Annotated in this window: 111 protein-coding genes (1 of these 111 running past the window's edge); 58 read left to right on the top strand and 53 right to left on the bottom strand. The window is 68.3% G+C overall.

Annotated elements, in window-relative coordinates; translation table 11 throughout:
- The 4 genes from KB201_RS10020 to glp all read right to left on the bottom strand — a co-directional run.
- Positions 1-1395: the 5' portion of an AAA family ATPase gene (locus tag KB201_RS10020; protein ID WP_211539126.1), read on the bottom strand. 900 nt of this gene lie to the left of the window's left edge; 1395 of the gene's 2295 nt are visible here — the first part of the coding sequence; its start codon is at positions 1393-1395; the stop codon falls past the left edge of the window.
- Complete coding sequence (locus KB201_RS10015; protein WP_223258885.1) at positions 1392-2438, bottom strand: phosphatidylcholine/phosphatidylserine synthase; 1047 nt, start codon at positions 2436-2438, stop codon at positions 1392-1394. The genes KB201_RS10020 and KB201_RS10015 overlap by 4 nt, the downstream gene beginning before the upstream one ends.
- A 26-nt stretch (positions 2439-2464) precedes the next feature.
- Entirely contained in the window at positions 2465-3196 is a 732-nt protein-coding gene (locus tag KB201_RS10010) for a phosphatidylserine decarboxylase (protein ID WP_058251340.1), read from the bottom strand.
- A gap of 104 nt (positions 3197-3300) precedes the next feature.
- Complete coding sequence (gene glp, locus KB201_RS10005) at positions 3301-4542, bottom strand: gephyrin-like molybdotransferase Glp (RefSeq protein WP_058251429.1); 1242 nt, start codon at positions 4540-4542, stop codon at positions 3301-3303.
- A 99-nt stretch (positions 4543-4641) separates the two neighbouring features.
- Here glp and KB201_RS10000 point away from each other — a divergent pair, with 99 nt between their 5' ends.
- Entirely contained in the window at positions 4642-5442 is an 801-nt protein-coding gene (locus tag KB201_RS10000; protein ID WP_058251339.1) for an HAD-IIA family hydrolase, read from the top strand.
- Between the two features lie 236 nt (positions 5443-5678).
- On the opposite strand, the gene KB201_RS09995 is transcribed toward KB201_RS10000, so the two are convergent.
- The 4 genes from KB201_RS09995 to KB201_RS09980 form a co-directional block, all read right to left on the bottom strand.
- The gene (locus tag KB201_RS09995; RefSeq protein ID WP_058251338.1) at positions 5679-6137 is read right to left on the bottom strand and encodes an SRPBCC family protein; all 459 of its coding nucleotides are present in this window, start codon (positions 6135-6137) and stop codon (positions 5679-5681) included.
- A 101-nt stretch (positions 6138-6238) separates the two neighbouring features.
- Entirely contained in the window at positions 6239-6724 is a 486-nt protein-coding gene (locus KB201_RS09990) for a DUF350 domain-containing protein (protein WP_058251337.1), read from the bottom strand.
- A gap of 142 nt (positions 6725-6866) precedes the next feature.
- Positions 6867-7979 carry an acyl-CoA dehydrogenase family protein gene (locus tag KB201_RS09985; RefSeq protein WP_058251336.1) on the bottom strand — a complete coding sequence of 371 codons (1113 nt, stop codon included), beginning with the start codon at positions 7977-7979 and terminating at the stop codon, positions 6867-6869.
- Between the two features lie 41 nt (positions 7980-8020).
- Positions 8021-9214, bottom strand: coding sequence for an acyl-CoA dehydrogenase family protein (locus KB201_RS09980; RefSeq protein ID WP_058251335.1), 1194 nt, complete (start codon positions 9212-9214; stop codon positions 8021-8023).
- 209 nt (positions 9215-9423) lie between these two features.
- Between KB201_RS09980 and KB201_RS09975 the strand changes: the two genes are divergently transcribed.
- Complete coding sequence (locus KB201_RS09975) at positions 9424-10050, top strand: TetR/AcrR family transcriptional regulator (RefSeq protein WP_058251334.1); 627 nt, start codon at positions 9424-9426, stop codon at positions 10048-10050.
- A gap of 1 nt (position 10051) precedes the next feature.
- Here KB201_RS09975 and KB201_RS09970 read toward each other — a convergent pair whose 3' ends face one another.
- The gene (locus KB201_RS09970) at positions 10052-11305 is read right to left on the bottom strand and encodes an MFS transporter (protein ID WP_211539119.1); all 1254 of its coding nucleotides are present in this window, start codon (positions 11303-11305) and stop codon (positions 10052-10054) included.
- 87 nt (positions 11306-11392) lie between these two features.
- On the opposite strand from KB201_RS09970, the gene KB201_RS09965 reads away from it, so the two are divergent.
- The 3 genes from KB201_RS09965 (at position 11393) to KB201_RS09955 (ending at position 15414) form a co-directional block, all read left to right on the top strand.
- Positions 11393-12007, top strand: a complete 615-nt coding sequence (locus tag KB201_RS09965; RefSeq protein ID WP_211539117.1) for a TetR/AcrR family transcriptional regulator — start codon at positions 11393-11395, stop codon at positions 12005-12007.
- Positions 12008-12030: 23 nt separating this feature from the next.
- Complete coding sequence (locus KB201_RS09960; RefSeq protein WP_058251331.1) at positions 12031-13443, top strand: amidase; 1413 nt, start codon at positions 12031-12033, stop codon at positions 13441-13443.
- Between the two features lie 588 nt (positions 13444-14031).
- Positions 14032-15414, top strand: coding sequence for a PQQ-binding-like beta-propeller repeat protein (locus tag KB201_RS09955; RefSeq protein ID WP_165630640.1), 1383 nt, complete (start codon positions 14032-14034; stop codon positions 15412-15414).
- A gap of 89 nt (positions 15415-15503) precedes the next feature.
- Here the strand turns inward: KB201_RS09955 and KB201_RS09950 are convergent, their stop codons facing one another.
- The 7 genes from KB201_RS09950 to KB201_RS09920 all read right to left on the bottom strand — a co-directional run bounded on the left by KB201_RS09950 (position 15504) and on the right by KB201_RS09920 (position 22508).
- Positions 15504-17129 carry a cation acetate symporter gene (locus tag KB201_RS09950; RefSeq protein WP_058251428.1) on the bottom strand — a complete coding sequence of 542 codons (1626 nt, stop codon included), beginning with the start codon at positions 17127-17129 and terminating at the stop codon, positions 15504-15506.
- Between the two features lie 26 nt (positions 17130-17155).
- Positions 17156-17512 carry a DUF485 domain-containing protein gene (locus tag KB201_RS09945; protein ID WP_068970521.1) on the bottom strand — a complete coding sequence of 119 codons (357 nt, stop codon included), beginning with the start codon at positions 17510-17512 and terminating at the stop codon, positions 17156-17158.
- A 173-nt stretch (positions 17513-17685) separates the two neighbouring features.
- Positions 17686-19449 carry a cation acetate symporter gene (locus tag KB201_RS09940; RefSeq protein ID WP_058251328.1) on the bottom strand — a complete coding sequence of 588 codons (1764 nt, stop codon included), beginning with the start codon at positions 19447-19449 and terminating at the stop codon, positions 17686-17688.
- Positions 19446-19844 carry a hypothetical protein gene (locus KB201_RS09935; protein WP_058251327.1) on the bottom strand — a complete coding sequence of 133 codons (399 nt, stop codon included), beginning with the start codon at positions 19842-19844 and terminating at the stop codon, positions 19446-19448. The genes KB201_RS09940 and KB201_RS09935 overlap by 4 nt, the downstream gene beginning before the upstream one ends.
- Positions 19837-20652, bottom strand: coding sequence for a LytTR family DNA-binding domain-containing protein (locus KB201_RS09930; protein WP_065630124.1), 816 nt, complete (start codon positions 20650-20652; stop codon positions 19837-19839). Before KB201_RS09930 ends, KB201_RS09935 begins: the two co-directional genes overlap by 8 nt.
- A 79-nt stretch (positions 20653-20731) precedes the next feature.
- The gene (locus KB201_RS09925; protein ID WP_078111723.1) at positions 20732-21922 is read right to left on the bottom strand and encodes a sensor histidine kinase; all 1191 of its coding nucleotides are present in this window, start codon (positions 21920-21922) and stop codon (positions 20732-20734) included.
- On the bottom strand, positions 21915-22508 hold the full coding sequence (locus KB201_RS09920; protein WP_058251324.1) for a TetR/AcrR family transcriptional regulator: 594 nt from the start codon (positions 22506-22508) through the stop codon (positions 21915-21917). The genes KB201_RS09925 and KB201_RS09920 overlap by 8 nt, the downstream gene beginning before the upstream one ends.
- Positions 22509-22589: 81 nt before the next feature.
- Here KB201_RS09920 and KB201_RS09915 point away from each other — a divergent pair, with 81 nt between their 5' ends.
- The gene (locus tag KB201_RS09915) at positions 22590-23330 is read left to right on the top strand and encodes an SDR family NAD(P)-dependent oxidoreductase (RefSeq protein WP_247451216.1); all 741 of its coding nucleotides are present in this window, start codon (positions 22590-22592) and stop codon (positions 23328-23330) included.
- Between the two features lie 199 nt (positions 23331-23529).
- On the opposite strand, the gene KB201_RS09910 is transcribed toward KB201_RS09915, so the two are convergent.
- The 6 genes from KB201_RS09910 to KB201_RS09885 all read right to left on the bottom strand — a co-directional run bounded on the left by KB201_RS09910 (position 23530) and on the right by KB201_RS09885 (position 28393).
- Positions 23530-25059: a polyamine aminopropyltransferase gene (locus tag KB201_RS09910; RefSeq protein ID WP_058251427.1), complete on the bottom strand. Its 1530-nt coding sequence runs from the start codon at positions 25057-25059 to the stop codon at positions 23530-23532.
- A gap of 100 nt (positions 25060-25159) precedes the next feature.
- Positions 25160-25585 carry a DUF350 domain-containing protein gene (locus tag KB201_RS09905; protein WP_058251322.1) on the bottom strand — a complete coding sequence of 142 codons (426 nt, stop codon included), beginning with the start codon at positions 25583-25585 and terminating at the stop codon, positions 25160-25162.
- A gap of 57 nt (positions 25586-25642) precedes the next feature.
- Entirely contained in the window at positions 25643-26176 is a 534-nt protein-coding gene (locus tag KB201_RS09900; RefSeq protein ID WP_058251321.1) for a DUF4247 domain-containing protein, read from the bottom strand.
- Positions 26173-26721, bottom strand: a complete 549-nt coding sequence (locus tag KB201_RS09895) for a DUF2617 family protein (protein ID WP_058251320.1) — start codon at positions 26719-26721, stop codon at positions 26173-26175. The genes KB201_RS09900 and KB201_RS09895 overlap by 4 nt, the downstream gene beginning before the upstream one ends.
- 59 nt (positions 26722-26780) lie before the next feature.
- A complete protein-coding gene (locus KB201_RS09890; protein ID WP_058251319.1) occupies positions 26781-27416 on the bottom strand; it encodes a DUF4178 domain-containing protein in 636 nt (211 codons plus the stop codon).
- 71 nt (positions 27417-27487) lie between these two features.
- Positions 27488-28393, bottom strand: coding sequence for a TIGR03621 family F420-dependent LLM class oxidoreductase (locus tag KB201_RS09885; RefSeq protein ID WP_165630637.1), 906 nt, complete (start codon positions 28391-28393; stop codon positions 27488-27490).
- A 232-nt stretch (positions 28394-28625) separates the two neighbouring features.
- On the opposite strand from KB201_RS09885, the gene groL reads away from it, so the two are divergent.
- The gene (groL, locus tag KB201_RS09880; protein WP_058251318.1) at positions 28626-30251 is read left to right on the top strand and encodes a chaperonin GroEL; all 1626 of its coding nucleotides are present in this window, start codon (positions 28626-28628) and stop codon (positions 30249-30251) included.
- 51 nt (positions 30252-30302) lie between these two features.
- Here groL and KB201_RS09875 read toward each other — a convergent pair whose 3' ends face one another.
- Positions 30303-30704: a VOC family protein gene (locus tag KB201_RS09875; RefSeq protein ID WP_078111722.1), complete on the bottom strand. Its 402-nt coding sequence runs from the start codon at positions 30702-30704 to the stop codon at positions 30303-30305.
- Positions 30705-30730: 26 nt separating this feature from the next.
- Between KB201_RS09875 and KB201_RS09870 the strand changes: the two genes are divergently transcribed.
- The 7 genes from KB201_RS09870 (at position 30731) to KB201_RS09840 (ending at position 38214) form a co-directional block, all read left to right on the top strand.
- A complete protein-coding gene (locus KB201_RS09870; RefSeq protein WP_078111721.1) occupies positions 30731-31129 on the top strand; it encodes a helix-turn-helix domain-containing protein in 399 nt (132 codons plus the stop codon).
- Between the two features lie 45 nt (positions 31130-31174).
- Entirely contained in the window at positions 31175-31834 is a 660-nt protein-coding gene (locus KB201_RS09865; RefSeq protein WP_058251316.1) for a DsbA family protein, read from the top strand.
- Positions 31835-32163: 329 nt separating this feature from the next.
- On the top strand, positions 32164-33090 hold the full coding sequence (locus tag KB201_RS09860) for an MSMEG_6728 family protein (protein ID WP_211539110.1): 927 nt from the start codon (positions 32164-32166) through the stop codon (positions 33088-33090).
- Between the two features lie 361 nt (positions 33091-33451).
- Positions 33452-34477, top strand: coding sequence for an alpha/beta hydrolase family protein (locus KB201_RS09855; protein WP_211539108.1), 1026 nt, complete (start codon positions 33452-33454; stop codon positions 34475-34477).
- A 28-nt stretch (positions 34478-34505) separates the two neighbouring features.
- Complete coding sequence (locus tag KB201_RS09850) at positions 34506-35309, top strand: tyrosine-protein phosphatase (protein WP_176455862.1); 804 nt, start codon at positions 34506-34508, stop codon at positions 35307-35309.
- A gap of 154 nt (positions 35310-35463) precedes the next feature.
- A complete protein-coding gene (locus KB201_RS09845) occupies positions 35464-35985 on the top strand; it encodes a hypothetical protein (RefSeq protein WP_078111717.1) in 522 nt (173 codons plus the stop codon).
- A 30-nt stretch (positions 35986-36015) separates the two neighbouring features.
- Positions 36016-38214 carry a glycoside hydrolase family 3 C-terminal domain-containing protein gene (locus tag KB201_RS09840; protein WP_307848059.1) on the top strand — a complete coding sequence of 733 codons (2199 nt, stop codon included), beginning with the start codon at positions 36016-36018 and terminating at the stop codon, positions 38212-38214.
- A gap of 33 nt (positions 38215-38247) precedes the next feature.
- Here the strand turns inward: KB201_RS09840 and KB201_RS09835 are convergent, their stop codons facing one another.
- A complete protein-coding gene (locus KB201_RS09835; RefSeq protein WP_058251311.1) occupies positions 38248-39225 on the bottom strand; it encodes a LuxR C-terminal-related transcriptional regulator in 978 nt (325 codons plus the stop codon).
- A gap of 284 nt (positions 39226-39509) precedes the next feature.
- On the opposite strand from KB201_RS09835, the gene urtA reads away from it, so the two are divergent.
- The 7 genes from urtA (at position 39510) to KB201_RS09800 (ending at position 46059) form a co-directional block, all read left to right on the top strand.
- Complete coding sequence (urtA, locus tag KB201_RS09830; RefSeq protein WP_374193908.1) at positions 39510-40781, top strand: urea ABC transporter substrate-binding protein; 1272 nt, start codon at positions 39510-39512, stop codon at positions 40779-40781.
- 43 nt (positions 40782-40824) lie between these two features.
- Positions 40825-41595 carry an urease subunit beta gene (gene ureB, locus KB201_RS09825; protein ID WP_211539106.1) on the top strand — a complete coding sequence of 257 codons (771 nt, stop codon included), beginning with the start codon at positions 40825-40827 and terminating at the stop codon, positions 41593-41595.
- Positions 41573-43288, top strand: a complete 1716-nt coding sequence (gene ureC / locus KB201_RS09820) for an urease subunit alpha (RefSeq protein ID WP_211539104.1) — start codon at positions 41573-41575, stop codon at positions 43286-43288. The genes ureB and ureC overlap by 23 nt, the downstream gene beginning before the upstream one ends.
- Before the next feature lie 9 nt (positions 43289-43297).
- Positions 43298-43924: an urease accessory protein UreG gene (ureG, locus tag KB201_RS09815; protein WP_211539102.1), complete on the top strand. Its 627-nt coding sequence runs from the start codon at positions 43298-43300 to the stop codon at positions 43922-43924.
- Positions 43921-44763 (top strand): urease accessory protein UreD, encoded by an 843-nt coding sequence (locus KB201_RS09810; protein WP_078111713.1) that lies wholly within the window; start codon positions 43921-43923, stop codon positions 44761-44763. Before ureG ends, KB201_RS09810 begins: the two co-directional genes overlap by 4 nt.
- Before the next feature lie 11 nt (positions 44764-44774).
- Positions 44775-45296, top strand: a complete 522-nt coding sequence (locus tag KB201_RS09805; protein ID WP_078111712.1) for a hypothetical protein — start codon at positions 44775-44777, stop codon at positions 45294-45296.
- A 61-nt stretch (positions 45297-45357) separates the two neighbouring features.
- Positions 45358-46059 (top strand): urease accessory protein UreF, encoded by a 702-nt coding sequence (locus KB201_RS09800; protein ID WP_265968908.1) that lies wholly within the window; start codon positions 45358-45360, stop codon positions 46057-46059.
- Between the two features lie 21 nt (positions 46060-46080).
- On the opposite strand, the gene KB201_RS09795 is transcribed toward KB201_RS09800, so the two are convergent.
- On the bottom strand, positions 46081-46563 hold the full coding sequence (locus KB201_RS09795; protein ID WP_211539098.1) for a PaaI family thioesterase: 483 nt from the start codon (positions 46561-46563) through the stop codon (positions 46081-46083).
- A gap of 128 nt (positions 46564-46691) precedes the next feature.
- Here KB201_RS09795 and KB201_RS09790 point away from each other — a divergent pair, with 128 nt between their 5' ends.
- From KB201_RS09790 to KB201_RS09760, 7 genes are all read left to right on the top strand, one after another.
- A complete protein-coding gene (locus KB201_RS09790; protein WP_058251303.1) occupies positions 46692-47300 on the top strand; it encodes a TetR/AcrR family transcriptional regulator in 609 nt (202 codons plus the stop codon).
- Positions 47301-47438: 138 nt separating this feature from the next.
- The gene (locus tag KB201_RS09785; RefSeq protein WP_058251302.1) at positions 47439-48116 is read left to right on the top strand and encodes a DUF4166 domain-containing protein; all 678 of its coding nucleotides are present in this window, start codon (positions 47439-47441) and stop codon (positions 48114-48116) included.
- A 114-nt stretch (positions 48117-48230) separates the two neighbouring features.
- The gene (locus tag KB201_RS09780; RefSeq protein ID WP_211539096.1) at positions 48231-48671 is read left to right on the top strand and encodes an SRPBCC family protein; all 441 of its coding nucleotides are present in this window, start codon (positions 48231-48233) and stop codon (positions 48669-48671) included.
- 109 nt (positions 48672-48780) lie between these two features.
- On the top strand, positions 48781-49302 hold the full coding sequence (locus tag KB201_RS09775) for a DUF6764 family protein (RefSeq protein ID WP_058251300.1): 522 nt from the start codon (positions 48781-48783) through the stop codon (positions 49300-49302).
- Between the two features lie 102 nt (positions 49303-49404).
- A complete protein-coding gene (gene ppk2 / locus KB201_RS09770) occupies positions 49405-50355 on the top strand; it encodes a polyphosphate kinase 2 (RefSeq protein WP_058251299.1) in 951 nt (316 codons plus the stop codon).
- Between the two features lie 26 nt (positions 50356-50381).
- The gene (locus tag KB201_RS09765; protein ID WP_211539095.1) at positions 50382-51194 is read left to right on the top strand and encodes a hypothetical protein; all 813 of its coding nucleotides are present in this window, start codon (positions 50382-50384) and stop codon (positions 51192-51194) included.
- Positions 51195-51882: 688 nt separating this feature from the next.
- Positions 51883-53127, top strand: coding sequence for an HNH endonuclease signature motif containing protein (locus KB201_RS09760; protein WP_058251297.1), 1245 nt, complete (start codon positions 51883-51885; stop codon positions 53125-53127).
- Between the two features lie 90 nt (positions 53128-53217).
- Here the strand turns inward: KB201_RS09760 and KB201_RS09755 are convergent, their stop codons facing one another.
- From KB201_RS09755 to KB201_RS09735, 5 genes are all read right to left on the bottom strand, one after another.
- Entirely contained in the window at positions 53218-54888 is a 1671-nt protein-coding gene (locus KB201_RS09755) for a thiamine pyrophosphate-binding protein (protein ID WP_211539093.1), read from the bottom strand.
- Positions 54888-55667, bottom strand: coding sequence for a cyclase family protein (locus KB201_RS09750; protein WP_211539148.1), 780 nt, complete (start codon positions 55665-55667; stop codon positions 54888-54890). Before KB201_RS09750 ends, KB201_RS09755 begins: the two co-directional genes overlap by 1 nt.
- A 14-nt stretch (positions 55668-55681) precedes the next feature.
- Positions 55682-56416 carry a tellurium resistance protein gene (locus tag KB201_RS09745; protein ID WP_211539091.1) on the bottom strand — a complete coding sequence of 245 codons (735 nt, stop codon included), beginning with the start codon at positions 56414-56416 and terminating at the stop codon, positions 55682-55684.
- A 104-nt stretch (positions 56417-56520) separates the two neighbouring features.
- Positions 56521-58662 carry an Ig-like domain repeat protein gene (locus KB201_RS09740; RefSeq protein ID WP_211539089.1) on the bottom strand — a complete coding sequence of 714 codons (2142 nt, stop codon included), beginning with the start codon at positions 58660-58662 and terminating at the stop codon, positions 56521-56523.
- 27 nt (positions 58663-58689) lie between these two features.
- Positions 58690-60366: an Hsp70 family protein gene (locus KB201_RS09735; protein WP_211539087.1), complete on the bottom strand. Its 1677-nt coding sequence runs from the start codon at positions 60364-60366 to the stop codon at positions 58690-58692.
- A 76-nt stretch (positions 60367-60442) separates the two neighbouring features.
- Between KB201_RS09735 and grpE the strand changes: the two genes are divergently transcribed.
- The gene (grpE, locus tag KB201_RS09730) at positions 60443-60952 is read left to right on the top strand and encodes a nucleotide exchange factor GrpE (protein ID WP_211539085.1); all 510 of its coding nucleotides are present in this window, start codon (positions 60443-60445) and stop codon (positions 60950-60952) included.
- Here grpE and KB201_RS09725 read toward each other — a convergent pair.
- Positions 60913-62967, bottom strand: coding sequence for a prolyl oligopeptidase family protein (locus KB201_RS09725; protein WP_211539076.1), 2055 nt, complete (start codon positions 62965-62967; stop codon positions 60913-60915). The two genes, grpE and KB201_RS09725, sit on opposite strands and share 40 nt — an antisense overlap.
- A gap of 212 nt (positions 62968-63179) precedes the next feature.
- On the opposite strand from KB201_RS09725, the gene KB201_RS09720 reads away from it, so the two are divergent.
- Positions 63180-64757 carry a serine hydrolase gene (locus tag KB201_RS09720; protein ID WP_211539145.1) on the top strand — a complete coding sequence of 526 codons (1578 nt, stop codon included), beginning with the start codon at positions 63180-63182 and terminating at the stop codon, positions 64755-64757.
- A gap of 3 nt (positions 64758-64760) precedes the next feature.
- On the opposite strand, the gene KB201_RS09715 is transcribed toward KB201_RS09720, so the two are convergent.
- From KB201_RS09715 to KB201_RS09705, 3 genes are read right to left on the bottom strand one after another with little or no spacing between them, the layout of a single operon-like run.
- Entirely contained in the window at positions 64761-65249 is a 489-nt protein-coding gene (locus KB201_RS09715) for a DinB family protein (protein ID WP_058251289.1), read from the bottom strand.
- A 10-nt stretch (positions 65250-65259) separates the two neighbouring features.
- The gene (locus tag KB201_RS09710; protein WP_211539075.1) at positions 65260-66519 is read right to left on the bottom strand and encodes an NADH:flavin oxidoreductase; all 1260 of its coding nucleotides are present in this window, start codon (positions 66517-66519) and stop codon (positions 65260-65262) included.
- Positions 66520-66541: 22 nt separating this feature from the next.
- Entirely contained in the window at positions 66542-67144 is a 603-nt protein-coding gene (locus tag KB201_RS09705; RefSeq protein ID WP_211539074.1) for a TetR/AcrR family transcriptional regulator, read from the bottom strand.
- A gap of 118 nt (positions 67145-67262) precedes the next feature.
- Between KB201_RS09705 and lpdA the strand changes: the two genes are divergently transcribed.
- On the top strand, positions 67263-68648 hold the full coding sequence (gene lpdA, locus KB201_RS09700; RefSeq protein ID WP_065630145.1) for a dihydrolipoyl dehydrogenase: 1386 nt from the start codon (positions 67263-67265) through the stop codon (positions 68646-68648).
- Positions 68649-68652: 4 nt separating this feature from the next.
- Positions 68653-69537: a DNA-3-methyladenine glycosylase gene (locus tag KB201_RS09695; protein ID WP_058251285.1), complete on the top strand. Its 885-nt coding sequence runs from the start codon at positions 68653-68655 to the stop codon at positions 69535-69537.
- A 15-nt stretch (positions 69538-69552) separates the two neighbouring features.
- Here KB201_RS09695 and KB201_RS09690 read toward each other — a convergent pair whose 3' ends face one another.
- Both KB201_RS09690 and KB201_RS09685 read right to left on the bottom strand, forming a co-directional pair.
- Positions 69553-70197 (bottom strand): class I SAM-dependent methyltransferase, encoded by a 645-nt coding sequence (locus KB201_RS09690; protein ID WP_211539073.1) that lies wholly within the window; start codon positions 70195-70197, stop codon positions 69553-69555.
- A 16-nt stretch (positions 70198-70213) separates the two neighbouring features.
- Positions 70214-70750 (bottom strand): carboxymuconolactone decarboxylase family protein, encoded by a 537-nt coding sequence (locus tag KB201_RS09685; RefSeq protein ID WP_211539072.1) that lies wholly within the window; start codon positions 70748-70750, stop codon positions 70214-70216.
- Between the two features lie 25 nt (positions 70751-70775).
- Between KB201_RS09685 and KB201_RS09680 the strand changes: the two genes are divergently transcribed.
- Positions 70776-71240, top strand: coding sequence for a MaoC family dehydratase (locus tag KB201_RS09680; protein WP_065630148.1), 465 nt, complete (start codon positions 70776-70778; stop codon positions 71238-71240).
- 20 nt (positions 71241-71260) lie between these two features.
- Here the strand turns inward: KB201_RS09680 and KB201_RS09675 are convergent, their stop codons facing one another.
- The gene (locus KB201_RS09675; protein WP_211539071.1) at positions 71261-72667 is read right to left on the bottom strand and encodes a lipase family protein; all 1407 of its coding nucleotides are present in this window, start codon (positions 72665-72667) and stop codon (positions 71261-71263) included.
- 297 nt (positions 72668-72964) lie between these two features.
- Between KB201_RS09675 and KB201_RS09670 the strand changes: the two genes are divergently transcribed.
- Positions 72965-74380: a lipase family protein gene (locus tag KB201_RS09670; RefSeq protein WP_211539069.1), complete on the top strand. Its 1416-nt coding sequence runs from the start codon at positions 72965-72967 to the stop codon at positions 74378-74380.
- Here the strand turns inward: KB201_RS09670 and ramB are convergent.
- Positions 74377-75807, bottom strand: a complete 1431-nt coding sequence (ramB, locus tag KB201_RS09665) for an acetate metabolism transcriptional regulator RamB (protein WP_065630150.1) — start codon at positions 75805-75807, stop codon at positions 74377-74379. The genes KB201_RS09670 and ramB overlap by 4 nt on opposite strands.
- Before the next feature lie 60 nt (positions 75808-75867).
- On the opposite strand from ramB, the gene KB201_RS09660 reads away from it, so the two are divergent.
- The 4 genes from KB201_RS09660 (at position 75868) to KB201_RS09645 (ending at position 80503) form a co-directional block, all read left to right on the top strand.
- On the top strand, positions 75868-76638 hold the full coding sequence (locus tag KB201_RS09660; RefSeq protein WP_211539067.1) for a hypothetical protein: 771 nt from the start codon (positions 75868-75870) through the stop codon (positions 76636-76638).
- Between the two features lie 467 nt (positions 76639-77105).
- The gene (gene aceA / locus KB201_RS09655; RefSeq protein WP_068971642.1) at positions 77106-78401 is read left to right on the top strand and encodes an isocitrate lyase; all 1296 of its coding nucleotides are present in this window, start codon (positions 77106-77108) and stop codon (positions 78399-78401) included.
- Positions 78402-78563: 162 nt separating this feature from the next.
- The gene (locus KB201_RS09650; protein WP_068971643.1) at positions 78564-79430 is read left to right on the top strand and encodes a 3-hydroxybutyryl-CoA dehydrogenase; all 867 of its coding nucleotides are present in this window, start codon (positions 78564-78566) and stop codon (positions 79428-79430) included.
- A 287-nt stretch (positions 79431-79717) separates the two neighbouring features.
- The gene (locus KB201_RS09645) at positions 79718-80503 is read left to right on the top strand and encodes a hypothetical protein (protein WP_058251419.1); all 786 of its coding nucleotides are present in this window, start codon (positions 79718-79720) and stop codon (positions 80501-80503) included.
- A gap of 157 nt (positions 80504-80660) precedes the next feature.
- Here the strand turns inward: KB201_RS09645 and KB201_RS09640 are convergent, their stop codons facing one another.
- Together KB201_RS09640 and KB201_RS09635 are read right to left on the bottom strand one after the other, a co-directional pair.
- Positions 80661-81599, bottom strand: coding sequence for a hypothetical protein (locus tag KB201_RS09640; protein ID WP_211539065.1), 939 nt, complete (start codon positions 81597-81599; stop codon positions 80661-80663).
- A gap of 139 nt (positions 81600-81738) precedes the next feature.
- Complete coding sequence (locus tag KB201_RS09635) at positions 81739-82263, bottom strand: helix-turn-helix domain-containing protein (RefSeq protein ID WP_211539063.1); 525 nt, start codon at positions 82261-82263, stop codon at positions 81739-81741.
- A gap of 86 nt (positions 82264-82349) precedes the next feature.
- Between KB201_RS09635 and KB201_RS09630 the strand changes: the two genes are divergently transcribed.
- Positions 82350-83543: a benzoate/H(+) symporter BenE family transporter gene (locus tag KB201_RS09630; protein ID WP_211539061.1), complete on the top strand. Its 1194-nt coding sequence runs from the start codon at positions 82350-82352 to the stop codon at positions 83541-83543.
- Positions 83544-83738: 195 nt separating this feature from the next.
- Here KB201_RS09630 and KB201_RS09625 read toward each other — a convergent pair whose 3' ends face one another.
- The 3 genes from KB201_RS09625 to KB201_RS09615 are packed head-to-tail and all read right to left on the bottom strand — an operon-like array spanning position 83739 to position 86238.
- Positions 83739-84590 (bottom strand): PPK2 family polyphosphate kinase, encoded by an 852-nt coding sequence (locus KB201_RS09625; RefSeq protein ID WP_065630154.1) that lies wholly within the window; start codon positions 84588-84590, stop codon positions 83739-83741.
- Positions 84587-85411 (bottom strand): SDR family NAD(P)-dependent oxidoreductase, encoded by an 825-nt coding sequence (locus KB201_RS09620; RefSeq protein WP_211539054.1) that lies wholly within the window; start codon positions 85409-85411, stop codon positions 84587-84589. The genes KB201_RS09625 and KB201_RS09620 overlap by 4 nt, the downstream gene beginning before the upstream one ends.
- The gene (locus KB201_RS09615) at positions 85411-86238 is read right to left on the bottom strand and encodes a TetR/AcrR family transcriptional regulator (protein WP_211539143.1); all 828 of its coding nucleotides are present in this window, start codon (positions 86236-86238) and stop codon (positions 85411-85413) included. The genes KB201_RS09620 and KB201_RS09615 overlap by 1 nt, the downstream gene beginning before the upstream one ends.
- Before the next feature lie 41 nt (positions 86239-86279).
- On the opposite strand from KB201_RS09615, the gene KB201_RS09610 reads away from it, so the two are divergent.
- The 6 genes from KB201_RS09610 (at position 86280) to KB201_RS09585 (ending at position 91885) form a co-directional block, all read left to right on the top strand.
- The gene (locus tag KB201_RS09610; protein WP_211539052.1) at positions 86280-87620 is read left to right on the top strand and encodes a DUF445 domain-containing protein; all 1341 of its coding nucleotides are present in this window, start codon (positions 86280-86282) and stop codon (positions 87618-87620) included.
- Positions 87621-87766: 146 nt separating this feature from the next.
- Positions 87767-88288 carry a helix-turn-helix domain-containing protein gene (locus KB201_RS09605; protein WP_249145277.1) on the top strand — a complete coding sequence of 174 codons (522 nt, stop codon included), beginning with the start codon at positions 87767-87769 and terminating at the stop codon, positions 88286-88288.
- A gap of 3 nt (positions 88289-88291) precedes the next feature.
- Positions 88292-89494, top strand: coding sequence for a heparin-binding hemagglutinin (locus tag KB201_RS09600; protein ID WP_211539050.1), 1203 nt, complete (start codon positions 88292-88294; stop codon positions 89492-89494).
- A gap of 68 nt (positions 89495-89562) precedes the next feature.
- A complete protein-coding gene (locus tag KB201_RS09595; RefSeq protein WP_058251270.1) occupies positions 89563-89886 on the top strand; it encodes a DUF2516 family protein in 324 nt (107 codons plus the stop codon).
- 6 nt (positions 89887-89892) lie between these two features.
- Complete coding sequence (locus tag KB201_RS09590; RefSeq protein ID WP_058251269.1) at positions 89893-90711, top strand: MerR family transcriptional regulator; 819 nt, start codon at positions 89893-89895, stop codon at positions 90709-90711.
- Positions 90712-90769: 58 nt separating this feature from the next.
- Positions 90770-91885: an alpha/beta fold hydrolase gene (locus tag KB201_RS09585; RefSeq protein WP_078111696.1), complete on the top strand. Its 1116-nt coding sequence runs from the start codon at positions 90770-90772 to the stop codon at positions 91883-91885.
- Between the two features lie 13 nt (positions 91886-91898).
- On the opposite strand, the gene KB201_RS09580 is transcribed toward KB201_RS09585, so the two are convergent.
- Entirely contained in the window at positions 91899-92993 is a 1095-nt protein-coding gene (locus KB201_RS09580) for a UDP-N-acetylmuramate dehydrogenase (RefSeq protein WP_078111695.1), read from the bottom strand.
- 38 nt (positions 92994-93031) lie between these two features.
- Between KB201_RS09580 and KB201_RS09575 the strand changes: the two genes are divergently transcribed.
- The 5 genes from KB201_RS09575 to KB201_RS09555 all read left to right on the top strand — a co-directional run bounded on the left by KB201_RS09575 (position 93032) and on the right by KB201_RS09555 (position 96934).
- Positions 93032-93538, top strand: coding sequence for a DUF2505 domain-containing protein (locus tag KB201_RS09575; RefSeq protein ID WP_078111694.1), 507 nt, complete (start codon positions 93032-93034; stop codon positions 93536-93538).
- Between the two features lie 10 nt (positions 93539-93548).
- Complete coding sequence (locus tag KB201_RS09570; protein ID WP_058251265.1) at positions 93549-94061, top strand: DUF2505 domain-containing protein; 513 nt, start codon at positions 93549-93551, stop codon at positions 94059-94061.
- A gap of 110 nt (positions 94062-94171) precedes the next feature.
- Positions 94172-94870: a class I SAM-dependent methyltransferase gene (locus KB201_RS09565; RefSeq protein ID WP_249145276.1), complete on the top strand. Its 699-nt coding sequence runs from the start codon at positions 94172-94174 to the stop codon at positions 94868-94870.
- A gap of 10 nt (positions 94871-94880) precedes the next feature.
- Complete coding sequence (locus KB201_RS09560) at positions 94881-95756, top strand: carbon-nitrogen hydrolase family protein (protein WP_078111963.1); 876 nt, start codon at positions 94881-94883, stop codon at positions 95754-95756.
- Positions 95753-96934: a DUF2993 domain-containing protein gene (locus KB201_RS09555; protein ID WP_078111693.1), complete on the top strand. Its 1182-nt coding sequence runs from the start codon at positions 95753-95755 to the stop codon at positions 96932-96934. The genes KB201_RS09560 and KB201_RS09555 overlap by 4 nt, the downstream gene beginning before the upstream one ends.
- Positions 96935-96941: 7 nt before the next feature.
- Here KB201_RS09555 and KB201_RS09550 read toward each other — a convergent pair whose 3' ends face one another.
- Positions 96942-97565: a hypothetical protein gene (locus tag KB201_RS09550; protein ID WP_078111692.1), complete on the bottom strand. Its 624-nt coding sequence runs from the start codon at positions 97563-97565 to the stop codon at positions 96942-96944.
- Between the two features lie 221 nt (positions 97566-97786).
- Between KB201_RS09550 and KB201_RS25055 the strand changes: the two genes are divergently transcribed.
- The gene (locus tag KB201_RS25055) at positions 97787-97915 is read left to right on the top strand and encodes a hypothetical protein (RefSeq protein WP_264186680.1); all 129 of its coding nucleotides are present in this window, start codon (positions 97787-97789) and stop codon (positions 97913-97915) included.
- Positions 97916-98431: 516 nt separating this feature from the next.
- Here KB201_RS25055 and purU read toward each other — a convergent pair.
- Positions 98432-99328 (bottom strand): formyltetrahydrofolate deformylase, encoded by an 897-nt coding sequence (purU, locus tag KB201_RS09545; RefSeq protein WP_078111691.1) that lies wholly within the window; start codon positions 99326-99328, stop codon positions 98432-98434.
- A 27-nt stretch (positions 99329-99355) separates the two neighbouring features.
- On the opposite strand from purU, the gene deoC reads away from it, so the two are divergent.
- The gene (gene deoC, locus KB201_RS09540) at positions 99356-100033 is read left to right on the top strand and encodes a deoxyribose-phosphate aldolase (RefSeq protein WP_211539042.1); all 678 of its coding nucleotides are present in this window, start codon (positions 99356-99358) and stop codon (positions 100031-100033) included.
- A 32-nt stretch (positions 100034-100065) separates the two neighbouring features.
- Here deoC and KB201_RS09535 read toward each other — a convergent pair whose 3' ends face one another.
- Both KB201_RS09535 and KB201_RS09530 read right to left on the bottom strand, forming a co-directional pair.
- Positions 100066-101043 carry an NAD(P)/FAD-dependent oxidoreductase gene (locus KB201_RS09535; protein WP_065631523.1) on the bottom strand — a complete coding sequence of 326 codons (978 nt, stop codon included), beginning with the start codon at positions 101041-101043 and terminating at the stop codon, positions 100066-100068.
- Entirely contained in the window at positions 101040-101933 is an 894-nt protein-coding gene (locus KB201_RS09530; protein ID WP_078111690.1) for a trans-aconitate 2-methyltransferase, read from the bottom strand. The genes KB201_RS09535 and KB201_RS09530 overlap by 4 nt, the downstream gene beginning before the upstream one ends.
- Before the next feature lie 47 nt (positions 101934-101980).
- Here KB201_RS09530 and KB201_RS09525 point away from each other — a divergent pair, with 47 nt between their 5' ends.
- Together KB201_RS09525 and KB201_RS09520 are read left to right on the top strand one after the other, a co-directional pair.
- Positions 101981-102583: a helix-turn-helix domain-containing protein gene (locus tag KB201_RS09525; protein WP_211539034.1), complete on the top strand. Its 603-nt coding sequence runs from the start codon at positions 101981-101983 to the stop codon at positions 102581-102583.
- Positions 102584-102646: 63 nt separating this feature from the next.
- Positions 102647-103903 carry an Ig-like domain-containing protein gene (locus KB201_RS09520; protein ID WP_068972262.1) on the top strand — a complete coding sequence of 419 codons (1257 nt, stop codon included), beginning with the start codon at positions 102647-102649 and terminating at the stop codon, positions 103901-103903.
- Between the two features lie 3 nt (positions 103904-103906).
- On the opposite strand, the gene KB201_RS09515 is transcribed toward KB201_RS09520, so the two are convergent.
- Positions 103907-104671 carry an SDR family NAD(P)-dependent oxidoreductase gene (locus tag KB201_RS09515; RefSeq protein WP_078111688.1) on the bottom strand — a complete coding sequence of 255 codons (765 nt, stop codon included), beginning with the start codon at positions 104669-104671 and terminating at the stop codon, positions 103907-103909.
- A gap of 38 nt (positions 104672-104709) precedes the next feature.
- On the opposite strand from KB201_RS09515, the gene KB201_RS09510 reads away from it, so the two are divergent.
- The 3 genes from KB201_RS09510 to KB201_RS09500 are packed head-to-tail and all read left to right on the top strand — an operon-like array spanning position 104710 to position 107825.
- Positions 104710-105837 (top strand): ROK family transcriptional regulator, encoded by a 1128-nt coding sequence (locus KB201_RS09510; RefSeq protein WP_078111687.1) that lies wholly within the window; start codon positions 104710-104712, stop codon positions 105835-105837.
- A gap of 58 nt (positions 105838-105895) precedes the next feature.
- Complete coding sequence (locus tag KB201_RS09505; protein WP_078111686.1) at positions 105896-106705, top strand: transglutaminase family protein; 810 nt, start codon at positions 105896-105898, stop codon at positions 106703-106705.
- 4 nt (positions 106706-106709) lie between these two features.
- Entirely contained in the window at positions 106710-107825 is a 1116-nt protein-coding gene (locus KB201_RS09500) for a putative zinc-binding metallopeptidase (RefSeq protein ID WP_211539032.1), read from the top strand.
- Here KB201_RS09500 and otsB read toward each other — a convergent pair.
- From otsB to KB201_RS09480, 4 genes are all read right to left on the bottom strand, one after another.
- On the bottom strand, positions 107822-108610 hold the full coding sequence (gene otsB, locus KB201_RS09495; RefSeq protein ID WP_058251253.1) for a trehalose-phosphatase: 789 nt from the start codon (positions 108608-108610) through the stop codon (positions 107822-107824). The two genes, KB201_RS09500 and otsB, sit on opposite strands and share 4 nt — an antisense overlap.
- The gene (locus KB201_RS09490) at positions 108607-110094 is read right to left on the bottom strand and encodes a trehalose-6-phosphate synthase (RefSeq protein ID WP_058251252.1); all 1488 of its coding nucleotides are present in this window, start codon (positions 110092-110094) and stop codon (positions 108607-108609) included. Before KB201_RS09490 ends, otsB begins: the two co-directional genes overlap by 4 nt.
- 46 nt (positions 110095-110140) lie before the next feature.
- Complete coding sequence (locus KB201_RS09485; RefSeq protein WP_165630609.1) at positions 110141-110311, bottom strand: hypothetical protein; 171 nt, start codon at positions 110309-110311, stop codon at positions 110141-110143.
- A 164-nt stretch (positions 110312-110475) separates the two neighbouring features.
- On the bottom strand, positions 110476-111972 hold the full coding sequence (locus tag KB201_RS09480) for a threonine/serine exporter ThrE family protein (protein ID WP_078111683.1): 1497 nt from the start codon (positions 111970-111972) through the stop codon (positions 110476-110478).
- 190 nt (positions 111973-112162) lie between these two features.
- Here KB201_RS09480 and KB201_RS09475 point away from each other — a divergent pair, with 190 nt between their 5' ends.
- The gene (locus KB201_RS09475) at positions 112163-112549 is read left to right on the top strand and encodes a RidA family protein (RefSeq protein WP_078111682.1); all 387 of its coding nucleotides are present in this window, start codon (positions 112163-112165) and stop codon (positions 112547-112549) included.
- The last annotated feature ends 25 nt before the right edge of the window (positions 112550-112574 follow it).

Raw genomic sequence — 112574 nt, 5'->3', positions numbered from 1 at the left:
GGCACTCGCACGCGTCGCGGCGCGCAGTGCGGCCTCGCGGGCCAGCGCGGCGAGATCCCCGGCGACGAAACCGGGGGTGCGCGAGGCGACCGACGTGAGGTCGAGGTCGCCGTCGGTCGGGACGTTCGACAGGATCGCCGAGAGCAACCGCGCCCGGGTCGCGGCGTCGGGGAGGCCGATGACCAGTTCCCGGTCGCAGAGCGACGGGTCGCGCAACCGGGCGTCGAGGCGTACCGGTTCGGCGGTGGTCGCGATGAGTGCGATGCGGCCGTCGACGATGCCGGAACGCAGTTCGTCGAGGATCAGTGCGGCGACGGGTTCGGGTTCGGCGGGTAACAGCGCGTCGACGTCGGTGATCAGCAGGACCCCGGCGGCCGCCCGGGTGCGGGCCACCGCGTCGGCGACCGTCCGCAGGCGGGTGTTGGCCTCCGTCGCGCCGACCGTCGGGCCGTCGATGGTCACCAGCGTGCGCGACGCGCACACCGAACGGACGAAGGTCGCCTTGCCGCCGCCGGCCGGGCCGGTGACCAGGACGCCGAGACGCGGTGTCGCACCGAGGGTGCGCAGCACCTCCGGCTCGTCGAGGGTGATGGTGAGCCACTCGGTGAGCTTGGTGATCTGGGAGTCGACGCCGACCAGCTCCGACACCGGCCGGACCGGGATCTCGGGCTCCCGGGCGGGCTCGCGGACCGGGCTGGGCGCGGCGGCCGGCCGCGGGCGGGAGTCGGACTCCGACACCATGCCGAGGGCGCCGGGGATCCGGGGTGAACCGGGACCGGTCCGATCGCCCAGCGGTGCCACCTCGCCCGCGGTGGTCGACCACAGCACGGCGGTGTTGGTCTGCACGCTGACCGGCGCCGACACCCGGCCACCCGCCGGCGGGCCGGGCTCGGTTGCCGTGACGGTGAGCAACTCGGTGGTCCAGGTGATCCCGACCGACCTGGCCAGCGCACGCGTGGCCTCGGTGGCGGCGAGCTCGGGACCGAGGTCGCGGGGGAGGAGCGACACGGCGTCACCGACGGACAGGACCTTGCCTAGCAGTGCGCGCCGCAGCGTCGATTCGGTGATCGACTGGGTGGCCAGCGCCGAACCGCTCACCACCACCCGGCTCGCGCCCTGCACCTCGACCGGCGCGAGGACGACCGCCGAGTTCTCCCGGACACCGGCGTTGGAGAACGCGATCTCGTCGAGGAGAGCGACACCCGTAGGCGCTGAGGCTTCGGTCGCGGCCACCACGGCCGCCGTGACCCGTGCGCCGGTGATGGACACCGCGTCCCATTCACGCAGCGACAATGCGGTCAGCACCTCGGGATGCACCCGAATGATGCCGCGTCGCGCCTCGGCCGCTGATGGGTTGTGACGCGCGGTCAGCGTGAGGGAGGCGGGCGTGGTCATTCGGGCTCGCTTTCGGTCGTCTCGCCGGTCGTGCGTGCCGCGGGGACGCCTTGGCCGGTGGGGCGGTTCAGGCCCAGGCGTCCCAGCGAGTTGATGACAGGCCTGCGACGACGGCCACCAGGTGACGTGGCCCGCAGCGCCCGGCGCTGTGCACGACGCTCGGCCGGTTTGTCGTCCCAGTGCTCGGGCCGGGAGGCGACCCAGCGGCGCGCGCGCCACGCGTACGGGATGTGCAGGACGTATCCGGCGATGGCGATCATCATCAGCACGTACGGGAAGGTCACCAACAGTGCCGCGGCCGCGGCGACCAGCACCAGCAGGCCGGTCACCGCGCGAGCCGGGATCGATGCGGTCTTCAGCGAGGACGTCGGGACGCGACTTACGGCCAGGAAGGCGACGAAGATCAGCCACCCGCCGACGGCCGGCAGCGACGTCCACCACCCGTCGCCGAACTGTTGTTCCAGCCCGATGGGCAGGAGCGCGCAGATCGCCGCGGCGGGCGCGGGGACACCGACGAAGAAATCCTTGGTGTACGCGGGTGCCTCGTCGTCGTCGAGCAGGGTGTTGAACCTCGCGAGGCGCAGGACGATGGCGCAGCAGTAGATCAGCGCGAGCACCCAGCCGAGGTCATGCCCGTCGATGAAATAGAAGTAGATGATCATCGCCGGGACCACACCGAAGTTGATCGCGTCGGCCAGCGAGTCGATCTCGGCGCCGATCCGGCTCGTGGCTCCCATCAGGCGTGCGACCCGACCGTCGATGCCGTCGAGGAACGCGGCCGCGACCAGGAGAGCCATCGCGGTGTCGACGTCGCCGTTGATCGCTGACCGCATGGCCGTCAGGCCCGCGCAGATCGCGAGGATCGTCAGCGACGACGGGATGACGATGCGGCTGGCCTGTGCCTGGCGCCGCAGACGCCGGCGCTCCGGCTCCCGCGGAACCGGATGTGTCTGTGCGTGCCGGCTGGCCGAGCGCGCGGTCGGGTTGCGCGCGGTGCGCGAGCCGGGGCGTCGCCGGCCGGGGTTCGTGCCGGGTGAGGTCATGTCGGTCGGGTTCACCGGGCCGGAGTTCACTGATCCAGGTACGCGAACGGGGTCTCGCCGCCGACCGCGCGCTGGCCGACCGAGACGCGGGGCCGGGTGCCGGCCGGGAAGTAGACGTCGACGCGCGATCCGAATCGGATGAGCCCGTAGGTCTCGCCGATCGTCAGCGAGTCCCCGACCGACGGCTCGCACACGATCCGACGGGCGACGAGACCGGCGATCTGCACGACCGCCAGCTCAGGGCCGGGCGTGCCGCCTGCGGCGGTGGTGCGGATGGTCATCGTGGTGCGCTCGTTGTCGCGGCTGGCCTCGGGGAGGTCGGCGGAGACGAACGCGCCGGGCGTGTGGGTCACAGTGGTCACCGTGCCCGCGATCGGCACGCGCTGCACGTGGACGTCGAAGATCGACAGGAAGGTCGAGACCCGGGGCAGCGGCTGTGTGCCCAGGCCGGACTCGGCGGGCGGGACAGCCTCGTCGACCAGGGCGATGGTCCCGTCCGCGGGGGCGACCACCACGCCGGGTTCGGTCGGGGTGACCCGCTTCGGATGCCGGAAGAAGGCTGCGCACGCGGCGGCGGTCAGCGTGGCCGGTCGGGCGATCCAGCGGTGTCGACGCCCGAGGAGCGCGACGGCTGCAGGCGCGGCGACGAACGGCACACCCGCCGGATGGATCGGAGGGATGGTCTCTCGGGCCAGATCGAGAAAATGGGCGACACGGCCGGTGTCACCGGAGCCGTCCGGACGCGGACGTCGGGCCACGATCAACCTCCTCTGGCCTGTGTCCAGGCCGGATAAATGGTGCGCACCGCATCGCCGGGTGCATCGGCGTCCACTCTAGAGCGCCGCGCCCGGAGACCTCGTCGTCAGCGCAGGACCAGCACGTCCACCAGGGTGCCCGCCTCGACCGCCTCGACGTCGGCGGGGACGTCGATGAGCGCGTCGGCCTCGGCGAGGTAGCGCAGGTGATGGGACGCCGGCGGGCCGATCGGGTCCACCCCGACCACCCCGTCGCGAGGCCCGGCGTCGAGCACGCCCCGCAGGAACTGTCGTTTGCCGCGGGGTGAGCGGATGTCGGCACCGAGACGAGCTCGGATTCGTTCCCGGTCGGCGGGCAGTGCCATCGCGGCCCGCAGCGCGGGCCGGATGAAGACCTCGAAGGACACGAGTGCACTGACGGGATTTCCCGGCAGCGTGATGATCGGCACGCGCCGGCCGCGGGAGGAGGGGAAGTGGCCGCACCCCTGGGGCATGCCCGGCTGCATCGCAACCTTCACGAACTCGACGGTCCCGGTCGCCGACAGTGCGTCCTTGACCACCTCGAAGGCGCCGGCGCTGACACCGCCCGAGGTGATGATCAGATCGGCGTCGTCGGCGACCTCGTCGAGCCGCGCGGCGAAGTCCGCGGTGTTGTCGGGCACGAAGTGCAGGTGACGGCCGGCCGCGCCGGCCTCGATGACCGCGGCGGTCAGCATCGCGCCGTTCGACTCGTAGATCTGCCCGTGGCGCAACGGTTTTCCGGGTTCGACGAGTTCAGAACCGGTGGACAGCACGACGACCCGCAGCCGCCGGGCGACGGTGATCTCGGCGAGGCCCAGTGCGGCGAGCAGGCCGATCTGCGGTGCGCCGATCACCGTGCCGGCCGGCAGCGCCCGGGTGCCGGCCTCGATGTCGGAGCCGCCGCGCCGGATGTGCCTGCCGCGCTCGGGTGCTGCGGTGAACGTGACGGTCGGCGCCGCGGCCACCGGGCCCACCACGGCGTCGGTCAGTTCGACCGGGACGACCGCGTCGGCGCCCGCGGGCATCGGGGCGCCGGTCATGATGCGGTGCGCGGTGCCCGGCTCGAGAGTGAGGTCGTCGGTACGGCCGGCGGGGATGTCCGCGGCGACCGGCAGGGTGACCGGCTCGTCGGCGCTCGCGTCCGCGAGATCGTCTGCGCGGACCGCGAATCCGTCCATCGCGGAGTTGTCGAAGCCGGGCAGCGACAGCGGGGCGTCCACGTCGGTGAACGTGGCGAAGCCGAGCGATTCCGGCACGGCGACCTCCGACGGTTCGGCGGGGCCGAACAACGCCGCGACGATGCGCTGATGCTCTACGACGGTACGCATCCGCTCAGCATGCCAGGTGTCGACGGAGACCATGGCGTCGTCCCGGCAGGTGACCGGGCCGTCCTGCGACGCCGCTGGGCGAGGACTACATTCGTGCGCATGGCGCTGGGTCTGCTGTTCGACATCGACGGGGTGATGGTCACCTCGTGGCAGGCGCTGCCCGGCGCGGTCGAGGCGATCGCCGATCTCGCCGACCAGGGCATCCCGCGGATGTTCTTGACCAACACGACGTCCCGCTCGCGTGGCGAGATCGCCGAGGCGCTCAACGAATGCGGTTTCGAGGTGAAGCCGGACGAGATCCTGTCGGCCGCCAAGCTGACCGCCGAACACGTCGCCGCCACCTATCCGGGCAAGCGCGTGTGGGTGCTCAACCAGGGCCCGATCGCCGAGGACATGACCGGCGTGGAGTTGACCGACGACCCGGCGTCGGCCGAGGTGGTGGTACTCGGCGGTGCCGGTTCGGTCTTCACGCACGCCACGCTGTCCAAGGTCCTGGAGATGATGCTCGACGGGATTCCGGTGATCGCGATGCACCGGTCCATGACCTGGTCGACGGCGGACGGCTTGAGCATCGACACCGGGGTGTACCTCGAGGGTCTCGAAAAGGCTTCGGGCGCAAAGATCAAGGCGATCGGCAAGCCCTCGCCGGTCGGTTTCCGGGCGGCCACCGAGGTCCTCGGTCTGGAGCCGACCCAGGTGGTGATGGTCGGCGACGACATGCACAATGACGTTCTCGGTGCCCAGGCGGCGGCGCTGATCGGCGTGCTGGTCCGCACCGGCAAGTTCCGCGAGGAGGCGCTGCATGCGCTGCAGCGTGACGAGTTCGGGCCCTACCCCGACCACATCATCGACTCGGTCGCCGATCTCCCCGAGCTCATCGGCAAGCTCGGCGGAGCCTGATCCCCGCGCCTGGATCGGAAAGAAGCACCACCCTCTGCTCCCTGAGAGCGCCCGGAGCTTGCGGAGGGCGCGTCACGAAGGGTCCTTCGACCGGGCTGCGAGACCCTTCGTGACGGCCTCCGCAAGCTCCGGCCTCCTCAGGGAGCAGGGGGCGAGCGTCTCCCCGCTCCCTGAGGTGCGAGCTTGCGAGCGTCTCCCCGCTCCCTGAGGAGCGAGCTTGCGAGCGTCTCGAAGGGTCAGTTGGACTCGGCGGCGCGCTTGATCTTGCCCAGCGTCTCGGCCATCCCGAGCTTGAGCTCCTCTTCGAACGACTCGGCGCCGCCGAAGAGCTTGTCGACGAGTACCGACGACACCTTGGTGGTCGACCCGTTGACCTCGCGCCGCTCGGTGACCGTGACCCCGGCGTCCTTCGGGGTGATGGTGTAGCTCCAGATGGTGTGGTTCTCCGCGACCCGGAAGCCGAGTTCCTGGTTCGGGGTGAACCGGACGACCTTGGAGGTGGTCGGCCACACCAGCGGGCCCCGGCGGTTGATGTTGATGGTCTTGGTCCCCAACCCGACGGTGCCGCCGCGGATGATCATCTTCTTGCACTGGGGGCTCCACTCGCCCATGCGCTTCAGATCGGAGATCACCGACCACACCTGTTCGGGCGTGGCGTCGATGTCGATGGATTCCTCGATGAGTGCTGCGGTCATGGTCGCTCACCCTATGTGCTTGTTGGCCGAGGGTCAATAAGCATGTTCGGGTGCCCGAGTCAACCCCGGAAAACGCGTGGACCAGCGATGTCGCGCCGAACTCAGACCAGCAGGGTGATCCCGATGACGGCACCGATGGCCAGGAAGACGGCGGCGGTGATCCACCCGGCGGGGTGTTCGTCGGCGGCCCGGCGGCCGGTGGTCACGGCGTCGTCGGGGGTCTCGTCACTGCGCGGCGCGCCGTCGAAGAGCAGCGTGCCGAGCTTCCCGGGTGTGAGCCAGTCGATCAGCACGAACGACCACATCATCACCGCGATCGCCAAGACCGTGTACGCGACGGTGTAGAGCAGCGCGCGCCACAGTTCCAGGAGTTCGGTGTCGATGACCGAACAGACCAGCACGATCGCGAGGCCGATGACCATCGATGTGGTCAGCAGCACCGCGTTGCGGTTGTGCTCGATCCACACCAGCTGCCGCAGCCGGCCCGGTGTCACCAGGTCGAGGGCGGCGAAGCCGAGGACGAGCACGGCGATCCCCACCAGGCTGAACGATGCCCCCGCGGCCAGGTTGTCCCGCAGCAGTTCCATCCGGCTCCCTCTCGCCTCGCATCGACATCAGCGGGCTGCCGCCCGACTGCAACACCTCGAGCGGGCTGCCGCCCGAAAGGACTTCAGCGAAGGCCTGCGCGCGAGAACGCGCAGGGCCTTCGCTGAAGGACAGTAGCCGGTATCAGCCGACGCTGAGCATGTCGTAGGTGTCGATGTTCTCCGCCAGGCGGGTCACATGGTCCGACGCGTCGCCCAGGGTGTGGCTGATCGCCGTCAGACGGCTCACGTAATGGGCGATCGGGTACTCGGCGGTCATACCGATACCGCCGTGCATCTGGATCGCTTCCTGACCGATCAGGCGCGCCGAGCGGCAGATCTGCAGCTTGGCCCGCGACGCGATGATGGGATCGGCGATCCCATCCGCCAGCGCCGACGTCGCGTAGAGGCTCAGGCTGCGAGCGAGTTCGAGCTGGACGTACATGTCGGCGGCACGGTGGGTCAGTGCCTGGAAGGCCGACAGCGTGACGCCGAACTGCTTGCGCGACTTGAGGTATTCGACGGTCAGGTCCAGGCTCCGCTCCATCGCGCCGACGGCCTCGGCGCACAGTGCGGTCTGGATGCCGACCTCGGCGTCGGCGATGGTCTGCGACGCGTCGCCGGTGCCCAGTCGCGTCGCCTTGACGTCGCTGAACTCGATCTGCGCGCCGCGACGGCGGTCGTGCGTCCGGTACGGCGTCCGGGTGATGCCCTGGGCATCGGCGTCGACGAGGTAGAGGCCGACGCCGTTGTCGTCGCGCGCCGACACGATCAGCTTCGCAGCGCAATCGCCATGTCCGACAAGGCTCTTGGTGCCTTTGAGGACGCCGTCGGCCGACGCGGTGGTCTCCACCCGCGCCTCCGGCCAGCGGTCGCCCGGCTCGGTGTGGGCGAAGGCCATCAGCAGTTCGCCCGACGCCAGCGCGGTCCGCAGCTCGGCGCGGGTCGCGTCGTCGGCGAGGCCGAGGAGCGAGCCGGGGACGAGGACCGAGTCGAGGTAGGGCTCAGGTGCCAGTGCGCGGCCGAGTTCGGTCATGACACTGGTGAATTCGACGGGGCCGGCGTCCATGCCGCCCTCGTCCTCCGGGAAGGTGAGGCCGAGGATGCCGATCTCGGCCAGCGACTTCCACACCTTCTCGCTCCAGCCGAGATCGGTGTCGGTGACCTTGCGCAGCGTCTCGACGTCGTAGGTCTTGGTGAGGACCTCGCGAACGGTGTCGCGCAGCATCCCCTGCTCTTCGGAAAGCTCGAAATCCATGGTGTTCCTTAGTGAAAGGTCGAAAGGTGCGGGGTCGGCGCTCAGAGGCCGAGGACAGCCTTGTCGATGATCTGGCGCTGGACCTCCGACGACCCGCCGTAGATCGTGACCTTGCGGTAGTTGAGGTAGGTCGGGGCGGCGAGCTGGGCCCATTCGGGGGCGCTCACCTCGGCGCTGCCATTCGGAGCCGAGGCGTCGAGCTGGGCGACCGGGAGCGAGTCGGGGCCCGCGATGTCGGCGAGGAGTTCCATGGCGGCCTGCTGCAACTGGCTGCCGGTCAGCTTGAGCAGCGACGATGCCGGGTTCGGCTTGCCGTCGGCCGACGAGGCGGCGACGCGCAGCTGGGTGAGCTCGAGGGCGAGCAGTTCGTTCTCGACCTCGGCCAGGCGGGCGGCGAACAGCGGATCGTCGAGGAGGGTGCCCTTGGCGGTCCGGGTCTGCTTGGCGAGTTCCTTGGCGCGGGCGAGCTTGGCCTTGGTGTAACCGACGCGGGCGATGCCGTTGCGCTCGTTGCCGAGCAGGAACTTCGCCTGGGTCCAGCCGCTGTTCTCCTCGCCGACCATGTTCTCGGCGGGCACGCGGACGTCGTTGAAGAAGACCTCGTTGACCTCGTAGCTGCCGTCGATGAGCTGGATCGGGCGGATCTCGACGCCCGGCGTGTCCATCGGGAACAGGAACATGCTGATGCCGGCCTGCTTCTTGACATCGGGGTTGGTACGCGCGAGGCAGAAGATCCAGTCGGCGAACTGTCCGAGTGTGGTCCAGGTCTTCTGTCCGTTGATCACGTAGTCGTCGCCGTCGCGGACCGCGCGGGTCTTCAGCGAGGCGAGGTCGGAGCCGGCCTCTGGCTCGGAGAAGCCCTGGCACCACCAGATGTCGAGGTTGGCGGTCTTGGCCAGGAAGCGTTCCTTCATCTCGTCGGAACCGAACTGGGCGATGACCGGGCCGATCATGCCGACGTTGAACGGCAGCATGTCGGGGACGAACGCGAGGCTCATCTCCTCGCGGTAGATGTGATGCTGGATCGGGGTCCAGTCCTTGCCGCCGTGCTCCACCGGCCAGCTGGGGGTGGCCACACCGTGCTCGTTGAGGATGCGCGTCGTGGTGACGAGGTCCTCGGGGTACTGGAGCTTGCCCTCTTCGCACCGCTTGCGGACGTCTTCGGGGACCTTGGCGAAGATGCTGCGCAACTCCTCGCGGAAGGCCTCTTCTTCAGGACTGAATTTCAGCTGCATGGGTTCTTCTCTACTCCTGTCGAGGGTGTCCGTACCCCGGGCGGTGTGGTCGAACTGGGGACCTCTGCCGTGTGCACCCAAGCTGGGGAAACCCAACCGAGCCACGAATGACTAAGCGCTTGCTTAGTGATAGGTTGCACTATGCCGCGCGGGCTGGATGCTGTCAATCACGGGCTCGTCGCGATGACCAGTCCGACCGTTCCGAGAAGGTGACCGTGGGCCCGTCTGCCGATCCGACGCCCGAAGTCCGGCCCGTGGCCGCCCGGGCCCGGCTCCTGCGCGCCGCCGTCGAGGCGTTCGCCGCCAAGGGGTTCAACGGGACGACCACGAGAGACATCGCCAACGGCGCGCAGATGAGTTCGGCGGCGGTCTACGTGCACTTCCGCTCCAAGGAGGAGCTGCTGTTCGAGATCTCCGACGCCGGGCATCGCGCGATTCTCGCGGCGATCGACGACGCCGACGATCCGTCGGCGTCCCCCGGCGACCGGCTGCGGGCGATCTTCCACGCCTTCACCGAGCACCACGCGCGCGAGCACGTGGGGGGTCGGGTGGTGAACTACGAACTCAACGCCCTCGCGCCCGACCATCTGGACACGGTGATGGCCATGCGTCGCGAGATCACCAGACGGGTGCGCGAGATCATCGAAGCCGGGATCGCATGCGGGGACTTCGATGTCGCTGACTCGCTCGCCACCACCAACGCGATGCTGTCCATGGGGATCGATGTCGCGCGCTGGTATCGCGACGGGGGGTCACTCTCGCCCGAGGAGATGGGGGGCTTCTACGCGGAGCTGGCCACGCGGATGGTGGGATGGCGACCGCCCGTCGGCGGGTGACTCAGCCCCTGCATGCCGGTTCCGGTTGCGACGGAGAGACTTCGACTGCGTTCCGGGCTGCGGATGCTGCCCGGCGGCGCACTGTCACCGCGAATACCGCCGCAATCATCACCATCGCGAGAACGTAACCGACGTAGCCGATGATGGTGTCGCGCAAACCGATGTGCGAGACGACGATCCCGGCGATCACGGCCGGGACGCTGAATGCGAGGTAGCTCGCCACGAACACCGACGAGAAGACCTGACCGCGCATCGCGGGAGGTGTCGCGGCGGTGATGTTGTCCATCGCGGAGAGGAAGGTGGCGGCCCAGCCCGAGCCGGCCACGATCGAACCGACGATGTAGAAGGGCAGGGATTCGATGAGGACCCCGGCCAGTGAGATCACCACGCCGGCGGCGAGTGCGGGAAATCCGTACGCAGCCTTGATCGTCGACGAGCGATCGGTGATGAACAGGGACGTGACGGCCGCGCAGGCGAAGAAGACGAACAGGATCGCGCCCGCCGCGCCGTGGTTGCCCACACCGAACACACGGGAGACCACCGACGACCCGAGCGAGAGATACAGGCCGCCGAGCGACCAGGTGGCGACGAGCGCGGGAACTGACGCCAGGAACACCGTGCGGACCTCGCGAGGCACGCGCACCTGCGGCGCGAGCGTGCCGGCCAGGTGCCGTCGAGAATCGAAGCCGATTCGCTCGCGGGTCTCCGGGACGACGAGAAGTGCGATCAGCAGTGCGGCGAACAGGCCGAGGATGATCTCGTAGATCAGCACGCGGGGTGCGGGTGCGTACTCGACGAGCACCCCGGCCACGGCGACGCCGCTCGCCAGGCCGACCGCCGGGGCTGCGCCGACGATCGTCGATCCGGCACGGGCCGAGGGCTGCAGATCGACCGTCGTCGCGGTCAAGGTGCCCATCGCCGCGCCGGTGGCCAGGCCTTGCAGGGCGCGCGCGGCGAGTAGGGTGCCGACGTCCTCGGCTACGACGAACAGCACCATGCTCGCGATGAGCAGGACGAGCGCGACGGCGAGGACAGGCCGCCGGCCGACATGATCGGACAGAGACCCGACCGTCAGGAGGCTCACCAGCATGGTCACCACGTACACCGCGAACACGAGCGTCAGTGTGAGCGCGGAGAATCCCCACAGTTCCTGATACACGGGGTACAGCGGCGACGGTGCCGCGGACGCGAACAGGACCATCATGAACGTCGCCGCGATCAGCCAGAACGCGCGATGTGGGTGCAGTGGCGCCACGAGGTCTCCTTAAAGCAAACAGGTTTGCATTCAGAAACTAGCCCGGACTGCGTTCCAAAAGCAATCAGCTTTGCAATAATGGCTTCCATGACGACGGCCCGCACCCCCGACAGCCCGATTTCTGGTGCTCCCGCCTCGCCGACCCGTCGTCCAGGTGGTCGTAGCGCGCGCGTGCAATCGGCGGTCTACACGGCAGTCGGTCAGCTCGTCGGGGCCGGACGCCGCGAGACGATGACGATCCCCGAGGTCGCCGAACTCGCCGGGGTGAATCCGACCAGCATCTATCGACGCTGGGGAACGATCGACGCGCTTCTCGGGGAGGTCGCCGTTGCGGCGTTGACGCAGGGCGAACCCCTGCCCGACACCGGCACTCTCGCCGAGGACCTGTCCGAGTGGGCGCAGATCATCGCCGCCGACATCGCACGCCCGAAGCGCCGCGCCTACCTTCGGGCCATGGTCGCCGCGCGCGAGGACATCGTCGAGGTCTGCCCCTGCTGGGAGATCCGGCGTGGGCACGCCGAACAGATGATCGCGCGGGCGTGGGACCGCGGCGAACCCACGCCGTCGGTCCGACAGGTGCTCGACCACGTGATCGCCCCGCTGTATCACCATGCGGTCTTCGGACTCGAGCTCGACGCCGATCATGCCGCCGGCCTGGTCGATGACGTCTTGTCGATGATCGGAGCTGCGCCGAGAAGGTAGGCCGAGACGATAGGGTCCCGGGAATGAAACACGTTCACGCGTTCACCGACGACGCACTCGGCGAGCACGACGCGGTCGGCGTCGCCCAGGCCATCGCATCCGGAGAGATCTCCGCTTCCGAGGCGGTCGAGGCCGCGATCGCGCGGATCGATGCCGTCAACCCGCACCTCAACGCCATCGCCTTCGACGATCGCGAGCGTGCGCGCAAACGCGCGGTCGACAACGACTTCCCGCTGGGATCGTTCATCGGGGTGCCGTCGATCATCAAGAACAACACCGACCTCGCGGGGCTGCCGACCTGTCACGGTTCGGCTGCGGTGCCCCAACGACCGGCGAAGGCCAACGAGGCGTTCACCAATCAGTTCCTGGCGAGCGGCGTCAATGTGGTCGGCGCGTCGACGATGCCGGCCTTCGGGCTGACCTCGACGACGGAGTTCGTCGACCGCGAGCCGACCCGCAACCCGTGGGACACCGACTACTCGTCGGGCGGCTCGTCCGGTGGTTCCGCGGCGCTCGTCGCGGCCGGTGCACTGCCGATCGCCCACGCCAACGACGGTGGCGGATCGATTCGCATCCCCGCCGCCATCTGTGGGCTGGTCGGACTGAAGCCGAGTCGCGGGCGCGTCGAGGCGTCGAAAGAGACACGGGACGCGCCGATTGACCTCGTGTCGAACGGGATCGTCAGCCGATCGGTGCGCGACACCGCCCGATTCCTCGCCGACACACAGGGTTTCCGGCCCGCGCCCGGGATGCCGCCGGTCGGGCTGGTCGAGGGGCCGGGGACCAAACGGCTCAAGATCGCGCTGATCACCGAGCCGCTGACCGGCTCGCTGCTCGACCGGGACACACAACGGTGTGTCACCGAGGCCGCCGAGCTGGTCGAGTCCCTCGGACATCGCACCGAGATGGTGCCGCTGCCGGTGGACCGGGACTACGTCCGGGACTTCATCGACTACTGGTCACTGCTCGCACTGGCGCTGGACCGATTCGGAAAACGGGTGGTCGACAAGGGCTTCGACCGTTCCCAGGTGGACTCGTTCACCCGTGGGCTCTCGCGCGGCGCGCTCCGGCACTTCTACCGGCTGCCCGGGGCGGTCCGCGGGCTGCGGAGGTCCACGGCCGCGATCCGCGGACTGCACGACACCTTCGACGTGGTCCTCAACCCGACCGTCGTCCACGCGACCCCGGAGATCGGATACCTCGATCCCGCACTCGACTTCGACGAGGCGATGGGCCGGCTGACCCGGTTCATCGCCTTCACCCCGGCCAACAACACCGCGGGCACCCCGGCGATCAGTCTGCCGCTGGGACAGACGGAATCGGGCATGCCCGTGGGCATCCACTTCGCGGCCGACCTCGGCCAGGAACGCACCCTCCTCGAGTTGGCCTTCGAACTCGAGGCGGCCCGGCCGTTCGCGCGGATTCAGGACGCCTGAGATACGTAATTCGTTCCCGCGGTGACGTTTCCGTCGCGCTTATTGGATCCTATAAGCACGACGGAAACTGCGCCGCGGGAGTGTTGGTCGGCCTGGGGACGCGCGACTGACCGAGATGCCGAACTCCGATAGTCTGCCCGGCAGCACCGAATGAGTTCAGTCGACGGGGGTGGGATGAACGGTCATGGGATGGCGCAAGAGTCCGAGACGATCAGCGCCGGACATTGTGGCGTCACGGTGGGCGGAAGTTATCGAAGGTCGTCCGCCGCATCCCGCTTCGCCGGCTACGTGACTACTGTTTCCGCGGTTGCCGGAATCGTCCTCTCCGGGCTGGCGTTTGTTCAACGGGCTCCGTCGGGTCGGGTGTCTGACGGATTCTGGACCGGACCACAATGGGCCGCAACAACACTCGTGCTCGGAGTATCACTCGGGTTGTCGCTCGTGATTGGTGTCGTACTGCTCAGCTTCGTCGGTCGCGGTCCGGCAATCGGGTCGGCCCTGGTCTCGGGGGTCTGCCTCGCCTATTCGGTCCGATCCGAGGCGGTCGATACCATCGCGGCGCTGACGGGAGGCCCGGGCGGACATGACGTGGTACGAACGGTCCTGGCGGCGTGGGCGTGCCTGCTCGTCGCCGCGGTCGCGGCGACGTTTCGACGAGATCGATTGTCTCTAAGAGAGGTCGGCGCAATCGCCGTTGTCGCTCTCGTCGTGACACTGGCGATCGGTCTCATGCCGTTCGAGCGCAGTGGAGCGACGGGGGCCGACGCCATTCGGATTCCCGAAGTGCCGCCTTCGGTCACCGGGGAACCAGCCTACCGAGTGGATGATGTCGATCCCTGGTCGATCACCCCGGCCGGCCCGGGCTTCGCCGCAGTCGTCGATGACATCCTGGTCGCCTACGACGGCACGACGGGCCGACCACGGTGGAGCCTCACTCCCGATGGCGTCGGAGCGGCGAATTGCGCTGAGCGAGGGTTCGATCGCGTCACCAGTACCGGAACGGGAACCGATTCAGTGGTCGTGGTCGGTTGTGACTACGCCCGCGCAGGGCGGGTGGGGTATTTCACGACCGGGATCGATGCGATGACAGGACAGGTCCTCTGGACCAACGATTCGCCGTGGATTCTGATTTCCGACGTACCACGCGCCGGACGCGTCGATCAGCCAGTGGCTGTGATCCGTGACGGCGAGATGGCAGTTCTCGAACCTCGGAGCGGAGAGGTCAGATGGCAGCGACGTGTGTCGCCGCCGACCGGACGTGATGAACCGAACCCGCATCCGCGCTCGGTCTTCGCTGCCGGTCATCATGTGGTCTATGTGACTCCTGACAGGGGTCATGTGAAGGTCGTTGTCTTCGACGCCCTGACCGGAGCGGATCGGACCCATCGCATCGCAATCACGGCGGCGGACGAGCGGTTCGACGTCAGCGTCGGCGAGACAGGCGACTCCGAGTTCGTGGCTCACCTGTGGGACCTCGATGACGTCCCCCGGGCATTGGTGGTCTCCATAGCGAACGGCGGACACGAGCCGGTGGACAGATGGTGGTGGGGTTCAGATGCTCGAGGGCGCCGGATGACGGGGATCCATGTGAACGCGCAGCCGTCCTGGGGTATGTACTTCGACCAGCCCGGGGCGGTAGTCATCGGACATCTGGATTCTCGCTCGTCGACCCGCGTCACGATCCCGAAAGGTACCGACTGGCCACGCGATCCGATCCCGGAGTCGCAGAGCTGGGTTCTTCTGCACGACTCCGTGGTGACGGCCCAACTGAAGCGACCTCTCGAGAACCAGGGGCGGTACGACCTGACGACGATCCACCCGGGCGGTTCGATCGCGTCCGTACCGTCGCCGTGCGGGCAGACGTTGGGTGGCGTCGTACCCGTTCCGGGAGCCGTGCTGGTCACATGCTTCGGCGATCCCGGTGATCTCAGCTCACCGGTGAGTGTGGCGGCACTTCGCCCGGATAGCTGAGCGTGCCCCCACAAATCCACCCCTGTTCCGCACACCCACCGCCTTGCAAGGCAGTGGGTTCACGGAACAGGGGTGGGTTTGCGAATGACCTAGTGCTGCACGGCCTTCTCGGCCCCGATGCCGGTGAGGGAGCGAACCTCCATCTCGGCGTTGCGTTCCGGGGTGCCGTTGTCCGACGGGCTGGTCAGCGTGCCGACGATGCCGAGGACGAAGGCCAGCGGGATCGAGATGATGCCCGGGTTGGCCAGCGGGAACCAGGCGAAGTCGGCGCCGGAGATCATGGCGGTCGACGACCCGGAGACGGCGGGGGAGAAGACGATCAGCACGATCGTCGAGATCAGGCCGCCGTACATGCTCCACAGGGCGCCGCGGGTGTTGAACCGCTTCCAGTAGAGCGAGTAGACGATCGTCGGCAGGTTCGCCGCCGCGGCGATCGCGAAGGCCAGCGCCACCAGGAAGGCGATGTTCTGGCCGTTGGCGAGGATGCCGAGCACGATGCTGACGATGCCGAGGACCACGACGGTGTATCGCGAGACGCGGACCTGGTCGGCCTCACTCGCCTTGTTGCGCTTGATCACCGAGGCATAGATGTCGTGGGCGAACGACGCCGACGCGGTGATGGCGAGGCCGGCGACCACGGCGAGGATCGTCGCGAAGGCGACCGCCGAGATGATGCCCAGCAGGACCACGCCACCGAGTTCGAACGCGAGCAACGGTGCGGCCGAGTTCTGTCCGCCGGCGGCGTCGAGGATCTTGTCCGGTCCGACCAGGGCGGCCGCTCCGTAACCGAGGACCAGGGTGAACAGGTAGAAGGCGCCGATGAGGGCGATGGCCCAGACCACCGACTTGCGAGCCTCTTTCGCGGTCGGCACGGTGTAGAACCGCATCAGCACGTGCGGGAGGCCCGCGGTGCCGAGGACGAGCGCGATGGCGAGCGAGATGAAGTTGATCTGGCTCGTCAGTGACCCGCCGTACTGGGCGCCGGGAGCGAGAACGTCACGCGCGGCGACCTTTTCGCTGGTCGAGTCGGTCACCGCGTCCTGCGCCGCACCGAGGATCGACGACAGGTTCATGCCGAACTTGGCCAGCACGATGACGGTCATGATGCCGGCGCCCGCGATGAGCAGGACGGCCTTGATGATCTGCACCCAGGTGGTGCCCTTCATGCCGCCGATGAGCACGTAGACGATCATCAGCGCACCGACGACGGCGATGACGATGGACTGGCCGAGGCGCCCCTCGATGTCGAGGAGCAACGCGACCAGGCCGCCGGCGCCGGCCATCTGGGCGAGCAGGTAGAACAGCGACACCGCGAGGGTGGAGATCGCCGCGGCCAGACGCACCGGGCGTTGCTTGAGACGGAAGCTGAGGACGTCGGCCATCGTGAACTTGCCGGTGTTGCGCAGCAATTCCGCCACGAGCAGCAGCGCGACCAGCCACGCGACGAGGAAGCCGATGGAGTAGAGGAAGCCGTCGTAGCCGTAGACCGCGATGGCGCCCGCGATACCGAGGAAGCTGGCCGCCGACAGGTAGTCGCCGGCAATGGCGACGCCGTTCTGCGGTCCGGAGAAGCCGCGGCCGCCGGTGAAGAAGTCGGCGGCGGTGCTGTTGTTCTTGCTGGCCTTGATGACCACGAACATCGTGACCGCGACGAACGCGGCGAAGATGGCGATGTTGGCGGCCGGGCTGCCGACGGTCGCCGCGAGGACGGTCACGTCGGTGGTGGGTACGGCAGTGGTGTTCACAGTGCGGGCCCGCCTTCCATCTCGTTGCGGATCGCCTCGGCCTTCGGGTCGAGATTGCGATTGGCGAAGCGTACGTACATGCCGGTGATGACGAAGGTGCTGACGAACTGCAACAGACCGAGGATCAGGCCGAGGTTGATGTTGCCCCAGACCTGGGTCGCCATGAAGTCATGGGCGAAGGCGCCGAGCAGCACGTAGAGGGCGTACCAGATCAGGAAGAACGCGGTCAGCGGGAAGACGAACTTCCGCAGCGTCCGCCGCAGCTCCTGGAACTCCGGACTGGCCTGCATCTCGATGAACTTTTCGCCGGTCGGCGCGTGTGGCGCCGGTGGTGGTTGGTCGACGGTCGACACGTTTCCTCCCAGGGTGACGTGGCCACATGTGTGATGGCTCTACGGAACTCAGCCTGAATGAGGTGCAGATCACAGACAATCGGGTGGCCTGGGTCACACGCCGAAACCCGCCGTCCGTGCGCCGGACGGTCGGTGAGATCCGACGAACGGCGAACGGTCACCTGTCCGAACGGTCAGGTCGTCCGCTCGTCCGGGGCCCGTCCCGGGGTGCGATCGAGCCCCATCCCGACTCGTTCCGGGACGTGCATCCGGGCAAAGGTCCGTGCGAGGTCGACGGGTACCCGTCCCCGGGTTGCCTTGCTGACCAGCACCATCGTGCCGAACGCGAGTGGGACCGTCACGGCGGCCGGGTAGCCGATCACGACCGCAAGCCACCCGCCCAGCACGTCGTCGTCGACGACCCCGGCGATCGCCAGCATCGTCGCCGACCCCGACGACGCGCCGCCGACGACGAGTCCGGCGATCGCGCCGACGGCCGTGAGTCCACGCCACCAGATCCCGAGGACCAGCAGCGGGCACAGCGTCGACGCGGCGACGGCGAACACCAACCCGACGGTCCGGGACAGTTCCAGGGACGCGGCGGCCAGCGACAAGCCGATCGGGATCAGTCCGCCGATGACCGCGGCCACCCGGAAGTCGCGCACCCGGCCGCGCAGCAGGTCGGTGGCGAGCGCCCCGGCGACCGACACCAGCAGTCCCGACGACGTGGCGAGGAAGGCGGCGATCGCCCCGGCGGCGACGAGCGCGGCCAGGATCTGACCGGCGATCCCGCCGACCGCCGCGCTCGGCAGCAACAGGACCGCGGCGTCGGCGGTGCCGGTGATCAGCAGTTCGGGGACATAGAGCCGTGCGAACACCCCCAGCAGGATGGGGAACAGGTAGAACAACGACAGCAGTGCGATGACGGCCAGCGCGGTTCGCCGCGCCGATCGCCCGTCGGGGTTGGTGTAGAAGCGCACCAGCACGTGGGGCAGACCCATCACGCCGAGGAACATCGCGATGATGAGCGACAGCACCTGGTACAGCGGGTGACTGCCGCCGAAGCCCCCGCCGGGGGCGATCCAGTCCGCGTTCTGTGCCGGCGCGCCCGCGACGACCGGGGTGGCCGCACCGGCGTCGAGGAAGATCGTCGAGCCCGCGGAGATGACGTGGGGTCCGGTGGTGTCCACCGGCGCGTCGTCGACGACGACCCCGTCCAGCGTCCCCGTGACCCGCACGCCGGTGGTCTCGGCGACGGTGACCGAGACGTCGGTGGTCACGTCGACGGTCGTCGCGGTGGTGATGCGCGGCGGCGCGGTTTCGCCGACGGGCGTGGGGTCCTGGGCGAAGACGCCGATCAGGACGAGCGCGGGAACCGCGATCGCGGTCAGCTTGAGCCAGTACTGGAAGGCCTGCACGAAGGTGATCGACCGCATGCCGCCGCCCACCACGTTCACGATCACGATCAGTCCGACGCCGACCACGCCTGCCCACACCGGTGCGCCGAGAAGGATGTTGAGGGTGAGTCCAGCGCCCTGGAACTGCGGGATCAGGTACAGCACGCAGACGACGACCACGACGAGCATCGCGGTCTTCCGTGCCGCCGGCGAGGCGAGGCGGAACTCGGCGAAGTCGGGCACCGTGTAGGCCCCGGAACGACGCAGGGGCGCGGCGACGAACAGCAACAGGCCCAGGTAGCCGGCGGTGAACCCGACGGGGTACCAAAGTGCGTCGGCGCCGTACTTCGCGATGAGGCCCGCCACGCCGAGAAACGATGCTGCCGACAGGTATTCACCGGACACCGCGGCGGCGTTCCAGCGTGAGCCGACCGACCGGGACGCCACCAGGAAGTCCGACGTGGTCCGTGAGAAACGCCCACCCCACGCGCCGACCGCGATCGTGGCGATGGCCGCGGCGAACAGGCCGATCGCGGTGAGGACGTGGACGTCGGTCGTCACGGCGGACCCGGTTCGGGCGCGTCGGACAGATCGTCATCCACGAGGCCCATGAAGTCGCGTTCGGCCTGCTCGGCGAGATGGACGTAGAGCCGTCCGGTCAGATACAGGAGTGGGAAGGCGAGCACTCCCAGCATCAGCCAGATGAGTCGAATCCCGAAGACGTCGGCGTCGGCGATCCCCGGAAACGCCCAGGCGGCAACGGGTATGGCGGCAGCAACGGTGAGCAGGGCACCCCCGAGCCGGAGGCCGAGACCGAGTTGGGCGCGCATGAGACCGCGGACGAGCGCGTCGCCGACCTCGGTCTGTTCCTGGACCTCGACGCGGGTGCGGACCATTCGCGCCCCGCGGCGGGAGGCGAGCACCACCCGTTCGCGCTGAGGCGGGTGCTCAGCCATCGTCCCGTGCGGTGGGGGAACGGTACTGGCGCAGCGGGTCCCGGATGAGGCGGTCCTTGAGTTCGCGGACCTGTCGGCGGCTCACGGGCAGCTCCACAGCCTCGGATGCGCCGTTCGCGCGGACGCACACCACCGTGCCGCCGCCGACCGTCCGCAATCCGGTGACCATCGGCAGCGCGACGAGGTAGGACCGGTGTACCCGGGCGAATCCGGTCTCCTGCCAGCGGGATTCGAGCGTCGACAACGGGATGCGGACGAGATGTGCGCCCGAGTCGGCGTGCAGTCGGGCGTAGTCGCCGACGGCCTCGACCCAGGAGATCGAATCGCGCCGGACGAGCGAGGTCACGCCGCTCATCTCCACCGGGATGACCTCGTCCGATGCGGCGCGGCGCTCCGGTCGAACGGTCGGTTGCGCGGGCTCGGGTGCACGCTCTCGACTGTCGAGGCTCGCGCGGACCCGGTCGACCGCCTGGGTGAGACGTTGTTCGCGTAGGGGTTTGAGCAGGTAGTCGACCGCTCCGACCTCGAAGGCGTCGACGGCCCGGTCGTCGTGGGCGGTGACGAACACGATCGCCGGGGGCGAGGCGTATTTCGCGAGGACGCCGGCGAGTTCGAGTCCCGAGAGGCCGGGCATGTTGATGTCGAGGAAGATCGCGTCGATGCGGTGCTCGTTGAGTTCGCGCAGGGCGCCGGTGGCGTCGGACGCGGAGCGGACCTCGGCGACGTCGTCCTGCCGGTTCAACAGGTAGCCGAGCTCGTCGAGCGCGGGTGGTTCGTCGTCGACCGCGAGTACCACCAGTGCGGTCATGGAACACCTCCCGCCTCGACGACAGCCCGCAGTTTACCGCCTGGGAGTTCGGGCACCGCCGGAACTCGGGCGTTGCGTTTCACGCCCGGATGCCCGCGCGGAACTTCGGGACACGCATCCCCACCTTGGTGCCGGCGCCGACCGCCGTCTCGACGACGAGTCCGTAGTCGTTGCCGAACGCGGCGCGGAGCCGGTGGTCGACGTTGGTCAGGCCAACGTGGGCACCCTCGCTGTGGTCGAGGGCGTCGAGAGCGCCGCTGCGCAGGAGCTCCGGTTCCATGCCCACGCCGTCGTCCTCGACCGTGATGACACAGTCGGTGCCCTCGTCGGCCGCGACGATGGTGATGGTCCCGCCGCCCTTCGACGCCAGGCCGTGCCGGACGGCGTTCTCGACGAGCGGCTGCAACGCGAGGAACGGCACGACGACGTTCAGGACCTCCGGTGCGACATGCAGTTTGACGTCCAGGGCATTGCCGAAACGGGCGCGTTCGAGGGTGAGGTAGCGGTCGATGTTCCGCAGCTCGTCGGCCAGCACGGTGTATTCGCCGGCGGCCCGGAAGGAGTACCGGGTGAAGTCGGCGAAGTCGAGGACGAGATCGCGCGCCCGGTCGGGGTCGGTCCGCACGAACGAGGCGATGGTGTTGAGCGCGTTGTAGATGAAGTGCGGACTGATCTGCGCGCGCAGGGCGAGGACCTCGGCGCGGTTGAGCCGTGCGCGAGAGGCGTCGAGGTCGGCGAGTTCGATCTGGCTCGACGCGTACCGCGCGACTTCGGCGATGGCGCCGAGCATCCCGGGTCCGGGGCGTCGCGTGGTGGCGACCACGAGGACCCCGACTCCGACGTCGTCGGCGAGGAGCGGCTGGGCCACCAGCGCGCGCACGGGCGACTCGGCGCCGCTGGGGTCGGTGAGCAGGACGCGCCGGAGGTCACCCAGCGCGGACGACGCCGCACGGTCGGCGTGACCGAGCATCTCGACGTCCCAGATGGCCTCGCCGTCCGGCTCGTGGGCCAGGCGGCTCGGTTCGCCGTCGTACAGTGCGACCGCTTCGGCGCCGGTCAGGGTGTGCAGGTGCGGCAGTGCTTCGCGAGCCGACTCCGCCGACAGTCCGGTGCGCAGTGAGCGGGCGGCGAGCGAAGCGGTGTGCAGGGCCAGATGAACTGCCCGCTCGGCCGGGGTCCGCACGACGCGACGGGTGCGGATCAGCGCGACTGCGCCGACGCACGCGAGCACGCCGAGGAGAACGAGAGCGATGGTCACGCCGCTAGACATCGATGCCCCGATCGGCGTCCGTGGTGTGCGGCAACGACGACACGGCGAGGTCGATGAGGGTGTGCCGGTCGGCGTGCCACTTGTCGGGCGGCAGATGGCCGTGGGTGTCGAGGTCGGTGAGGCCGTGGGCCGCCGCGAAGAGCAGCGCTGCGTGGTGTCGCGCGGCATCGGCACCGACGATGCGACTCACGAGGGACACCAGGCCGTCCTGAGCGCGTGCCGCTGCGGGGATCGCCGGCGCGCCTGCCGGGGTTGCGAACATGAGCCGGTACAGGTGTGGCCGGTGCACGCCGAGGTCGGACAGCGCGTGCAGGGCCGATCGGACGGCATCCTCGGGCGACGGTTTCGGGTCGGCGGCGATGGCGTCGAGACCGTCCGCGACGACCGCCCATGCGTCGGTGGCGAGGGCCGCCAGCAACTCCTCTTTCCCGATGAAGTGGCGGTAGGCGGCCGAGCGGGAAACCCCGGCGCCACTGCCGACTTCGCGTAGGGTCACCGCCTCCGGCCCGCCGTGGTCGAGAAGTGCCGACGCCGCGGCCAGTAGTGCCTGCCTGGTGTGTGCCGCGCTCTCCGCTCTCGTGGTCATCACCCGACCCTACAGTTGACATCGTCAACCGAATGGCGTCTTCTTGTGTTGACAACGTCAACTCAAACGGCGGGAGCCGCTATGACTCGACCACTCACCCCGAATCCGGACTGGACGCTGGTCATGACGGGAGCCACCCGCGGGCTCGGTCTGGTCGCCGCCCGGTCCATCGTGTCGACGGACCGGTCATGTCATCTCGTGGTACTCGCTCGCGGCGGCGGACCCGCGGGATTCGTCGACGGCTTCGGCGAGGGCGCCGGGCGCGTCATCGCCGTCGACACCGATCTCGCCGACACCGCCGGGACGATGAGGGCGGCGGCGGAGATCCGGCAGATGCTCGACGACGCGACGTTGCCGCCGCTGCGCGGGCTGGCGGGCAACGCGGGCATCCAGTACCTCGACGACGAGCACGTCACCGCCGACGGACTGGAGGCGACCTTCGCGGTCAACGTACTCGCGAACCACCTGCTGATCGGTGAGCTCGTCCGACATCTGACCCGTGGCTCCCGGATCACCATCACGGTGAGCGACACGCACTTCGGCGATCTCCGGCACAACCTCGGGATGGTACCCGCGCCGCGGTGGACGAGCCCGGCACGCATGTCCCGCCCGGGTGCGTTCGGGCGTTCGAGTCCGGCCGCCGGCCGCACCGCGTACTCGACCAGCAAACTGGCGGCCATCCATCTCGTCCACGAGTGGGCACGCCGGCTCCCCGACGGCGTCGAGATCGTCTCGTACCGGGTTACGTGCCCGGTACGGACCTGGCCCGGGCGGCGAGCGCACCGCAGCGTCTCGCGAACAGATGGGTCCTGCCGGGTCTGACCCTGGTCGGCCCGTTCGATCGGGTGCCGACGGCCGGTCGACGCCTCGCCGAAACGATTCTCGTTGTACCGCAGGCGGACACCGGTGCCTACATCGATCGCGGACGGGTGTCGGAGTCATCCGCGGACAGTCGTGACCCCGATCGTGAGCGCGACCTGTGGGATCACCTGGAGTATCTGCGCGTGGAGACGTTCCGGCGTCAGTAGGTCGCCCACTCGCCCTGTGCGTACCGGAGAATACGCGGGTCCATGAGGGTCGACGGCGGCAGATCCAGTCGCTGCCGATCCAGTGGGAAAACCGTTGCTGCTGCCAACTGTTCAGGACTGAGGAACCGGAGGGGTCCGGGTGCCGCCACGGTCGGGGTCACCCTGCCCCCGGCGCCGGCCAGGTGGAATCCCCAGTCGCCGAAGGCCGGTACGTCGACGTGGTACGGGGTCGGGTCCAGTCCGGCCGCGCGCATGGTCGAGGCCACGCACCAGAACGACTTCGGCGCGAAGTACGGGGACCCGGCCTGGACCACGGTGCGGCCCGCCTCGGCGAGATGCGCCCGGACCATCGCGTAGAACTCGGTGGAGTACAGCTTCGCGGTGGCCGAGTCGTCGGGGTCGGGCATGTCGACGATGATGACGTCGAACCGGCGGTCGGTGCCGCGCAGCCAGGAGAAGGCGTCGGCGGCGATCACCTCGGCTCGGGGGTCGGTCATCGATCCCCGGTTCAAGGTGGTGAGACGCTCGTCGGTCCGGGCGAGTCGGATCATCTCCGGGTCGAGTTCGACGAGCGTGACGTCGCGGGCGTCGGGGTAGGTGAGCACCTCGCGGAGCGCGAGTCCGTCACCGCCGCCGAGGATCAGCACGGAGTCGTGGTTCCCGGACATCGCCGGATGCACCAGCGTCTCGTGGTAGCGATGCTCGTCGACCGAGGAGAACTGCAGGTCGCCGTTCAGGTACAGGCGGGTGTCGGCCGTTGCGCCGAAACGGTTCTCGGTGATGACGATGTCCTGGTACGCACTACGTTCGGCGGCGACGATGGGATCGCGGTACAGCGCTTGGCGTGCGGTGATCTCGAAGCGGCCGGACAGCAGCATGCCGGCGATCAGGACGGCGACGACGGCGACGGCCGACGCGGAGAGGACACCCATCTGGGTGCGCGACAACGACTTGCGGAAGATGACGAAGACGAGGAAGCAGCCGGCCGCGGCGTTGACCAGCCCGACCACCAGAGCACCCCGCAATTGGCCGAAGAACGGCAGCAACAGGAACGGGAAGCACAGGCCGCCGATGAGGGCGCCGATGTAGTCGACCGCGAACATGTCGGCGACCGCCGAACCCGCCTCCTGGCGTCGAATCCGTTGCAGCAGAACCATCAGCAGCGGGATCTCGGCACCGATCAGGATGCCGAGCACGAAGGCCACCAGGACGAGGGCGGGCGTGTACAACTCCAGGTAGGCGAACGCCGCGTAGAGCGCCATCACCGACAGTCCGCCGATGAGGGCGAGCAGCAGTTCGATGACCGCGAAGGCCGTGACCGATTGTGGCTGGAGCGGTTTCGCGGCGAGTGACCCGATGCCCATCGCGAAGACCATGACCGCGAGGACGATCGACGCCTGCGTCGCGGTGTTGCCGATCAGGAACGAGCCGAGCGAGACCAGCGCGAGCTCGTACACCAACCCGCAGGCGGCGCAGACGAAGACGACGGCCAGCAGTCCGGCGCGGGCGAATCGCGGTCGCATCGCCAGCGCGTCCGGAACGGGTTCGGTCGTCACCGGTTCGGCGTCGGCGGCAGCGGAGTCGTGACCGGTCACGGACAAGCGGGGGAGTGCGGGAACCCGGTCACAGGATGGAGGCGGCCACGATGATCGACACCCCGATGTGTGCGACGCCCTGCACCCACACCGCCGGGTGGCTCTCCGGGTGGACCAGCAACTCGCCGAGATTGCCGGGGGTCAGCAGGTCGATGACGAGGAAGGTCACCGCCATCACGACCAGGCCGATCGCCGAGTACACCGCGGTGTAGGTGAGCCCCTCGAGCAGTCGTCCCTCGCTCGCGACGATGGCGGCGGTGACGATCACGGCGACGGCGAGCATGTTGGAACCCACCAGGATGCCGGCGTTGCGGTTGCGGTCCGTCCACAGCTGCGAACGGAGCTTCCCGGGCGTGAGCAGGTCGAGGATGCCGAACGAGATGATCATCAGGATCACGCCGACACCGGCGTAAGCGCCTGCAGCGTAGGCGTTCTCAGCGATATCAGCGAGCATGGTCTTCTCCGTTGATTGGTCGGACGAATTCGATGGCACGTGCCGGACGGACGACGATCATTTACCGCCACCACCGCTCCCGCCGCCGCGGTTTCCGCTGCCGCTACCCGCGTAGCGGGGGGTCGGGACCCAGAACGCGCCGACGTAGGGGTGGTAGTGGTGATACCCCGACCGGTAATCCCGGCTGAGCATCACCCGGGTGGCGCCGGCCGCCAGCGGGAACAGGCCGACGAGGTAGTCGGGGTATTGGAGGAACTGCGTGCCGGCGATGTTGCCCGTGCCGGTGGCGCCGCTCCGCTGGTCGCTGGGACGTTCGGCGTCGCGGATCTCGGCCGCCACCTGCTCCGGGGTCCCGTTGGCGACATAGGCGTCGACGTCGCCCTCGTCGAGGGAGGTGTCGCGCTCGTAGTTCTGCGTGATGTAGTCGCGCGCCGACCCCCCGATGCCGCCGCCACGGGCAACTCGCGCGGTGCAAGCACCGATCAGCGCGAAGATGGTGAGCACGACGATCACGCCGATGATGATGTTGCGGGTCTTGTTCAGACGGCGGCGCGGGTCCGGTGGGCCGCCGGGCGGTGGTTGCCCGGTCATGGGCGGGCCACCGGACCGCGGTCGATCCTGCTGGAGGTGATCACGACCTCGGCGGCCTCGGGATAGGTGTGCCAGGTGCGCCAGCTGATGGAGTCATCGGTGGACTCCGACACGATCGCGGTGACGGCGTGCGGCTCCCCCGGGAAGCGACCCATCACGCACGGATGTCCGGTGGCCAGCTGTTCGGTGACGCGAACGCTCAGCTGTTCGACGAGTGCGGCGAGCTGGTCGGGATTGACATGTTCGACACGGGAACTGAAGTAGTAACCGCTCTCCTGGAAACTCTCCGGCAGTGCCGAGGTCACCTCCGGCAGGCAGGCGACGGTCTCGCAGATCCGCTGCACCCCGTCCTCGACGAGTACCTGATGGCTCGCGCCGAGCAGCCGCACCGACACCCTGATGCCGTCGATCTCGCGATCCTCTTGTGCCAGGGGCTCCTGCAAGGGTGCGCTCAGCGAGAAGCCGAGCTGGCTCGCGCTGGTGTCGGCGTAGGCCACCGCGAGTTGCGCGGCGGGGTCGCCGGGATGTTCGGAATTCTCGGTCATGCGGTGTGGGGTCTCCGTGCTCAGGGCGTCGTGTGGATGGGCGGGCGTCGGGGCCGCCGTCAGGGTGTTTCCGGAGCCGGGTTGGTGGGGTAGATGCGGTAGTCCGCGCGGGACAACAGTTCGCCGCGGGCGCATTCCCAGCCGCTGCCGTAGTCCTCGAAGGACAGACGGTCGTCGCCGGCCTGGTAGTCGTGATAGGCCATCCGGCCCGAGGTCGCGACGCCGGTGGTCCCCGCGGAGGTGAAACGCGCCGAGCCCGCCTCCTCCGACTGGTATCGACGCCCCTCGAGCTCCACGGTGTCGGGGCCGGGGGTGACGGCGGCACCGGGTACCTCGTGCCACAGCACGACCTCGAGGTCGGGATCGTCCTCGACCGAGACCCAGGCCTTGGACCCGACACCGGTGTCGAGGAAGTTCTCGGTCCAGGTGTAGCCGTCCTGCGTCAGGCGCAGGGTGCCCCGGACCGCGTAGGTCTGACCGCGCAGTTCGACGAGGTCGCCGGGTTTGAGATCGCGGGGGTCGCCGTAGACGGAGTCGTCGTCAGCAGACGAGAAAGGATCGCCGGGGCGATAGGTCCGCTCACGCAGGGCGTCCTGCTCGGCCTGCCGGGCCCGCCGATTGCCCAGGAAGTTGAAGATGACGACCACCGCGATGATCGCCAGCAGCGCCACGATGATGATCAGCAGGAATTCCACGGTTGTAGACCCTAGTCGACCGGCGGCTTGCGGGACGTCGGTCGTCGGGGGTGCGAATGACCGTGACCGCCTCACCGCCCTCCGGCGTCGACGGCGTGCAGCTCCGCGATCACCGGGGCGAAACCCTCGAGCGCGGGTTCGAGCACGGTGAGATAGCTGATCCCGGTCCGCTCCCGGAGGTCGACGAGGCGGGCGGCGATGTCGGAGACCGATCCGATGAGCACCGACGGCAGGCCCAGGAACTCCTGAGCGCTCATCGACAGTTCGTGCTTCGCGATGAGCTCGTCGGCCACCGCCGTCGGATCATCGGTCACGGTGACGATCTGTAGCAGGAGGTTCCACTCCACCTCGACGGCGCGGTCCCCGGCGGCGGCGCGTGCGAAGCCCACCCGTTCGTCGAAATCGCCGGCGGACAGCGGTTCCAGATCGCCGTCGGGTCCCGTTCGGGCCGCGGTGAACCCGACGATGTCGGCGTGTTCGGCGGCCATCGTCAGCACGCGGTCGCCGTTGCCGGCGAGCAGGAGCGGAATCCTCGGCTGCACGGGTCGGGGCTGATGATCCTCGTCGGCGAGCAGCTCTGTCACGCGGGCGGCGGTCGCCGACAGGTGATCGACGCGCCGGCCCGCGGACCGGTATTCGATCCCCGCTGCGTCGAACTCCTCCCGGGCGTAGCCGGTGCCCAGTCCGAGTTCCACGCGGCCGTCGGACAACCGGTCGACGGTGGCGGCGTCCCGGGCGAGCAGCGCGGGGTTGGTGAACGCGGCGTTGAGGACGAACGGGCCGACGCGCAGGCGTTGCGTCGCGGTGGCCGCGACGGCCAGTGCCGGCCACGGGCTCGGGATGCCCAGGTGGTCGGGGACGAGCAGGACGTCGTAGCCGAGTTCCTCGACCGATCGGGCACGCGTCTGCCACGACGACGCGGTGTCGGCCGCGAGCATGTTGACCCCGAACCTGAACTCCCTGGAGGCGAGTGACATGTCCTCAACGTAGTCAGCGTCGCGGCGGCCGACCACGCAGCCGACCGGGACACCTGATCCAGCCTTGCACTCGCACTGGTCGAGTGCTAAAAACGAGGTTGGCACTCGCGAGCTGTGAGTGCCAGGTCGGGACGGTGAGGCCGGTACCGAATGACACACCGGTCGTCCGTCGCGGGCACCGAGTTCCGGCCATACGAACCTAGTGTCACCCCCTTCGGAGGATCACTTACCCATGGCCAAGCAAATTGCGTTCGACGAAGAGGCCCGTCGCGGCCTCGAGCGGGGCCTCAACAGCCTTGCCGACGCCGTCAAGGTGACGTTGGGACCCAAGGGTCGCAACGTCGTCCTGGAGAAGAAGTGGGGCGCCCCCACGATCACCAACGATGGTGTGTCCATCGCCAAGGAGATCGAGCTGGAGGACCCGTACGAGAAGATCGGCGCCGAGCTGGTCAAGGAAGTCGCCAAGAAGACCGACGATGTCGCGGGCGACGGCACCACCACCGCCACCGTTCTCGCCCAGGCTCTCGTCCGTGAGGGTCTGCGCAACGTCGCCGCCGGCGCCAACCCGCTGGGTCTGAAGCGCGGCATCGAGAAGGCCGTCGAGGCCGTCACCGAGTCGCTGCTGAAGAGCGCCAAGGAGGTCGAGACCAAGGAGCAGATCGCTGCCACCGCCGGTATCTCGGCCGGCGACGCCTCGATCGGCGAGCTCATCGCCGAGGCGATGGACAAGGTCGGCAAGGAAGGCGTCATCACGGTCGAGGAGTCCAACACCTTCGGCCTGCAGCTCGAGCTCACCGAGGGCATGCGCTTCGACAAGGGCTACATCTCGGGTTACTTCGTCACCGACGCCGACCGCCAGGAAGCCGTCCTCGACGACCCGTACATCCTGCTGGTCTCGGGCAAGGTCTCGACCATCAAGGACCTGCTGCCGCTGCTGGAGAAGGTCATCCAGGCCGGCAAGCCGCTGCTGATCATCGCCGAGGACGTCGAGGGCGAAGCTCTCTCGACCCTCGTCGTCAACAAGCTCAAGGGCACCTTCAAGTCCGTCGCCGTCAAGGCCCCGGGCTTCGGTGACCGCCGCAAGGCCATGCTGGCCGACATCGCCATCCTCACCGGTGGCGAGGTCATCAGCGAAGAGGTCGGCCTCTCGCTCGAGGGCGCGGGCATCGAGCTGCTCGGTACCGCTCGCAAGGTCGTCGTGACCAAGGACGAGACCACCATCGTCGAGGGCGCGGGCGATCCCGACGCCATCGCCGGTCGTGTCGCCCAGATCCGCGGCGAGATCGAGAACAGCGACTCCGACTACGACCGTGAGAAGCTGCAGGAGCGTCTGGCCAAGCTGGCCGGCGGTGTTGCGGTCATCAAGGCGGGCGCGGCCACCGAGGTCGAGCTCAAGGAGCGCAAGCACCGCATCGAGGACGCCGTCCGCAACGCGAAGGCTGCCGTCGAAGAGGGCATCGTCGCCGGCGGTGGCGTGGCCCTGCTGCAGTCGGAGCCGGCCATCGACGCACTCTCGCTCGAGGGTGACGAGGCCACCGGCGCCAACATCGTCAAGGTCGCCCTGTCGGCTCCGGCCAAGCAGATCGCGATCAACGCCGGCCTCGAGCCGGGCGTCGTCGCCGACAAGGTCCTCAACTCGCCCACCGGCACCGGCCTCAACGCCGCCACCGGTGTGTACGAGGACCTGCTCAAGGCCGGCATCAACGACCCGGTGAAGGTCACCCGCTCGGCGCTGCAGAACGCAGCCTCGATCGCGGCTCTGTTCCTCACCACCGAGGCCGTCGTCGCCGACAAGCCCGAGAAGAACGCCGCACCGGCCATGCCGGGTGGCGACGAGATGGGCGGGATGGGCTTCTGATCTCCTGATCAGATCCCTGCGTCCACTCACGCAGCACCAACCGAAGGCCGGTCACCCAAGCGGGTGGCCGGCCTTCGGCGTTCCGAGCACGGCTTCGGCGACTTCCTGCGACCACTGGACATACTCGAGGACCGCACCGTCGGGATGGCGAAGGTAGGCGAATCGTCCAGTCGCGCTCTCGGATTCGCCGATGACCTCGGCGGCGGCTCCGCCGCTGACCTGCGAGATCAAGGCGTCGAGATCGTCGACGATGACCGGTCCGACGGTCGACCGGTAGGCCTCGACGTCGTCGTCGGCTCCCGCGATGAGGAGGAAGTCGCCGACGGCGGCGAGTTCGGCCCTCTCGAAAGCGAATCGGAGATCGGCCGATGCACCGACGATCGTCTCGTACAGCGGAAGCGACTCGTCGAGGTCGGCGACGAATATCCTGGCGTAGGTCTTCAGCACTCGCATCGACCCCACGCTAGGAGCGCAGGCGGATGAGCGGCAGTACGCACTTCGAGGTGAGCGGGGACGCCGCGCCGTCGTCCGAGGCCGAAGAGCGCGCCCGGCACCTCGCGCGGTCGGTGTTCACCGTCGTGTCGACGAAATGGGGTCTGACCGTCCTCGAGGAGATCCGGCAGCGACCCCGCCGGTTTCGTGAGTTGAAGCGATCGATCGGGACGATCAGCGACAAGGTGCTCACCCAGACGCTGCGCGATCTCGAGGCGCACGGCCTGATCCATCGGCACGACCATCGCAGCGCGAATCCGCGGGTGGACTACACCCTGACGGACGCCGGCCGCGACCTCGTCTCGACGGTCCACGGCCTGTGCGACTGGTCGCGAACGCATCTCGACGACCTGCTCGACGCGCCTGGGGCGGCTGATCGGGTCTGACGCACTCCCGGGAACGTTCTCGATCCGCGAGGTGTTGAGAGGGCAATGAGCGCTCCCATCACCGTCGACATCTGGTCCGACATCGCCTGCCCCTGGTGCTACATCGGCAAACGCAAGTTCGAGGCGGGCCTCGCCGAGTTCGACGGACGCGACGACGTCGAGGTGACCTACCACAGCTTCGAGCTCGCACCGGATACGCCGGTCGACTTCGACGGTTCAGAGGTCGACTTCCTCGTCCGGCACAAGGGCATGCCGGCCGATCAGGTCCGGGGGATGCTCGACCAGGTCCGCGGGATCGCCGCCGAGGTCGGTCTCGACTACGACTTCGACCGGCTGCAGCACACCAAGACCCTGAAAGCGCATGAGGCCCTGCACTTCGCGAAAGCGCATGGCCGACAGGCGGATCTGGCCGAGCGTCTGTTCCAGGCGTACTTCGAGCAGGGGCGCCACGTCGGCCGCGCCGACGAACTCGCCGATCTGGCGGCCGATGTCGGTCTCGATCGCGACGCCGTGCTGGCCGCGCTCGAGTCGGGCGAGTACGCCGCGGCCGTCGAAGCCGACATCGACCAAGCCCGTGCATACGGGATCAGCGGGGTTCCCTTCTTCGTGATCAACGGCAAGTACGGCATCTCCGGAGCCCAGGCGCCGGAAACCTTCGCGCAGGCCCTCGACAAGGTCCGCGCCGAGGAGCCCGATCGTGTCTGACCCGGTGGTGCCCTTCGAGATGATCGGCGACGACGACGCGGCGGTCTGCGTCGACGGCGTGTGTGCGGTGCCCGAGGTCGGGACCGACGCGTCGGACTCCGCATCCGACTGAGCCCCGAAGTCCGCGCGTCGATCACCTCTTCGAGGTCACCCGCAGGCTTCGGCTGACGCTGCGCGGCAGTAGATCGCACCCGCCGCTGGTTGAGCCGGTCCGGGTGTGACGCCGGGGCCGGGATCGCCGATCTTCGGTAGCAGCTGACAACTCTGAGTTCGGCGCCGCGCGGCTCCGCCGGGTGTGAGCGCCCGTCCGAAGTGGGTATGCGAGCGCCATGCAGACGTTCCTGCCCTACCCGGACTTTCGACGCTCTGCCGAGGTCCTGGACCCCGCGCGCCTCGGTAAGCAGCGCGTGGAGACGCTGCAGATCCTGCGGGCGCTCGAACTCTTCGATTACGGCTGGGCCAGCCATCCCGCGGTCACGATGTGGCGTGGGCACACTCCGGCGCTGGTCGCCTATGGGCTCGCTTTCGTCGACGTGTGGACCAGCGGCGGTCGTGCGGACACCACTGCTCCGATGATCGCCGAGTTCGCGCCCGAGGTGGTGGGTGCGTCCCAAGCCGAGCTGACCGCGCAGGGCCTGATGCCCGCGTGGCTCGGCGACGACCGACTCCATCGCAGTCACCGTTCGGCGCTGCTCCGCAAAGCGCCGGACTTCTACGGCTCCGTGTTCGACGACGTCGACATCGACGACGAGATGCCCTACTTCTGGCCGGATCCGCCGGCCACCGACGCGCACGATCTGGACGAACCGACCCGCACCGTGTGGATCATCCGGGCCGGATCCGACGAACAGTACGCACAGTTCCGACAGCGGCAGATCGTCGGATTGGGCGTCGAATCCGGCATCGACGCCGACGCCTCGATGGGCACCGAGGCCGGCCTGCGCGCCTTGCTGAAGGAGCGTAGCCCCGGGCGGCGGCCGGGCAAGGACCTCCGCGTGCTCGCGTCGTTCGTCTCCGATCTGCGGGTGGGGGACGAGGTCGCCGTCGTCGACCCCACCGATCCGGACGTGCTGCCCCTGGGGACGTTGATCGGCGAGTACGAGTTCTCCCGCCGGGGCAGGGCGCTCACCCCGCATCGGCGTCGGGTCCGCTGGACCGGCACGCTCGAGCGGTCGGCCGTCGCCCCGCCGGCGCTGCTCCAGAATCCACGAATGCTGTTTCCGGTGTCGGTGCGATCAGAGGCGGTCCGGCTTTAGTCCGATCGGCCGAATCTGGCACCGGGTGGTCGGTGAATGCGTTCCCTGCGCCTTTCGAAGTGGCCGGTCGTTTTCGACGGCGGAGACGATCACGGCCGGCGCACTCGCACGAGATCAGCTGTTCAGGAGCACGACACCTCGACCGGCCGGGATCAGTCATCGTGAAATCGCCTCCAACAATGACCATGGTGTGCGCAATCGCGAGGTGAACAGCGATGGCCCCGGCCGTGGTAATCCGGACGGGGCCGTCTCCGGTGCGTATGGTGAAACGTATTCGGATCGATATCGGCGTGTGTGAATTCCGTTGTCGAGACGGCGGCGCGGTAGCGATGTGAGCATGTAGTGATGTGAAGGGACTGTGATGTCCGCAGTGGGTGGTCAGTTCCGCCGACGCCTGGTCGCCACAACGGTCTCGATCGTTGTACTCGTTGTCGCGCTTGCGGTTCCGTCGTTCGCCGGCGCCGAGCCGGGAGATTCCTCGTCCCGGGCGAAGGCGCTGGCCCGCGCTGTCGCCGATGGCCGGGTCCTGGACCTGTCGGTGTATTCGCCGTCGATGAAACGTCACGTACCGGTCCGGGTTCTCGTGCCGGCCGACCGCTCGATGCCCCGACCGACGCTGTATCTGCTGAATGGCGCGGGTGGCGGAGAGGGCACCGGACACTGGTTCGAGCAAACCGACATCGTCGATTTCGTCGCCGACAAGAATGTGAATGTCGTCGTGCCGATGCGCGGCGCGTACAGCTATTACACCGACTGGGTGAAAGTCGACCCGGTGCTGGGGCGAAACAAATGGACAACGTTCCTGACCAGCGAATTACCGCCGCTCATCGATCGGGAGCTGAACACCACCGGCGTAAACGCGATCGCGGGGATCTCCATGGCGGGAACGTCGTCGTTGAGTCTTGCCGAAGCCGCACCTCAGCTCTACCGCGCGGTCGCCTCCTACAGCGGTTGTGCCGAGACGAGTACGAATCTCGGCCGACTCGCCATCCGCGCGGTCGTCGAAGGACGCGGCGGTGGCGACATCGCCAACATCTGGGGTCCGGTCGGCTCCCCGGGGTGGCGGGCGCACGACCCGGTCGTCAACACCTACAAGCTGCGCGGCAAGGCGATCTACATCAGTACCGGCACGGGGGTCCCCGGACCGCACGACCAGTTGCATGGCCAGGGAATCGACGGGAAGACCACGATCTACATCGACCAGATCGCGGTCGGCGGCGCCATCGAGGCCGCCACCCACCAGTGCACGCTCAATCTCGATCGTCGACTCAAGCAACTCGGCATCCCCGCGACCGTCGACTACGCACCGGGGACGCACGCCTGGCCCTACTGGCAGGACCAGCTCGTGAAGTCGTGGCCGATGCTCGAAAGCGCGCTCACCGACTGACCGCCGCACAATCTGTCACGATGTGACCGTGACTGCGACCCCCGGTGCGCCCAGCCCCATCTCCAGCCTGCCCAACCTCCGCGATCTCGGCGGCTGGCGGACCGGGGACGGGCAGACGGTCCGATCCGGTGTCCTGTACCGGTCGACGGATTTCTCCGCGCTCGACACCGCCGACGTCTCCGCGCTCGAGTCACTCGGTCTGAAGACCGTCTACGACCTGAGATCGGCGCACGAGAGCGAGGCCATCCCCGACCCCGTCCTGCCCGGCGCGTCGAACATCGCACTCGATGTCCTCGCCGATGCGCAGATGTCGATTCCCGCCAACATCGGTGCTGTCCTCGCCGACCCCGCCGTCGTCGCGCAGGCCGATGAAATGCTGTCCGGCGGCAAGGCGCGCGAGATGATCTGTGGGACCTATCGCGAGATGATCACCCTGCCCAGTGCGACGGCGTCGTACACGCAGTTGTTTCGTGGACTGATCGACGGCTCGACGCCGGCCCTCATGCACTGCACCACCGGCAAGGACCGAACAGGTTGGGCCGCAGCATCTCTGCTGACACTGTTCGGGGTGCCGAAGGACGACGTCTACCGCGACTACCTGCTCACCAATGAACGTCTGATCCCGTCGCTCACACCCATCTTCGACGGGTTCGCCGCCGCCGGGGGCGATCCCGAGCTCCTCGTCGGCGTGCTGGGCGTCGACTCCGGCTATCTCGACGCCGCGTTCGACGAGGTGGACAAGCGGTACGGCGGAATCGAGGGTTACTTCGGCGAGGCGTTGGGTCTGGGTGCCGCCGACCAGAAGGCGCTCCGGGACCGATATCTGACGTAGGGGCTGGCCGCCCGAGACGCTGTGGCAGCGAGGTGTCACCCGCACGGGTGTCATCTGGTCGTCGTGCTTTCACCCGATGAGGGGATATCCGCGGATGGCAGGTCGCGTTAGCGTCGGAACCACCCCCGAAACGACTCGACTGCCGGAGAAATCGATGCGCACAACCACTTTCGTTCGAGCTGCCCTCATCCTGGCCGCGACGGCGACCGCTGCGGTCGTCCCGGCCGCGATCGCCGATGCCGCGCCATTCGAGTCCGGGAGCCTCGACGGCGGAAGCGTCGACGGGGGCAGTCTCGAGGAATACGGTCTGGGCGGCCTCGACTATTTCGGGAGTCTCGGGGGCAATCAGGCTCCGCCGTCGACCCAGCGGTGCAACTCCGAGACCAAGTCCGGCGGCTACGGAGTCACCGAGACCCGGCACATCCTCGGCCTGCGAGGCCCGACGAGCTTCACGCTGAACTACGACACCTACGACATCCCGGACGAGATCCGCGTGTTCTACGGTGGCCGGCAGATCTACAACACCGGTTACGTCGGAGACGACATCAACCAGGGAACCGGCAGTGTCCGGGTCACCGTGCCACCCGGTGGCGACACCTCGGTCGTGGTGCGCGTGACCGGGCCGGACCGGAACACGGAGTGGGACTACACCGTGTACTGCCCGGGAGCCAGCTGATCGCCCGACGATCGTCGGTAGTGTCTTGGAGTGAGTGAATTCAGCTTGACCGAGAAGGCCGCGCTGGGCAGCGGCGCCGATTTCTGGACCACCAAATCGGTCGGTTCCGTTCCCGCGCTGACACTCACCGACGGTCCGCACGGGGTCCGGAAACAGACCGGCGCCACCGACCACCTCGGCCTCGCCGGCAGCGAACCCGCCACCTGCTTCCCGCCCGCGGTCGGACTCGGCCAGAGTTGGGACACCGGGCTGATCCGTCGTGTCGGCGAAGCGCTCGGCCGCGAGGCACGCGGTCTCGACGTCGACGTACTGCTCGGCCCGGGCGTGAACATCAAGCGAGATCCCCGGTGCGGCCGCAACTTCGAGTACTTCTCCGAGGATCCGTTCGTCACGGGCCGGCTCGGCGCGGCGTGGGTGAGCGGCGTACAGAGCATCGGGGTCGGCACGTCGCTCAAACACTTCGCGCTGAACAACGCCGAGGACGACCGGATGCGGTCGAGTTCGGATGTCGACCCGCGCCCGACGCGGGAGATCTACCTCCGCGCCTTCGCGCACATCATCCGCACGGCGAACCCGTGGACCGTGATGTGCTCCTACAACCGCATCAACGGCACGTACGCGGCGGAGAACCGGTGGCTCCTCACCGACTTGTTGCGGGGTGAGTGGGGCTACGACGGCGTGGTGGTCTCCGACTGGGGTGCGGTCGCCGACTGCGTTCGGGCGGTCGCCGCCGGCCTGGATCTCGAGATGCCCGGCCCGGGAGACTGCACCGACGCGCAGGTCGTGGACGCGGTCCGGAACGGAACCCTCTGCGAGGCGGCGCTGGACCGGTCGGCCCGGGCGGTCCGGGAACTCGCGGAGCGGGCCGCCGCGGGCCGGACGAACCGGTCCGTCGTCGACTTCGATCTCCACCATCGCCTAGCGCGCGAGGCCGCGGCTCGGTCCATCGTCCTGCTCAAGAACGACGGCGATCTCCTCCCGTTGAGCCCCGGACGCTCCGTCGCGGTCATCGGCTCGTTCGCGCACGACCCCCGTTATCAGGGCGGCGGCAGTTCGCACGTGAACCCGACGCGCCTCGACGTACCGGAGAACGAGATCCGGGCAGCCGGCGGCACGGTGACCTACGCCCCGGGTTTCAGCACCGACGGCTTGCGGGTGGATACGGCGGGCGCGATCGCCGCAGCGACGGACGCCGATGCCGCCGTGCTGTTCCTGGGACTGGCGGCCGCACAGGAGTCGGAGGGCTTCGACCGCGACGACATCGAACTGCCGGCGGACCAGGTCGAGTTGCTGACCGCGATCCTGGCGGTGCAACCGCGAACGGTCGTCGTGCTCGCTCACGGAGGCGTCCTCCGCCTCGGATCGATCGCCGCGGCCCCTGCAATCCTCGACGGCGCGCTCCTCGGCCAGGCCGGGGGCGGGGCCATCGCCGACGTGCTCTTCGGGGCGGTCAACCCGTCGGGTCGGCTCACCGAGACCGTGCCGGTCAGGTTGCAGGACACCCCGGCGTATCTGAGTTTCCCGAACGAGAACTCGCACATCCGCTACGGCGAGGGCATCTTCGTCGGCTACCGCTGGTACGACGCCCGGGACATCGAGGTCGCCTACCCGTTCGGGCACGGATTGTCCTACACGACCTTCGAGTACTCGGATCTGTCCGTCGCATCGGATGATCCGGGCGTCGACGGAGTGGTCGTCGGGGTGACGGTGACCAACACCGGATCTCGGGCCGGACGTGACATCGTCCAGGTCTACACGTCGAAGCCGGACTCACGAGTCGGACGACCGCCGCGCGAGCTGACGGGCTTCGCGACCACCCGCGACCTCGAACCAGGTGAGTCGCAGACCATCTCGATCGCAATCGACCGCAACGACCTGGCCTACTGGGACACCCGCGTCGACCGCTGGATCGTCGAACCGGGTGGGTACGGCGTCGAGGTCGGCGCGTCGAGTCGGGACATCCGGCTGACCACCACCGTCGAGATCGCGGGCGACGAGGTTCGCCTCGCGATCGACGAGAACTCGACCCTCGGCGAGGTCCTGGCGAATCCTGCTGCGGCGCAAGCGCTCGCGTCCAGATTCGAGGACAACCCGCTGACGAGCTCCGACGACGCCCTGGGCGTCGACATGGCACGGATGATGGCGTCGATACCGCTCGGACGCCTCGCCGGGTTCGGGATGCGGGACGAGGACATCGCCGCGATCATCGCGGCGGCACGCGCGGACTGACCGGCCGGGTACCTCCGACACCACGCCGGCGATTCAAGGTTGCATCTGGAGTCCGCTGAGGAGACCGTGCTGATGCGCCAGCGTTGCGAGTCCGACGCGGTTGGCGACCCCGGTCTTGCCGAGTAGATGCTCTATGTGGCGGCCGACTGTTTTGGCGCTGATGACGAGCGCAACGGCGATCTGCGCCGAGGTCAGACCGTTCGCCACCAGGGTGAGGACCTCCAGCTCCCGTCCGGTGAGGTCGAATGGGAGCGGCTCGGGCGTGGCGAAGGTCAGGGCCACGGGGGTGGCGGCCCGATATCGCGGCGTCGCCGGGAGCAGCCGGACCAGATGCCAGGTTCCCCCGGGGTCGCACCATCGGAACTTGCGCTCGGTACCGGCGAGTCGTGCGACGATCGAGAGCAGTTCGGGGTCGACATCTGGTATGAGCTGATCGTGTAGGGCCCGGCAGTTTCCCGACCTGTCGATGAGCCACGCGGGGCTCCCTGGAGAGAGGAAGTCAGCCACCATCACCGGACGCATCGTCGTGTCGAGAAGCGACGCGACACTGCTGCGGAGCTCGTTGATCTCGGTGACGTCCACGTCGCGGGGGTAGCGGCGGTCGTCGGAATTGACGTGCAAGGTCCCGGCATAAGTGCCTTGTGCGGTGACCAGGCGGGCGGACAGTCCCTCGTCGAATCCGGCCGGGGTGAACACGTTGGTGACCGAGTGGGTCCGTCGGTACCCGGGGAAGTCACGCCAGCGCAACGCGCCGGAGCGGGTTCTCTCCATCTCTTTGAACAGCGGGTCGTTCGAGACGAACCAGCTGTTGAAATGGCTCATGACTGAATCGGGATAGTCGTGATTGGCGAGGGTCAGGTGCCGGCCCGCGACCGGATCCCACAGACTGATCGCGCTTGCCGACGACGACACGCGCTCACCGAGCGCGCACAGCAGTTCGTCGGCACGCGTGTTGAGGTCGGCCGCGCTCCCCAGTGCCTCATGATAGGGCCCGGTGGTCGACGATCTCATGCGCTCTCCGTAACCCCCCGACGATGATCATTCGATGGGTTGCATTGTTCCGCAAGCGCGTTTCGGCGATGTTTCACATCAGGCCGGCGACGCAACACTCGTTGTCGATCTAGAAACCAGCAGTTAACAATCGAAGTGGGAAAGATGGGGAATTCTCCCGATTCGCGCGGCAGGTCTCGGTCCTTAGATTCGAGGCACGGGTCGCACACCGCTGTGCGGCCGGTGACCGATTGATCTCAGACGGCCCGGAGCAGCAACTCCGGCCGACAAGCCAGGAGTTACCGATGACCACGGACTCTTCACGTGAACGTTCCCGATGGCGCATGACGATGTCGATCACCGCTGTGGCGGTGGCCGGTGTCATGCTGTCCGCGTGCGGGAGTGCGGCTTCCGACAGTGACAGCGCCGCAGGCCGCGTCGACTGTCTCGATACGAGCGGAGATTCGGTCGCGGTGGGATCGATCAACTCGCTCAGCGGTGGTACCGCAGTGAGCGAAGTCGTGATCCATGACGCCATCACGCTCGCCGTGGAGCAGATCAACGCGGACGGAGGTGTGCTCGGAAAGCAACTGCGGCAGATCTCCGAGGACGGTGCCTCCGATCCCGCGATCTTCGCCCAGAAGGCCCAGAAGCTCGTAGCGAGCGACTGTGTCGCAGCAGTTTTCGGCGGATACACCTCTGCCAGCCGGAAGGCGATGCTCCCCGTGTTCGAGGACACCGGTGCGCTGCTCTACTACGGCCAGCAGTACGAGGGGCTGGAGAGCTCTCCGAACATCTTCTACACGGGTGCCACGACCAATCAGCAGATCATCCCCTCACTGGACTACCTCCGCGAACAAGGAGTGAAGTCGATCTACCTCGTGGGCAGTGACTACGTCTTCCCCCGCACCTCGAACGCGATAGTGCGTGCTTATGCGGAGGAGAACGGAATGACCATCGCCGGTGAGGATTACGCTCCGCTCGGCTCCACCGACTTCTCCACGATCGTCAACAAGATCCGTCGATCCGACGCCGATGCCGTGTTCAACGTGGTTGTCGGCGACTCGTTGGCCGCATTTTTCCGCGAGTACAACAACGTCGGCCTGAACGCATCGACGATGCCGGTCATGTCGATGTGCGTCGGCGAGGAAGAGGTCAGGAGCATCGGAGCCCAGAACCTCGTCGGTCAGTTGTCGTCGTGGAATTATTACCAGTCACTGGACAATCCGGTGAACGACGAGTTCGTTGCCGCCTTCAAGGAGCGGTTCGGGTCGTCGAGTGTGACCTCGGACCCGATGGAATCGGCCTACACCGCTGTGCACCTGTGGAAGCAGATGGTCGAGAAGGCGGATACGTTCACACCGGAAGAAGTGTCCGCTGCTGCGGCCGGCGTCAGTTACGAAGCGCCCGAGGGACTGGTCACCGTCGACGGCGAGAACCACCATGTCACCAAGACGGCGCGGATCGGCCGAGTGACCGCAGACGGTCAGTTCGACGTGGTGTGGAGTTCTGATGGACCGATCGAACCCGACCCTTTCCTCGACAGCTACCCGTGGGCTGAGGGTGTCGGGGCCTGACCTGCGAACCCCAGACGTGTCGGCCATCTGAGAGGGAACATCTGTGCATCTCACACCGAAGGACGAGGACCGGCTGCTGCTCTTCCTCGCAGCTGAACTCTCACGCAGACGCCGGTCGCGCGGACTGCGACTGACGTATCCGGAAGCGCGTGCGCTCATCGCCGACGAGGTGGCCGAAGCCGCTCGTGGGGGAGCCAGCGTCTCGGAGGCGGCGGCACTCGGTGCGTCGCTCCTCACCGATGACGACGTGGCCCCCGGGGTCGCAGTCCTTCTGAGGTCGGTGCAGGTGGAGGGATTCTTCGACGACGGCCAGAAGCTCGTCACCGTTCACGACCCGATTCGGCCGGGAACCGGCACTGCGCCAATGCGACTGGCCGGTGACGAGCACACGCCCGGGGAGTATCTGCTCGTCGACGAAGATGTCGTGATCAACGACGGGCGGGACACGGCAGCGATCACGGTGGTCAACACCGGTGATCGACCGGTCCAGGTCGGTTCGCACTTCCACTTCTTCGAGGCGAACCGGGCGCTGTTGTTCGATCGGCGGGAGGCCTTCGGGATGCGTCTGGACATCCCCTCGGGCACCGCTGTCCGATTCGAACCGGGGGCCGAGCACGATGTGGAACTCGTCGCCTTCGGCGGCGAGCGCGTCATCACCGGACTCAACGACATGACCAACGGCCCAACCGATGGTGCGCTGCCCGCCGCGACGCTACGCGACCTGCGCACGGCGGGATTCCTGGACACGTCCGCGGGAGACCTATCGGGGAGGAACACTTCAGGAGGGGACGATGGTGCAGAGACTGACGCGTAGGCATTACGCGGAGCTGTTCGGGCCGACGACCGGCGACAGGGTGCGTCTGGCCGACACCGAACTCCTGGCGCGCGTGGAGTCCGACGCCACCGTCTACGGCGACGAGTCGGTGTTCGGCGGCGGCAAGACCATGCGTGAGGGCATGGCCGTGCACAATGCGATCACGAATGCCGAAGGCGCACTGGACTTCGTGATCACGAACGTCCTCATCATCGATGCTGTGCTGGGGATTCGTAAGGCCGACATCGGGATCAAGGACGGGCGTATTGCCGGCATCGGCAAGTCCGGCAACCCCGCCACCATGGATGGGGTCGATGCCGAGCTGGTGATCGGAGCCGGCACCGACATCCGTTCGGGTGAAGGCATGATCGCGACCGCGGGAGCCATCGACGTCCACGTGCACTTCGACAGCGCCGGACTGGTCGAGGAAGCCATCTCGAGCGGTATCACCACCATGATCGGTGGGGGCCTGGGTCCGGTCACGGTGGGGATCACCAGCTCGGGGCCACATAATCTGGCAAGGATGCTTCGGGCAGCAGAGGCATTCCCGATGAACTTCGGATTCATCGCGAACGGAAGTGCCGCATCCACAGCACCGTTGATCGAGCAGGGACTCGCCGGTGCGATCGGATACAAGATCCACGAGGACTGGGGTGCGACGCCGGCATCGATCCGCGCCTCGCTCGACGCGGGCGACGAACTCGACCTACAGGTGCAGATCCACAGTGACACCCTGAACGAGTCGGGCTTCTATGAGGACACCATGCGCGCAATCGGTGGGCGCACGATCCACACCTATCACGCCGAAGGTGCGGGCGGTGGACACGCCCCGGACATCATGCGGGTCGTGGGTGAGCCGAATTGCCTTCCGTCGTCCACGAATCCGACCAACCCGTATACGCTCAACACCTTCGACGAGCATCTCGACATGGTCATGGTGTGCCATCACCTCAATGCGCGGATACCGGAGGATGTGGCTTTCGCCGAGTCGCGTATCCGGCGAGAGACGATCGCCGCCGAGGACGTCCTGCACGATCTTGGCGCCATCTCCGCGATCGGCTCGGACTCGCAAGGGATGGGCCGCATCGGCGAAACCATCGCCCGTACATGGCAACTCGCCTCGCACATGCGCGCCACGCGTGGGCCGTTGCCGGACGACGCCGGTACCGGCGCGGACAATCAGCGCATCTTGCGTTACATCGCCAAGCTGACGTTGAATCCGGCGAGGATGTTCGGCATCGACCACGAGGTCGGCTCGCTGGAGCCCGGCAAGCTCGCCGACATCGTGCTGTGGGAGCCGAAGTTCTTCGGTATCCGTCCAGAAGTGGTGTTCAAAGGTGGCTTCCCGGCGTGGTCGGTGATGGGCGAATCGAACGCCTCGCTGATGACCTGCGAACCGCTGAAGTATCGCCCGCAATGGGCGGCTTTCGGCAAGTCGCCGGTTGACGTGTCGGTCAACTTCGTCGGACGTGCGGCCCTCGACTCGGGCCTCGGGGAACGACTCGGCCTCGACACCCCGCTGATCGGCTGCACGGGATCGAGGGCCTTGACCAAGGCGGACTTCGTCCACAACGACCACCTGCCCGAGATCTCCATCGAACCCGATACCTACCGGGTGGTGGTGAACGGGGAGATCTGCACGAGCACACCGATGTCGAGCGTCCCGCTCGGACGCCGGTACACGCTCAAATAGGAGGAGAGCATGAGTTCGGATCCGATCCGTATCGGAATCGGCGGACCGGTCGGCTCTGGCAAGACCAGGCTGGTCGAGTCGTTGGTCCCCGTCCTCACAGAACGCGGGGTCGATCTCGCAGTGATCACCAATGACCTGGTGACCGACGAGGACGCCCAGCGTGTACGACGCAGCGGCATCATCGACCCCGCGCGGGTCCGAGCCGTCGAGACCGGTGCGTGCCCGCACACCGCGATCCGCGAGGACCCATCGGTCAATATGGCCGCCGTGGATGACCTGGCGGCTGCCTACCCAGGCCTCGACGCGGTGCTGATCGAGTCCGGCGGAGACAATCTCGCCGCCACGTTCAGCAGTGATCTCGTCGACTACTGGATCTTCGTCATCGACACCGCCGCCGGCGACGACATCCCGCGGAAGCAGGGTATCGGCCTTCTGCAGGCTGACCTGCTCCTGGTGAACAAGATCGATCTCGCCGAGATGGTCGGAGCCGACCTGGATCGCATGCGACACGACTGTTCGGTTGCCCGGCCGAGTAAACCCACACTGTTCACAGACCTACGGCATCAGGTGGGCGTCGTCGAGGTGGCCGACGAGATAGTCAAGGGAGCAATGCTTCCCACGCCACCGAAGGCATGATCGAGCCGGGGGTTCTCGATGTCGACGTGGTCGCCGATATCTGCGGAAGGACTCGGGTGCGGCATCTGCGGCAGGCCTACCCGCAACGGGTCACCACACCGCTGTATGTCGACGTCGACCCACGGATCGCCTATCTCTGCGTACAGAATCCGTCCGGGGGGATCTTCGCCGACGACTCGTTGCACACGACTGTGGCGGCCGGCCCCGGCAGCCATCTCCTGTTCACGTCCCAGGCGGCAACCCAGGTGTTCGACGGGCACGACGGGCCGGGGGCAACCCACCACCAACGGATCCGGGTCACAGATCGATCGGTGGTCGAGTTCGTACCGCGCGAGATCATTCCGCAGGCCGACTCCCGGTTCGCTCAGTACACCGAGATCGACGTCCGGGGTTCGGGGCTCTTCGTCGGATGGGAGATGCTCGCTTCCGGGCGGATCGGCCGTGGGGAGCGGTTCCGGTACCGGTCTCTCGTCTGCCGGACCACGGTGCGGGTCGACGGTGAGGTCGTTGCGCGGGACGCGCTTCGGTTCAGTCGACCCGAAGGGCGGGTCGACGACGCCGGTTCGCTGCCGGAGCGGCTGATCGGCGCGAACTACTGCGCTACGTTGCTGGTAGTAGCTCCCACGAGAAGCACCGGTGCATTACAGAATGCACTGCAATCGGCCCTGGACGCGTTGGATGTGGTCAGCGGCGTCAGCGCACTGCCGGGCGAGAGTGGTGCGATCGTGCGCGTGCTCGGCACGAGAGCACCCGCGATGCGTGAGGCGCTCGCCGTGTGTCTGGCGTCAATCCGGTCCGAACTGTTGATGCTGGCACCGCCCCCAAGGCGATTGATCTGAGAGGACACCCCATGACCACTGAATCCACCGAGCAGGCGCGGGAAGTGACCCACCTCCTGGGACGTGAGTGTGATGAAGAGTTCCACGGACGTCGACTCGACCTCGTCGAGATCGGTTGGGGGGACGCGCGTAAGCACCGACAGATGCTCACGACCGCATCGGGATCGACGGTGCGGCTCCGCCTCCCACGAGGTTCCTTTCTCGACGACGGCGCGGTCCTGGCCGACGACGGCGAGACCATCACCGTGGTACGTCGTGCTGCCGAGCCCGCCATCGTCGTCGACTTCGATGCCAACGGCGGACCCGACGGTGCGCGGCGAATGCTGTTGCTGGGTTATCTGCTGGGCAACCAGCATGCCCCGCTGGATGTCTCGGCGCACCAGGTGTCGACGCCGCTGATGACGAGCGCGACGACCGCGAAGGACACCCTCGCCGCACTGCGTCTGCAGGGTGTGGTGGCCGACGTCCCGCTCGCCTCACACGGATGGTCGAACACGTCGGCCGATCATCACCATCATCACCATCATGACTGATCGACCCGTCATCAGTTGCTGCCCGAGGACCGCGATCGACTCCGCTGTGTCCGATTGCTCTGTGCCCGATTCCTTCGCGGCGGCCGTCGGCTGGCTGAACCTGCACGACAGCGCTTTTCCCGCGGGCCGTCTGGTCCACAGCAACGGCATCGAGAGCTGGCTGCGTGCGTTTCCCGACGCCGGGCCCGATCAGATCGTCGAGCTCGTCGTGGATTACGTGGCGACCTCGGTCGCGACACTCGATGCGGTTGTCGGTGTCCACGCTTGGGCGAGTGACGATCTCGCGATGCTCACGGGCCTCGATCGGGAGTTGCTCAGCTACAAGACCTCGGAGAACGCGCGAGACGCGTCGCTCAAGCCGGGGCGTCAGCTCGCCGACACCGCAGCTCGTGTCGGGATGATCTGCGGAGTGCCGGACTGTGCTCGCGCGGATTACCTTCGCGCGGTGTCGTCGGCGAATGCACCGGGCAATCTGGCCGTCGTCGAAGCCGTGGTCCAGGCGGGACTCGGGATCGACCGGCGCATCGCGACCCTGGGGACGCTGCGTTCGTCGATGGCATCCGCGTTCAGCGCGTGCGTACGTCTCGGCAGGCTCGGTTCGCTGGGCGCACAGCGTGCACTGGTCGCGGCGACACCCGCTCTCGTCGACCTTGCCGCCGACGTCGAGCGGGCTCCGCTCGACGCGCTGAGCTCCAGCAGCTTCGCGCTCGAGCTGTTCGGCATGCGACATGCACAGATGTCGCCTCGGCTCTTCGCCAGCTGATGCAGCCGGACTTGGATCCGGCTACCTGAACACGATGCAGGTGGTGGTCCCGTGGGCGACGAGCTTGCCGTCGGCGGAGAACACTTTGCCCTCGGCGGTCGCGGTGGTGCGGCCGACGTGGATGACGGTACCCACGCCGGTCAGCTCCCCGGCGTCCACGGCGACCGAGCGGATGTAGTTCACCTTCAGCTCCAGCGTCGTGTAGCCGACCCCGGCGGGCAGGGTGGTGTGGACGGCGCACCCCATCACCGAGTCCAGCAGCGTGGCGCAGATACCGCCGTGAACGGTGCCGAGAGGGTTGGCGAAGTCGGGCTGCGGAGTCACGGCGAAGGTGACCGCGCCCTCGTCGATCTGCTTGGGCACCATGCCCAGGAGGCGGCCGATGCTCGGACGGTCGGAGCCCGCGCCGCCCACCTGCCAGGCTCGCAGCAGCTCGAGTCCGGACATGGCGGTGGGGTCGGTGGGTGCGTCAGTCGTGGTCGTCATGACTATGCATGGTTGCATACTCCGCCGTGGTTATGAAGGTCTGCATATCGGCGAGGCCGCGCCGCATACGGGATGACCTCGGCCGATGCTATGTATGCTGGCCACGACATCGGTTGTATGAGGGTCGGCATAGGAGTTGTTGCTGCATGGCGTCACATCCCGCCGAGTCCGTGATCACCGGCGCGGACGACCGCGGCCCCCGCGAACGCATGGTCGTGCACGCGGCCGATCTGATCGGCCGCGACGGGGTCGCCGCGACCTCCATCGGCGACGTGATCTCGGCGAGTTCCGCACCACGGGGATCGATCTACCACCATTTCCCGGGCGGTAAGACCCAACTGATGACCGAAGCCGTCCGGTACGCCGGTGAGTTCATCGCCGAACGCATCGGGCGTCCGACCACGATGACCCCGGCCGACACGGTGCGCGAGATCGGCGGGGTGTGGCGGCGACTGCTGGTCAACACCGACTTCCAGTTCGGCTGCCCCGTGCTGGCCGGCGGACTCGCCCGCCGCAGCGAACCCGCGGTGGCGGACGCATCCGCCGAGATCCTGCAGCGCTGGGCCGACCTGGTCACCGCGCGGCTGGTGGTCGACGGCGTCGACAGCGACCGTGCCGACTCACTGGCCAACCTCATCATCGCGGCGGTCGAGGGAGCGGTCGGACTGTGCCAGACACGGCGCAGCGTCGAACCCCTCGACCGCGTCATCGCCGAACTGGCGAGCCTGTGCGACGCGGCCGTCGATCGGGTCTGATCCGGGGCGAGACGTTGGACACAGGTGTGCTCCGTTAGTAGGTTCACCATGTCGTCACCGCCGTGGTGGCGTCTGGCCTGCATCCGTTCATCGGCGGGGCGGGCTCGAATCGGTGGGTGAGCTCGGGGAGGTTGCGCCATGACGCCGGTCTTCCGGCATGCGCTGGGTTCGGACTTCGACCGTCTGCATCCCAACGTCGCATGGCGCTACGGCATCGACTCGACTTCCGGTGTCGCGCAGGTCTGTAGCGGGATCTACGAGTCGGTCTACGTGTCCTCGGCGCTGCCGCCGCCCGCCCTGTGGCATTACGCCAAGCGCAATGCGCTGCCCTCGAAGACCAGTCGCATGGTGCCGTTCACCCAGGGTTACTACTGCTACTCCGACGAGCTGGGGCGCGAGTCGCTCGCGGTGCTGCGGAACTTCCAGTACACGACCGGCCCGCGCAAGCTGAACTCCCTGCTGGTGGCCGGGCGCACGGGCCTGGTCGACTATTTCGGCGACGGCCCCGAGTTCCTGTATCCGATCGAACCGTCGGTGACGCGATCCGGCGAACTGCTGCTCGAGAGCGGACCGATGCGCTGGCTCGGACGCGGACCCAAGGTCGGGATGAAGGGGCTGTTCACCGCTCAGATGAAGTACATCGAGGGGTGGGACGAGAAACGGGATCGATTCCGCTGCGACGCGACCGTCCGCAACCCGGTCATCGGCGAGATCATGCACTTCCGCGGCTGGTTCACCGCCGTCGACCAGGCGTGCTCGTTGCGTGACATCCCGGACGAGGCGTGGCCGGTCAACCTGGTCGACCGCGAGAGCTGAACGGTTCGATCCAGGGCGACTCCGACTCGGCAATCCAGGGCGACTCCGTCGCGGCTCGACACAGCCTCGACAGTTCGTTGCATAGGCGGAACGGGCGCGCGGTAGGTTCAGCGCATGGCTGTCTCAGCGAACATCGAATTCGACGTCGCCGCCCCGGTCTCGGTGGTGATGGAAGTGCTCATGGACATCGAGTCCCTACCGGACTGGTCGGGCCCGCACAAGGAAGCCGAGATCCTGTCCAGCTACGACGACGGCACGCCGCAGAAGGTGCGGATGGTCGTCACCGCCGCGGGTATCTCCGACGAGCAGACCTGCACCTATGAATGGACCGAGAACTCGTGCGAATGGCACCTCATCGAGTCGAATCAGTTGAGCGAGCAGCACGGCAAGTACACCGTCACCGAATCCGACAAGGGTGCCCATGTCCGCTTCGACCTGGCCGTCGAGCTGAAGATCAAGCTGCCCGGACTCATCGTGAAACGCGCCCAGAAGATGGCCGTGGACACCGCGCGCAAGGGACTCACCGCGGAAGTGGAGAAGCGCGCGGCGGCCTGAGGACGATCGTGACCGGGACGTGACGAGTCGATCGTCTCCTCCACGGCGCCGGCCCCTGTACGCTGAGGGCGTTCCTTACCGGGCGCCCGAGCTATGGAGGCCAAAGCAGTTGAGAATCAAGAAGTTTGCCGTTCGCGGCCTGGTCCTGGCGGCGGGGCTCGCCGGATGTGTTGGTTTCGCCGGGTTGTCGGGCGAAGGGGTCGCCGCGGCGGACACGCGTTGCTCGGTGTCGAACGGTCATCAGGTCGAGCGTGTCGAGGGGCGCAGCGGTTGCGGCGCCAAGGCCGGAGTCGGCAGTCGCGCGAGTGCCGACGAATACAGCGGTCGGGGCACCGCGGTCTCGGTCTCGGACAACGGCGGCAACGCCGCGGCCTACAACCTGCAGCCCGGTTCGACGGCGCTCGCCGGCGCCAACAGCCGGGGCAACGCCTATTCGGTCACGACCGGCCCGAGCGCGCTGTCCGTCGCGCAGGCGCGTCGCGGCGGTACGACGGTGGCGATCGGCGGCTGGGGCGGCGAGGCCTACGCCGGTCCCGAAGGTGCCCGCTGCAGTGGCGGTTTCGCGACCGCGTTCGACACCAGCACCGGTAAGGCATGTCTGCACGCCGGTTCGATCGACCTGCGGAACTGAGCGGCTCCACCTCACGACACCTGAGAGACAGAACACGCCCGGCGCGACGGTAGTTCACCGGAGCGTCGGGCGTCGTTCGCCGCTTCGACCTATCGTTGTGGAGTGACCGACCTCCACGATCCCGAGACACAGATCGGCCCCGACTTCAGCGTGCTCAACGGCCGCGAAGCACTTCAGCAACTCGTCGACCTCCACGACACCACGCACTTCACGGTCAACGACGACGATGACGACGATCCGGTCCTGCTGACCCTGCCCGAACGGAATGTCGTCGACACCTGGCGCGAGGACTACCCGTACGAGGAGCGCATGAGCCGCCGCGAGTACGAGGTCACCAAGCGGCGGCTGCAGATCGAACTGCTGAAGCTGCAGAAGTGGTCCAAGCAGACCGGGCAGCGGCATCTGCTGGTCTTCGAGGGCCGAGACGCGGCGGGCAAGGGCGGCACCATCAAACGATTCAACGAGCACCTCAACCCGCGCGGCGCACGCACGATCGCCCTGGAGAAGCCCAGCGAACGCGAGGCCACCGAGTGGTACTTCCAGCGGTATGTGCAGCACCTGCCCGCCGGCGGGGAGATGGTGTTCTTCGATCGCTCCTGGTACAACCGCGCCGGCGTCGAACGGGTCATGGGGTTCTGCAGTCCGCAGCAGTACACGCAGTTCGTCGCCCAGGTCCCGGCGTTCGAGAAGATGCTCGTCGACGACGGGATCAACCTGGTCAAGTTCTGGTTCTCGGTCACCCCGCTCGAGCAGCGGACCCGGTTCGCGATCCGTCAGATCGACCCGGTGCGCCAGTGGAAGCTGTCGCCCATGGACCTGGCGTCGCTGGACAAGTGGGATGCCTACACCGAGGCGAAAGAGGCGATGTTCGCCACCACCGACACCGACCACGCACCCTGGACGGTGGTGAAGTCCAACGACAAGAAGCGGGCGCGCATCAACGCCATGCGTCACGTGCTGAGTCTCTTCGACTACGACGGCAAGAACGAGTCCTTCGTGGGCACGCCCGACCCGCTGATCGTCGGCCGCGCCGCGGATGTGATCGGGGAGTAGTTCCCCGGCTCGGTAGCCTCGTGGCTGTGCGTAGCTTCCTGAGTGCCCTGTTGACACTTGTCGCGATCGCGGCGACCGTTCTCGCCGTACCGTCTTTCTGGCTGGATCAACGCATCGTCGACCAGGCGGGGTTCGTCGCCACGGTCGCGCCGATGGCCGAGAACCAGCAGGTCAAGGACTACCTCGCAGATGAGATCGCCGCGCAGGCGACCGCGCGGACAGACCTGCCGATCGCCGGCGTCCTGGTGCGGCCGCTGGCGGGCCGCTACACCGAGACTGAACAGTTCCAGCAGGACTTCGCCGATGTCGTCGGCCAGCAGCACGCGTTCCTGTTCGAGGAGCCGGCGCCCGGTTCGGACACCTCGGTGATGCAACTCGACATCACGAACATGATCAACCGCTCCCTGAACCTGACCGGTGGCAACGCGATCCAGGGGCCGGTGGTCGTCGAGTTGACCAACGGCTCCTCGGGCCTCGAGGCGGGCCGGTACGCGGAGGTGGGTAGCCAGATCACGCTGCTCGCCTGGGGCTCGGCGGCGGTGGCCGTGATCGCAGCCGTGCTCGCGCTGCTGATCGCCCGACGACGCGGAACCGTCTTCGCGTGGCTCGGGCTCGGCGTGCTTGCAGCCGGCGTCTCGACCTGGGCCATGGGCCTGTTCTTCGCCGACCGCGCCAAGCAGGAGGTGGCCGGCGCAGAGCGCTCGGGCCGCCAGGTCGCCGAGCTCATCATCGACGGCGCCTACGACGACGTCACCCGGGTCGCACTGATCGTCGGCGGCGTGGGCGTCGCGATGTTCGCCGTCGGGATCCTGGGACGGCTGATCATCGGGCGGCGCTGAGGGAGGGTGCGTCAACCCTGCTCCCAGATCCGAAGAACGACATGACCATTGGTCCCTGAGGTGCGAGGAGCGCCGGCGATGCCTTCCCTCTGCTCCCTGAGGCGCGAGGAGCGCCGGCGATGCCTTCCCTCTGCTCCCTTAGGCGCGAGGAGCGATAGCGACGAGCCTCGAAGGGTTGGCGACGCATCTCGCCAGGACCCTTCGTGACGGCCTCCGCAAGCTCCGGCCTCCTCAGGGAGCGGAGTTCTTTCGTCTCCACGACGGGTCGCCAGGCCTCGGATACTGAGGATTGCCCGGAGTGTGCGTCACGCCCGTTCCCTGAGGAGTGGCCGGAGCTTGCGGAGGGCGCGTCACGCAGGGTCCGCCGAGCACCCCCGGCTGATGGACCTCAACTCGACCGATGGACTTCGATCGAAGTGCATCCGTCGAGTTCGAGTTCATCGGTCGGAGCCGGATGCAGTGCGAGGTCGGGCCGGCTCGCTGAAGCAGTTCGTCTGAGCTCTACCACGGTGGTTGTTGGGTCGCAGACGCTGACCCTATGTGACTGGTGGGGTTTTTGTTCACCACAGTTCATCACCGTTCACCGCTGAGACGTGAGTGACAGCGACTGCGGTGCAACAGGATTCGATGACAACGAGGGCTGTGGAGAAATCTCGTCGTCGAACGTGATTGCGAGTAGCTTGGTGTCATGCCCTCGATCACCGAACTACGCGACACCCTCATCTCACTGCAACAGCCACCCGACGACGGCAGTGGCCGTGCTCTGCACGAGCGGCTCGACGAGCTGCGGATGCTGCGTAACGTGCTCGATCACCAGATCGCCGTACATACAGCACTTTTCGACGCCACGGGTGCGGCAGCGCGGGCGGGGTCGACCACACGGAACTCACTGATCGAGATGGGCATGCCCCCCGCGGCCGCGTACCGCTATGTGCGGATCGCCGGCGGGCTGGAGTCGGTGGCGAAGGTCGCCGACTGTGCTGCCGAAGGCTATCTGTCTGCCGAGTGTGTCGACGCGGTGATCCGTGGAATCACCCTGGTGAACAAGCGATCCGCGTCACCGCTGTTCGACGACGAGCGCAGCGGATATGAGAGCGAGTTGCTTGCGCAGGCATTCTCCGGCGCCACCCCGACCGAGATCGACGACCACGCCCGCGGGATCGCCCAGCGGGTCGCCGACACCGATCCCAGCACCGTGCCGGCGGCCGATGACGCGTCGCTGAACACCGTGCACACCAGGATCACCGAAGACGGGCGGGTCGCGATCGCCGGAGATGTGACCGCGGTGATCGGAGAGAAGTTCGTGTCCATGATCGACGAACGGTCCTGTCCGCGTCCCGAACCCGACGGCGCTGCCGATCGTCGCGGTGCGGCCGAGCGACGCGCCGATGCGCTGGAGTTGCTGTTGGATCAAGCCGCGATCGGCGCGGCGATGACCACCGCCGGCGCACCCCGCACCCAACTGATGGTGACCATCCCCGCCGACGGCGCTGATCCGGCACGGCTGCCGTGGATGGGGGCGGTCTCGGAGTCGACGACAAGACGGCTGTCGTGTGATGGTGGGGTGGCCGAGATCGTCCTCGACGACGAAGGCGTGCCGCTACAAATGGGCACCACGAAACGCCTGTTCCCGCACCATCTGCGGCAGGCGATCATCGTGCGCGATCGGTGTTGTGTGAAATGCGGTGCGCCAGCAGCGCATACGCAAGTTCACCACTTGGTCCATTGGGTCGATGGTGGTCCCACAGATCTGGACAACGGGTGCCTGTTGTGCCAACGCTGTCACACCCAGGTTCATCATCACGGCTGGCAGGTGGTGATGGGTCCCGACCGGCACCCGTGGTTGATCCCACCCGCCGACATCGACCCCCGACGCCTGCCCCGACCCGCTTACAACCGACGCACCATGCGACTCGACGACGCCCTCGTATAACTGCCCCGCGCAGACCAGACCCTCCGGCGTCGACACCCCGGCGCCACACGACCTTTGACAACTCCACAGTGTGAGGCGATCCCGGCGGGGTCAGTGCCCGGCAAAGGCCTCCGCGAGCCACCAGGCGCCGCCGTCGTCGGTGATCTTGGCGTCGATGACGAGAGGCCCGGAAGGTTCGGGTGAGGGCAGCGAGACGACCCAGTCCCGTACCTCGTCGAGGTCGTCGAGGCCGGTGACCGTCACGCCCGTCGCGCCGTGTCCACGGGCGATCGCGGCGATGTCGACCTCAGGGAACGTCACCGTCGTCATGTCGGCGTCGCCGAAGTGGTGCACCTCGGCCCCGTAGGCGGAGTCGTTGTAGACGATCACGACCAGCGGCAGTGCCAGACGTACGGCGGTCTCCAGTTCGGCTATGGCCATGAGGAATCCGCCGTCGCCGGTGCCGAGGACCGGGACCCTGTCCGGTTGCGCGAACGCCGCGCCGATGGCCGTCCCGAGGCCCAGCCCGATCGACTGGAAGGCCTGAGTGAAACAGAAGCCGAACTCGTCTGGCACGGACAGATGCGTCGACGGATAACCCATGAAGTTGCCGGAGTCGATGGAGACGACGCGGTCGGCGGGCAAGATCTCGTCGAGCGCGATGGTCAGTGCCCTCGGATCGACCCGGCCGGCGGTCACCTCGCCGGTGACGGGGACGTCCTGCCACCTCGATGACACCGAGATCCGTTCCCTGACTTCCTCGGTGCGATAACCGGTGGGGCCGCCATCGGCCGCGAGGATCGTGTGCACATCCGTCGCCGTTGCACCGCAGTCGCCGACCACCCCGAGGTCGATCGGGCGATGCGCGCCGATGGCGTCGATGTCGACGTCGACCTGCACCACGGTCGTGTCCGTGCCGATGAGTCGGCCGTGCCGCATCGTCCACATGTTCAGGGCGCAACCCCATCCGACGATGAGGTCGGCGTCGGCGATCAGCTCGGCGGTGGTGGGGGAGGAGAAGCCGCCGGAGATGCCCAACGAGAACGGGTTTCCCGCGAACAGGCCGTTCGCGACCGCCGACGTCGCCACCAGCGCACCGGCGGCCTCGGCCAGGGCCGCGATTTCGGGACCGGCGGAGCGCGCCCCTCGGCCCGCGACGAAGACGGGACGCCGCGCACCGCGGATCGCATCGGCGAGGCGGGCCGCCGACCGGGTGTCGGGACGCGGCCGCGGCGGTTCGACGGAGAGCTCGACAGGTCCCTCGAAACCCGCTGCGGCGGCGGCGATGTCGATCGCGACGTGCAGAACGACCGTCCGGCGCTGGGTGACCGCGGTGCGGAAAGCGCGGGTCACATCCGCCACCACCGTGCCCGGTCCGTAGACGCGGTCGTTCACGGCGCCGACGCTCGCGGCGAGCGCCTCCTGGTCGATGCGGAAGTTCGACCGCAACGCCGACGCGGGTGCATCGGCGGTGAGCACGATCATCGGCGTGCGGCTCTTGGCGGCCTCGGCGATGCCGGTCATCGCGTTGGTGAGCCCACAGCCCTGGTGCACCGACAGCACGCCCACCCGTCCCGACATCCGCGCATAGGCGTCGGCCATGCTGGCCGCGCCGCCCTCGTGGCGGGCGGCGGTGAACGAGACACCGCCGGCCCGAAGGGCGTTGGTCAGCACGAAGTTCCCGCTGCCGACCACACCGAAGGCATGGCCGACGCCGAGATCGGCGAGAACGCGGCCCGCGACGTCGGCGACCGTCGGGCCGTAGCGGCCGGGTGCCGCCATCAACTCTCGACGATCGCCAGCACGCGCGACGGACTGCCCGTGCCGCCGACGATCGGCAACGGACTCACGACGATCACCGCGCCGGTCGGCGGGAGCGAGCCGAGGTTGCGCAGCGAGGTCAGCCCGTACTTGTCGTTGCCCAGGAAGTGGTAGTGCACCGGGAACGCGGGATCGAAACCGCCCGCGAGACCTGCGTCGACGCCGACGGTCTCGACGCCGAGGCCGGTGATCTCGCGCTCGGTGGCCAGCCACTGCGCGCACTGCACCGACACCCCGGGGGTGTGCGACCCGGTGTCGTCGGCGTTGAGGAACTCGGCTTCGGAGCCGCCCCGCGACTCCCAACCGGTCCGCAACAGCAACCAGGTGCCGGCGGTGAGGCGACCGTGTTCGGTCTCCCAGGCCTCGACCTCGGCGACGCTCAGGAGATGATCCGGGTCGTCGGCGACCTCGTCGGTCAGGTCGAGGACGGCCGCCGGGCCGATCAGCCGCTGCACCGGGATCTGCGAGACGTCATCCCCGTCGCGTCCGCTGATCCAGTGGATCGGTGCGTCGAGATGGGTGCCGATGTGCTCGCCGGTGTGGATGTTGTTGTGCCGCCAGTACGGCCCCGGCTCGTTGTAGGCGCTGACCTCTTCGAGACTGAAGTCGATCAGGTTCGCGAACGGGGCAGGCAGTCGCAGCGCGGGCGTCGCCGCACTCAACGGAGTCGTCAGATCGACGACGCGGAGCGACCCGTCGGCGAGGCCGGCGACGAAGCCGGTCAGGGCGGTGTCGGGCACGGTGGAGTCGGCCACTACTTGCGCGCTCCGCGCCAGTTCATGCCCCAGCCGTACGCCTCGTCGACCTTGTCCTGTGCCCCGCGGATGTATCGCACCTCGCGGTTGAGAACCAGCTCGCCACCACGGTTCTCGAACAACGCGATCGCGCACGAGATCGCCGACTGATCCGCCTCGTCGAGCCGGACCTCGATCTCCGGGCCGTTGGCCGGGAACAGGGTGACGACGCCGTTGGCGCCGGCCCAGTTCGGGGTGCCCTCGTAGATGTAGGCGAAGATCAGGATCCGGCGGATCCGGTCGGTCGCGGAGAGGTCGATGTACATGTTCTCGCCGCCGGAACCCGACCGGTCGTCGCCGTCGAGGTAGATGATCGGCTGTCCGTCACGGGGCGCCCGGAACGAGTTGCCCAGGGCCTGCACGATGCCCTTGCTCCCGTCGGTGAACTCCCACAGGCAGGCGAGGTCGAGGTCGATACCCTGCGTCTTGCGGAAGAGACCGCCGCCCTTGGAGTTCGACGTCCAGCTCAGATTGACACGCACCTGACCGGAGGTCGCACCCTGCTTGCTCAGCGAGATGCTCGGCGCCGACTTCGTGAGGGTGATCTTCGACAGCGAGACCGGCGGCGCGGGCGGCTGCTGACCGTAGCCCGCGGGGGTGGGCGGTTGCTGGCCGTAACCCGCGGGAGCGGCCGGGGGTTGGGCGGGCGGCTGCGGCGGCTGGGCCTTCGGACGCTTCGTGTAGTCGATCCCCATCTCGGTTCCTCATCTCGTCGTGGTGACATCGTCGTCGGGTGCGATGATCGGACGGCGAAAACACACTCGCCGCAGGTGTTGGCGCCCAGCGTAGTGGACCATCGTCAGCGGCCGATGTCCGTTGCCGGGGCGTGAGCCCGCGCGGACGGACCGAAACTCGATGCGACGTCGAGCTGCCCCTGCGGATTCCGGCGGCAGCTGGCAACGGCGACATGGCACGGACGTGGGACGTTCGCGGGGATCGGGTAGCCGTCGTCGATCTGGTACCGGGTGTTGGTGATCTTCGACGCGACCGCCGCCGGGTCGGCGGGGTGTTCCGGAGCGGCATCCGCCCGAATGACCACCATCGCTTCGGTGACACCGGCCGGCCACTCGAAGCGCACGGTGTCGACGTCGACGCGGACCGCGGTGATCGGCGGCGGCTCGTCGGGATGGGGGGTCGCCGGCGGCTGCGGCGCTGTGGTCGCCGGGGCGGGGGCGGCCGGGACGGGGGTGGCGTCGGAGCGGGCGGGGGCGGACTGGTTTCCGGCCAGCACGGCGGTGACCTCGTACACCGGCGGCACCGGGTCGGGCCGACTGCCGTCGGAGAGTTCGGTCCCCGCGGTGCGGCCGAGCGTCCGGGTCGACCCGTCGAATCCGATCCGCACCACGCGGTAGGTCACCGACTCCGTCGCGGACGGATCCCAGGAGACGGTGATCGCACCACTCTCGGCGACGAACCGGACGTTGCGCGGCGGCTCCACGGTCAGCACCGTTGCCGCCGAGTTGAGGCCCTCGTGATCGGTGATCCGACGTCGCATCTCGGCAGCGGCGGTGAGGCTCGCCGGGTTGCTCGCGGATGCCGACCGCGCGATCTCGCCCGCCTGGGCGACGATGTCTCGCGACGCCTCGAGGCGGGCCTGGAGCGACCCGCCCGAGTCGGGAAGACGGTCGATGTCCCGGGCTCGCCGGAACACGTCCTCCAGCAGTTCGAGCGCCGCGACGTGGCGCATCTCGTCCGCGAGGTCCCGGGCCCGGCGGGAGTCCGCCACCGCCTGCGCGATGACCCGTTCGACCTCGTCGGCGACCGCCGCGATCTGCCGGAGCGCCGCGGCATCGTCGCCGGCTCCGGCACGCGCATCGGCGATGGCCGCGCGCGCCCGGACGGGCAGGCCGTCGCGCAAGGCGGCGCGGGCGGCGCGGAGATCGTTCTCCCACAACCGCTTCGGCGGCGTGGGTGGCTCGGCCGACGGCGGGGGGCCGGCCGACGGCCCGGCCGGTGGGCTCACGGCTGCTCCGAATTCGGCGGCGAGTCCGGCGATCACGGTGCGCGCATCGCGTGTGCCGAGTCCGCGGGCGCGGGCCTCGTCGAGCAGGAACTCATGGTCCTGCGCACCCAGTTCGTCCTCGACCAGGACCGCGGCCCGGACCCGTGGTCGGAGATGGTCGGTCACGGCGTCGACGACCGATTGCCGATACTCCTGCGCCAGCACGGGATCGGAGAGCAGGACGTCGTGAACGTGGACCAGCAGCTCGTCGAGGACCGCGCGGAAGCGGCCGGCGGCGAGCTCACGGGCTCGTTCGTTGAGCGCGACGGCCCGCGACTCGATGACGCCGCGATCGGCGGCGGCGTCGGTGTCGAGGTGTAGCAGGGTCAGGAGCGTCGGGGTGGGATCGCCGTCGCGGAGTCGGTCGAACTCGGCGAGCAAGTCGGCGATCTGACCGCGTTGCTGCGCCGACAAGGACACCCGCGGCGGCGCGGGTTCGGCCGACGCGGGCGGGGCGTCGTCGACGATGCGGTGACGCCGCAGTCGGGTGGCGATCTCGGCCGGATCGAGGCCGCCCATGGCGCCGATCTCGTCCAGCCCGGCGCGCTTGGATCTCGGGATTCCGCCGTAGCGCTCGTTGAGCCGCGCGATCGCGTTGTCGAGAAGTTCGAATCGCTGCTGATCGCGCAGTTCGCGTCGGGTGCTCACCGCACGAGCTTCGGCGATCCGACCGGTCTTGTGCCGCAACGGCGCCGACCGCTCGTCGTGTTCGGCAACCAACCGGGCCACCAGGATTCGGTACTTCGGGTGGTCGCGTTGCTTCTGCCAGAAGGCCCACACCTCGTCGAGTCGGGCGGCCACCGCGGCGTCGTCGAGCCGCTCGGCCTCCTCGATCGGGAGGTCATACAGTTCGAACGAATCCGATTCGCTCGGGCCTCCGCGTTTCTCGACCGCGGCGAGCACACGTTTGCGATAGTCGTTGCCGACGAACGGTTCCATCAGGTCTCTCCCCTCCGGCGGAGGCCGTCAGTGGTCGCGGCGCCGGGAGCGGTGGACCTGGTCGAGTTCCCGCTCGACCTCCGATTTCGACAGCGAGGCAACGGTTTTGGCTGACAACGTGAGCGGGATCTGCGCATCGACGTGGAACGCGGTTACGTGCAGGACGCCGTCGAAGGCCATCTCGAAGGTCACCGACACCTCGCTGCCCTCGTCGTATCCGGGTGGGATGTCGGTGATCGCACCTTCGATGAGGACCTTGGCGTCCTCCGGTCTCGGGGAAGCCGACTGCCCCTGCTGTTCCAGCACGACCAGCTCGATGCGGGACTGGTCGCGTCGCATGGTCCCGAACGACCGTCGCACCCGGATCGGGAGCGTCGAATTCCGCTGGACCAGCCAGCTGGCCTCGAGTTCGCCGTTGTGGCCGTTGACCGCCAGGACCCCGAAACCGCGGGAGACCACCGTGTCCACGACGACCTCGAGCATGCGGCGGACACTGCTGACGGGCAGCGCGAACGCGTGGGCGACCCGGGTGCAGGACTCGTCGAGGTCGGCCGGTGCGACGCCGTCGAGACCGCGGTCCTCGCGCAGGCGTCCGCGCGTGGTGAGGTCGGCGCGGACGAGTCGTTCGATCTCCAGCTTCTCGCCGTAGATCGCCGCCCCGCGGGCGACGGCGAGGTCGGGGTCGTTCAGTTCCGGTGTCGTGCCCAGTGCGGCGGCGAGTTCCCGCGCGACCATCGGCATCCGCGACGAACCGCCGACCAGCAGGACACGGTCGACGGCTGACACGCCTCGGCGTTCGGCGGCGGCCAGGCATGACCGGGTGAGTTCGACGGTCCGGGCCAGCAGCGGACGGGTGAGTTCCTCGAGTTCGGCCCGGGTGAGCGTGATGACCGACCGGGCGCCGTCGTGGGCGACGATGACCGACGTCGAATCCGACTCGGTCAGTTCGTGTTTGGCGCGCTCCGCGGCGAGGATGAGCGACTGCGAGCCGACCGAGTCGTCGAGCGGGTCCTCGGCGTCGGGATGTTCGGCGCAGAACGCGCGCGAGAGGTGCAGCGCCAGCCGCTCATCCCAGTCGGCACCGCCGAGCTGGTGATCGCCGTCGACGGCGAGCACGGTGATCCGGCGGTCGGCGAGTTCGATGACCGTCGCATCGAAGGTCCCGCCGCCGAGGTCGTAGACCAGGACCGTCTCGTCGGGTGTGCCCTTGGCCAGCGGGTCGGTCAGGCGGCTGAAGCCGTAGGACAGAGCGGCGGCGATCGGCTCGGACAGGACCCCCGCGACCTCGAGGCCGGCGTAGGTGCCGGCCTGGATCGTCGCGCGCCGCTCCTCGTCGCCGAAGTAGGCGGGCACCGTGATCACGGCCCGCTCGACCTGCTCGCCGGCGAACGCGGCGTCGGAGATCAGCGACTTGAGGATGAGTGCCGAGATCGCCGGCGCCGACCACGTCTGGCCGTGCGCGACGAAACGCCACTGGGCATCGCCCATCCGCCGCTTCACCAGGCTGCAGACGTTCTCCGGGTCGAGCCTGGCCTGCCGGCGGGCCCCTTCGCCGACGACGTGATCCGTCGGCGACGTCAGCAACACCGTCGACGGGGTGGTCGGTGCGCCGGTCAGTCCGACGATCACCTCCGGGCGGCCGTCGGCGTCGATCTTCGCCATCGCCGAGTTGGTGGTTCCGAGGTCGATCCCGATTACGCCCACGATCGGGGATGCTAGCAGCGCAGACGGTCTCGCCGGTGCCGGACGATCGGCCGGCGGAGTTGATTACGCTGGCGGAATGACGTCTCCGGAGGGCTCTGTGCCCGAGCGAATCGACGGGCTCGCGCAGTTGGGCGAGCAGGTGTCCGACCTCGCCGCCGTGGTCGCGCGGCAGACCAGGACGATCGAGCGGCTCATCGACGCCGCGAAGACCCCGGCCGCCGCGGCCGGCGTGGACTCCGCCCTGCTGGTCGACCTCTTCGCGCTCCACACCGACGCGGCGGCGTGCGCGGTCTCGGCGTCGGAGGCCGACCGGCCGGCGTTCGAGCTGCTGCGCGCCGGACTGGAACGCCTCATCGTCGGCCGCGGGGGAGCGGTCGTCGCACCGCCGGCCGGGACCGACTTCGATGCCCGCACCATGGAGGCGGTCGACGTCCATCCGACCGACGACACCTCCGCGGACCGCACCGTCGCCGAGCTGCTCCGTCCCGGGCTGGTCGTCGGCGAGCGCTCGGTCCGGCCGGCGGCAGTGGTGGTCTTCAGGAGCGGTCAGTCCTCGGGAGACAGTGTCCGCCAGAGGAACTCGTAGGCCAGGGCCGATTTGAACGCGGCCTGCTTGTTGTCCGCCGCGCCGCCGTGGCCGCCCTCGATGTTCTCGTAGTACTGCACGTCGTGACCGGTTTCCTCCAGGCGGGCAACGAGTTTGCGCGCGTGACCGGGGTGGACGCGATCGTCGCGGGTCGACGTCGTGACCAGGATGGGCGGGTAGGTCGCGTCCGCGTCGACGTTCTGATAGGGCGAGAACGGCTTCATGAACTCCCACTGTTCGGGGTCGTCGGGGTCGCCGTACTCGGCCATCCACGACGCCCCGGCCAGCAGGAGGTGGTAGCGCTTCATGTCGATGAGCGGGACCTGGCAGACCAGGGCGCCGAACAGCTCGGGATAGCGCGTCAGCATCACGCCCATGAGCAACCCGCCGTTGGAACCGCCCTGGGCGCCCAACTGTGACGCAGTGGTGAGTCCGGTGTCGACGAGGGCGCGCGCGACAGCAGCGAAATCCTCGTATACCTTGTGCCGCCCCGCTTTCTGCGCCTGGGTGTGCCACGACGGGCCGTACTCGCCGCCGCCCCGGATGTTGGCGATGACGTAGATCCCGCCGCGCTCGATCCAGCTCTGTCCGGCGATCGCGAGATAGCTCGGGGTGAGGGCGTTCTCGAATCCGCCGTAGCCGTAGAGCAGCGTCGGTCCGTGGGACACGTCGCGCCGACGCACCACGAAGTACGGCACCTGCGTGCCGTCGTCGGACGTCGCGAAATGCTGCTCGGCGGTCACCGCGTCGGAGTGGAAGAACGCGGGGCTGTGTTTGATGACCTCCGGAGCCCGGCCGCTCTGGCCGTGGAGCAGACTCGGCGGATCGGTGAACGACGTCGCCGACCAGAACACCTCGTCGCTCTCGTCGGGATCGGTGTCGAGGACCGAGACCGTGGCGAGGTCGGGCAGACCCGGCATGTCCACGGCCTGCCAGGTGCCGAGTTCGAGTACCTCGACCCGGGTGTGCACGTCGTGCAGCTTCACGATGATGAGATGCGAACGCGTGTAGGCGTAGTCGACGAGGCTCGTGTGCGCATCGGGCGCGAAGAGCACGGTCGCGTCGCGGTCGCCCGCCCGGTAGGACTCGTAGTCGAAGGCCAACAGTGTGCCCGGTGCGTGCGCGGTGCCGTCGATCTCCCACTCCGATCGCGTGAGCACCAGCAGCCAGTCCATCCGGACCCCGGCGTGCGCGTCGGTGGGCACGTCGAGCAACTCGGGGCGGCCGTCGCGCAGTTCGTAGTCGAGTGAGTTGAAGAAGTCGGTGGCGCGACCGACGAAGTGGCGTTCGAATCCCGGTGTGCTGTCGTAGCTCGCCCGCACCGACACGTCCCCGGTCTCGCCCGCGAAGACCGTCACGGCCTCCGACAGCGGGGTGCCGCGCGTCCAGCGCTTGACGATGCGGGGGTAGCCGGAATCGGTCAGCGAGCTCAGCCCGTCCGGTTGCACGCCGAAATCCGTTCCGACGTAGACGGTGTCACGATCGATCCACCCGACGTCGGATTTGTTCTCCGCCAGCTCGAAGCCGTCGGCGACCCAGGTGCGCGACGGGATGTCGAACTCACGGACCACGGAGGCGTCGGCGCCGCCGCGCGAGAGGGAGATCAGCGCGCGCTCGTACTCGGGGCGCAGTACGGAGGCGCCGGCCCACACCCAGTTCTCGTCCTCGGCGCGTGCGAGTTCGTCGACGTCGATGAGGACATCCCAGTCGGGGGTGTCGGTCACGTAGGAGTCGTACGTCGTACGACGCCAGAGGCCACGCGGGTTGGTCGCGTCGCGCCAGAAGTTGTACAGGTACTCTCCGCGGCGACGCGCGTAGGGGATGCGGTCGTCGGTGTCCAGGGCGGCAAGCGTTGCGGCCTCCAACTCGCGGAAGCGTTCCGACGACGTCAACGCCGCCACCGTGGGCTCGTTGTGCGCGCGCACCCAGGACAGCGCGTCGTCGCCGGTGACGTCCTCCAGCCACAGGTACGGGTCGGTGTCGGACGTGGGGGCGTCGTAGCCGTGCTCGGTCATGGCGTCCAAACTACGCGGGCGGCCGTCGCGACCGTGCTCCGCGCAGGAGCGCTCACGGTGTCGGCCCCGGCAAAACGCCCACTGCAGGTTGTCCGCGCGGGGTATCGTGACGCAGCGACGTCGAGGAGACCCCCATGGCCACTGCCCATTCCGTTCCCGCCCGCTGTCCCGGCCATGAACCCCCACGGACGTCGCGATGGGCCCGCCTCTCGATGGCCACCTGTTCCGTCGTCGCCGTGGTTGCGCTCGTCGCGGCTTGCGGCAGCGGGTCGTCGGGCACCGGGGCGCCGCCGTCTGCATCGGAGTCTCTGGAGAACCCGAATGCCGTCGCCGCCGAACCGCTGCCGGCCGATGCGGTCGACAAGGCGGTCGGGCAACTCGACGACCTGGTCAACTCGATGATGGAGTCGACCAAGATCCCGGGTGTGGCCGTGGCGGTCGTGTCCGGTGGGGAGACCAAGTACGCCAAGGGGTTCGGCGTCAAGGACATCACGACCGGTGAGGCCGTCGACCCGAACACCGTCTTCCAGCTGGCGTCGGTGTCGAAGTCGGTGGGATCGACGGTGGTCGCGGCCGCCGTCACCGACAAGACGGTGACGTGGGAGATGCCGATCGTGGAATCGCTGCCGTGGTTCGCGCTCGCCGAACCGTACGTCACGCGCACCGTGACCGTCGGCGACATGTACTCGCACCGCTCGGGTCTGCCGGACCACGCGGGCGACAAACTGGAGGACATGGGGTACTCGCAGCAGGAGATCATGCAGCGCATGCGCTTCATGCCGCTCGACCCGTTCCGGATCAGCTACGCCTACACCAACTTCGGGGTGACGACCGGTGGCGAGGCGGTGGCGGTGAAGGCCGGGACGGACTGGGCGACGCTGTCGCAGGACCTCATCTACGGTCCGCTGGGCATGACCAGCACCAGCTCCCGCTACGTCGACTTCGAGCGCCGGGCCGACCGCGCGGTGGGGCACATCAAGGAAGACGACAAGTGGGTCAAGACCCCGATCCCGCGCGATCCCGATGCGCAGTCACCCGCCGGCGGTGTGAGCTCGAACGTCAACGACATGGCGACGTGGCTGAAGATGGTGCTGGCGCAGGGCAAGCACAACGGCCAGGAGGTCGTGGCCCCCGACGCGCTGCTCCCGGCCCTCTCACCGCAGATCGTGTCGAGCCCGCCCCAGACGCCCGACAACCGCGCCGGATCGTACGGCTACGGCTTCAACGTCGGGGTGACCGAGGACGCGCGGACGCAGTTCAACCATGCCGGCGCGTTCGCGTCGGGCGCCGGCACGGTGTTCTCGATCCTGCCGTCGGCCGACACCGCAATCGTCGTCCTGTCCAACGCCGCGCCCCTCGGTGCGGTGGACTCGATCGCCGCCGAGTTCATGGATCTCGTGCAGTTCGGCGAGATCCGCAACGACTGGCGCGACCTCTACGCCAAGGCGTATGCGCCCCTGAGCGTGCCGAGCGGCGAACTCGTCGGCAAGGAACCGCCGTCGAATCCCGCACCGTTGCAACCACTGCCGTCGTATGTGGGTACCTACGCCAACGCGGTGTACGGACCGGCGGAGATCGTCGAACGCGACGGGAAGCTCGTCCTGGAGATGGGGCCGGGCGGAGTCCGTAAACACGAACTCGCTCACTGGGACGGCAACACGTTCACGTTCGATCTGCTCAACGAGAACGCCGAACCGGGCTCGATCTCGCAGGTCACGTTCGACGGCCCGCGTATGACGATCGAGTACTACGACGACGAGGAGAGCAACGGCGAGTTCATCCGGCGCTGACGGTCAGCGGCCCGTCCGGCCGTCGACGCCCTCGCGGATGATGTCGAGATGGCCGGCGTGACGGGCGGTCTCCTCGATCATGTGGGTCAACGCCCACCGCATCGACGGGGAGGAGCGACGTCCGCTCGCCCTGGGCGCCGCCTCGGCGAGATCGGTGTAGGCGTCGATGACCTCGCCGGCCTCGGACACCGCGCGGCGGTACGCCGCCTGCACCGATGCCACGGTCTCGTCGTCGGGGCAGGTGAACGTCGCCTGCCAGTCGTCCGCGTCCTCGCCCAGGAAGAAGAACCGTTCGACGAACGTCAGGTGGCGGACCACCCCCAACAGGCTGGTGCCCGACGGCACCGCGGCCGCACGCGCGTCGACCTCGGAGACGCCGTCGAGTTTGGCCACCGCGGAGGCGCGCAGGTAGTCGAGGAAACCGACCAGCACCTCCTTCTCCGAACCGCCGGTCGCCGGTGGCGGAGTGTCCTTGCGACGGCGGGGAGGCATGGCCCCCACCCTAATGCTGTGCGGCCACCGGGTCGGGGACCTCGCCGGTCCGGACCGGGCATCGCGTGTGGGAGTAGATCGTCGGCATGCAGAGATTGCAGTGGACGCATTTCGACGTCGTCGACGGGTCGGCGGCGAGGCGCAGCGGTAGGTCGGGTTCACGCAGGAGCGCGCGCCCCATCGCCATGAAATCGAAGCCCTCGGCGAGCGCGAGATCCATCGAGGCGCGATCGGTGACGCCGCCCAGGAGGATGAGCGGCAGATCGACGGCCTTACGGAGTTCGCGCGCGAGAGGCAGCAGATAGGCGTCGTGATAGCGGTAGTGCTTCAGGAAGACCGGTGCGAAGGCCTTCAGTCCGTACTTCATGGCACCGGAGTACGCATCGGCGAACTCCTTACGGGGTGCCTCGCCGTGGAAGAGGTACATCGGGTTGAGCAGTGAACTCCCCGCGGTGGGTTCGATGGCGTCGAGGTGGCCGTCGGATTCCAGTAGCTGTGCCACCTCGCATGCCTCGTCGACGTTGAAGCCACTCAGCCTCGCCCGGCCCCGGGCCCGCGCCGCGGGCGAGCGCTCGAGGTCGACCCGGCCGACGCCGTCGAAGAGGTTGAGCTTCACCCAGATCGCAGCCTCGTCCCCGACCTCGTCGCGCACGCTCTCGACCACCTCACGGGCGAGGCGGGCGCGGTTGACGAGGCTCCCGCCGTAGGCGTCACGACGCCGGTTCAGCAGCGGGGACAGGAAGCTGGAGATGAGATAGTTGTGGCCGCAGTGGATCTCGAGTCCGTCGAAGCCGGAGTCCACCGCAAGCCGTGCGGCCCGGCGGAACGTGGTCCGCAGGTCGGCGATGTCGTCGACGCCGATCGCGCGGGTCACCGACATCCCCATCGGGGCCGGTATGCGCGAGGGCCCGAGGGAGGGAGCCCGGTTCGACGCCGAGTTCGCGACCGCGCCCGCGTGCCCCAGTTGGGCCGCCGCAAGTGCGCCCTCGGCGTGGACTGCGTCGGTGAGTCTGCGCAATCCGGGAACCGCCTCGGGGCGCATCCAGATCTGGTGGCGGTCGGTGCGGCCCTCAGGTGAGATCGCGCAGTAGGCGACCGTGCTCATGGCCACCCCGCCGGCGGCGACCTCGCGATGGAACTCGATGAGTTCGTCGGTCACCAGGGCGTCGGGCGTCATCCCCTCGAAGGTGGCGCATTTGATCAGGCGGTTCCGCAGGTGCAGCGGTCCCAGCCGGGCGGGGCTGAACGGTCCGGTGGTGGGGCTGTCCACAACGGGTCCTCTCACTCGTGTCTCACGTGGCGGGTGCGGTCAGTCCGGCGGTGACGAAGCCGGCCAGGGCCGTCACGGCGGCGGGGCTCGAGGTCTCGGTGCCCCCGAACCGCAGGAGGATCAACTGGAAGGCGAGTGCCCAGCGTCGGCGCGCTTCGCTCGCCGTCAGGCCGGGGACGGCCTCGGCGAGCATGTCGGCGAACGGATCGAGATCGAACCAGCGCGACGTCCAGCTCGCGGTGGGATGGGCGAACACAAACCGTGCGAGCAGCTGTAGGTGCAGATGTCCGGTTGGGTCGGACTGCAGGTCGACGAAGGGGGCCACCACAACGTCGACGACATGCGCGATCGGCGTACCGGCCGGGTCGAGGGAGGCCAGCGGGTCGGCCCACAGCGGACCCAGGCGAGACTCCAGCAGAGCGATGGTGAGGTCGTCCTTGGTGCCGAAGTGATAGTGCACCGCCGCCGGGTTCGCCTCGGCGGCCGCGCAGATCGCCCGGACGGACACCTTGTCGTATCCCTCGGCGAGGAAGAGACGTTCGGCGACGGCCAGCAGGGCGTTGCGGGTGGGCAGCGACGTCGAATCGCGGCGCTCACCGCGTCCGGCGCGCGTGGTCTGGGTCACACGTCGAGGAAAGCACAGTTCGGTCGATGTTTCAATCAATGATTGAATGCGCAGGTTGCTACCGGCGAGTAGTGGGACACTCTGCGGCGACGGTCGGGCGCGACGTAGGCTGGCAGTCGTGGCTGAACACTTTCAAACAGTTGTATTGGGTGCAGGTCCAGGTGGGTACGTAGCCGCGATCCGGTCGGCTCAACTGGGCATGAAAACCGCCGTCATCGAGGAGAAGTACTGGGGCGGTGTGTGTCTGAACGTCGGATGTATCCCGTCCAAGGCCCTGCTGCGCAATGCGGAGCTCGCACACATCTTCAACCATCAGGCCAAGACCTTCGGCATGAGTGGTGACGTGTCCTTCGACTTCGGAGCGGCATTCGACCGCAGCCGCAAGGTCTCGGACGGCATCGTCAAGGGCGTCCACTACCTGATGAAGAAGAACAAGATCACCGAGATCGACGGATACGGGGTGTTCACCGACGCTAAGACCATCAAGGTGGGCGACCGGGAGATCACGTTCGACAACGTCATCATCGACACCGGGTCGACCGTCAAGCTACTCCCCGGCGTCGAACTGTCGGAGAACGTGGTCACCTACGAAGAGCAGATCCTGACCCGTGAACTGCCCGAGTCCATCGTCATCGTCGGTGCGGGCGCCATCGGCATGGAGTTCGGTTACGTCATGGCCAACTACGGCGTCGACGTCACCATCGTCGAGTTCCTCGACCGCGTGCTCCCCAACGAGGACGCCGACTCCTCGAAGGCCCTCGCCAAGGAGTACAAGAAGCTCGGCATCAAGTTGCTGACCTCCACCCGGGTCCAGAAGGTCACCGACAACGGCGACAGCGTCACCGTCGCCTACACCGACGCCAAGGACAAAGAGGGTGAGCTCACCGTCGACAAGGTCCTCATGTCCGTCGGATTCGCCCCGCGCGTCGAGGGCTTCGGCCTCGACAAGACCGGTGTCGAACTCACCGATCGCGGCGCCATCGCCATCGACGACTACATGCGCACCAACGTCGACGGCATCTACGCGATCGGCGACGTCACCGCCAAACTGCAGCTCGCGCACGTCGCCGAGGCCCAGGGCGTGGTGGCCGCCGAGACCATCGCCGGCGTCGAGACCATGACCCTCGGTGATTACCGGTTCATGCCGCGTGCCACCTTCTGTCAGCCGCAGGTCGCATCGTTCGGCCTCACCGAGGCGCAGGCCAAGGACGAGGGCTACAACGTCAAGGCGACCACGTTCCCGTTCTCGGCCAACGGCAAGGCCCAGGGGCTCGGCGAGACCGCGGGCTTCGCCAAGCTCGTCACCAATGCCGACACCGACGAGCTGCTCGGCGGACACCTGGTGGGCGACAACGTCTCCGAGATGCTCCCGGAGATGACGCTGGCCCACAAGTGGGATCTCACGGCCAAGGAGCTGGCGCGGAACGTGCACACGCACCCGACCATGTCGGAAGCACTGCAGGAGACGTTCCACGGCGCTCTCGGGCACATGATCAACCTGTAGACGTGTGAGTGCAGACGAGCGGGTCCGGGAGTGGACGCTCCCGTGGCCGCTCGACCTGCGGGCAACGGTCGGCCTGCACCGGCGCGGTGCGGGCGACCCGGCGTTCGTCTACGCCAGGGACGGTTCAGTCTGGCGGGCGGTGCACACCCCCGACGGGCCGGGCACCCTGACGATCGCCGTGCGGTCCGGCGTCGTCGTCGGTCGCGCATGGGGTCCCGGCGCGGACTGGTTGCTCGACCAGATGCCGGATTTCCTCGGTGCGCGAGACGATCCCGACGCCCTCGTTCCCCGCGATCCCGTAGTGCGGGAACTGGTGCGCCGCGCCGAGGGTTTGCGGCTCTCACGCACCGACCGGGTCTGGGAGGCGCTCGTCCCGGCGATCCTGGAACAGAAGGTCGTCGGCGCGGAGGCGTTCCGTGCCTGGCGGTACCTGCTGCGCCGCTTCGGTTCTCCCGCGCCCGGACCGGTCCCGGAGACCATGCGTGTGCCGCCCGCCCGGCAGGACTGGGTGCGCATCCCGAGCTGGGAGTGGCACCGCAGCGGCATCGAACCGGTCCGCATGCGGACCATTCGCGGCGCCACCACCATCGACGTCGAACGTCATGCGCGGAAGCTCACTGTGCTCCGCGGTGTCGGCCAGTGGACCGAGGCGGAGACGCTGTCGCGGTCGCTCGGCGACCCCGACGTGGTCAACGTCGGCGATTACCACATCCCGAAACTGGTGGGGCTCACCCTGATCGGCGAGGCCGTCGACGACGCCGGGATGCTCGAACTGCTCGAACCCTATGCGGGGCAACGTCAACGAATCATCAGGCTGGTCGCGCGGCGGGGCGTCCGGCCCGAACGGCGCGGCCCGCGGATGACGGTCCGCGACTACCGGGAGTTCTGAGGCGCCTCGGGCCGTCTACGACGCCGGCTTGCGTGCCAGCACGAACTGCCCCTGACCGGTGATCGTCTGCTCGACGTCGTCCAGGCCGGCGCGTCGGAGGCGCTCGACGATCTCGTGGTCGTCGAAGATCCGGTACCCGCTCGCCCCGGCGAGCGGCCGGACGCCCGGGAACGAGGTGAGCGGCGTCGTCACCGAGGTGAAGACCACGATCTCGCCACCGGGTGCGGTCACCCGCACCAGCTCGTCGACGACCGGTAGCGGGTCGGGGATCAGATAGAGGGCCGCCAGGCAGGTCACCACGTCGAAGGTGTTGTCGGCGAACGGCAATGCGTGGGCATCACCCCGCAGGAACGCGGCCCGCCCCACCGCGTTGGTCTGCGCGGCCCGCGCCAGCATGGGCGCGGAGAAGTCGATGCCGATGCAGCGACCGTCGCCGGTGAGTCCGTCGGCGATCTCACGTGTGTAATTGCCGGGGCCGCAGGCGACATCGAGGACCAACCGGTCACCCGGGCGGGCGAGGTAGGCGCGTAGTGCGCGGTCGAAGTCGGCGGTGGAACGGCCGCCGAGGCTGAAGAGCCGGGTGAAGGTCGGCCGCCAGAGATGCTCGTAGATCTCGGCGAAGTACTCGTTGCGCATCAGGCGCTGCGCGATCGACTCCATGTCAGGGGTGTCGCAGTCAGGAGCGGGCGTCGCGCTGGACGCGCAGCGTGTGGATGGTGGTCGCGAGGCTGTCGTATTGACCGACGAGCAGGGTGAACCCGATGAGTTTCCGGTCGTCGAGGTGCCGGGACAACGCCTGCCATGCGATGTCGGAGACGTCCTTGTTCTCGACGAGTTCGTCGACCGCGCGCAGGATCGCCCGTTCACGATCACCCCACCCGGCGTCGGGACCCTCGAGGATGCGGTCGAACTCGTCGGCGGTGATCCCGGCCCGACGGCCGAGGCGTCGGTGATGGTCGAGTTCGTAGTCGCAATGCCGCAGGTGGGCCACCCGGATGATCACCATCTCGGAGTCCTTGCGCGGCAACACACCGAACGGCATCAGCCGGCTGCTGAAGTGGAGCCAACCGCGGAACAACCCCTTCGCGCGACCCAGGGTCGAGAAGATGTGCGCGTCGTCGACACCCATGACGCGTGCGGCCCCCCGCGCGAAGACGAAATTGACCGGCCCGAGCTCCCGGAAACCACCCGGTGCGACGCGAGGTGTGCCCATGGGCCCACGGTAGACTACGCGGACTATGACGCACACCACACGGACGTTCACCAGTGTCGACGAACTGAAGGCCGCGATCGGCGAAGACCTCGGCTCGGGCGAGTGGCTCGAGATCACCCAGGAACGGGTCGACGCCTTCGCCGATGCGACCGGCGATCACCAGTGGATTCACGTCGACCCCGAGCGTGCGAAGTCCGGTCCGTTCGGGACGACCATCGCGCACGGATACCTGACGGTGTCGCTGCTGCCGATGATCGCGGGGAAGATCTTCACCGTCGAGGGCCCCAAGCTGGTCCTGAACTACGGCATGAACAAGCTGCGCTTCCCGAACCCGGTGAAGGTCGGCGCCCGCATCCGCTCGAACGCGGTGATCACCTCGGTCGAGGAGACCCCCAAGGGCGTGAACATGGTCGTCACCAACACCGTCGAGATCGAGGGCGAGGCGAAGCCCGCGTGCGTCGCCGAGAACCTTCGCGTCCTCGTCTTCTGACCGGGGCGGCTCCTCGACGCTCAGCGGCGGCACTCGTCGACGGCCGGTTCGCCGCGTAGCCGGCGGTCGAGCCAGTCGAGGGCGACGGGGAAGCCGAGCAGCGCCGCGCTGATGTGTTCACCGAAGACCTCGCGGTAGGCCATGACCGCACCGAGGGCGCATTGTTCGCGGTAGAGGGCGCGGGCGCCGGCCGCGGGGATCCACCACTCGTGGGTCCCGTGGTAGATCAGCAGCGGGATCACCGAGGCGCGGTCGGCCATCGCGGTCAGCCGATAGATCCGCTCGGCGGTCGGCGACCGGAACGGGTCGGGATCACTCGAGAGCAGCTGCATCGGCAGGAAGGTGCCACCGGCCACCGCCTCGGGGATCACGCACACGTTCTTCAACGGCGACGACGCGAGCCAACGCGCGGGCCGGTTCGTGAGGGCCAGGATCTCCGGACGCTCGCGCGCGATGCCGACGGTGGCCGCGTGGAACAGGCCGGTCGCGAGGTTCGCGTTCATGCTCCCGACCAGCATGCGGAAGTCGGCCGGGACACCGCCGAGACCCGCGCCGACGACACGGTCGGTGAGCTCGGGTGCGTACTCGCCCAGTAGTTTCGCCGCACCGTGGGTGGCGATGGCGCCGCCCGAGTACCCGGTCATGGCGATCCGGCTGCGGCGCAACAATTCCGGGCGCACATGGAGGGCCGCGCGGACGGCGTCGAGGATCACGTGCCCGGCGAGTACCGGCTCCGCGTAGGCCATCCGGGGTCCCTGGTGGTCGGGCACGAGAACCGCATAGCCCTCGTGCAGCGCCAGCTGGGTCGTCGGCGGGATCAGGTCGGTGACGCCCGTCGCGATGGAAAACCCGTGCGCGAGTGTGTATCCGGGTGTGCAGGCGGCACCGAGTGAGTCGATCGGCAGGTTGTTCACGAGCATCGGCGTCGGTGCCCTGGCCGTTCGACGCGGGACCAGCAGGGTCGCGGTGCCGAAGATCGGCGCCCCGACGGCATCGGTGCTGCGGAACTTGATCAGCGTCGCCGATCGGAGCGGTACCGTCACCACCGGCCCGGCGGCGGCGGTGACGTCGCGGGTGGCGATCACGTCTCCCGGGGCGCGTGAATACAGGTCGGCCGGCCACCGGTCGAACATCGGGTCACCTGTCGGGGACGGCAGGATAGATTCGCGCAATTCGAGTGCGCGGTGGTCGAATCCGTCGGCCCGCGCACGAGGCGGGATCGTGCGAAGCCGAGGAATGGGCGGCGGTGGCACCGCGCGGTCGATGGCGCCTGCGACGGGCGGCGGCAGCGGCATCATGTTCGGCGGGTCCGCGGCCGATGGCCCGGCGGACAGCGAGCCGACGGCGGCCACCAGCAGCGCGGCGACCACCAGCACGGTGGCCGTCCACACCGCCCGGCGTCGAAGCGCGTGCCGGGTTCTCGTCATGGCGGTGCCTCCGCGTCGAAGAGCGCTTCGTCGGTGACCTTAGGACAGTCGACCCGGCGCGGACCTCCGTTGCGCATCGATGGTCGCCGCACCGAGATGTAACCGTGATGTGCGGCGCGATAGGCGGTTTCGCGTGTCACCCGACCGGACTACATGGGTGTCGCCATGGATGGTCGCTCCCGCGCAGGCCGTCGTCACCGACTAGCATTGGCGGAGGTCATCGCGGTTCGAGTCGTCAGAGGTGCTGCCGGGGGGCGGGCGACTCGACGATGGCCGAGGTGAGACGGGAGGTTGGCGATGCCGGCCAGGGGTGTTCTTCGACGATCGGTCCGATGCGCAGCGGTCGCGGTGACGGCGACGTGTGCCGCCGCGGCGCTCCTCGCGGGCCCGACCGGGGCGAGTGGTCCCGCCGACGCCGAGCCGCCCAATCTCACCGCGGTCCCGCCACAGTTGCCGGCGGACGTCGACGGCCTGATCCCGGCGCCGCCGGTCGAGAAGCTGTCGCGCATCCCGGAACGGTCCCGGATTCCCGGCGCCTCCCGTGAACTGCAAGAACTGCGCGAGGCGATCATGCCGTCGCCCAGTGGCGACCGGTTCTTCGACCACTGGCCGGCCGGTCTGGCCGCGCGGACACCCGGTGAGGTCCTGACCACGCGGTCGGTGACCCGGGTGGCACAGCCCCTGGTCGTCGTCCCGCTGCGATCGGCGCGGCAGGTCAAGTTCCGGACGACCGACGCCAACGGCGCCCCGATGTTCGGCACGGCCACCCTGCTGGTGCCGGCCAAGGCCTGGACCGGGCGGGGAGACCGCCCCGTCCTGGTCAACAACTCGCCGATCGTCGCGCTGGGCACCAAGTGCACGACGGGCTTCACTTACGCGCACGGTTTCACCAACAACACGAACGAGACCGATCTCATCCCGCCGTTCACCCAGCTCGCGTTGGACCGGGGTTATGCGGTGCTCGTGCCCGACCACACCGGGCCCCGGATGGCCTACGCCGAGCCGTATGTCGCGGGCCACGTGATCCTCGACTCGTTGCGCGCGGCCGGCGCTCTCGACCCGGCGAACTTCGCCCGCGGACCGGTCGCCATGGTCGGCTACTCCGGCGGGGCGATCGCCACCCACGGCGCGGCCAAGCTGGCCGCGAAGTATGCGCCCGACATCGCCGGGCGGTTCGTGGGGGCGGCCATCGGCGGGGTGCCCGCCGACTACCGGACACTCGCCGGCGCCATGAACGCGAACCTCGCGTCCGGGGTCTTCCACGCCGCGATGCTCGGCGTCGCCCGGGAACGGCCCGAGGTCCTCCAGATGTCGAACCATCTGGCGAGATGGCTTGCGACGTCGGAGATCCGCAACATCTGCACCGATGACATGGGCAACCTCGGGATCGCTCACCTGCCGACGCAGCTCCTGTCGACCGACCCCGATCCGTTCCACTCCGCGATCGCCGAAGAGCTCTTCGAGGTCACGTCCATGTCGGATCTGAAGGCATCGATGCCGTTGCTGATCTACCACGGGCGCTACGAGTGGTGGGTTCCCGCAACCCAGGCGCGGGCCCTCGCCGCCCAGCAGTGCGATCTCGGTGCGACAGTGACGTATCGGGAGTACGAGGCCGAACACGTGACGGCGGCTGCGGTCGGGTTCCCGGACACCGCGACCTGGCTCGACGAACGTCTGCGCGGGATCCCCGCACCGAACGGGTGTGGTCGTTAACGGTTCTCGGTGAGGCTCATGTAGGGCGAGACGCTGCTGGTGTGTTCGTCGATGCGGAGTGATGCTCCGACCGCGGGGAACGCGCGCTGGGCGCAGTTGGTCCGCTCGCACACCCGGCAACCGGCGCCGATCGGTGTGACATGCGCCTGCGGTCCGATCTCCAGACCGTCGGAGTAGATCACCCGCGCGGCGTGGCGCAGTTCGCATCCCATGCCGATCGCGAAGGTCTTGCCGGGCTGTCCGTAGCGGGTGGCGCGGCGTTCGACGGTGCGCGCAACCCAGAAGTAGTTCCGGCCGTCGGGCATCTCGGCGATCTGGGTGATGATCTTGCCGGGGTAGGCGAACGTCTCGTAGACGTTCCACAGTGGACAGGTGCCGCCACTGGACGAGAAGTGGAAACCGGTGGCGGACTGTCGTTTCGACATGTTCCCGGCTCGGTCCACGCGCACGAACGACCAGGGGATGCCCCGCAGGTTGGGCCGCTGCAGCGTCGAGAGGCGGTGGCAGATCGTCTCGTAGGAGACGGCGTAGAAGGCCGAGAGGCGTTCGATGTCGTACCGGAAATCCTCTGCGGCGCCGTGGAATTGGCTGTAGGGAAGGACGACTGCGGCGGCGAAGTAGTTCGCCAGACCGAGAAGTCCCAGCGCCCGGGCGTCCTCACCGCTGAAGTTCGCCTCGTCGACCAGTTTGTCCAGGAGGTCCTGGTACTCGAGATAGCAGAGCTCGCTGGCGAGTTTGAACGTCCGCTGACCTGCCGAGAGCGACGCGGAGAACTCCAGACGCCGGGCCTCGCGGTCGAACCGGTGCAGGGTGTAGTCCCCGAGGTCGACGCGGCGCACGATGCTGATGCCGTGGACGCTCTCGATGCGGTTCATGATCTCGCGCCGGATGTCGGCGGAGTGCATCCGCATCCGGGTCGTCATCTCCTCGGCGACGACATCGAGTTCGTGAATGTAGTTGCGGCGCTGGTAGAAATAGTCCCGCACCTCCTCGTGCGGCGCGCTGATGGTGCCCCGCATGCTGCGGTCGCCCCGCTCGTCGGTCGCCGCCGCGAGCTGATCGGTGGCGACCCGGTAGCGGCGGTGCAGGTTCACCATCGCCTGGGCCATCTCGGGATGCGACGCGACCATCGCGCTGAGCCCTTGGGCGTCGAGCGCGCCGGGGGAGGCCTCGAGGTCGTCGTCGAGCAGCGCCTCACGCAGCTCGGCGACCAGCCGGACATCGTCCTGGCTGTCGAAGAACCCGGCGTCGACGCCGAAGGCCTCGGTGATCTTGGACAGCACCGACGCGGTCAGCGGACGGGCATCGTGTTCGATCTGGTTCAGGTACGACGCCGAGATCGACAGGGTCTGCGCGAGGGCAACCTGCGACAGGCCGCGCTCGGAACGCAATTGGCGCAACCGCGAGCCCACGTAGGTCCTGCTCATCGTCCACCTCCCGGACAGGTGCTGCCGCGTCGCGCGTCGTTCCCAGGGTACGGTGACCGCGTGCTACCCCTCCTCGGCCGACGCCGCCCGCCGGCAGCGCTGGCCGCGTCGGTCGTGGCAGTGGCGCTCGGCCTCGCGGGGTGCGCGGGCGACCCGGGGGAAACGACGGCTCCCCGCGGTCCCGCCGATCTCGTGCTGTCCGAAGCCCAGCTGCCGCCGGGGTACACATCCGCCCCGCTGTCGGTGGTGGATCTCGTCGCCGGGAACCGGGCCGCCATCGACGCCTCCCGATCGGTGCGCGTCACGCCCGAGTACTGCCGGCCCACCTCCGACGCCGCGCTCAACGACCAGCTGACCGCCGACAACTCGGCGGTGCTGGCCGCCCGTGACGGCGCGACGGGCACCCTCGTCGAACTGGTCACCACCGCATCGCGCGACATCGACGCCGACCGGCTCACCACGACTGGCCGCTGCTCTCGGACCACGACAGAGATCACCACCGGCAACCTCGCGGGCAGTCGGGTGCTCACGGTGTACACCGAACTGCCCCAGCCGGAGATCGACGGCGGGTTGCTGCCCGGGGAGCAGATGCTGCTCACGCGATCCGACGTCACGACGACCCTGCCCGACGGCGGTGTCCGGCGGCAGATCGGGTTCGCCGGGTACGCCGTGCTCGACCGGCCGGCATCAGGGCCGTTGACGATGCAGCTGACGGTGTCGGGTGCGACCACCCGTGCGAGCGATCCGCCGTCCATCCCGGTGGAGCCGATCGAACCGTCGGTGTTCGCGGATCTCTTCGAGACCGCCGTCGAGCGCGTCACCACACCCTGACGGCCGCCGTCCGCTGTCCGCGGACCGTGCCGCACTGGTGTGATGGACATCACTTTCGGGTATCCGGCCGTCGAGGTCGGGGTCCGAGGGCCTCCGAGATCACGGATTGGCTCGACTACTCGTGAGTAGAAAATCCCAGTACGGACGTACTTTTTGGCGGAAGTAGACCCTGCGTTCACAGATCTATATTTGCAAACTTTGCAAACAGGTGGCGAAAAATAACCCATATTTACACGCTCCGAGGGTTGGACCTGCGGGTTTGTGTTGTGGCACCCTTGCTGCAGGCACCACCGATACCACGTCGACGGGTTCGCAAACTTCGGCCGAGACTGACGCCGATCGCGATCACACACCGCAGACGAGGACATCGGCTGTCTGTCAGCAGAGAGGTTCCGGCGGCGCGCCGGGCCGTCGCCCCGATCCGGTCCCCGGTCGGGACGAGCAGGACAACGAAAGCGAAGCAGCCAATGAGCAACGTCGGAAAGCCCCGTACCGCCGCGGAGATCCAGCAGGACTGGGACACCAACCCGCGCTGGAAGGGCATCAAGCGCGATTACACCGCCGAGCAGGTCGCCGAGCTCCAGGGCTCGGTCGTCGAGGAGCACACCCTCGCCCGCCGCGGCGCCGAGATCCTGTGGGACGGCGTGACCAAGGGCGACGGCAGCTACATCAACGCCCTGGGCGCTCTCACCGGTAACCAGGCCGTGCAGCAGGTCCGCGCCGGCCTGAAGGCCGTGTACCTCTCGGGTTGGCAGGTCGCCGGTGACGCGAACCTGTCCGGCCACACCTACCCCGACCAGTCGCTCTACCCCGCCAACTCGGTCCCGAGCGTCGTGCGTCGCATCAACAACGCGCTGCTGCGTGCCGACGAGATCGCCCGCGTCGAGGGTGACAACTCGGTCGACAACTGGGTCGTGCCGATCGTGGCCGACGGTGAGGCCGGCTTCGGCGGCGCCCTCAACGTCTACGAACTGCAGAAGGCCATGATCGCCGCGGGTGCCGCCGGTACCCACTGGGAGGATCAGCTCGCGTCGGAGAAGAAGTGCGGCCACCTCGGTGGCAAGGTGCTCATCCCGACCCAGCAGCACATCCGCACCCTGAACTCGGCTCGTCTCGCCGCCGACGTCGCCGGTGTCCCCACCGTCGTGATCGCCCGCACCGATGCCGAGGCCGCCACGCTGATCACCTCCGACGTCGACGATCGCGACAAGCAGTTCGTCACCGGTGAGCGCACCGCCGAGGGCTACTACCACGTGAAGAACGGCATCGAGCCGTGCATCGAGCGTGCGAAGTCCTACGCGCCCTACGCCGACATGATCTGGATGGAGACCGGTACCCCGGATCTCGAGCTGGCCCGCAAGTTCGCCGAAGCCGTCAAGGCCGAGTACCCCGACCAGCTGCTGTCCTACAACTGCAGCCCGTCGTTCAACTGGAGCAAGCACCTCGACGACAGCACCATCGCGAAGTTCCAGAACGAGCTGGGCGCCATGGGCTTCACCTTCCAGTTCATCACGCTGGCCGGCTTCCACTCGCTGAACTACGGCATGTTCGACCTGGCCTACGGCTACGCCCGCGAGCAGATGTCGGCGTTCGTCGACCTGCAGAACCGCGAGTTCAAGGCTGCCGAAGAGCGCGGCTTCACCGCCGTCAAGCACCAGCGTGAGGTCGGCGCCGGCTACTTCGACAACATCGCCACCACCGTCGACCCCAACACCTCGACCGCTGCTCTCAAGGGCTCGACCGAGGAAGGCCAGTTCCACTAGGAACTCGCCACCGTCGTGATCTAGGCGAACCAGGCAGGCGGTCCGCGGCTTTCGCTGCGGGCCGCCTGTTGGCGTATCCCGGGCTCGGCGCGTGCCCGGAGGGTCACCCATGTTCTTGCGAAATCGGTTCTTGCCGAGGACGATTCCACCCGAGGAGCCGACATGACAAACCAGAAGATCTCCCGCGTCGGCGTGGTGGGGGCAGGACAGATGGGCGCGGGGATCGCCGAGGTGTGCGCGCGGGCCCACGCCGACGTGCTCGTCTACGAGCACAGCCGAGAACTCGTCGTCGCCGGTCGCGCCCGGATTCTCCGATCACTCGATCGCGGTGTGTCGAGCGGCAAACTGACCGAACGCGAACGCGACCAGGCGTCGATGCGACTCCGCTTCACCACTGACCTGGGCGACTTCGCCGATCGCCACCTCGTGTGCGAGGCCGTCGTCGAGGACGAGGTGGTCAAGACCGAGATCTTCGCCCAACTGGACAAGGTCGTGACCGACCCCGGGGCGATCCTGGCGTCGAACACATCGTCCATCCCGATCATGAAGCTGGGCATGGCAACCCAGAACACCGCCCGCGTCATCGGCATGCACTTCTTCAACCCCGTACCGGTTCTCCCGCTGGTCGAACTCGTCACCACCCTGACGACCGCTCCGGAGATCGTCGAGCGCGCCGAGGCCTTCGCCCACGACGTGTTGGGCAAGCAGGTGGTCCGGTCGGCCGATCGATCCGGATTCGTCGTGAACGCGCTGCTGGTCCCGTATCTGCTCTCATCCATCCGGATGGTGGAGAGTGGTGTCGCGACCGTCGACGACATAGACAAGGCCATGGTCCTCGGGTGTGCGCACCCGATGGGTCCCCTCAAGCTGGCCGATCTGGTCGGACTCGACACGATCAAGGCCATCGCCGACCGGATGTACGAGGAGTTCAAGGAGCCGCTCTACGCACCGCCTCCGCTGCTGTTGCGCATGGTCGAGGCGGGGCGACTGGGCAAGAAGGCCGACCACGGCTTCTACCGTTACGCCTGATCGACGACGGTCCGGCGCGCGTCCGAGGTGACGTGCGTCACGAGTGTTAGCACGATGCTTGCATTTGCTAGCACAGCGTGGATACTGGTTATCGGAAACACCAATACCGATGGCGCCGCGGTTCCCTTATCTCGCGCGGTGTGAGCCGAATCGAATTGGCTTGCAACACCGACCGTTCCGAGGCGGCAGGCGACGGATTGTTCCGACATGCGCCCGGCGAAGACGCCGAGATCAACGAGACCGCATGTGCTGCAGCGCGATTGGTGACCCGACCGAAGGAGTTCACTGTGACCACCACCGAACGTAACTACGCCCCCCTCTATGCCGCCGTCGGCGCCGGCGACTACGCCTTCGCCCAGGTGACCGAGAAGCTGACCGAACTGCGTGAGCGCACCGAGGCTGCTGCCGAGACCGCCCAGTCGCGTCTCGAGGCCCGCTACGCCGAGACCAAGACCCTGATCACGGATCTGCCCGAGACCGCCCAGACGCGTTTCGACGAGGCCAAGACCCGCATCGGCTCGCTGTCCGAGGAGGTCCCGAGCGACCTCGACGAGCTGCGCGGCAAGCTGACCGCCGAGGAGCTCAAGCGCCTCGCCGACCCCTACGTCGAGAAGGCCTACGGCTTCTACACCTCGCTCGCCGAGCGCGGCGAGGCCACCCTCGAGCGCCTGCGCACCAAGCCGCTCGTCCAGGAGAACCTGTCGCGCGCCGAGAAGGTCTACAACGACGCCGTCGACCTGACCGAGGACGCCCTCGGCGTCGTGTCGACCCAGACCCGCCTCGTCGGCGATCGTGCGGCGAAGCTCGCCGGCCGTGCGAGCGAGCAGGTCGAGGACGTCGCCGTCGCGATCGAAGAGGCCGGCAGCAGCGTCAAGGAGCAGGCCGACGACGCGGCCAAGGAGATCGACGGCGCCGCAGGCACTGTCGAGGCCAAGGGCCGTGCCGCCAAGGCTTCGCCGGCCAAGAAGGTCGCCGAGGCCAAGGACACCCCGGTGCCGGCCGTGAAGAAGACCGCCGCCAAGAAGGCGCCGGCCAAGAAGGCCCCGGTCAAGAAGCCGACCACCGCGAAGTAAGTCGCACACAGTCGCATCCGGCAACGCCCCCGCTCCGGCGGGGGCGTTGCCGTGTGTGGGGGGCGCCTTTGTCTCGGGACGAGGTCCCTGTCTCGCGGTGGTGTTTCCGTCCCGCTGATGAGATCTGATCAGCGGGAGGGAAATGGGACCGCGGGACTCAGCTCGTCAACTCGAACTTCTCCAGCCATGGCCGGAGCAGACCGATGAAGGACCCGTCCTCGAGCATCGACCAGGTCCAGCGCACGACGACGGGGCCCAGCGCGCGAATCTCGTCCTCGCGCAGCTTCTCCTGCAGCACGACGTCGGCCACCGTCATCCCTGATGGCCGAAGGCGGCCGTATTTGACCATGCCGTCGAACTCCCCGACGAGCTTCGCCCCCCAGTCGAAGTCGACACGGTAGACGCCGCTCCGCGCACAGTACTCGCGTTGCAGTCGTGGAGCAGGCAGGCCGGCCTCGATCATCTGCGCCCGACTCCACGATTCGCCGACGCTTTCGGCCGCCCCATCGGCCAGTGCCAGCGCACGCCGAGCCACTCGACCTCCGCGCCGACGACGAGAGGCGAGCATCCGGCCCATGAGCTCACGATCGGCGCCTGCTCGAAGTGCCTGGTCGAAGGCGGTGAGGGCCTGTGCGAAGTCGCCCCCGGCCGCTACATCGACAGCGGTTCGCTCGATTCTGGTGACGGGTATTCCGTCGACGACGGCGAGCTCGTCTGCCGTCAGGGCGGCGGCGTGAACGTGACGATGCGTCGCGATGAATCCGCCGGCCTTCTTGCCGTTGGTGACGTGAACGCGTTCGGTGGCGGGCTTCAGCAGCGGAATGCCGAGCACCGCGGCGGCCGAGACGTGACTCAGTGGCAACTGTGGTGCGCTCGCCGGCTGTGACGTGGCGATCGCGACAGACTTGAGGCGGTGCAACTCCTGGTCGCCTTCGTGCCCGGCGAAGTCGTCGGATGCCGGCACGTAGACGCCGGGGATGAGCCGGATCAGGTCCCCGGCGGATACCGCTGCAGCAAGCAGGTTGTCGGAGAAGGCCGCATCGAGTGCGGCGCCGCGACGGATCAGACCGTAGCGGTCCAGTGGGTAGCTGGTCATCTCTATTCGACGCAGCGAAGGGCGTCTCGGCTCCATCGGGTTTTCCCCACCCTTCCCGCGGCCCCGCTTCCGTCTCGCTGATCGGATCTCATCAGCGGGACGGAAACAGCACCGCGGGAGCGGGATTCGACGGCGCCGGTCAGGGCGTCCGGATGGTGAGGACCGCGAGCGCGCCGTCGTCGCTGCGGTAGGTGTGCGGAGCGTCGGAGAGCCACTGCAGTGATTCGCCCGGCCCGGCCGTGTGTTCCTCGCCCGCGCGCCCGGCGCAGAGGTGACCGCTGACCACATACACGTGCTCGACGACGCCGGGCCCGTGCGCGGGCGACTCCCTGGTTCCGCCCTGGGTCACGCGCAACCAGAACACCTCGGACACCGATCCGTCGTCGTGGTGCTCGACATGGAGCAATCGCGCGGCGAGATGTGGGTCGACGCCCTCGGTGCCGGAATCCTCGCCCAGGAGGGCGGACAGCGGCACCCCGAGCGGCCCGGCGACGGCATAGAGCGTGTCGAGTGTGGGATTGCGTTGGCCGCCTTCGAGTTCGGACAGCGACCCCTTCCCGATCCGGGCCTCGCGGGCGAGCCCCGACAAGCTCAGGCCACGGTGCTTGCGGAGGGCCGAGATCCGGGCGCCGACAGCGCGTCGTCGATCATCGCCATGAGTCATCGTCGCGGCCTGCACTCGTTTCGGTCGATCGGGTGCCCGGCATCCCGAATGTTCTGTTTACGGAACGATACCGTTATGCTCGCGTCATGACCAGCCCCGTGTCGTCGACTCGTAGCGAGCCGATCATCGCTGGAATCGTCACCTCTCTGGTCGGTTTCACCTCGTCCTTCGTCGTGGTGGTGACCGGCCTGCGCGCGGTCGGTGCGTCCGCCGCCCAGGCGGCGTCGGGTCTGCTCGTCCTGACGGTTCTGTTCGGCCTCGGGTCCATCCTGCTCTCGCTGCGCACGCGCCGCCCGGTGACGCTGGCGTGGTCGACGCCGGGCGCCGCGCTGCTCGTCTCGGCCGGTGCGTCCTATGACGCGGGGTGGCCTGCGGCGGTGGGAGCGTTTCTCGTGGTCGGGCTGCTGATCGTGGCGACCGGGCTGGTGCCGGCACTCGGTGAGCTGATCGGCCGGATTCCGACGCCAATCGCCCAGGCGATGCTCGCGGGGGTGCTGCTCACCCTGTGTCTGGCGCCGATGACCTCGTTGTCAGCGCAACCGTGGTCGACGATTCCGATACTCCTCGTTTGGTTGCTGGCCATGCGATGGTTGCCGCGGTGGGCGCTGCCGCTGGCTCTGGTCACCGCACTGATCGTGATCGGCGTGAACCTCGCCGTCGATGGCTACGACGGCTGGGCCGGTGAGACGTGGTGGCCGCAGCTGGCCTGGACCACACCGGCGTTCGACGCGACAGCGATTGTCGGCCTCGCGATTCCGCTCTTCGTCGTCACCATGGCCTCACAAAACGTTCCGGGGGTGGCCGTACTCAAGTCGTTCGGTTACGAAACACCGTGGCGGCCGGCGATGTTCGTGACCGGGGCGGGAACCGTGATCGGGGCACCGTTCGGCGGACACGCGATCAACCTCGCCGCGCTGTCCGCGGCACTGGCCGCGGGTCCGGAGGCGGGCGCCGACCGGTCGCGACGATGGATCGCCGGCGTGGCCACGGGGTCGACGAGTCTCGTGCTCGCCGCGCTGTCGGGTGCGCTGGTCGTCGTCACGGCGATCGCACCGGACGGACTGCTCGAAGCCGTTGCCGGACTTGCGCTGCTGACCACTTTCGTGGCGTCGATCCTGGGTGCGTTCGAGAAGCCGGAGTTCCGCATTCCCGCGGCACTGGCGTTCGTGACCGCGGCCGCGGGTGTCACCTTCGGGGGGATCGGCGGCGCGTTCTGGGCGCTTGTCGTCGGGCTGGCGGCGCACGAGGTGCTCAGTCGGCGCCCGGTTCCTGCTTTCTGATCCGAAAGAACCGCATAACCCCTGGTCCCTGAGGTGCGAGGAGCGCAAGCGACGAGCCACGAAGGGCCTGGCGAGGCGAGTTGCGAAGACCCTTCGTGGCTCGCTTCGCTCGCACCTCAGGGACCAATAAGTGTGTGGCTCTTTCGGATCAGGGACCACTTGGTGTGCGGCTCTTTCGGATTGGGGAGCGGAAATTCAGTCCGCGGCGGCGAGTCGTCTCTTCTCGGCCTCGACGTCGAAATCGGCGGCAGGCCAGTCGAGGTCGAGGCGAGTGAGCGCGTCGATGAGCAGTTCGCACACCGCGAGGCGCGCGAACCACTTGCGGTTCGACGGGATGACGAACCACGGCGCGGAGTCGCGGTCGGTCAGGTCGAAGATCGCCTGATATGCCTCGAGATAGGCGTCCCAGTGACCGCGTTCGTCGACATCGCCCGGGTTGTACTTCCAGTACTTGTCGGGTCTTTCGAGGCGCGCGGCGAGGCGGCTCTTCTGCTCGTCCTTCGACACCACGAGGCAACACTTGACGACGGTGGTCCCGCCGGCGACGAGTTCGGACTCGAACTGGTTGATCAGGTCGTAGCGTTTCTCCCACACCGACTGCGGGACGAGATCGTGCACCCGGACGGGGAGGACGTCCTCGTAGTGCGACCGGTCGAAGATCCCGATCCGGCCCGCGGGCGGAAGGGCGCGGTGGATACGCCACAGGAAGTCGTGCTGCAACTCCTCTTTGGTGGGTTTGCCGAACCCCTTGATCGACAGACCCTGAGGGTCCATCATCCCGCCCACGTGGCGCACGATGCCGCCCTTGCCGGCGGTGTCCATGCCCTGCAGCACGAGCAGAACCGAGCGGTGGTCACCGGCCCGGCCGTTGGCGTACAACAACTCCTGGAGATCGGCGAGAACCTCGCCGCGCTGCGCGAGCAACTCCGTGCCGGAGGCCTTGTCGCCGTCGAAGCCCGGCGTCGTCTCCGGGTCGAACGACGCGATCGGCCCGATGGCCCCGACGCGCAGGGCATCGGCGGCGGGAGTGGTCCAACCAGCGGTCATGGGGTCCTCTCGGGGTCGGATGCGGGCGCCGGCTCGGCCGGGGGTGGGAACAGCGGCCCGCCACCGAACGCCGTGCGATGTGAATCCGGCGGCGTGCCATCGTTGTTCACGATCCCATAGGCGGAACCGAGTTCGGCGGTGACGAGCGTGCGGCCGCTGAGGTCGGACAGCCCGGGATCGGCTGCGAGCCGGGAGATGACCCGGCCGACGAACTCGGGATCCTCCGCGCGGGCGAGCGAGAAACCGGCGAATTCGTCGACGCCGAGTGACAGCAACAGCTCGGTGCGGATCAGGCCGAGCCACAACGAGATCGAGCTGACGCCGGTGCCCCGCAGTTCCACCGCCATGTCCGCGGCCATCTTGTCCAGGGCGGTCTTGCTCATCCCGTACAGGACCGAGTGCAGATGGCCGCGCGAGCCGAACGACGAGATGTTGGCGATGAGCCCGCGGCCGGCGTCGGTCATGAGCCGGGCCGCGTGCACCGAGGCCACGTAATGCGCTCGCAGTCCGACGCCGATCAGGGTGTCCCAGTCGTCGACCGGTCGCTTCCAGAACGGGTCGGAGAACCCGCCGAAACCCTTCGGCGCGGCCCACGCGTTGTTGACGAGCAGATCCAGACCGCCTGCGCCGGTGGCGATCTCGTCGAACGCCGCGGCCACCGCGGCGTCGTCGGTGTGATCGCAGGGCAGCGCGCGGGCGCCGTCGGGGCCGGTTCCCTGTCGCGACGTGACATACGTCGTCCACCCGTCGTCGATGAGCGCACGAGCGATGCCGTACCCGACGCCGCGACTGCCGCCGGTGACGAGAGCGACGCGCGTCATCAGGCGCCGGGGGTCCCGGAGGCGGGATCGACGGGCAGGGGATCGGCGGGTGGGGGATCGAAGAGCGCAGGCGGCGCTGCCAGGAACTTCTCCCGGGACCCGTTGACCTGCCAGACACCCACGACCGCGCTCCAGACCATCATGGTCAGATAATCCACGACTTCGTCGGCGCTGAGGGTGCGTTTGGTCATCCACCAGTCCACGACGTGCTGGATACCGCCCACGAGCGCGTGCGACCAGAGCTCGGCGCCGGTGGTGTCCGCGCCGCGTTCGGCCATCCGCAGCTGGATGTTCCCCATCACCAACTGGGTGACAAGTCGCACCGAATCGGCGGGCGCCGGGGACGAGGTGGGTGAACTGGCCAGGGCGAACCGGTACAGCTGCGGTTCGTCGTCGACGGCGTGCACGTACACCCCGATGATGGTGTGGGTGAGCGTGTACTCGTCGAGATCGTCGGCGATCGCCTCGGTCAGCCGCGGATAGATCGTCGTCTCGAAGAACCGCACCGTCGTCGCGACGCCGAGGTCGCTCTTGTCGGCGAAGTAGCGGTACAGGACGGTCTTGGAGACGCCGATGTGGGCGGCGATCTCGTCCATGCCGACGTCGGCGCCCAGTTCACGGACCGCGGCGATGACACCGTCGGTGAGTTCGGTGCGTCGGGCGAGCTTGTGCTTCTCCCACCGCTGTTTGCGACCGTCGGGTTTGGCGCCGGTCTCGGCGACCGACTCGGTGACCGTCGTCAGGACCTGTTCCAGCCCGCGCGTCACGTTGGCCGCGGCCGCCACTGCGGCGCGCGCGGCCGCGGCGGGATTCGGGCGGTTGGCCATCACGCAGCCAGCGTAGTCGCTCGATGGGTGACACTGGTTCCATGGCATCGACAGTCATCCCAGGAGTCGCCGGTCAGCACGACGGTCCGCCGGCCAAGGCGTCCGCGCCCGGATTCGGCGGGAACAGCGCCGGCGACGAGGGCAGACGCAGGGACCTTCGCAAGATGAAAGCGGTGGCCACGGGCTTCCTGGTCTTCGCCGCGATCGTGTATCTGTTCACCCGCTACCTCGAGCATCGCGACGGCGCCGACGTCGCGGCCTGGGTCGGCTACGTCCGCGCGGCCTCCGAAGCCGGGATGGTCGGCGCGCTGGCCGACTGGTTCGCGGTGACCGCCCTGTTCCGCCACCCACTGGGCATCCCGATCCCGCACACGGCCCTGATCCGCAAGAAGAAGGACGACATCGGCGAACAACTCGGCGGCTTCATCGAAGAGAACTTCATGACGCCCGATGTGGTGGTGTACCGAGCGGAGCAGCTGGATCTGCCCCGACGGTTGTCGACGTGGGTCGCCGACCCGCGCAACGCGCCGCGGGTGAGTGGCGAAGCCGCCCGTGCGATCAAGCTCGCCGCGGAGATGCTGCGCGACGAGGACGTCGAACAACTCATCCAGGCCGCGCTGAAGTGGGCGGCCGAACCCCAGTGGGCGCCACCCACCGGGCGCATCCTCGAACAGCTGATCGCCGAGGATCGTCTGGAGCCGGTGTTCCAGCTGCTGTGTGACCGGGCTCATGAATGGGCGGTCGGCAGCCAGGATCTGATCGATCGGGTCGTCGACCGGGACGGACCCCAGTGGACGCCGAAGTTCGTCAACAGTCTGGTGGGGGACCGGATCTATCGCGAACTCGTCGACTTCACCTACAAGGTGCGGGTGGATCCCGATCACGAATTGCGGCGGGCCATGCACGATTTCGTGGAGAAGTTCGCCGACGATCTGCAGCACGACCCCGAGATGATCGCCAAGTTCGAGGCTCTCAAGCTCGAACTGGTCGGACGCGACGAGGTGACCGGTGCGGCGTCGACGGCGTGGCAGACCGGCAAGGCCGTCATCGAGGAGATGCTGTCGGACCCGAACAGCACGCTGCGGAACACGTTGTCGGACTCCATCATCCAACTCGCGGAACGTGTCCGCGACGACCGGCCGCTGCAGGAGAAGATGAACGGCTGGGTGGCGCGGGTCGCGCACCACGTCGCCGCGAACTACTCGCAGGAGATCATCTCGGTCATCACCGAGACCGTGCGTGGTTGGGATGCCGATGACACGAGTCGCAAGATCGAACTACAGGTCGGCCGCGACCTGCAGTTCATCCGGATCAACGGCACCGTCGTCGGCGCACTCGCCGGGCTCGTCATCTACTCCACCTCGGTGCTGATCTTCTCCTGACGCATCGTCGCCGCATCGTCCGTGGCGTCGAAGCGGGAGTTTGCTGTGTGCTTGCACGGGCTAGCACTGGTGTTGATACTGGGAGAACGGGCCGAAAGTCGGACACATCGCCGAACGTCGGGCCCCACCATGAGAACGGAGCGTTGATGCAGTCCGAGAAGGATGAAGCGTCTCCCGACGCGGACGACGCCTCGGTCGCCGACTCCGCCGCACCGGGTGAAACCTCTACTGCTGACCGCGTTTCCGCCGTCGAGGCGGTCGGCGACGACCCTGATTCGACGACCCCCATCGCGGTGGAGGCGGTCGAGGCCGTCGCCAACGCGGCCCAGGACATCGGTGCGTTCATCCGGTCCCAGCGGGTCGCGGGCAAGGTCTCGCTGCGCCAACTCGCCGAGCGGGCGGGCGTGAGCAACCCCTACCTCAGCCAGATCGAACGCGGTCTGCGGAAGCCGTCGGCGGAAGTGCTCGCCCAGATCGCCAAGGGTCTCCGCGTGTCGGCCGAGGTCCTGTACGTGCGGGCGGGGATACTCGAAGAACGGCCCGCGAGCCCGGTCCGTGATGCTCTCATCGCAGATGACTCCATCAACGAACGTCAGAAGCAGATGTTGCTGGAGATCTACGAGTCGTTCCGGAAAGAGAACACGATCGAGTCGACCGGCAAGGAGTAGTTGATGAGCGAGAACCCGTTGACCACAGCCGTGGGGCAGGTGGCTGCCTTGCTCGCAGACGTGCGTGAGCGCGGCGAGGCCGCGAGCGAGCAAGCCCAATCGAAGCTCGTCGAGACCGTCGGGTCGACCCAGGCGAAGGTCGCCGACGCGCAATCCAAGATCGCCGAGACCGTCGAGAACACCCAGTCGAAGCTGGTCGAGACGGTCGGTTCGACACAGTCCAGGCTCGAGGCGCGGATCACCGGTTCGCGGGACGACGCCCAGGCCCGGATCGACGAGGCGCTCGCCACGGCACTGGCCATCTTCGAGGAGGCGAGGACCAAACTGTCGGCGCTGCCGGTCGAATTGCCCGCCGAGATCGAGGATCTGAAGGCGCGGTTCTCCCCGGAGGAACTGCGCAAGGTGGCCGAGGCGTACCTCGCGGTGGCCGCGGGACTGCTGACCGCGCTGGCGGAACGACGCGACGAGGCGGTGGAGAAGCTCAAGTCACAACCGCTCGTCGGCGAGAACCTGCCGAAGCTCGAGAAGGTGTACAACGACGCCGTCGGTCTCACCGAAGACGCGCTCGGAACGATCTCCGAGCAGACGCGGGCGGTCGGCGAACGTGCGCTGAAGCTGGCGAACCGGGCCGACGATGCGCCCCGCGACGAGAAGCCACGCATCGAGCCGCCGGTGAAGTCGGAAGGCGACATCGTTCCGCCGGCGAAGGCCGCGACGAAGGCGGCACCGGCGAAGAAGGCGGCACCCGCCGAGAAAGCCGCGGTCACGACGGCGCCGGCCAAGGAAGCGGCGAAGAAGGCATCGCCGGCGAAAGAAGTGGCGAAGAAGGCCCCGGCGACAAAGACTTCGGCGACCAAGGTCCCGGCCAAGAGTGCGCCGGCCAAGAAGACGCAGGCCAAGAGCGCTCCGGCGAAGAAGGCGGCGGCAAAGGAGTCGGCGACGAAGAAGGCGGCGCCGGCCAAGGCGCCCGCCAAGAAGGCCGCCGCCGTCAAGGGCCCGGCCGAGCGGGCTGCCGCGAAGACCGCCGCCAAGAAGGCACCGGCCAAGAAGACCCCGGCGAAGAAGGCTCCGGCGAAGAAGGCTGCGACCACACAGACCGCGGCCAAGAAGACCCCGGCGAAAAAGGCCGCCGCGAAGCAGACCCCGGCCAAGAAGGCTGCTGCCGAGAAGGCCCCGGCGAAGAAGGCGTCACCCGGCGCCGAATGATCGTCGACGGGCCGGGTGACCGCACCGCGTCGTAGGGTGTCGCAGCAAACGGCACTCGCGCGACTACAGTGTTCGACGTGGACTTCTTCAGCGTAATGGCCTACGGCCAGAGTCTGATCATGCTGACGCTCACGGTGGTCGCGGGCATCGCCTCGACCGTCGCGCTCATCCACGCCGCCATCCAGCGGCCCGACGCCTTCCCGGCGGTGGATCGGCAGAGCAAGGTCATCTGGGTCTCGATCCTCGCCGCCGCGACCCTGTTCATCTGGTTCTTCGGTGCGGTGAACTTCCTGGGCATCATCGGAGTGGTCGCGATGCTCGTCTACCTCGTCGACGTACGCAAACGGGTCGACGACATCCAGGGCAAGTCCTGGTTCAGCAAAAGGGCCTGACGCATCGTGGCGGAGTATCGGATCAACGACCTGGCGGAGGCATCCGGGGTCAGCGTTCGCAACATCCGGGTCTATCAGGACCGCGGACTGTTGCCGCCGCCCACCATTCGCGGACGCGCCGGTTGGTATTCCGACCAGCACCTCGTCCGGCTGAACCTGATCTCGCGCATGCTCGAGCGCGGTTACACCTTCGCCACCATCAGTGAGCTGCTGCACGCGGCGCATCACGGCATGCGGGTGGAGCAGATCCTGCGCGGCACACCGAAGGGCGGCCGGTTCCGCAACTTCAAGCGCGCGGCGACGATCACCATCACCGAGTTGCGCAAGACGCTGAACGCCAGCGACCGGTCGATCGCGCTCAGCCAGAAGCTCGGACTGCTGGCGAAGGACGGCGCGCACTACGCGATTCGCAACCCGGAATTGCTCGAGGGGGCCGAGATCCTGGTCAAGAGCGGGGTCGACATCGATGTCCTGCTCGACCGGTGGGTCCGCGTCCAGGAAGACCTCGAAGATGTCGCCACCAGCTTCGTCTCGATCATCACCGACAAGTACTTCGACGAGAACCTCCCCGACCTGGGCGAGGCCGGCGTCAGCGAGATGGCCGACCTCATCCAGACGGTTCGGCCCATCGCCCACGAGATCGTCGAGACGACGTTCCGCAAGGCGCTCGACGAGCAGATCTCCAAGGCGATCGGGGAGGCGGCGACCTACTTCGACGCCGAGGTGCCCCCGCCGGTCCTGCCCGCCGGCGAGGAGTCGGAGCCGGCACAGGCGGACTATGAGACAACGGACGTTGGTACATTGAACCCCGAGACGGGGCGCTGAGCCGGATTCGGTGCCTTGCAGAGGACCAGTGAGGTCCTCGACAGGTGAGGAGTGCCGGATGAACACGAAGTCAGTGGCCAGTGCGGGCAGCGTTGCCACCGCGATCGGGGCGGGCGTGGTCGCGCTGGGAATCGGAACCGTCTTCGCGCGACTCGCGCGCGAGGCACTGCAGGCCGAATTCGCCGTCGACGACGGCCCGGACGATCTCCTCACCCGCCCGGACAACGCCCCGCAACGTCTCGAGGTCCCGACCGCGGACGGGGCCCGGCTCAATGTCGAGGTCTACGGTGACCCCGACGACCCCGGCGCCGACGACACCGGCGACGTCATCGTGATGGTCCACGGCTGGACCTGCAACACCGCCTACTGGTACCCGCAGATCAACCACCTGGCCGCCTCCGAGGGCGGCTCCCGCCGGGTCGTCACCTACGACCAGCGCGGCCACGGTGGCAGTGAGCGCGGCCACCGCCGACCGACCGTCGCCATGCTCGGTGAGGACCTCGACGCGGTGCTCGAGGCGGCAGTGCCGGCCGGGCGCCGCGCGATCCTGGTGGGACACAGCATGGGCGGCATGACCATCATGTCGTGGGCGGCCCAATACCCCGACAAGGTCGGGTCGCTGGTGTCGTCGGTGGTGCTGGTCTCGACCGCCGCCAAGGCGGTCATGGACAACCACCTGCTGATCCCGGTCGATCTGCCGGCGTACGCCAAACCGTTCGCGCCGGCCGCCGCGAAGATGATCACCTCGGTCCCGGTTCCGATCCCGAAGACGTCCTACGGCGTCCGCTTCTCGCACTACATCGCCCTCGGGCCGCACGCCCGCCGGGCGCACGTCGAGTTCGTCGACGAGATGATCGGCTCGTGCCCGCCGCGCGCTCGGGCCGGATGGGGTTCGGCGATGGGGAAGCTCGATGTGACCGCCGGACTCGAGGCGTTGACGGTGCCGACCACCGTGGTCGTCGGCACCGAGGACCGGCTCACCCCGCAGGTACACGCCGAGCAGATCGCCGAGGTGTTGCGCCGCAACGGTTCGCTGCGAGAGATGGTCGTCTACGACGGCGTCGGACACATGTCGAGCATCGAGGCCGCCGAACGCTTCAACGCCCTGCTCGACGACGTCGTCGCCGAGAGTTCCCGGGAGACAGCGGATCTGAAGGACACCCAGGCGGTCTGACCGGTCTTTCCCGTCACAGACTGCAGTTGACCAGGACCGGCTCGGGCCGCAATGTCACCCCGAACGCCTCGTCGACGCCGTCGCGGACCTCGCGAGCCAGATCGAGGAGCTGGGCGGTGGTCGCGGCGCCCCGATTGGTCAGCGCCAGAGTGTGTTTCGTCGAGAGTCGGACCGCCGCGTCCGGGCCCGGGTGTCCACGGCGGAAGCCCGCCCGTTCGATCAGCCACCCGGCCGACAGTTTGATCGCCGCGTCGGTGTCATCGGTGCCCGCGCGATAGGTGGGGATCGCGACGTCGTCGCCGACGCGCGCCGCGATCCGGTCGAGCACCGCCGGGGCGTCATCGCCCGGCACGATCGGGTTGGTGAAGAACGAGCCGGCGCTCCAGGTGTCGAAGTCCGTCGCGTCGAGCACCATGCCCTTGCCCGCGCGCAGGTCGAGCACGGCTGCGCGCACCGTGGCGGCGTCGACCCGATCGTCCGGTTCGACCCCCACGCGGGTCGCGAGTTCGCGGTAGCGGATCGGCTGGCTCACGCGATCGTCGTTGAGCCAGAACGAGACCGCGACGACCACGAAGTCGTGCCGGTGCTTGAGATTGCTGGTCCGGTAGCCGAGACCGAGCTCGGTGGGGGAGACCCACCGCAGGTTGCCGGAGCGTCGATCGAGGACCTGAACCGATCGGAGGATGTCGGCCACCTCGACGCCGTAGGCCCCGACGTTCTGCACCGGGGTCGCCCCGGCCGCGCCGGGGATCCCGGAGAGGCACTCGAGTCCGCCGAAACCGGCGTCGACCGTCGCGGCGACCAGCTCGTCCCAGCCCACGCCAGCGTCGGCGACCACGTGCGGCCGTCCCGACTCACGGCCCGATCCGAACTCGAGGCGTCGGCTGCCGAGTACGACCGCCGTCCCGTCGAACCCGGCGTCGCCGATGACGAGGTTCGAACCGCCGCCGACGACGAGGACCGGCTCGGACCGTGCATCGAGGTCGAGGATGGTCTCCACGATGGTGCGGGTGTCTTCGCAGCGGATGATCTCGCGCGCGGGCCCACCCAGACGCAGGGTGGTCAGCTCGGCGAGGGGCGCGCTCAGCGGCGCCTGCGTGTTGGTCACGTCCTCAACGTTAACCGGCGGGCGGTAGCGTTCTCATCATGGCGAGCAAGCTGCAGCACACGGTGTCCTATCCCTTCTCCACCGCGCGTCTGTGGGCGATCTACACCACCGAGAAGTACTGGCACGACCTCGTCGAGCGCATGAACTCCGGGCACGGGCATGTCGAGAAGGTGACGATCACCGGCGACACGGTCACCGTCGAGATCCAGCAGGGCATTCCCGCCGACAAGCTGCCGTCCGCGGTCACCAAGGTCATGCCGGGCGACCTCCGAATCCCGCGCAAGAACACATACCGCCTGGTCGGCGACCGGATCGAGGGGGAGACACATGCCACGGTCGACGGGGCGCCGGTGCCGGTCGACATCACCGGCACCACCGTGACGTCGGGTGACCCGGCGACCACCGACAACCGCGCCGAGGTGTCGGTGAATCTCCCGCTGTTCGGCGGGAAGATCGAGAAGGCGGTGGTCAGCGAGCTGTCGGCGCTGCTCGACGCCGAGCGCGGACACACCGTCGAGTGGGAGACCGAGAATCCGCTGACGTAGCCTGGTCTGCATGGCACGACGGCTCAGCTACTCCGCTCGGTACACGCAGTCCGCGGAGAAGCTCTACCAGGCCCAGAGCATCAAGCAGTACTGGGACGACATGATGGCGGGCTTCCAGATGATCTCCCCGCACTGCGAGGTCGACTCCTTCGTCTCCGACGAGACGGGTATCCGGGTGGTCCTCAAGCAGACGATCGGGCGCGACCAGCTGCCCGCGCTCGCGCAGACGGTGATGAAGAAGGACATGGTCATCACCCGCGAGGAGACCCTGGGCCCGTTCGACCCGGACAACACCAAGGGCACCTACAACGCCTCGATCCCGGCGGGACCGGGCAGCCTCAACGGTTGGCAGGAACTCTTCCCCACCGAGAACGGTGGCTGCACGATCCGCCGGACCAGTGAGGCGAAGGTCTTCGTCCCGTTCGTCAACGGCAAGCTCGAGCAGATGATCCTGATCAACCTCGTCGACCTGTTCCGCGCCGAGGCCGAGTACGCCAAGGACTGGGTCGACAAGAACTTGTGATCCGAGCCGGCCGCCCGTCCGTCAGGTCCGAGCGCATCGAGCACAGACCGCAGGGCCGGGTCACCCGGGGCACGACGAACATCAACCGGCTCCGGCGGGTGGACAGGTGGATGGTCCACTCCCCGCGGGTGCGTGCCGCCCTGGACGTGCCCCGGCCGCTGGTCGTCGACCTCGGCTACGGTGCGCGTCCGGACACGACCGTCGAGATGGCCGAACGGCTCCGCGCGGTCGCCCCGGATCTGGAGATGGTCGGTCTCGAGATCGACCCCGCCCGCGTGGTCGAGCCCCGTGCCGGCGTGCGGTTCGGGCTCGGCGGCTTCGAGCTGGGCGGCCTGCGACCCCGGGTGGTGCGCGCGTTCAACGTGCTGCGTCAGTACGACGAGAACGAGGTCGACGACGCGTGGGCCCGGATCCGTGGTGCACTCTCGCCGGGCGGAGTGATCGTCGAGGGGACGTGCGACGAGATCGGCCGACGGTGCAGCTGGGTGCTGCTAGACGTCGACGGGCCGGTGAGCATGACCCTCAGCTGGGCGCCGGAGCATTCGGACCGTCCGTCGGACCTGGCCGAGCGTCTGCCCAAGGCGCTGATCCATCGCAACGTGCCGGGCGAGCGGATCCACACCCTGCTGACCCTGGCCGATCAGTGCTGGGACATCGCCGCGCCGTTGGCGCCGTACGGCCCGCGCGCCCGATGGGTGCATGCACTGGGTCTGCTGCGCGACCGTGGGGTCGACTGCGAGATGCCGCGGCGCCGCCTGTCCGACAACGTGCTCACGGTTCCGTGGGAGACCGTCGCACCGGCTGGATAGTGTGGCCGTCATGCGTGTCGCGATGGCCCAGATCAGTTCGACCGACGACCCCACCGCCAACCTCGAGACGGTGCGTGCGGTCACCGCGGACGCGGCGTCGCGCGGCGCCGAGCTCGTCGTCTTCCCGGAGGCCACGATGTGCCGGTTCGGGGTGCCGCTGAAGCCCGTCGCCGAGGATCTCGACGGTCCGTGGGCGCGCGGGGTGTCCGACGTCGCCGCGGCGTCAGGGGTCACGGTGGTGGCCGGGATGTTCACGCCTGCCGGCGACGGCCGGGTCCGCAACACCGTCGTCGTCGCACACCCGGACGGGACACGCCGCGGGTACCACAAGATCCATCTCTACGACGCCTTCGGATTCACCGAGTCGAAGAACGTGGCCGCCGGAGCGGAGCCGCTGACCTTCGCGGTCGGCGACGTCACCGTCGGCGTGGCCACCTGCTACGACATCCGATTCCCCGCATTGTTCACCCACCTCGCACGGAAGGGCGCCCAGGTGATCGTGGTACCCACGTCCTGGGGCTCAGGACCGGGCAAACTGCGTCAGTGGGAGGTGCTCGCCGCGGCCCGAGCGCTGGACTCGACGACCTTCGTCGTGGCCGTCGACCAGGCGTTTCCCACCGACGAGGCGGCCGCGTCGTCGAGTGCGCCGACCGGAATCGGACACAGCCAAATCACAGACCCATTCGGTACGTTGGTCGCCGCGTATCCGGATAGCATCCGGGTGGACGTGCACGACCTCGACCTAGCACTGGTCGACCAAGCCCGTACGCAACTGGCAGTCCTCGCCAACGAGCGCCCACTGCCGGTCGGCGGCGAGACGGACAACGACGTGACGCCGGCCCACACGCGGCTCCGCGAGTCAGACGACCCAGGACGGAACCCATGAGCGACAGCAACACGCCCCGCCCCGATTCCTCATCCGGGGACAACGCCGACGAGACCGCGAAGATCGATCCGCATGCCGGCGACCCCTCCCAGCCCGGTACGACCGGTGAGCCGACGTCGACGGGCCAGGGCGACGAATGGCGTCCGGTGTCCGGCACCGAACAGGGCGAGCCGCCCGCGACCGAGCAGTTCGCGACCGAACCGATCGTCCCGGGAGCACAGGCCTACTCGGCCATCCCGCCGTCCGACGCCGACACCGGCACCATCGGCGGTGCCAAGCCCCCCACCTCGCAGTTCGCGCCCGGCGAAGACCCGTACGGGGCCGGGACGGCCGCCTCGGGACCGATTCCTCCGGGACCCGCCGACTCCACCGGCAGCGGACCGGTCCTCACCTCCCCGCGCAAGAAGCGGAGCACCCGCAAGATCGTCGCCCTCAGCGTCGTCGGTGTGCTGCTCCTCGCGGTCATCGCCGCGGTCGGCAGCGAGCTGTACCTGCGCAACAAGGTCACCAACTGTCTCGAGGAATCCTTCAGCGGGCTGACCGGCGTGCCGACCGAGGTGTCGCTCAGCCGTAAGCCGATCCTCCTGCAGGGCAGCGGCGACATCCCGTTCGTACAGGTCGACACCGATGACAGTGCCGGGGGCGTCCGTCTGCACATGCGTGCGGACGGAATCTCGGGCACCGAGAACTCCACCGACATCCAGAGTCTCGACGGCACGGGTTTCATCCCCTACGAGCGGATCGTCGAACTCAGCAAGGAGCAGGCCGGGGCGTCCGGTCAGAGCACCGGCACCCCGACCGGTGGCGTCGGCGCGGTCGAGCAGATCACCGGCAATGCGGCCGACGGCACCTTCGAGGTGCAGGCCGCCTTCCCGGTCATGGTCTTCCAGGTGCCGGTGTCGGCGACCATCAAACCGGTGCTGAACGACGGCCGGGTCGACTTCGAGGTCGTGAAGGCCAGCGCCCTGGTCTTCGGCATCCCGCCGGACTTCGCGCAGCAGATCGTCGACCAGATCACGACGTCGTCGCTCGGCCCGTTCTTCGACGAGGTGCAGGTCGACTCGCTCGAGGTGACCGACAGCGGGCTCGAGTTCGCCATCAGCGGTTCGGACGTGCAGCTGACCAGTGAGATGACCGGCACCTCGTCGCAGAGCCAGTCGGGCGGTTGCTCGGTCTGACCGGGACTCAGACCGCCGGCGGCGGGTCGACGGTCAGGAACCAGACCGTCGGACCGTCGGTCAGCGTGAACTCGCCGTAGACCCGGCCGCCCCATTTCCGTGCGTACACGTCGACCATGTGGGCGTCGGCCGTGCTGGCGGTGACCGGCGACCCCGCGCCGAGGGCCTCTTGCAGGACGGGTTCGAGCATTGCCGCGAGAGTGCCGTTCCTTCGATGGGCCGGGTGGACGAGCGCGAACACGATGCTGTGGGCGGAATCGATCGCGAGCGCACGCGATTTCTCCTGGAGTTCACGGAATCGTGGAATCAAACCATCCAGGGCGGCCACGAAATGGCGTGTACGGTTCGCCAGTTCGTCGTCGACCGGTTGGGTCCGATGATCGGGGCCCGCCACCGCGATCAGTCCGGTCAATTCCCCGGTGGTGGCGAACAGGCCGCGCAGGCCCGGCAGCAGATCGGTGAAGAGGACGTCGCCGTACCACCGGAACACTTCGGGCGGGGAATTCTCGCCCAGAAGCCATCGATAGACCGGGACCTCCTGCATTCCCCCCGCGAGAAGGTCGAGTGCTAGCGGGCGGTCGGCGGCCGTCAACGACCGTGATCGAGTCCCGGTCGCGTGAATGCTGACCATTGATCCATGCCACCATGAAATCCCCGCGAATGTTCCCGGTCGGGTGAATTCCGCGCGAGATTCATGTGTTGTTTAGAACGGCATTTGAGAACCCAAACCAAGAATTATTCATATCGCAGGACGATACCGTGATCGGTCTGTAACGTCGCCCCCGAGTCGTGTGACCAGGTGAGACGCGCGACCGACACTCTGGCATCTCACCATCATCAGAGGAGACGGATATGGCAGGCATAGTCGAGGGCGGTCTCGCGGGTGCGATCGGAGGTGCCGTCGAGGCGATCATCGGCGGGCTCGGTGACGCGGGTTCGATCGGCGGCGGTTCGCTCGGCGGCAGCGATTCGGAGACCTGAATCGGCCCGACTCACCACCGGTTCAGCAGTTGATGGCCCCGACGGCATCAACTGCTGAACTGTTTCTGGGCCGAGTCGAGATTCGACGCAGGCACCCGCACGTTGCATTTTCGATGCATTTCAAGGGTGTTCACATTCGATTTCCCATGATTTCAATTCGGGCAATGTTGCGCTTTCAGCTGGGATGACGCTGTTTTCGTGGGTCCGATTGTTGCGATATGCGAAGGCGGGTTTCGCTGATAGGGGAGACATTCCCGAAATGTATATGTAACGTCGGCGTCGAGCCGACGCACGGGTGAGAGCGGACGGTGATCGACGAACAATCTCACCGATGACGAAGGGAGCAGATATGTCTGACGCAATCGAGGGTGGCATCTCCGGCGCTATCGAGGAGATCATCGGCAACCTGGTCACCGGTTCGCTCGGTGGCGAGGAAGAGACCCCCGCCGGCTGAGTGCCCAGACTTTGGCACCGCCCCGCGACGGAAGTCGCGGGGCGGTTCGCTGTGTGGGGCCCTCAATTGAAGACGACGGTCTTACGTCCGTGGACGAGCACCCGGTCCTCGAGATGCCACCGCAGGCCTCGGCTGAGCACCAGCGTCTCGATGTCGCGACCCTGGCGGACCATGTCGGCGACCGAGTCGCTGTGGTCCACGCGGACGACGTCTTGTTCGATGATGGGTCCGGCGTCCAGGTCGGCGGTGACGTAGTGGCAGGTGGCTCCGATCAGCTTGACCCCGCGCGCGAAGGCCTGGTGGTAGGGCCGCGCACCGACGAAGCTGGGCAGGAAGCTGTGGTGGATGTTGATGGCCCGCCCGGCCCATGCGTCACAGAGCTGCGGCGGCAGGATCTGCATGAAGCGCGCGAGCACCACGGCGTCGGGGTCGTAACCCTCGACGATCCGCCCCAGTTCGCCGAAGGCCTCGGCCTTGCGCTCACTCTCGAACGGAACATGGTGGAACGGGATGCCGAACCGAGTGGCCAGGTCTTCCAGTTCGCGGTGGTTGCCGACGACCGCCCGGATGGCCGCCGGCAGTTCTCCACGATGTGCACGTCCGAGCAGGTCGATGAGGCAGTGGGTCTCCTTGCTCACCAGGAGGACCACGGACTTCGTCTCTCGCGAATCGGTGAGGCGCCAATCCGTTTCGGGTCCGAGTTCGGCGGCCACCTCCGACGCGAAGCGCGCGCGCAGTTCGTCCGCGGTCGACGACACCGAATCCGCGCGGATGGCCTGGCGGGTGAAGAACCACCCGGTCTCCTCGTCGGAGTGGTAGGCCGCCTCGGTGATCCAGCCCCCGACATCGGTGAGGAAGGTCGAGATCCGCGCCACGATGCCGGTGCGGTCGGGGCAGCCGAGCGTCAGCACGTAGCGGCGCTCGGTCTGGTCTGTCGGGATCGTCTGTGCGGGGGCCACGACAGTCAGTGTGCCAAGCTCGTCGGTGTGACGAACAAGGACCTGCGACGCGGCGACGTCGCCGCCATCATCGACCACACCTTGCTCAAACCCGAGGCGACCCGGGCCGACGCGGAGGCCACGGTCGCCGAGGCCGCACGACTCGGGGTGCTCGCCGTCTGCCTCTCGCCGTCGATGTTGCCGATCGACACCGGGGAACTGCGGACCTGTGTCGTGGCCGGGTTCCCGTCAGGGAAACACCACTCGCTGGTCAAGGCGGCCGAGGCGCGTCTGGCCGTCGACTCCGGGGCCGACGAGATCGACATGGTGATCGATGTGGGTGCGGCCGTCGACGGCCGGTTCGACGAGGTGTTCGCCGACGTCCTGACCGTCCGGGAGGCCGTCGGCGACGACACCCTCCTGAAGGTGATCATCGAATCGGCCGCGCTGCTGCAGTTCGCCGGGCCTGACACCGTCACCGAGGTGTGCCGCCGCGCCGAGCGGGCCGGTGCGTCGATGGTGAAGACGTCGACCGGGTTCCATCCGGCGGGCGGCGCGAGCGTCGAGGCGGTGCAACTGATGCGCGCCGCGGTGAGCGACCGGGTGGGAGTCAAGGCGAGCGGTGGCATCCGGACCGCCGAGGCGGCCGCTGAGCTCATCGCCGCGGGGGCGACCCGGCTCGGGCTGTCCGCGTCGGCCGCCGTGCTCGACGGATTCCCCGAGTAGGCGGCGGCCGCGGATCTGCGTACCGGCATCGGTCACGCCAGGGCGGAGACCTTGGCGTCGAGGTCGGCCATGACCAGGCTGGCGTTGACCGCGGCACCGGCGGACACGCCCTCGCCCATGGCGACGGTCACCATCGCGTGCACGGTGGTGGTGTTGCCCACCGCCCATACGCCCGGCAACGCGGTCTCGCCCATCGGGCCGGTCCCGACCAACCCGCCCATCGGGCCGTCGTCGAGGGTGCCGCCGAGTCGCTCGTAGAGGTCGCCGCGGACGATGAATCGCGGCGAGACGACCACCGCGTCGGCCTCGACCACGGTGCCGTCGGTCAGGAGCACGCCGTCGAGGTGGGCAGAACCGTTCTCCGCGCGCGTCCGGACGCGCTCGACGCGGGCGTCGACGATGTCGATGCCGACCGCGGCGAAGTGCGACCGGTCGTCGTCCGACAGGGCGTCGGGATCGTGCGCGACCACGGTCACCCGGTCGCTGAGCTGGCGGAACATCAGTGCCTGATGCGCCGACATCGGGCTCGTCGCGATCTGCACGATGCGTGTTCCGCGGACCTCGTAGCCGTGGCAGTACGGGCAGTGCAGCACATCGTGTCCCCACAACTCCGCGACGCCGGGGAGGTCGGGGAGTTCGTCGACCAGGCCGGTCGCCAGGATGAGGCGACGGGCCGCGACGACCTCGCCGGAGGACAGCCGCAGGGTGAAGTCGTCGACGGTGCCGGCCGCGTCGACGACTGTGCCGGAACGGATCTCGGCGCCGTATCCCGTCGCCTCCGCCCGACCGCGGGCGAGTAGCTCCAGGGGTGCGATCCCGTCCTGCCCCAGCACATTGTGGGCGCCGGCCGCCGGTGCGTTGCGCGGTTGCCCCGCGTCGATGACCACGACCTTGCGCAGTGATCGCGCGAGGACGGTCGCGGCGCTGAGTCCGGCAGCTCCGCCGCCGACGATGGCGACGTCGTATTCGGTTGTGAGGGAGTCTTTCTGGGCGGATGAGGAGTTGGTCATCGTTGCTCGCTCTCGGAGGTGGGAATGGGGGAGGTGCGCGGCCGGGCGACCCAGAGGAGTCGTCCGGCGGCGAGGGTCAGGTCATCGAGACGATTCCGCGCGTCTGCCTCGGTCAGGTCGTCGAGCAGGGCGAGGTCGGCGGGATCGAGGGCGTCGGCCAAACGGTGCCGGAACTGGGCGAACCAGTGCCGGGCGTACCGCGCGACCGAAGGGCTCGGGTCGCTGCGCCGGACGTGGACGGTCTCGGCGCGGAGTACCTCGTAGTCGACGTCGTGAAACGCGTCGGTCCAGTCCACGAGCGCCTCCCACCCGGCCCCGGCGGCCGCGGTCTGGCAGCGGTCCTGCAGCCCGAGCAGTTCGGCGTCCTCGTGGGCGGGGACGAAACGCGGGACGCCCGCCATCTCGGTGATCACGACGATGCCCTCCGGTCCGAGCGAGGTCGCGGCCTCCCGCAACAGGCGCCGCGGATCGGCGACGTGATGCAGCGACATCGCCGCCCACACGACGTCGGGCGTTCCGAGCGGCGGCAGTCCGTCGTCGAGATCGGCGACGACGGCGGTCACCCGATCGTCGAAACCGCCCTCCCGTGCGCGTCGTTCGACGAGCGCGACCATGTCGGACGACCCGTCCACCGCCAGGATCGAGGCGTGCGGGAAGCGGCGGGCGAGTGCCTCGGTGCCGGTCCCGGTCCCCGCCCCGAGATCGGCAATGCGCGCGGGTACGCGCCCCAGGACCTCGGCGACGAGGCGGGCGGCGTCCTCGAGGTAGTCGGCCATGAGCTCGGCGTCGAGGTCGAGGACCGCGGCGAGCCGGGCGTGGTTGTGGTGGTCGGTGTGGTTCGGGTGCTCGTGATGTCCGGCGGTCGGATGGGGATGGTGCGTGCTGGTCATGACCCCACGGTAGCGCCGCCATGCCCGGATGGCATAGCATCTTGCCAATGACGCAAGAACTCGACGCGGTCGTCCGCCAGCGCATCCGCGGCCTCCGCATCGCCAGGGGCTGGACGCTCGACGCGCTCGCCGCCCGGTGCTGTCTGTCGCCGTCCACACTGAGTCGGATCGAGACCGGGCATCGGCGGGTGGCGCTCGACCAGCTCGTACCGATCGCCCGCGCGCTGGGCACGACCCTGGATCAGCTGGTCGAACCCGCGGACGACACCGATGTCGTGATCCGGCCCCAGCCGCACACGGTGGAGGGCATGACGATGTGGCTGCTCTCGCGGGAGAACGCCCCACAGGGTGTCACCGTGGCGAAGATGCGGTTCGACCGCGAGCAACCCGTCGGTGACCTGCGCGTCCATCCGGGCTACGAGTGGTTCACGGTGCTGTCGGGAACCGTGAGGCTGTGGCTGGGCGACCGTACGATCCTCGTGCCCGAAGGTGACGCCGCGGAGTTCTCGACGATGATCCCGCACGCCATCTGCGCGTATCAGGGCCCGGCGGAGGTGCTGTCGATGATGGACCACGCCGGCGAGCGCGCGCACCTGCCGTCCGTGCGAACCGGACGCGCGGCCCGCGACGACGACGCCCCGGACGCCTGACCACCTGCCCCGCGGCCGCACACCACCGATGCGAGGCGGCGCATCGGTACTGTTGTTGCGGTGATGACTCCCCAGACCTCGGTGAACCGACGCTCCGTGCTCGCCGCGGCCGGGGTCGGAGCGCTCGGGGTCGCGGTGGCGGCCTGCTCCGGCTCCGGCCTCGGCCCCGGAGACGACACACCGGCCGACCCGCCGGTCACCCTGACTTTCACCCCGGCCCTCGATGCCGAGCCGGCCACCCCGACCGCCGAGTTCTCGGTCAAGGCGACCGACGGTTCCCTCAACCCCGACGTGAAGCTGACCAACCCGCGCGGCGTCGTGGTGAAGGGTCAGTTGTCGGAGGACCGGACGACCTACACGATCGGCGAGCCCCTCGGTTACGGCACCGAATACACCTGGAGCGGAACGGCGGTGGGTCTCGATCGCAAGGTCGTGCCGGTCGCCGGGACGTTCACCACGCTGCAGCCGTCGAGTCAGGTGAACGTCGTCGTGAACATCGGCGACGGTCAGGAGGTCGGCATAGCGGCGCCGATCATCCTGAAGTTCAACGGGACGGTCGAGGACAAGGAGGCCGTGGAGCGGGCGCTGACCGTCACCACCACACCACCCACCGAGGGGTCGTGGGCGTGGCTCGGCGAGGACAACGGCTCCCGCGTGCACTGGCGCCCCCGCGAGTACTACGCACCCGGCACGAAGGTCAGCATGGCAGCCAAGCTGTACGGCCTCGACCACGGCGGCGGCGCGTACGGCGCGGCCGACGTGACCAGCGACTTCGCCATCGGGCGGGCCCAGGTGGTGAAGGCCGAGGAATCCTCGCACCGGATCGTGGTGCTCCGCGACGGTGTCGAACTCATGGCGCTGCCGTGCAGCTACGGCGGCGGCGACCTCGACCGGAACGTCACGCGCTCGGGCATCCACGTGGTCACCGAGAAGTACGAAGAGTTCTTCATGAGCAACCCGGCCGCGGGTTACTTCAACATCCGCGAACGCTGGGCCGTGCGGATCTCCAACAACGGCGAGTTCATCCACGCGAACCCGGCGACCGTGAACGTGCAGGGATCGGCGAACGTCACCAACGGATGCATCAACCTGTCGGAGGCCGACGCCGAACGCTACTTCCGGGTCGCGGTCTACGGCGACCCGGTGGAGGTGACCGGGACGCGGATCGCGTTGTCGGAGGCCGACGGCGACATCTACGACTGGATCTACGACTGGGAGACCTGGCAGGGCATGTCGGCCATCAAGGGCGAGGTCCGCGAGACCTCGGTCCCGGCCACGCCCAGCGGGGCGCCCACCTCGAACGCCCCGGCCCCGCGCTAGCCGCTAGCCGGTCTTGATGTTCCGCCGGGCCGAGGCCTGATCGCGCGGCTTGAGGATGATCTGGTCCAGGTTGACGTGCGGCGGCCGGGACGCGACGAACCCGATGACCTCGGCCACGTCCTCGGCGACGAGCGGTGTCAGGCCCTCATAGACCTTGTCGGCGCGTTCCTGGTCGCCTTCGAAGCGGACGAGGGAGAAGTCGGTCTCGACCATGCCCGGCGCGATCTCGGTGAGCCGGACCGGCTTCCCGAGGAGTTCATAGCGCAGGGTCCGGTGGGTGACACCCTGCGCGTGCTTCGCCGAGGTGTACCCGGCGCCGTTGTCGTAGGCCTCGAACGCCGCGATCGAGGTGACGGAGACGATCAGGCCGTCACCCGACGCGATGAGTGCGGGGAGCAACGCCTTGGTGACCCGCAGGCTCCCCAGCACGTTGGTCTCCCACATCCAGCGCCAGTCGTCGAGGTCGGCGGTCGACACCGGGTCGAGACCCTTGGCGCCACCGGCGTTGTTCACCAGCACGTGCACCGTGTCGAGGCCGTCGACAAAGGCGGCCACGGACTGCTCGTCGGTGACGTCGAGTTGTCTTCCGGTGCCGCCGATCTCGTCGGCCAGCGCGGTCACCCGATCGACCCGGCGCGCCCCCAGCACCACGTGGAAGCCCTGCGAGGCGAGCTGACGCGCGGTGGACGCGCCGATCCCCGAACTCGCGCCGGTGACCACGGCGATCGGTCGGTTGTCCGTCGACTGGGAGGCGGTGTCGGTGCTCATGGGCTCAACCTTACGGACCGCGCTGCTACATTCGTCGCATGAGTGGGGGAGTGATCCCGGCGGCGCTGCAACTGACCTCCACCCCGGCGGCGGCGGTACTGCACGCGATCCGGGTCGGCGGACCGGTGACGCGGGATCAGCTCGCCGCGACGACGGGTCTGTCGCCGGCCACCATCAACCGTCAGGTGCACGCGCTGGCCGCTCACGGTCTGGTCGTCGAACGCCCCGATCTCGCCGGGCCGAAAGCGATTGGCCGGCCCAAGAATCCGCTGACCATCGACCGCGACTCGCTGTGCGTCGCGGGTATGCACATCGGCGCCCGCCGGACCGTGCTCGTCATCGCCGACCTCGGCGGCCGCACACTGCACAGTCACGCCGTGCTGACGCCGACCGGCGATCAGGAGGACGCGCTCGCGCACCTCAGCGGACTGCTCGCCGAACTCGCCGCCCGGTTCAGCGGGCGGCGGGTGCTGTGGGGAGGTGTCGCGGTCGGTGGCGCGGTCGACGCCGAGACCGGGGTGGTGAACCACCGGGTCCTGGGCTGGCATCAACTCGCCGTGGGCGCAACACTTGCCGGGCGCCTCGACACACCGGTATCGGTCTGTGAGCACGTCGAGGCGATGGCGGCGGCGGAACTGCTCCTGTCCCACCCGCGTGACGACGGGGGCTCCGGGTTGTTCTTCTACGCTCGCGAAACCGCGGGAATGGCAATGACTCTCGACGGCCGGATACACGTACCCGAACGCGGGGCCGGCACCATCGCGCACCTGCCGGTCACGGCTCCGGTCCTCGCTCCCGGTCTCACCCGGGTCCGGTTGCAGAACGTCATCGGCAACGACGCCGCGGAGGCCGCGGCGCGTCGGCTGGGGATCAGCCCCACGGCCGCCCGGATCGTCGACGAACGGGCCCGCGTGCTCGGCGAATCGGTCGCGCTCATCCGGGATGTGATCAACCCCGATGCCATCGTCGTGGCCGGTGATGCCTTCGCCGCACACCCGCACGGGCTCGCGCCGGTGCAGGCGGCCTTCGACGAGGCGACCACCCTGACCTGGCCGCTGGAGATCGCGCCGTCGAGATTCGGTGTGCGCGTGCAGGAGAGCGCAGCGGTGGTGGTGGCGCTCAGCGTCATCTACGCGGATCCGATCGCGGCGATGGCGACGCTGTAGACAGGCCGTCGGCCCGCCTGCCGCTGCCGTCCGCGCCGGTATCCCCTACGGTGTGTCCATGACGCTGCCCCGCGATGTGTCCGCACGGCTCGAGCTGCGGGTCGACGACCCCACCGAACTGGAGATGCAGATCACCGTCGCCCGATTGCCCGGCCTCCAATTGGAGGAAGAACTCAAGGTCGAGTTCGACGGCCAGTGGGTGACGCCGGAAGAGATCATCGGTCCGCACGGTTCCCGGATTCACCGGCTCCAGCTGGAGCGGGGTGTCCTGAACATCGACTACTGGGCGTCGGTCCTCACCCCGGCCGATCCGCTGCCCGTCGACATCACCGACCGCTCGACCTATCTGCGCCCGAGTCGATATGCCGAGTGCGACAAGTTCTTCGGCTTCGCCGCGGGACAGTTCGACGCGTCGCTGCCCGACGGGGAGATCCTGACCCAGGTCGCGGAGTACGTGTCGGACCGGCTCAGCTACATCCCCGGGACGAGTGATCCCATCGACGGTGCCGCCGACACCCTGCTGGCCGGGGCGGGGGTGTGCCGCGACTACGCACACCTCGTCGTCGCGCTGCTGCGGGCGCTGAACATCCCGGCCCGCCTCGTCGCGGTGTACGCCCCGGGATGTTCGCCGATGGATTTCCACGCCGTCGCCGAGGCGATCGTCGACGGTGAGTGGGTGGTGGTCGACGCGACCGGGCTCGCCCCACGCCAGAGCCTGGTGCGGATCTCGACCGGCCGCGATGCCGCCGACACCGCGTTCCTCGACAACCATCGCGGGTCGATCAACCTCAACTCCTACGAGGTGACGGCGACGGTGCGCGGCGAGCTTCCGATCGACGACGGGAATGCGCGCGTCCGGATAGGGTGAGCGCGTGCATGCGCTAACCTGTCCGGTCTGCAATGCGTTGTCGGGCTTCGATCGTCAGACCTGCCCGAACTGTGCGACGACCGTGGGCGTGCACCTGCCGTCGCGGTCGCTGTACGCGGTCGGCGAGGAGGGGGTCGAGATCGACGGCGCCCTGTGGGTGTGGTGTGTGAATCGGGATCGGACGCACTGCAACTGGCTGACGCTCGCCGAGGTCACCGAGGACAGCATCGGCCTGCGGGGTCGGTGTCTCCCCGAGTCGCTGATCCGGCGTCAGCCCGACGCCGAGGACACCATCGCGCTCGAGAAGCTCGCGCCGGCATCGTTCGACCTGCGGCTGCTGGTGTACCAACTCGTCGATCTGGGTCTGCCGGTGGAGCCGTTCTGGCGCACCGAGGGCGGCCTGGCCTTCGACCTGTTGTCGAGTCAGACCCTCGGCCGGCCGGTGATGATCGGGCACGCGGGCGGGGTGGTGACCATCGACCTCGCCGAGACCCAGGACGCCTATCGGGAGCGCCTCCGGGTCGACCTCGGCGAGCAGTACCGCACCATGCTGGGTCATTTCCGCCACGAGACCGGGCACTACTACGAACACGTCCTCGTCGAGACCGGCCCGGGCGCGGAACGCTACCTCGACCGGTGTCGGGACCTGTTCGGCGACGAACGCGCGAGCTACGCCGACGCGATCAACCGCCACTATCGGTTCGGGTCACCGGAGAACTGGCGCGAGTCGTACATCTCCGAGTACGCCACGATGCATCCGTGGGAGGACTTCGCGGAGTGCTTCGCGCACTACCTCCACATCACCGGGACCATCGACACCGCCCGGGAATCCGGGCTGAATCTCGACGCGCAGCAGGTCCGGTTCACCATGGACCGTGACATCGTGCCGCTCCGGTCGTACGCCGACGAGCCGACCGAACGGCTGCTGTACGACTGGAAGTGGTTGTCGCTCATGCTGAACCGGGTGAACGTGGCCATGGGACGCCGCCCGCTCTATCCGTTCACCATCCCCGAACCCGTCGTGCGCAAACTCGGCTTCGTGCACGAGGTGATTCGGGAGAGCGCCCGGCGGGCGGTGACGACGGACCCGCTCGTCGCGGCCCCGGCGCAGCCGGCCTAACCGGCCGAGGCCGTCCGCGCCCGCTGCTCGGCCACGAACGCGAGAACCGTTGCCACATCGTCGGTGTCGGCGATGCGATAGTCGGCGGCGGTGTCACCTTCGCCGACCTTGATGCCGATGTCACCGGTCTGGGGACGCAGGTGCGCGAAGGCCTTCTCGTCGGTCACGTCGTCGCCGAGATAGATGACCGCGTCGGCGCCGACGGCCGCGCGCAGGGTGTCGAGGGCGTGGCCCTTGCTGGTCTCGATCACCGCGAGTTCGAGGACGGCCTTGCCCTCGGTGGTGTGCACCCCCGGCCAGGAGGCCGGACCGGTGCGGGCGCGATCGAGCGCGGCGACGGCGTCGGACGCCGACGCGTTGCGCACGTGCAACACCGTGCTCGCCGGTTTGACCTCGACGGTGCTGCCCGGGAATTCCGCGGCGATGGCGCGCAACTCGTCGATCAGGCGGGTCAACAGCGCGCGCGCTTCGTCGGTGACCTCGACCGCGAACCCGGACTCGAACTCACTGCCGTGACTACCTACCAGCACGACTGGGGCGGTGAGGCCGGACAGTTCCGCGAGCACGGCCCGTTCGCGGCCGGACACCACGGCGACGACGGTGTCGGGAAGTGCCGCGGCGGCGACGAGCGCGTCGATCGACGCGGGTTCGGGGACGGCGTCCTCGGGACGCGCGACGATCGGCGAGACACATCCGTCGTAATCGCTGGCCACGAGCAGCACCCCCACGCCGGCGGCCCGGACCAGCGCGTCGGTGAGTTCGGCGGGAATCCCGGTGTGGTTCACTCGGGCTCGTCCACCAGATGAACACCCCGGTTGGGCGACAGTTCGGTGTCGGAGTCGGCGCCGAGGGTGCCGAGGAAGCTTTCCGCCCACTTCGCGACGTCGTGGGCGAGGACCTGCCTGCGCAGCGCGCGCATGCGCCGCCTGCCCTCGTGTTCGCTCTGTTCGACCGCGGCCTCGATCGCGTCCTTGACGCCGTCGAGGTCGTACGGGTTGGCCTGGTACGCCGAGCGCAGTTCGGCTGCCGCGCCGGTGAACTCGCTGAGGACGAGTGCGCCGCCCAGGTCGCCCCGGCAGGCCACGTACTCCTTGGCGACGAGGTTCATGCCGTCGCGCAGGGGCGTGACCAGCATGACGTCGGCCGCGACGAAGAAGGCGACGAGTTCCTCACGCGGCACCGGTCGGTGCAGGTACTGCACCACCGGCTGGCCCACGGTCGCGTGGGTGCCGTTGATGTTCCCGACGAGTTGCTCGATACCGGCGCGCATCTGCTTGTAGCTCTCGACGCGCTCGCGGCTCGGCGTCGCGAGTTGCAGCATCACCGTGTCGGCGGGATCGAGTCGCTTCTCGGCCAGCAACTCGGAGATGGCCTTGAGCCGGACGTCGATGCCCTTGGTGTAGTCGAGCCGGTCGACGCCGAGCATGATCGTCTTCGGATTGCCCAGCTCGCGGCGGATCTCGGCGGCGCGCTCCCGGATCTTGCGGGTCTTGGACAGTGCGTCGAGCTCCCCGGAGTCGATCGAGATGGGGAACGCGCCGACGCGCACGGTGCGGAATCCGACCTGCACCACGCCGAAGCGCGAGCGCACGCCGACGGTGCCCTTGCTGGTGGCCTGCCCGGCGAGGCGTCGGGCGAGGAAGAGGAAGTTCTGTGCCCCACCCGGCAGGTGGAATCCGATGAGGTCGGCGCCGAGCAGACCTTCGACGATCTCGGTCCGCCACGGCATCTGCATGAACAGCTCGACCGGCGGGAACGGGATGTGCAGGAAGAAGCCGATCTTGACGTCGGGCCGCAGCATGCGCAGCATCTTCGGCACCAGTTGGAGCTGGTAATCCTGCACCCAGACGACGGCCCCCTCGCCCGCGGCTCGCGAGGCCGCCTCGGCGAAGCGCCGGTTCACCTCGACGTAGGTGTTCCACCACTCGCGGTGGTACTCGGGCTTGACGATGACGTCGTGGTAGAGCGGCCACAGGGTGGCGTTGGAGAAGCCCTCGTAGTACTCGGCGATCTCTTGCGCCGACAGCGGGACCGCGTGGATGTCGATGCCCTCGATGTCGGGGTTGTCATCGGAGTCGGGGATGCCCGACCAGCCGACCCAGGCCCCGGTGTTGGCGCGCAGGATCGGCTCGAGCGCGGTCACGAGTCCGCCGGGACTCTGCTTCCAGTTGACCGTGCCGTCGGGAAGGACCTCTTTGTCGACGGGCAGGCGGTTCGCGACGACCACGAACTCGGCCCCGTCATGGGTGGACCGGTCGGTGCCGGTCACTCCGCCGGTGTCGGGGTTGGTTTCTCCTGCTCGCGGAGCCACCTGCTCAGGCGTTCTCGCCCGGCGCGATCCCCAGCATGGCGAACAGCATCCGGCACTCGTCGGCGTCGGTGGCGTACGCGGCGACGACTCGGCGCGCCGAGTTGGCGGTCTCGTCGGCCACCGGCTCCAGTTCGTCGTCGGTGATGTCGGTCGCGTCGGTGGTCTTCGCGGGCATGTGAGTCCCCTCGTTGTGCGGCATGGTGTGCGGTTCGGTGCGCGGTGACGAGGCGCAGCCGTGCGGTGTCTCGGTCCGTTGCTGACTGGAGCGGCCGTCCGATGACACGCCCGACTCCGCATTCTACCCGGACATCGGTGGTGCTCACGGCCACCCGTCCGGCGTCAGCGTCGTGGCGGTGGCGGCCGCCACCGGTTCGCCCGGACCCGGCGTGCGGCCGCGTCGGCCTGCCGCGCCTCACGGGCTTCGCGCAGGGCGATCCGGCGGCGGAGACGCCAGTCCGGACGGGGTGGTAGCTGAGGGCGACGCAGCGACCGGGCGACGAACTCGCCCAGCGTGACCCCCGCAGCGAGGGCGCAGCCGATGGCCAGCGCGTTCGCGATCCAGGTGAATCCGTCGAGCGTCTGGTCGCCGAGGATGCCGTAGAGGCCGCGATACACCGCGAGACCGGGCAGCAGCGGGGTGATGCCGGCCACCGCGACGACCAGCGGCGGGGTCAACGCGCGGCGTGCCAGCAGGCCGCCGATCAGTCCGACGAACGCCGCCGCGAGACCGTTGGCGATGACGTCGCCGATGTCGGTGAACGTCGAGGCCGCCGCGACCGCGGTGCCGATGAAACCGCCGAGGAACGCCACGCCGAGGGCGCGCGTCTCGGCGTAGCTGGCCAGCGCGTAGGCGCAGGCGGCGACCGCGCCGGCGACCACCCGGATCGGCAGTTCGACGACCTCGAAGCTGGTGGTCGTGGTGATCGTGGGCAGGAAGATGCCGCCCGCCTCCAGGATTCGGATCGCGACGCCGACACCGGCGATGATGCCGCCGGTCATCAGCAGCAACTCGAAGAACCGGGCGACACCGGTGATCGGTGCGCCGGTGATCGCGTCCTGGACCGAGCCGACGAGGGACAACCCCGAGAGCAACACGACGATGCCGGCCGCGATGACCTGCGACGGCGCGATCTGCACACCGAGTCGTTCGGCCGCGGCGAAGACCAGGGCGGCCGGGACCACCGCGATGAAACCGCCGGTCAGCTGCTGGAAGAAGACCGGTGTCCCGATGCGGTTGAGCCAGCGGTTGACGGTGACCGTCACCACGGTCGTCAGGAAGGCGAGCGCGGCGACGAGGTACTCGCCACCGAGTAGCACCGAGATGCCCGACGCCATGATTCCCCAGGCGGTCGTGGCCAGCCAGTGGGGATAGGGGTGCGGTGCCGTGATGATCTCGTCGACCATCTGATGCGCGGTCGACGGACTGATGAACGAGTCACGGATGCGGCGGACGAGCCGGTCGACCTGCGCGAGCCGCGTGAAGTCCATCGACCGGTAGTAGACCTGCTCCATCGTGGTGATCGGCGGGAGCGTCGCGCCGCGCCGCGCACTGACGACGATCGTGTTGTAGGTGACATCGACGTCGACGTCCTCGAGGCCGTACACACCTGCGACGAACTTGATCTGCGTCTGGGTGTCGATGGCGCCCGTGCCCGAGTCGAGCAGGACCGCACCGATCTTCGTGGCGAGGTCGAGCACCTCCGTGATCGCCGCGACGTCGAACGGTTCGATCGGCCTGCGCGGCGACACCATGATGCTGCCGGGTTCGATCGTGTCGATCGTCGCCTGACGGCTGCCCGTGAGACGACGTAGAGCACGGCCGATCTGTTCGCGCACAGCAGGCCTCCTCGGGTCGATGGTGGGGTGCTCGCGGGGTGACCGGGGCCCGGCCGGTTCAACCCTGACAGGAGACTGGATACACCTCGTCCGTCCGGACGACTCCGGCAGGGTCGGCGGAGGAGCCGGGAGCGGCGGTGAGCGCCGGTGACCGGGGTGACGACGGCGACCACTCGTCTACGATCGCGGCATGTCCTCGGTGCAGATCAACGGTCCGCGAGACGGCCACACCCGCAGTGCCACGGTGAGTCCCGGGAGTCTCGTCTTCACCGCCGGTGCGGCCCCCATCGACGACGACGGCGCCACCGTCGCACCCGGGAACGTTCGCGAACAGGCCGTGCAGTGCATGAGAAACCTCGAGGCCGCGCTGATCGAGTCCGGCGCGACGCTGCGCGACGTCGCGAAGGTCACCGTCTTCGTCGCCGAACACCTGCAGGCCGATCTGGTGGTCGCGTGGGACGCGGTGACCGAGGCCTTCGGCGATCACAAGCCGGCCGGCAGCCTGCTGGGCGTCTCGGTCCTCGCCTACGACGATCAGCTGGTGGAGATCGAAGCGGTCGCGGCCCTCCGGGGCTGATCGCGGCACGGCCGGTCCGCCGGGT

Origin of the sequence: Gordonia sp. SCSIO 19800 (assembly GCF_018132775.1) — a bacterium.
Classification (GTDB): domain Bacteria; phylum Actinomycetota; class Actinomycetes; order Mycobacteriales; family Mycobacteriaceae; genus Gordonia; species Gordonia hongkongensis.
Note: the sequence above shows the minus strand (reverse complement) of the source record. Positions and strands in the feature narration are given on the sequence as shown.

What these genes read in the sequence shown, in the direction of transcription:
- KB201_RS10015 (WP_223258885.1), bottom strand. Translation starts at nt 2,438, where the DNA reads ATGACCTCACCCGGCACGAACCCCGGCCGGCGACGCCCCGGCTCGCGC.
- glp (WP_058251429.1), bottom strand. Translation starts at nt 4,542, where the DNA reads ATGCGTACCGTCGTAGAGCATCAGCGCATCGTCGCGGCGTTGTTCGGC.
- KB201_RS10000 (WP_058251339.1), top strand. Translation starts at nt 4,642, where the DNA reads ATGGCGCTGGGTCTGCTGTTCGACATCGACGGGGTGATGGTCACCTCG.
- KB201_RS09995 (WP_058251338.1), bottom strand. Translation starts at nt 6,137, where the DNA reads ATGACCGCAGCACTCATCGAGGAATCCATCGACATCGACGCCACGCCC.
- KB201_RS09990 (WP_058251337.1), bottom strand. Translation starts at nt 6,724, where the DNA reads ATGGAACTGCTGCGGGACAACCTGGCCGCGGGGGCATCGTTCAGCCTG.
- KB201_RS09985 (WP_058251336.1), bottom strand. Translation starts at nt 7,979, where the DNA reads ATGGATTTCGAGCTTTCCGAAGAGCAGGGGATGCTGCGCGACACCGTT.
- KB201_RS09980 (WP_058251335.1), bottom strand. Translation starts at nt 9,214, where the DNA reads ATGCAGCTGAAATTCAGTCCTGAAGAAGAGGCCTTCCGCGAGGAGTTG.
- KB201_RS09965 (WP_211539117.1), top strand. Translation starts at nt 11,393, where the DNA reads ATGACGACGGCCCGCACCCCCGACAGCCCGATTTCTGGTGCTCCCGCC.
- KB201_RS09960 (WP_058251331.1), top strand. Translation starts at nt 12,031, where the DNA reads ATGAAACACGTTCACGCGTTCACCGACGACGCACTCGGCGAGCACGAC.
- KB201_RS09935 (WP_058251327.1), bottom strand. Translation starts at nt 19,844, where the DNA reads ATGGCTGAGCACCCGCCTCAGCGCGAACGGGTGGTGCTCGCCTCCCGC.
- KB201_RS09930 (WP_065630124.1), bottom strand. Translation starts at nt 20,652, where the DNA reads ATGACCGCACTGGTGGTACTCGCGGTCGACGACGAACCACCCGCGCTC.
- KB201_RS09925 (WP_078111723.1), bottom strand. Translation starts at nt 21,922, where the DNA reads ATGTCTAGCGGCGTGACCATCGCTCTCGTTCTCCTCGGCGTGCTCGCG.
- KB201_RS09920 (WP_058251324.1), bottom strand. Translation starts at nt 22,508, where the DNA reads ATGACCACGAGAGCGGAGAGCGCGGCACACACCAGGCAGGCACTACTG.
- KB201_RS09915 (WP_247451216.1), top strand. Translation starts at nt 22,590, where the DNA reads ATGACTCGACCACTCACCCCGAATCCGGACTGGACGCTGGTCATGACG.
- KB201_RS09910 (WP_058251427.1), bottom strand. Translation starts at nt 25,059, where the DNA reads ATGCGACCGCGATTCGCCCGCGCCGGACTGCTGGCCGTCGTCTTCGTC.
- KB201_RS09905 (WP_058251322.1), bottom strand. Translation starts at nt 25,585, where the DNA reads ATGCTCGCTGATATCGCTGAGAACGCCTACGCTGCAGGCGCTTACGCC.
- KB201_RS09900 (WP_058251321.1), bottom strand. Translation starts at nt 26,176, where the DNA reads ATGACCGGGCAACCACCGCCCGGCGGCCCACCGGACCCGCGCCGCCGT.
- KB201_RS09895 (WP_058251320.1), bottom strand. Translation starts at nt 26,721, where the DNA reads ATGACCGAGAATTCCGAACATCCCGGCGACCCCGCCGCGCAACTCGCG.
- KB201_RS09885 (WP_165630637.1), bottom strand. Translation starts at nt 28,393, where the DNA reads ATGTCACTCGCCTCCAGGGAGTTCAGGTTCGGGGTCAACATGCTCGCG.
- groL (WP_058251318.1), top strand. Translation starts at nt 28,626, where the DNA reads ATGGCCAAGCAAATTGCGTTCGACGAAGAGGCCCGTCGCGGCCTCGAG.
- KB201_RS09875 (WP_078111722.1), bottom strand. Translation starts at nt 30,704, where the DNA reads ATGCGAGTGCTGAAGACCTACGCCAGGATATTCGTCGCCGACCTCGAC.
- KB201_RS09870 (WP_078111721.1), top strand. Translation starts at nt 30,731, where the DNA reads ATGAGCGGCAGTACGCACTTCGAGGTGAGCGGGGACGCCGCGCCGTCG.
- KB201_RS09865 (WP_058251316.1), top strand. Translation starts at nt 31,175, where the DNA reads ATGAGCGCTCCCATCACCGTCGACATCTGGTCCGACATCGCCTGCCCC.
- KB201_RS09860 (WP_211539110.1), top strand. Translation starts at nt 32,164, where the DNA reads ATGCAGACGTTCCTGCCCTACCCGGACTTTCGACGCTCTGCCGAGGTC.
- KB201_RS09855 (WP_211539108.1), top strand. Translation starts at nt 33,452, where the DNA reads ATGTCCGCAGTGGGTGGTCAGTTCCGCCGACGCCTGGTCGCCACAACG.
- KB201_RS09845 (WP_078111717.1), top strand. Translation starts at nt 35,464, where the DNA reads ATGCGCACAACCACTTTCGTTCGAGCTGCCCTCATCCTGGCCGCGACG.
- KB201_RS09835 (WP_058251311.1), bottom strand. Translation starts at nt 39,225, where the DNA reads ATGAGATCGTCGACCACCGGGCCCTATCATGAGGCACTGGGGAGCGCG.
- urtA (WP_374193908.1), top strand. Translation starts at nt 39,510, where the DNA reads ATGACCACGGACTCTTCACGTGAACGTTCCCGATGGCGCATGACGATG.
- ureC (WP_211539104.1), top strand. Translation starts at nt 41,573, where the DNA reads ATGGTGCAGAGACTGACGCGTAGGCATTACGCGGAGCTGTTCGGGCCG.
- ureG (WP_211539102.1), top strand. Translation starts at nt 43,298, where the DNA reads ATGAGTTCGGATCCGATCCGTATCGGAATCGGCGGACCGGTCGGCTCT.
- KB201_RS09810 (WP_078111713.1), top strand. Translation starts at nt 43,921, where the DNA reads ATGATCGAGCCGGGGGTTCTCGATGTCGACGTGGTCGCCGATATCTGC.
- KB201_RS09805 (WP_078111712.1), top strand. Translation starts at nt 44,775, where the DNA reads ATGACCACTGAATCCACCGAGCAGGCGCGGGAAGTGACCCACCTCCTG.
- KB201_RS09795 (WP_211539098.1), bottom strand. Translation starts at nt 46,563, where the DNA reads ATGCAACCATGCATAGTCATGACGACCACGACTGACGCACCCACCGAC.
- KB201_RS09790 (WP_058251303.1), top strand. Translation starts at nt 46,692, where the DNA reads ATGGCGTCACATCCCGCCGAGTCCGTGATCACCGGCGCGGACGACCGC.
- KB201_RS09785 (WP_058251302.1), top strand. Translation starts at nt 47,439, where the DNA reads ATGACGCCGGTCTTCCGGCATGCGCTGGGTTCGGACTTCGACCGTCTG.
- KB201_RS09780 (WP_211539096.1), top strand. Translation starts at nt 48,231, where the DNA reads ATGGCTGTCTCAGCGAACATCGAATTCGACGTCGCCGCCCCGGTCTCG.
- KB201_RS09760 (WP_058251297.1), top strand. Translation starts at nt 51,883, where the DNA reads ATGCCCTCGATCACCGAACTACGCGACACCCTCATCTCACTGCAACAG.
- KB201_RS09755 (WP_211539093.1), bottom strand. Translation starts at nt 54,888, where the DNA reads ATGGCGGCACCCGGCCGCTACGGCCCGACGGTCGCCGACGTCGCGGGC.
- KB201_RS09745 (WP_211539091.1), bottom strand. Translation starts at nt 56,416, where the DNA reads ATGGGGATCGACTACACGAAGCGTCCGAAGGCCCAGCCGCCGCAGCCG.
- KB201_RS09740 (WP_211539089.1), bottom strand. Translation starts at nt 58,662, where the DNA reads ATGGAACCGTTCGTCGGCAACGACTATCGCAAACGTGTGCTCGCCGCG.
- grpE (WP_211539085.1), top strand. Translation starts at nt 60,443, where the DNA reads ATGACGTCTCCGGAGGGCTCTGTGCCCGAGCGAATCGACGGGCTCGCG.
- KB201_RS09725 (WP_211539076.1), bottom strand. Translation starts at nt 62,967, where the DNA reads ATGACCGAGCACGGCTACGACGCCCCCACGTCCGACACCGACCCGTAC.
- KB201_RS09720 (WP_211539145.1), top strand. Translation starts at nt 63,180, where the DNA reads ATGGCCACCTGTTCCGTCGTCGCCGTGGTTGCGCTCGTCGCGGCTTGC.
- KB201_RS09715 (WP_058251289.1), bottom strand. Translation starts at nt 65,249, where the DNA reads ATGCCTCCCCGCCGTCGCAAGGACACTCCGCCACCGGCGACCGGCGGT.
- KB201_RS09690 (WP_211539073.1), bottom strand. Translation starts at nt 70,197, where the DNA reads ATGGAGTCGATCGCGCAGCGCCTGATGCGCAACGAGTACTTCGCCGAG.
- KB201_RS09685 (WP_211539072.1), bottom strand. Translation starts at nt 70,750, where the DNA reads ATGGGCACACCTCGCGTCGCACCGGGTGGTTTCCGGGAGCTCGGGCCG.
- KB201_RS09680 (WP_065630148.1), top strand. Translation starts at nt 70,776, where the DNA reads ATGACGCACACCACACGGACGTTCACCAGTGTCGACGAACTGAAGGCC.
- KB201_RS09675 (WP_211539071.1), bottom strand. Translation starts at nt 72,667, where the DNA reads ATGACGAGAACCCGGCACGCGCTTCGACGCCGGGCGGTGTGGACGGCC.
- KB201_RS09670 (WP_211539069.1), top strand. Translation starts at nt 72,965, where the DNA reads ATGCCGGCCAGGGGTGTTCTTCGACGATCGGTCCGATGCGCAGCGGTC.
- ramB (WP_065630150.1), bottom strand. Translation starts at nt 75,807, where the DNA reads ATGAGCAGGACCTACGTGGGCTCGCGGTTGCGCCAATTGCGTTCCGAG.
- aceA (WP_068971642.1), top strand. Translation starts at nt 77,106, where the DNA reads ATGAGCAACGTCGGAAAGCCCCGTACCGCCGCGGAGATCCAGCAGGAC.
- KB201_RS09650 (WP_068971643.1), top strand. Translation starts at nt 78,564, where the DNA reads ATGACAAACCAGAAGATCTCCCGCGTCGGCGTGGTGGGGGCAGGACAG.
- KB201_RS09640 (WP_211539065.1), bottom strand. Translation starts at nt 81,599, where the DNA reads ATGACCAGCTACCCACTGGACCGCTACGGTCTGATCCGTCGCGGCGCC.
- KB201_RS09635 (WP_211539063.1), bottom strand. Translation starts at nt 82,263, where the DNA reads ATGACTCATGGCGATGATCGACGACGCGCTGTCGGCGCCCGGATCTCG.
- KB201_RS09630 (WP_211539061.1), top strand. Translation starts at nt 82,350, where the DNA reads ATGACCAGCCCCGTGTCGTCGACTCGTAGCGAGCCGATCATCGCTGGA.
- KB201_RS09625 (WP_065630154.1), bottom strand. Translation starts at nt 84,590, where the DNA reads ATGACCGCTGGTTGGACCACTCCCGCCGCCGATGCCCTGCGCGTCGGG.
- KB201_RS09620 (WP_211539054.1), bottom strand. Translation starts at nt 85,411, where the DNA reads ATGACGCGCGTCGCTCTCGTCACCGGCGGCAGTCGCGGCGTCGGGTAC.
- KB201_RS09615 (WP_211539143.1), bottom strand. Translation starts at nt 86,238, where the DNA reads ATGGCCAACCGCCCGAATCCCGCCGCGGCCGCGCGCGCCGCAGTGGCG.
- KB201_RS09610 (WP_211539052.1), top strand. Translation starts at nt 86,280, where the DNA reads ATGGCATCGACAGTCATCCCAGGAGTCGCCGGTCAGCACGACGGTCCG.
- KB201_RS09605 (WP_249145277.1), top strand. Translation starts at nt 87,767, where the DNA reads ATGCAGTCCGAGAAGGATGAAGCGTCTCCCGACGCGGACGACGCCTCG.
- KB201_RS09600 (WP_211539050.1), top strand. Translation starts at nt 88,292, where the DNA reads ATGAGCGAGAACCCGTTGACCACAGCCGTGGGGCAGGTGGCTGCCTTG.
- KB201_RS09585 (WP_078111696.1), top strand. Translation starts at nt 90,770, where the DNA reads ATGAACACGAAGTCAGTGGCCAGTGCGGGCAGCGTTGCCACCGCGATC.
- KB201_RS09575 (WP_078111694.1), top strand. Translation starts at nt 93,032, where the DNA reads ATGGCGAGCAAGCTGCAGCACACGGTGTCCTATCCCTTCTCCACCGCG.
- KB201_RS09570 (WP_058251265.1), top strand. Translation starts at nt 93,549, where the DNA reads ATGGCACGACGGCTCAGCTACTCCGCTCGGTACACGCAGTCCGCGGAG.
- KB201_RS09565 (WP_249145276.1), top strand. Translation starts at nt 94,172, where the DNA reads ATGGTCCACTCCCCGCGGGTGCGTGCCGCCCTGGACGTGCCCCGGCCG.
- KB201_RS09560 (WP_078111963.1), top strand. Translation starts at nt 94,881, where the DNA reads ATGCGTGTCGCGATGGCCCAGATCAGTTCGACCGACGACCCCACCGCC.
- KB201_RS09555 (WP_078111693.1), top strand. Translation starts at nt 95,753, where the DNA reads ATGAGCGACAGCAACACGCCCCGCCCCGATTCCTCATCCGGGGACAAC.
- KB201_RS09550 (WP_078111692.1), bottom strand. Translation starts at nt 97,565, where the DNA reads ATGGTCAGCATTCACGCGACCGGGACTCGATCACGGTCGTTGACGGCC.
- KB201_RS25055 (WP_264186680.1), top strand. Translation starts at nt 97,787, where the DNA reads ATGGCAGGCATAGTCGAGGGCGGTCTCGCGGGTGCGATCGGAGGTGCC.
- KB201_RS09535 (WP_065631523.1), bottom strand. Translation starts at nt 101,043, where the DNA reads ATGACCAACTCCTCATCCGCCCAGAAAGACTCCCTCACAACCGAATAC.
- KB201_RS09530 (WP_078111690.1), bottom strand. Translation starts at nt 101,933, where the DNA reads ATGACCAGCACGCACCATCCCCATCCGACCGCCGGACATCACGAGCAC.
- KB201_RS09525 (WP_211539034.1), top strand. Translation starts at nt 101,981, where the DNA reads ATGACGCAAGAACTCGACGCGGTCGTCCGCCAGCGCATCCGCGGCCTC.
- KB201_RS09520 (WP_068972262.1), top strand. Translation starts at nt 102,647, where the DNA reads ATGACTCCCCAGACCTCGGTGAACCGACGCTCCGTGCTCGCCGCGGCC.
- KB201_RS09515 (WP_078111688.1), bottom strand. Translation starts at nt 104,671, where the DNA reads ATGAGCACCGACACCGCCTCCCAGTCGACGGACAACCGACCGATCGCC.
- KB201_RS09510 (WP_078111687.1), top strand. Translation starts at nt 104,710, where the DNA reads ATGAGTGGGGGAGTGATCCCGGCGGCGCTGCAACTGACCTCCACCCCG.
- KB201_RS09505 (WP_078111686.1), top strand. Translation starts at nt 105,896, where the DNA reads ATGACGCTGCCCCGCGATGTGTCCGCACGGCTCGAGCTGCGGGTCGAC.
- KB201_RS09485 (WP_165630609.1), bottom strand. Translation starts at nt 110,311, where the DNA reads ATGCCCGCGAAGACCACCGACGCGACCGACATCACCGACGACGAACTG.
- KB201_RS09475 (WP_078111682.1), top strand. Translation starts at nt 112,163, where the DNA reads ATGTCCTCGGTGCAGATCAACGGTCCGCGAGACGGCCACACCCGCAGT.